This window comes from Paenibacillus sp. 19GGS1-52 (assembly GCF_022369515.1).
In the GTDB taxonomy this organism is placed as follows: Bacteria; Bacillota; Bacilli; order Paenibacillales; family Paenibacillaceae; genus Paenibacillus_AQ.
The window spans coordinates 5,074,740-5,190,082 of the sequence record NZ_CP059724.1; the positions used below are offsets into that span (position 1 = coordinate 5,074,740).

General features: G+C 48.0%; 91 protein-coding genes, 1 pseudogene, 2 riboswitches and 1 other annotated feature (2 of these 95 cut by a window edge). Of the genes and pseudogenes, 16 read left to right on the forward strand and 76 right to left on the reverse strand.

The genetic code is table 11. The features are described 5' to 3' along the window. Positions 1-2,283 carry the 5' portion of a GH36-type glycosyl hydrolase domain-containing protein gene (locus H1230_RS23610; protein ID WP_239712298.1) on the reverse strand. It extends 456 nt beyond the left edge of the window, so 2,283 of the gene's 2,739 nt are visible here — the first part of the coding sequence; its start codon is at positions 2,281-2,283; its stop codon lies off the left edge, out of view. A gap of 655 nt (positions 2,284-2,938) precedes the next feature. On the opposite strand from H1230_RS23610, the gene H1230_RS23615 reads away from it, so the two are divergent. Then, positions 2,939-3,298 carry a YmaF family protein gene (locus H1230_RS23615; RefSeq protein ID WP_239712299.1) on the forward strand — a complete coding sequence of 120 codons (360 nt, stop codon included), beginning with the start codon at positions 2,939-2,941 and terminating at the stop codon, positions 3,296-3,298. Between the two features lie 432 nt (positions 3,299-3,730). On the opposite strand, the gene glnA is transcribed toward H1230_RS23615, so the two are convergent. The 6 genes from glnA to H1230_RS23645 all read right to left on the reverse strand — a co-directional run bounded on the left by glnA (position 3,731) and on the right by H1230_RS23645 (position 11,818). Then, complete coding sequence (gene glnA / locus H1230_RS23620; RefSeq protein WP_239712300.1) at positions 3,731-5,155, reverse strand: type I glutamate--ammonia ligase; 1,425 nt, start codon at positions 5,153-5,155, stop codon at positions 3,731-3,733. Between the two features lie 283 nt (positions 5,156-5,438). After that, positions 5,439-6,485 (reverse strand): 3-deoxy-7-phosphoheptulonate synthase, encoded by a 1,047-nt coding sequence (aroF, locus tag H1230_RS23625; RefSeq protein ID WP_239712301.1) that lies wholly within the window; start codon positions 6,483-6,485, stop codon positions 5,439-5,441. A gap of 279 nt (positions 6,486-6,764) precedes the next feature. Continuing rightward, positions 6,765-7,721 carry a 4-hydroxy-3-methylbut-2-enyl diphosphate reductase gene (locus H1230_RS23630; RefSeq protein ID WP_239712302.1) on the reverse strand — a complete coding sequence of 319 codons (957 nt, stop codon included), beginning with the start codon at positions 7,719-7,721 and terminating at the stop codon, positions 6,765-6,767. Between the two features lie 57 nt (positions 7,722-7,778). Beyond that, positions 7,779-9,233, reverse strand: a complete 1,455-nt coding sequence (locus H1230_RS23635; RefSeq protein WP_239712303.1) for a sensor histidine kinase — start codon at positions 9,231-9,233, stop codon at positions 7,779-7,781. 1 nt (position 9,234) lies between these two features. Continuing rightward, positions 9,235-9,924, reverse strand: a complete 690-nt coding sequence (locus H1230_RS23640) for a response regulator transcription factor (RefSeq protein WP_239712304.1) — start codon at positions 9,922-9,924, stop codon at positions 9,235-9,237. Between the two features lie 220 nt (positions 9,925-10,144). After that, a complete protein-coding gene (locus H1230_RS23645) occupies positions 10,145-11,818 on the reverse strand; it encodes a S1C family serine protease (protein WP_239712305.1) in 1,674 nt (557 codons plus the stop codon). Positions 11,819-11,934: 116 nt separating this feature from the next. Between H1230_RS23645 and H1230_RS23650 the strand changes: the two genes are divergently transcribed. After that, positions 11,935-12,192 carry a hypothetical protein gene (locus tag H1230_RS23650; protein WP_239712306.1) on the forward strand — a complete coding sequence of 86 codons (258 nt, stop codon included), beginning with the start codon at positions 11,935-11,937 and terminating at the stop codon, positions 12,190-12,192. A gap of 252 nt (positions 12,193-12,444) precedes the next feature. On the opposite strand, the gene H1230_RS23655 is transcribed toward H1230_RS23650, so the two are convergent. From H1230_RS23655 to metA, 12 genes and pseudogenes are all read right to left on the reverse strand, one after another. Next, positions 12,445-13,098, reverse strand: a complete 654-nt coding sequence (locus H1230_RS23655) for a response regulator (RefSeq protein WP_154121369.1) — start codon at positions 13,096-13,098, stop codon at positions 12,445-12,447. Between the two features lie 146 nt (positions 13,099-13,244). Further along, positions 13,245-14,306, reverse strand: a complete 1,062-nt coding sequence (locus tag H1230_RS23660; protein ID WP_239712307.1) for a HAMP domain-containing sensor histidine kinase — start codon at positions 14,304-14,306, stop codon at positions 13,245-13,247. 1 nt (position 14,307) lies between these two features. Beyond that, positions 14,308-15,390: a cell wall-active antibiotics response protein LiaF gene (gene liaF, locus H1230_RS23665; protein ID WP_239712308.1), complete on the reverse strand. Its 1,083-nt coding sequence runs from the start codon at positions 15,388-15,390 to the stop codon at positions 14,308-14,310. 258 nt (positions 15,391-15,648) lie between these two features. Further along, entirely contained in the window at positions 15,649-15,795 is a 147-nt protein-coding gene (locus tag H1230_RS23670; protein ID WP_239712309.1) for a hypothetical protein, read from the reverse strand. Between the two features lie 171 nt (positions 15,796-15,966). Further along, positions 15,967-16,422, reverse strand: a pseudogene (locus tag H1230_RS23675) (3D domain-containing protein); the annotation flags it as partial. Between the two features lie 519 nt (positions 16,423-16,941). Further along, positions 16,942-18,882 carry a threonine--tRNA ligase gene (thrS, locus tag H1230_RS23680; RefSeq protein WP_239712310.1) on the reverse strand — a complete coding sequence of 647 codons (1,941 nt, stop codon included), beginning with the start codon at positions 18,880-18,882 and terminating at the stop codon, positions 16,942-16,944. 445 nt (positions 18,883-19,327) lie between these two features. After that, on the reverse strand, positions 19,328-19,498 hold the full coding sequence (locus tag H1230_RS23685) for a type II toxin-antitoxin system antitoxin (RefSeq protein ID WP_239712311.1): 171 nt from the start codon (positions 19,496-19,498) through the stop codon (positions 19,328-19,330). Positions 19,499-19,510: 12 nt separating this feature from the next. Then, positions 19,511-20,353 carry an SPFH domain-containing protein gene (locus H1230_RS23690; protein ID WP_239712312.1) on the reverse strand — a complete coding sequence of 281 codons (843 nt, stop codon included), beginning with the start codon at positions 20,351-20,353 and terminating at the stop codon, positions 19,511-19,513. A gap of 452 nt (positions 20,354-20,805) precedes the next feature. After that, positions 20,806-21,942 (reverse strand): cyclic dehypoxanthinyl futalosine synthase, encoded by a 1,137-nt coding sequence (gene mqnC, locus H1230_RS23695; protein WP_239712313.1) that lies wholly within the window; start codon positions 21,940-21,942, stop codon positions 20,806-20,808. A 114-nt stretch (positions 21,943-22,056) separates the two neighbouring features. Next, positions 22,057-23,229 carry a trans-sulfuration enzyme family protein gene (locus H1230_RS23700; RefSeq protein WP_239712314.1) on the reverse strand — a complete coding sequence of 391 codons (1,173 nt, stop codon included), beginning with the start codon at positions 23,227-23,229 and terminating at the stop codon, positions 22,057-22,059. Continuing rightward, on the reverse strand, positions 23,226-24,422 hold the full coding sequence (locus H1230_RS23705; protein WP_239712315.1) for an aminotransferase class I/II-fold pyridoxal phosphate-dependent enzyme: 1,197 nt from the start codon (positions 24,420-24,422) through the stop codon (positions 23,226-23,228). The genes H1230_RS23700 and H1230_RS23705 overlap by 4 nt, the downstream gene beginning before the upstream one ends. Before the next feature lie 22 nt (positions 24,423-24,444). Beyond that, on the reverse strand, positions 24,445-25,362 hold the full coding sequence (gene metA, locus H1230_RS23710) for a homoserine O-acetyltransferase MetA (protein WP_239712316.1): 918 nt from the start codon (positions 25,360-25,362) through the stop codon (positions 24,445-24,447). A gap of 118 nt (positions 25,363-25,480) precedes the next feature. Further along, a riboswitch (SAM riboswitch) is annotated at positions 25,481-25,614 on the reverse strand. Positions 25,615-26,013: 399 nt separating this feature from the next. Between metA and corA the strand changes: the two genes are divergently transcribed. Next, complete coding sequence (gene corA / locus H1230_RS23715) at positions 26,014-26,949, forward strand: magnesium/cobalt transporter CorA (RefSeq protein WP_239712317.1); 936 nt, start codon at positions 26,014-26,016, stop codon at positions 26,947-26,949. Between the two features lie 170 nt (positions 26,950-27,119). On the opposite strand, the gene H1230_RS23720 is transcribed toward corA, so the two are convergent. From H1230_RS23720 to H1230_RS23860, 29 genes are all read right to left on the reverse strand, one after another. After that, on the reverse strand, positions 27,120-28,055 hold the full coding sequence (locus tag H1230_RS23720) for a 1-phosphofructokinase family hexose kinase (protein ID WP_239712318.1): 936 nt from the start codon (positions 28,053-28,055) through the stop codon (positions 27,120-27,122). A 149-nt stretch (positions 28,056-28,204) separates the two neighbouring features. Continuing rightward, the gene (locus H1230_RS23725; RefSeq protein WP_239712319.1) at positions 28,205-29,221 is read right to left on the reverse strand and encodes an HRDC domain-containing protein; all 1,017 of its coding nucleotides are present in this window, start codon (positions 29,219-29,221) and stop codon (positions 28,205-28,207) included. Between the two features lie 211 nt (positions 29,222-29,432). Further along, a complete protein-coding gene (locus H1230_RS23730; protein ID WP_239712320.1) occupies positions 29,433-30,314 on the reverse strand; it encodes an ROK family protein in 882 nt (293 codons plus the stop codon). A gap of 144 nt (positions 30,315-30,458) precedes the next feature. Beyond that, positions 30,459-31,955 (reverse strand): cobyrinic acid a,c-diamide synthase CobB, encoded by a 1,497-nt coding sequence (locus tag H1230_RS23735; RefSeq protein ID WP_239712321.1) that lies wholly within the window; start codon positions 31,953-31,955, stop codon positions 30,459-30,461. Next, positions 31,952-33,058 carry a cobalt-precorrin 5A hydrolase gene (locus H1230_RS23740; RefSeq protein WP_239712322.1) on the reverse strand — a complete coding sequence of 369 codons (1,107 nt, stop codon included), beginning with the start codon at positions 33,056-33,058 and terminating at the stop codon, positions 31,952-31,954. Before H1230_RS23740 ends, H1230_RS23735 begins: the two co-directional genes overlap by 4 nt. Continuing rightward, the gene (gene cobM, locus H1230_RS23745; RefSeq protein ID WP_239712323.1) at positions 33,051-33,878 is read right to left on the reverse strand and encodes a precorrin-4 C(11)-methyltransferase; all 828 of its coding nucleotides are present in this window, start codon (positions 33,876-33,878) and stop codon (positions 33,051-33,053) included. Before cobM ends, H1230_RS23740 begins: the two co-directional genes overlap by 8 nt. Beyond that, entirely contained in the window at positions 33,875-34,594 is a 720-nt protein-coding gene (cobI, locus tag H1230_RS23750) for a precorrin-2 C(20)-methyltransferase (RefSeq protein ID WP_239717525.1), read from the reverse strand. The genes cobM and cobI overlap by 4 nt, the downstream gene beginning before the upstream one ends. A 586-nt stretch (positions 34,595-35,180) precedes the next feature. Continuing rightward, positions 35,181-36,428: a precorrin-6y C5,15-methyltransferase (decarboxylating) subunit CbiE gene (cbiE, locus tag H1230_RS23755; RefSeq protein ID WP_239712324.1), complete on the reverse strand. Its 1,248-nt coding sequence runs from the start codon at positions 36,426-36,428 to the stop codon at positions 35,181-35,183. Continuing rightward, the gene (locus H1230_RS23760; protein ID WP_239717527.1) at positions 36,421-37,500 is read right to left on the reverse strand and encodes a cobalt-precorrin-5B (C(1))-methyltransferase; all 1,080 of its coding nucleotides are present in this window, start codon (positions 37,498-37,500) and stop codon (positions 36,421-36,423) included. The genes cbiE and H1230_RS23760 overlap by 8 nt, the downstream gene beginning before the upstream one ends. A 135-nt stretch (positions 37,501-37,635) precedes the next feature. Then, entirely contained in the window at positions 37,636-38,301 is a 666-nt protein-coding gene (locus H1230_RS23765; RefSeq protein ID WP_239712325.1) for a precorrin-8X methylmutase, read from the reverse strand. Positions 38,302-38,328: 27 nt separating this feature from the next. Then, positions 38,329-39,096: a precorrin-6A reductase gene (gene cobK, locus H1230_RS23770; RefSeq protein ID WP_239712326.1), complete on the reverse strand. Its 768-nt coding sequence runs from the start codon at positions 39,094-39,096 to the stop codon at positions 38,329-38,331. A 5-nt stretch (positions 39,097-39,101) separates the two neighbouring features. After that, complete coding sequence (cobJ, locus tag H1230_RS23775; RefSeq protein ID WP_239712327.1) at positions 39,102-41,105, reverse strand: precorrin-3B C(17)-methyltransferase; 2,004 nt, start codon at positions 41,103-41,105, stop codon at positions 39,102-39,104. A 287-nt stretch (positions 41,106-41,392) separates the two neighbouring features. After that, positions 41,393-42,274: an energy-coupling factor ABC transporter ATP-binding protein gene (locus H1230_RS23780; protein ID WP_239712328.1), complete on the reverse strand. Its 882-nt coding sequence runs from the start codon at positions 42,272-42,274 to the stop codon at positions 41,393-41,395. A 29-nt stretch (positions 42,275-42,303) separates the two neighbouring features. Next, complete coding sequence (gene cbiQ, locus H1230_RS23785) at positions 42,304-43,095, reverse strand: cobalt ECF transporter T component CbiQ (protein WP_239712329.1); 792 nt, start codon at positions 43,093-43,095, stop codon at positions 42,304-42,306. Beyond that, the gene (locus tag H1230_RS23790; protein ID WP_239712330.1) at positions 43,079-43,375 is read right to left on the reverse strand and encodes an energy-coupling factor ABC transporter substrate-binding protein; all 297 of its coding nucleotides are present in this window, start codon (positions 43,373-43,375) and stop codon (positions 43,079-43,081) included. Before H1230_RS23790 ends, cbiQ begins: the two co-directional genes overlap by 17 nt. Next, entirely contained in the window at positions 43,372-44,139 is a 768-nt protein-coding gene (locus tag H1230_RS23795) for an energy-coupling factor ABC transporter permease (protein ID WP_239712331.1), read from the reverse strand. Before H1230_RS23795 ends, H1230_RS23790 begins: the two co-directional genes overlap by 4 nt. A gap of 238 nt (positions 44,140-44,377) precedes the next feature. Continuing rightward, positions 44,378-44,568, reverse strand: a riboswitch (cobalamin riboswitch). Between the two features lie 149 nt (positions 44,569-44,717). Next, positions 44,718-45,653: an aldose epimerase family protein gene (locus tag H1230_RS23800; protein ID WP_239712332.1), complete on the reverse strand. Its 936-nt coding sequence runs from the start codon at positions 45,651-45,653 to the stop codon at positions 44,718-44,720. 234 nt (positions 45,654-45,887) lie between these two features. Continuing rightward, positions 45,888-47,216 (reverse strand): IS3 family transposase, encoded by a 1,329-nt coding sequence (locus H1230_RS23805; RefSeq protein ID WP_239712333.1) that lies wholly within the window; start codon positions 47,214-47,216, stop codon positions 45,888-45,890. A gap of 998 nt (positions 47,217-48,214) precedes the next feature. Further along, the gene (locus tag H1230_RS23810; RefSeq protein WP_239712334.1) at positions 48,215-49,141 is read right to left on the reverse strand and encodes a 5'-3' exonuclease; all 927 of its coding nucleotides are present in this window, start codon (positions 49,139-49,141) and stop codon (positions 48,215-48,217) included. 239 nt (positions 49,142-49,380) lie between these two features. After that, positions 49,381-49,752, reverse strand: coding sequence for an arsenate reductase family protein (locus H1230_RS23815; protein ID WP_239712335.1), 372 nt, complete (start codon positions 49,750-49,752; stop codon positions 49,381-49,383). Positions 49,753-49,974: 222 nt separating this feature from the next. Further along, complete coding sequence (locus H1230_RS23820; RefSeq protein WP_239712336.1) at positions 49,975-50,964, reverse strand: RluA family pseudouridine synthase; 990 nt, start codon at positions 50,962-50,964, stop codon at positions 49,975-49,977. Between the two features lies 1 nt (position 50,965). Next, complete coding sequence (locus tag H1230_RS23825; RefSeq protein WP_239717529.1) at positions 50,966-51,529, reverse strand: cob(I)yrinic acid a,c-diamide adenosyltransferase; 564 nt, start codon at positions 51,527-51,529, stop codon at positions 50,966-50,968. Between the two features lie 14 nt (positions 51,530-51,543). Further along, positions 51,544-52,101 (reverse strand): type 2 periplasmic-binding domain-containing protein, encoded by a 558-nt coding sequence (locus H1230_RS23830; RefSeq protein WP_239712337.1) that lies wholly within the window; start codon positions 52,099-52,101, stop codon positions 51,544-51,546. Positions 52,102-52,267: 166 nt separating this feature from the next. After that, positions 52,268-56,599, reverse strand: coding sequence for a bifunctional 2',3'-cyclic-nucleotide 2'-phosphodiesterase/3'-nucleotidase (locus tag H1230_RS23835; RefSeq protein WP_239712338.1), 4,332 nt, complete (start codon positions 56,597-56,599; stop codon positions 52,268-52,270). A gap of 195 nt (positions 56,600-56,794) precedes the next feature. Next, entirely contained in the window at positions 56,795-57,046 is a 252-nt protein-coding gene (locus tag H1230_RS23840; protein ID WP_239712339.1) for an aspartyl-phosphate phosphatase Spo0E family protein, read from the reverse strand. A 283-nt stretch (positions 57,047-57,329) separates the two neighbouring features. Beyond that, the gene (locus tag H1230_RS23845) at positions 57,330-58,550 is read right to left on the reverse strand and encodes an aminotransferase class I/II-fold pyridoxal phosphate-dependent enzyme (RefSeq protein ID WP_275590954.1); all 1,221 of its coding nucleotides are present in this window, start codon (positions 58,548-58,550) and stop codon (positions 57,330-57,332) included. Between the two features lie 13 nt (positions 58,551-58,563). Further along, positions 58,564-59,064: an Lrp/AsnC family transcriptional regulator gene (locus H1230_RS23850; protein ID WP_154121407.1), complete on the reverse strand. Its 501-nt coding sequence runs from the start codon at positions 59,062-59,064 to the stop codon at positions 58,564-58,566. Positions 59,065-59,350: 286 nt separating this feature from the next. Beyond that, positions 59,351-59,740 (reverse strand): spore coat protein, encoded by a 390-nt coding sequence (locus H1230_RS23855; protein WP_239712340.1) that lies wholly within the window; start codon positions 59,738-59,740, stop codon positions 59,351-59,353. Positions 59,741-59,770: 30 nt separating this feature from the next. Then, on the reverse strand, positions 59,771-60,004 hold the full coding sequence (locus H1230_RS23860) for a hypothetical protein (RefSeq protein ID WP_239712341.1): 234 nt from the start codon (positions 60,002-60,004) through the stop codon (positions 59,771-59,773). A gap of 182 nt (positions 60,005-60,186) precedes the next feature. Here H1230_RS23860 and H1230_RS23865 point away from each other — a divergent pair, with 182 nt between their 5' ends. Next, a complete protein-coding gene (locus tag H1230_RS23865) occupies positions 60,187-61,416 on the forward strand; it encodes an NAD(P)/FAD-dependent oxidoreductase (protein WP_239712342.1) in 1,230 nt (409 codons plus the stop codon). A gap of 60 nt (positions 61,417-61,476) precedes the next feature. Here the strand turns inward: H1230_RS23865 and dcuR are convergent, their stop codons facing one another. The 6 genes from dcuR to H1230_RS23895 all read right to left on the reverse strand — a co-directional run bounded on the left by dcuR (position 61,477) and on the right by H1230_RS23895 (position 68,654). Further along, positions 61,477-62,190 (reverse strand): two-component system response regulator DcuR, encoded by a 714-nt coding sequence (dcuR, locus tag H1230_RS23870; protein WP_239712343.1) that lies wholly within the window; start codon positions 62,188-62,190, stop codon positions 61,477-61,479. After that, the gene (gene dcuS, locus H1230_RS23875; protein WP_275591264.1) at positions 62,187-63,776 is read right to left on the reverse strand and encodes a DcuS/MalK family sensor histidine kinase; all 1,590 of its coding nucleotides are present in this window, start codon (positions 63,774-63,776) and stop codon (positions 62,187-62,189) included. Before dcuS ends, dcuR begins: the two co-directional genes overlap by 4 nt. Positions 63,777-63,827: 51 nt before the next feature. Beyond that, entirely contained in the window at positions 63,828-65,039 is a 1,212-nt protein-coding gene (locus tag H1230_RS23880; protein ID WP_239712345.1) for an MFS transporter, read from the reverse strand. Positions 65,040-65,110: 71 nt separating this feature from the next. Continuing rightward, positions 65,111-65,674 (reverse strand): hypothetical protein, encoded by a 564-nt coding sequence (locus H1230_RS23885; RefSeq protein ID WP_239712346.1) that lies wholly within the window; start codon positions 65,672-65,674, stop codon positions 65,111-65,113. A 166-nt stretch (positions 65,675-65,840) separates the two neighbouring features. After that, positions 65,841-66,260 carry a DUF350 domain-containing protein gene (locus H1230_RS23890; protein WP_239712347.1) on the reverse strand — a complete coding sequence of 140 codons (420 nt, stop codon included), beginning with the start codon at positions 66,258-66,260 and terminating at the stop codon, positions 65,841-65,843. A 30-nt stretch (positions 66,261-66,290) separates the two neighbouring features. Beyond that, positions 66,291-68,654, reverse strand: a complete 2,364-nt coding sequence (locus H1230_RS23895) for an endonuclease MutS2 (protein WP_239712348.1) — start codon at positions 68,652-68,654, stop codon at positions 66,291-66,293. A gap of 214 nt (positions 68,655-68,868) precedes the next feature. On the opposite strand from H1230_RS23895, the gene H1230_RS23900 reads away from it, so the two are divergent. Then, positions 68,869-69,216, forward strand: coding sequence for a phage holin family protein (locus H1230_RS23900; RefSeq protein ID WP_239712349.1), 348 nt, complete (start codon positions 68,869-68,871; stop codon positions 69,214-69,216). A gap of 79 nt (positions 69,217-69,295) precedes the next feature. Here the strand turns inward: H1230_RS23900 and H1230_RS23905 are convergent, their stop codons facing one another. Further along, entirely contained in the window at positions 69,296-70,381 is a 1,086-nt protein-coding gene (locus H1230_RS23905) for a GGDEF domain-containing protein (RefSeq protein WP_239712350.1), read from the reverse strand. A gap of 270 nt (positions 70,382-70,651) precedes the next feature. On the opposite strand from H1230_RS23905, the gene H1230_RS23910 reads away from it, so the two are divergent. After that, positions 70,652-71,044: a cupredoxin domain-containing protein gene (locus tag H1230_RS23910; protein WP_239712351.1), complete on the forward strand. Its 393-nt coding sequence runs from the start codon at positions 70,652-70,654 to the stop codon at positions 71,042-71,044. A gap of 98 nt (positions 71,045-71,142) precedes the next feature. Here H1230_RS23910 and H1230_RS23915 read toward each other — a convergent pair whose 3' ends face one another. From H1230_RS23915 to pheS, 3 genes are all read right to left on the reverse strand, one after another. Next, positions 71,143-73,182, reverse strand: coding sequence for a hypothetical protein (locus H1230_RS23915; RefSeq protein WP_481857185.1), 2,040 nt, complete (start codon positions 73,180-73,182; stop codon positions 71,143-71,145). A gap of 206 nt (positions 73,183-73,388) precedes the next feature. Then, positions 73,389-75,833: a phenylalanine--tRNA ligase subunit beta gene (gene pheT / locus H1230_RS23920; protein WP_239712353.1), complete on the reverse strand. Its 2,445-nt coding sequence runs from the start codon at positions 75,831-75,833 to the stop codon at positions 73,389-73,391. A gap of 343 nt (positions 75,834-76,176) precedes the next feature. Then, positions 76,177-77,211, reverse strand: a complete 1,035-nt coding sequence (gene pheS, locus H1230_RS23925) for a phenylalanine--tRNA ligase subunit alpha (protein ID WP_239712354.1) — start codon at positions 77,209-77,211, stop codon at positions 76,177-76,179. Between the two features lie 61 nt (positions 77,212-77,272). After that, positions 77,273-77,522, reverse strand: a binding site (T-box leader). A gap of 371 nt (positions 77,523-77,893) precedes the next feature. Between pheS and H1230_RS23930 the strand changes: the two genes are divergently transcribed. From H1230_RS23930 to H1230_RS23950, 5 genes are all read left to right on the forward strand, one after another. Then, the gene (locus H1230_RS23930) at positions 77,894-80,449 is read left to right on the forward strand and encodes a hypothetical protein (protein ID WP_239712355.1); all 2,556 of its coding nucleotides are present in this window, start codon (positions 77,894-77,896) and stop codon (positions 80,447-80,449) included. Positions 80,450-80,492: 43 nt separating this feature from the next. Continuing rightward, positions 80,493-82,061: an efflux RND transporter periplasmic adaptor subunit gene (locus tag H1230_RS23935; RefSeq protein WP_239712356.1), complete on the forward strand. Its 1,569-nt coding sequence runs from the start codon at positions 80,493-80,495 to the stop codon at positions 82,059-82,061. After that, a complete protein-coding gene (locus H1230_RS23940; RefSeq protein ID WP_239712357.1) occupies positions 82,058-82,756 on the forward strand; it encodes an ABC transporter ATP-binding protein in 699 nt (232 codons plus the stop codon). The genes H1230_RS23935 and H1230_RS23940 overlap by 4 nt, the downstream gene beginning before the upstream one ends. After that, the gene (locus H1230_RS23945; RefSeq protein WP_239712358.1) at positions 82,753-83,925 is read left to right on the forward strand and encodes an ABC transporter permease; all 1,173 of its coding nucleotides are present in this window, start codon (positions 82,753-82,755) and stop codon (positions 83,923-83,925) included. The genes H1230_RS23940 and H1230_RS23945 overlap by 4 nt, the downstream gene beginning before the upstream one ends. A 425-nt stretch (positions 83,926-84,350) precedes the next feature. Continuing rightward, positions 84,351-85,964, forward strand: coding sequence for a diguanylate cyclase domain-containing protein (locus H1230_RS23950; RefSeq protein WP_239712359.1), 1,614 nt, complete (start codon positions 84,351-84,353; stop codon positions 85,962-85,964). A gap of 125 nt (positions 85,965-86,089) precedes the next feature. Here the strand turns inward: H1230_RS23950 and pulA are convergent, their stop codons facing one another. From pulA to ltrA, 9 genes are all read right to left on the reverse strand, one after another. Beyond that, entirely contained in the window at positions 86,090-88,474 is a 2,385-nt protein-coding gene (gene pulA / locus H1230_RS23955; RefSeq protein ID WP_239712360.1) for a type I pullulanase, read from the reverse strand. Positions 88,475-88,975: 501 nt separating this feature from the next. Beyond that, a complete protein-coding gene (gene ptsP / locus H1230_RS23960) occupies positions 88,976-90,688 on the reverse strand; it encodes a phosphoenolpyruvate--protein phosphotransferase (RefSeq protein ID WP_239712361.1) in 1,713 nt (570 codons plus the stop codon). Further along, positions 90,681-90,956 carry an HPr family phosphocarrier protein gene (locus H1230_RS23965; protein WP_154121430.1) on the reverse strand — a complete coding sequence of 92 codons (276 nt, stop codon included), beginning with the start codon at positions 90,954-90,956 and terminating at the stop codon, positions 90,681-90,683. Before H1230_RS23965 ends, ptsP begins: the two co-directional genes overlap by 8 nt. A 97-nt stretch (positions 90,957-91,053) precedes the next feature. Beyond that, entirely contained in the window at positions 91,054-93,117 is a 2,064-nt protein-coding gene (gene ptsG / locus H1230_RS23970; RefSeq protein ID WP_239712362.1) for a glucose-specific PTS transporter subunit IIBC, read from the reverse strand. Positions 93,118-93,365: 248 nt separating this feature from the next. Continuing rightward, positions 93,366-94,244, reverse strand: coding sequence for a glucose PTS transporter transcription antiterminator GlcT (gene glcT / locus H1230_RS23975; RefSeq protein ID WP_275590957.1), 879 nt, complete (start codon positions 94,242-94,244; stop codon positions 93,366-93,368). A 169-nt stretch (positions 94,245-94,413) separates the two neighbouring features. Further along, entirely contained in the window at positions 94,414-95,991 is a 1,578-nt protein-coding gene (locus H1230_RS23980) for a flotillin lipid rafts scaffold protein FloT (protein ID WP_239712364.1), read from the reverse strand. Next, positions 95,991-96,527 carry an NfeD family membrane protein gene (locus tag H1230_RS23985; RefSeq protein ID WP_239712365.1) on the reverse strand — a complete coding sequence of 179 codons (537 nt, stop codon included), beginning with the start codon at positions 96,525-96,527 and terminating at the stop codon, positions 95,991-95,993. The genes H1230_RS23980 and H1230_RS23985 overlap by 1 nt, the downstream gene beginning before the upstream one ends. Before the next feature lie 285 nt (positions 96,528-96,812). Beyond that, on the reverse strand, positions 96,813-97,976 hold the full coding sequence (locus tag H1230_RS23990) for an iron-containing alcohol dehydrogenase (protein ID WP_239712366.1): 1,164 nt from the start codon (positions 97,974-97,976) through the stop codon (positions 96,813-96,815). Positions 97,977-98,164: 188 nt separating this feature from the next. Continuing rightward, positions 98,165-99,457 carry a group II intron reverse transcriptase/maturase gene (gene ltrA, locus H1230_RS23995; protein ID WP_239712367.1) on the reverse strand — a complete coding sequence of 431 codons (1,293 nt, stop codon included), beginning with the start codon at positions 99,455-99,457 and terminating at the stop codon, positions 98,165-98,167. A 367-nt stretch (positions 99,458-99,824) separates the two neighbouring features. Here ltrA and H1230_RS24000 point away from each other — a divergent pair, with 367 nt between their 5' ends. Continuing rightward, positions 99,825-99,971: a hypothetical protein gene (locus H1230_RS24000; RefSeq protein WP_239712368.1), complete on the forward strand. Its 147-nt coding sequence runs from the start codon at positions 99,825-99,827 to the stop codon at positions 99,969-99,971. Positions 99,972-100,087: 116 nt separating this feature from the next. On the opposite strand, the gene H1230_RS24005 is transcribed toward H1230_RS24000, so the two are convergent. The 3 genes from H1230_RS24005 to H1230_RS24015 are packed head-to-tail and all read right to left on the reverse strand — an operon-like array spanning position 100,088 to position 103,845. After that, on the reverse strand, positions 100,088-101,674 hold the full coding sequence (locus H1230_RS24005; RefSeq protein ID WP_239712369.1) for a UDP-glucose--hexose-1-phosphate uridylyltransferase: 1,587 nt from the start codon (positions 101,672-101,674) through the stop codon (positions 100,088-100,090). Between the two features lies 1 nt (position 101,675). After that, positions 101,676-102,665 carry a UDP-glucose 4-epimerase GalE gene (galE, locus tag H1230_RS24010; RefSeq protein ID WP_239712370.1) on the reverse strand — a complete coding sequence of 330 codons (990 nt, stop codon included), beginning with the start codon at positions 102,663-102,665 and terminating at the stop codon, positions 101,676-101,678. A 1-nt stretch (position 102,666) separates the two neighbouring features. Beyond that, the gene (locus tag H1230_RS24015; protein ID WP_239712371.1) at positions 102,667-103,845 is read right to left on the reverse strand and encodes a galactokinase; all 1,179 of its coding nucleotides are present in this window, start codon (positions 103,843-103,845) and stop codon (positions 102,667-102,669) included. A 173-nt stretch (positions 103,846-104,018) separates the two neighbouring features. On the opposite strand from H1230_RS24015, the gene H1230_RS24020 reads away from it, so the two are divergent. Beyond that, positions 104,019-104,873, forward strand: coding sequence for an AraC family transcriptional regulator (locus H1230_RS24020; protein WP_239712372.1), 855 nt, complete (start codon positions 104,019-104,021; stop codon positions 104,871-104,873). A 123-nt stretch (positions 104,874-104,996) separates the two neighbouring features. Here the strand turns inward: H1230_RS24020 and mgrA are convergent, their stop codons facing one another. The 4 genes from mgrA to H1230_RS24040 all read right to left on the reverse strand — a co-directional run bounded on the left by mgrA (position 104,997) and on the right by H1230_RS24040 (position 108,412). Further along, positions 104,997-106,001: an L-glyceraldehyde 3-phosphate reductase gene (mgrA, locus tag H1230_RS24025; RefSeq protein ID WP_239717533.1), complete on the reverse strand. Its 1,005-nt coding sequence runs from the start codon at positions 105,999-106,001 to the stop codon at positions 104,997-104,999. 97 nt (positions 106,002-106,098) lie between these two features. Continuing rightward, positions 106,099-106,845 carry an NAD-dependent protein deacylase gene (locus H1230_RS24030; protein WP_239712373.1) on the reverse strand — a complete coding sequence of 249 codons (747 nt, stop codon included), beginning with the start codon at positions 106,843-106,845 and terminating at the stop codon, positions 106,099-106,101. Between the two features lie 33 nt (positions 106,846-106,878). Continuing rightward, the gene (locus tag H1230_RS24035) at positions 106,879-107,646 is read right to left on the reverse strand and encodes an HAD family hydrolase (protein ID WP_239712374.1); all 768 of its coding nucleotides are present in this window, start codon (positions 107,644-107,646) and stop codon (positions 106,879-106,881) included. 25 nt (positions 107,647-107,671) lie between these two features. Beyond that, positions 107,672-108,412 (reverse strand): alpha/beta fold hydrolase, encoded by a 741-nt coding sequence (locus H1230_RS24040; RefSeq protein WP_239712375.1) that lies wholly within the window; start codon positions 108,410-108,412, stop codon positions 107,672-107,674. 185 nt (positions 108,413-108,597) lie between these two features. Between H1230_RS24040 and H1230_RS24045 the strand changes: the two genes are divergently transcribed. Beyond that, positions 108,598-109,638 carry an acyltransferase family protein gene (locus H1230_RS24045; protein ID WP_239712376.1) on the forward strand — a complete coding sequence of 347 codons (1,041 nt, stop codon included), beginning with the start codon at positions 108,598-108,600 and terminating at the stop codon, positions 109,636-109,638. Positions 109,639-109,981: 343 nt separating this feature from the next. After that, entirely contained in the window at positions 109,982-111,667 is a 1,686-nt protein-coding gene (ilvD, locus tag H1230_RS24050) for a dihydroxy-acid dehydratase (protein WP_239712377.1), read from the forward strand. Positions 111,668-111,807: 140 nt separating this feature from the next. Here ilvD and H1230_RS24055 read toward each other — a convergent pair whose 3' ends face one another. Beyond that, complete coding sequence (locus H1230_RS24055; protein WP_239712378.1) at positions 111,808-113,202, reverse strand: polysaccharide deacetylase family protein; 1,395 nt, start codon at positions 113,200-113,202, stop codon at positions 111,808-111,810. 244 nt (positions 113,203-113,446) lie between these two features. Between H1230_RS24055 and H1230_RS24060 the strand changes: the two genes are divergently transcribed. Further along, positions 113,447-114,607, forward strand: a complete 1,161-nt coding sequence (locus H1230_RS24060) for an AI-2E family transporter (protein WP_239712379.1) — start codon at positions 113,447-113,449, stop codon at positions 114,605-114,607. Here H1230_RS24060 and H1230_RS24065 read toward each other — a convergent pair. After that, positions 114,568-115,343, reverse strand: partial view of a peptidoglycan D,D-transpeptidase FtsI family protein gene (locus tag H1230_RS24065; protein ID WP_239712380.1) — the 3' portion only. Its footprint extends 1,027 nt past the window's final position; only the last 776 of its 1,803 coding nucleotides appear in the window; its start codon lies beyond the right edge, outside the window; the stop codon is at positions 114,568-114,570. The genes H1230_RS24060 and H1230_RS24065 overlap by 40 nt on opposite strands.

The following is a 115,343-nucleotide window of genomic DNA, read 5'->3' on the forward strand; positions in this document are numbered from 1 at the left end:
TTCGTTTACATAGCCACGTTTATATAGAGCATTTCCATACATAATAGTCATATGGCTGAACATCGCACCGTTCTCTTTATGGCCAAAAGCAAAGCCAAAGGCGCGACCTAAATTCTGCTGTATGCCTCCGAAACGGGTATTGAGTCTGTAGCCTATTCTATCATCCAACAGATTACGGTCCACTGCTGCGATGATATGTGGAATCTGTTCCGGTGCTGCGGCATGACCCAGAAGTGGAAATACCTGACCCGTAAGCGTCATACGAACGCCTTCTGTGAATTCGCCCTCAACCTGCTCTCCATCGTTATTATAATAGCCATTAAACCAGCCGTCACCCTGTTCACTTTGCACCCATTCATTACGGCGTAAATGCTCGAAGATCCACTCCGCTTTACGTTCCAGATCATCAGCAACCTCATCCATGCCAAGAACAACCCGGATACCGCTAACCTTGTTCGGTGCGGCTGCATAGAAGCGGTTCAGCTGTTCCTGCTTAGCGGATACGGAATTATAATCAACACTCATGCCAAGAGAATCAAACAGTTGCAGCATTTCCTCTGCCAGTTCAAGCGTTTCATAGCCTTTAAGTTCTTTAACCGTGCGAAGTAACCGTGAAATATCAAGTAGATTGCTAGCGTAGAAGGATGTGAAGGTTACACTTTCACCTCGGTCTGCCGCCATATCCAGCCCGTCATTCCAGTCGGCACCCTCAAGCAGAATATTGTTATGCTCACCCACATTGAAGAATGGTATCAGATTCTGCAGCAGAATATGCTCCAGAATGGTTCCTTTGTATACTTCTCCGGCACTGGTTCTGAGATAAGGGCCTGCGGCTTCATTCCAGGAAGTGTCACGCTCCTTGCAACGGCTCATAAAGCTATCGCGGAAATAGCACTGCTCCTGCAGCAGGAACTCCAGATCGCCGCTCTGATCCAGGTAAAGCTTCGTCGTCAAAAATGGCCATGCTCCGTGATCCATCCATACACGTGGAATATTGTTGCGGTCGGCAATGAACTCACCTGGCTCTTGGCCAATGATTGTTGCGTTACTCCCGTCAAATCTTACACCCGCATAATTATTTAGCAAAAGGCTGCGCACTTCTGCCGGTTCCATAATAAGCAGTGCCAGACAATCCTGCCACAGATCCCGCCAGCCGCGTCCACCCCGGCCATAATCGTGATAAGGAAGGAACGAGTTGCCATACAGCCTTCTAAGCACTGGCTGCAGTGTCACCCATTTCATCCATTGATCTGCCGACGGGTCGCCGGTATGAAATTCAACTGTATTTACTTTGTCCGCCCAGAGTGCTTTATTCTCCGCTAATAAAAGCTCAAACGCTGCCGTATTGCCATATTTGTTCATCAGTGCAGCAACATCTATTCTTTGGCTGTCCATCGCCAGCACAATTACATAAGAAATACTGGCACCAGGCTGTAAGGTGATCGTTCGGAAACGAATACCGCCAAGTGCCTCGTATCCTTCTCTATGCATTCCGCCACCCTTGCCGGACTCCGGCGCTCTGTTCAGCACTACAGCTTCAGGCCAATCCAGGCTTCCGCCTTCCCCAATAAAATCCTCCTGTACCGGAAAAAAACCAAGGGGTTCATTACCGCTGCCTTCAGCTCCAAATACCCCATAAGAGGTATGATTAATCCTGTGCCCCCGCTCATCAAAGGAAAGTGCAGGCTGTACCTCCACGCCATGCGCTGAAGTATAGATCCGGTTCAGTAGTGATGTAACATGGCGGTGATCCCGCAAATCGTCGGCCGAACGGGCAAAGAGAGGAACGGCTGCTGTCGGTGTTAGGGTGAGTTCCTCTCCACCTGTGTTCGTTAGAGTAACCCTCATCAACTCGACCTTATCGTTTCCAACGGGTACGTAGCTGGTTATTTCTGCAGTAATCCCAAAGTCAGCACTGCTGCGAGTCACCTTATGCCACAGAAATCCGGCCTCAAGCATCGCATCATCCGCACTATCCGTATAGAAATCAGCATTTTGCTTGGCCGAGTTTCCAGCAGCCGACCATGCTCCCTTTCCCTCAATGTACACCCAAAAATTGCGGGAAGCGCGGGAATTATGCAAATCCTCCACCGACAACGGCGGAGTCAGAAACGTATTATGTCCAGAAGCGGCCTGGCCATGAAGCTTAGGGCTGACTGAGGACATCATCCCTCCTTCATTCACTAGTGGAAAATACAAATAGCTGTTGCGGTCCGGCTGCGGTAGCTTGAAATCCCCGTTCGTACCAGTAAAACTCCATGTTTGTTTATTAGTTTGATCCATAACACTCTCCCTCTCCTGTTTACAATCTAAATCGCAGATAATACTAATGTTTCGGAACTTTTCGTTAAAAAGAGGCTAACCCTTTACGAAACACGTTAATAATTCTAATTAAAGATAATATTTAGTCCTAATTACAGAAACCGGTTTCGTTAATTTTAATTATTACATCGATATTTATCTTTGTAAAGTGTCTTTTGCGTATAGTTTCAGAAGAAAACCGGCTAAAATATTCACTTTCATAACCCTTTTTTTGAAATCCATTCATCTAACAATTTATTCAGTGAAAATAATTAAATCAACGAAAATAATTTCGGTAATTTAATTGTTACTCCGTTCACATCATTTTCATTGCCTCCAGCTGCTTCATTCCATCACTTTTTCAAGAGAATCCTCTATGAAGGGAGGGTGATATTACCTAATCTATCGAACATTTTCGATTTATGTAAAGATTTAATTATTTAATAATTCCAAATCACTAATAATTATTAAATGTTTCGGATACAGATCCTTCAAAAAGATAGATAGATTTGAGCGATTTCCGAATAACTCCTTACAAACAGGCCATTATCCCTTACTGGACAAAGATCAAGATACTTATACTGACGTTGTAGCCAGTAGCTCCGCATGCCCATTTGTTTAGGAAGGGACTGTTTATATGATCAATAGAAACCTTAAGCTGAACAGCAAAGGGAAACTCAGACAACCACAGACACACCTGCATGAATTTGAAGGTAGCACTAAATTAGCGGAACAAGGTGCCGATCGTCACAATCACCGTTTTGCAGGGGTTACCGGGCAAGTCATTCCATCCGGGAGAAGTCATGTACATGAAATCGACCTTACGCACACCGATTTCCTAAACCATTTTCATAATCTAAAAAGAATTAGAACTGGACCAGCAATTCCGGTTGGAAATGGTAAGCATGTCCACTTCGTCGCTGGTAGCACAACATTGAATGATGGCCATAAGCATCAATTCAATTTCGCAACATTGATTCAACAACCTCTAGTGTGATCGTTCCAGGGTATAAACCATCCTATTGAAGGCAGCCGTTATTATCGGCTGCTTTTTCCTCGCTAACAGACAAAATAGTTGGTAAACAACTTGCTTTTAGTAGCTTATCCCTTTGCACAAACACTCTTCCAAATAGGCCCATCCATAGATTCCCCGATCTCTTTCCCAATACTGGAACTGCAGCATATGCTGAGAGGACTGTGAAGCCTCTGTGAGGAGCTTGTAGGTCCACTTTGAATAAGTACCACTGCGCCGCTGTGAAGGCATAGGCGTAGCGTTAAGCCCTTCTGACGCTCATTTGATTACTCGTCTTCTTTCTCCATCCTCTTTAGCCCCCGTTCCCTCTGTTTTCCGTTCTTGAAATAACAAAAAGCCCCCAGGTTAAATCCTGAGGGCTTCATTATGAAGATAATTTTTATTTAGGCAGCAATCTTATACATCAAAATACAGGGAGTATTCATGTGGATGAACACGAATGGCAACCTCTTGAGCTTCGGAACGTTTCAGTGCAACATAGTTAGCAATAAAGTCTTCAGTGAACACGTCGCCTTCTAACAGGAAACCGTGGTCAGCTTCCAAAGAGTCAAGGGCTTCGTCCAAAGTTCCTGGAACGCTGCGGATCTTCTCTTTGTCTGCGTCGGACAATTCATAAATATTCTTGTCATAAGGACCATAACCCAATTCTTCAGGGTTCATCTTGTTCTTGATACCATCCAGACCAGCCATCAGCATTGCCGAGAATGCCAGGTAAGGGTTAGCTGTGGAGTCAGGTGTGCGGAATTCGATACGACAACCTTTAGGTGTCACAGCCGCAACTGGGATACGAACTGCAGCAGAACGGTTACCTTTGGAGTAAACCAAGTTAACTGGTGCTTCATAACCAGGAACCAGACGTTTGAACGAGTTGGTACTTGGGTTAGTCAAGGCAATCAATGCTGGAGCATGATATAGGATACCGCCGATGTAATGCAAAGCCATTTCGCTCAGGTTAGCATAAGCGCCTTTTTCATAGAACAAAGGCTCATCGCCATTAAAGATCGATTGATGTACATGCATTCCGCTACCGTTATCGCCGAACAGTGGTTTTGGCATGAATGTTGCTACTTTGCCGTACTGGCGTGCAGTGTTTTGTACAATGTATTTGTAAGTAAGAAGGTTATCTGCTGTTTTCTTCAGGGTATCAAACCGGAAGTTGATTTCTGCCTGACCAGCAGTTGCTACTTCATGATGATGACGTTCAATGCGCAGTCCCGCTTCAGCAAGCAAACGACACATTTCACTGCGAATATCCTGTTGGGAATCCACCGGTGCTACAGGAACATAGCCACCCTTAACGCCAACTTTAAATGCAAGGTTGCCGCCTTCGTCTTTACGATTAGTGTTCCATACAGCTTCTTCGGAATCCACGAAGTATGAAGAACTATTCATTCCGCTCTCGTAACGCACATCGTCAAAGATAAAGAACTCAGACTCAGGTGCGAAGAATGCTGCTGTTCCCACTCCGCTTGCTTGCAGGAACTCTTCGGCTTTTACTGCGATACCGCGAGGATCGCGCTCGTAACGTTCGCCATCAGGAGTGAAAATGTCGCACATGATGTTGAGTGTTGGGTGAGCTGTAAAAGGATCGATGTATGTAGTACTTGGATCCGGCATCATAACCATGTCGGATTCTTCAATCCCACGAAAACCTGTAATGGAAGATCCGTCAAAAGCTACACCATTTACAAATGTCTCTTCTTCTACTTCAGTAGCAGGCAAGGAAATGTGGTGAGCACGTCCACCTAAATCTACAAAACGAAAATCAACCCACTCGATATTGTTCTCTTTAATCGTTTGCAACACTTTTTCAACCGACATGAATTTTTCCTCCCCGAATTCCGAACATTAGGCCGTTCACAGTATGCAAATGTTCTTGTTTTAATTTTTTTTGCTGTCGTCATTATAAATCTCAAACCTAACATCGTCAATGCTTATGTCAGGTATTTCTTATTCCAATGTAAGTTATTCTGACGCTTTGGTGAAATTTATTTGATTAGGTTGTCCACCTATCATCCTTTGCTTGTCCAATAACACAAAAGGCCCCCTTTCCCTGCCCTTAAGCGGGAAAAGGGGACCTAGTAAGCATAACTAGTGTCAGGAATTAGACTACTGAAACAGCCTCAGGCGAATTGGAGAACTTACGTCCAACGAGCGGAGCAAGCTTCTCGAGATCTCTCAGCAGAGCGTCGAACTGATCAGGGAATAAGGATTGAACACCATCGCCTGTCATGGAATTATCGGGATCTGTGTGCATCTCAATAATGAGTCCATTTGCCCCAGCAGCAACCGAAGCTTTGGACATCGGAGCAACCAGTTCACGACGTCCGGTGCCATGACTCGGGTCGGAAATAACCGGAAGGTGACTCAGACTCTGCAGTACAGGAATTGCAGTCAGATCCAACGTGTTACGTGTGTAAGTCTCAAAGGTGCGGATACCGCGCTCACAGAGCATTACATCACGGTTTCCTCCTGCAAGAATGTACTCAGCTGCATTCAGCAGTTCATCATAGGTGGCGCTGAAGCCGCGTTTAAGGAGCACTGGACGACCACAAGTGCCCAGTTTACGCAACAAATCAAAGTTCTGCATATTGCGTGTGCCTACTTGCAGAATATCAGCATGCTCAGCACAGATATCAACGTACTCTGGTGTCATAACTTCAGTAATGGTCAGGAGTCCATGGCGTTTTCCGGCTTCTGCCATCATAGTCAGACCTTCAACACCGACTCCTTGGAAGCTATAAGGACCCGTCCGGGGTTTAAAGGCACCTCCGCGCAGTACTTGAGCGCCAGAAGCTTTGACAAGGCGGGCAATTTCATTAATTTGCTCCGGAGATTCAACGGCACAAGGGCCACCCATAATAACGAGATTCTCGCCACCGATCTTCACGCCGCGAATATCAATGACCGTATCCTCTGGATGGAAATCACGACTGGCCAGCTTGTAAGATTTGGAGATCTTGACGACATTCTGCACACCCTTCATTTGCCGCAGATGTTCAGCAAGCTTGGGAGTAACGCCTCCTACCAGACCAATAACTGTATGATCTGCGCCGCGGGAAAGGTGGACCTGCAAGCCTTCTCTTTCGATCACAGCAATAATATCCTGAACCTGTTCTTCTGGTGTTTGATTAGATGTAATAACGATCATAATTATTAGCTCCTCTTCTATACTGTAATTTTGTGTGATTAAATTAATAGTTAATCATTTGTGATGTCACGTTTATGCTTTTAAGCTTTCATGCTTTTAATCGCTAAAGTAATTTTACCTTAAAAAAGACAATTCGTCAATCTGTTTTCACTAAACGTCACAGATTTCACACTTTATTGTAACGAGTCCTTACATTCAACAAAAGAGTACACAAGCTCCGTCTTAACGGAATTTGTGTACTCTTTTCAAATAATATAAGTCCGTAGTCAGAAATTAGCATTACGTAGTGCTGGCGCTCTTAGTCTTAACCTGCGGAAGCAGCTTTGCCATATTCACGGTACGCTTGATTTCCCATGTTTCAGGAACGGCAGGATCGTATTGCTCCAGATAATTGATGACTTCCTTCGTAATCGGTGTAGGCGTAGAAGCACCAGAGGTTACTCCTACGATATTGACACCCTGCAGCCACTCCGTCTTAAGTTCAGACAAATCTGATATACGGTAAGCCGTTACACCGGCAATCTCTTCTGACACCTGGGCAAGGCGATTAGAGTTATTGCTGCGCGGATCACCCACCACAATAACCAGATCCGTCTGACCCGCCTGCTCAGCCACGGCCTCTTGACGCACCTGCGTAGCCATGCAAATCTCATTATGCACTTCTGCACCAGGAAAGGTCACAAGCAGCTTTTTCATAATATGCTTAATATCCCATTGGCTCATTGTAGTCTGATTCGTAATTACAATTCGTGAGGAAGGAATCGTTAACGTTGCGATCTCTTCTTCCTTCTCAATCAGATGCACATGCTCCGGCGAAATGCCAACGGCGCCCTCCGGCTCCGGGTGACCTTTCTTACCGATATAGATGACTTCATAACCATCATCAACCTTTTCCTGAATAAGATCATGTGTCTTCGTTACATCAGGACAGGTAGCATCTACAGTCGTCAGCCCTTTAGCCCGGGCCATCTTACGAACCTCCGGAGAGACTCCGTGCGCCGTGAATATGATGGTGCCGCTATCTACTTTATCCAGTATATCAAGACGGTTGTTTCCGTCCAATGTAATGATGCCATCGTCCTCGAACGAGTTGGTAACATGACTATTATGAACAATCATGCCCAATATATAAATAGGCCGGGGAAGATCGAGATTTTGCGCGGCCTGCCGTGCCATTACCATGGCATCAACAACACCGTAGCAATAGCCCCGGGGAGAAATTTTGATAACTTCCATGACTTCACCAACTTTCTGCTCATCGTTAACTGCTGTAATATATGGTCTAATTATACCCTATTCCAGCGGTGGAGCAAAGAGAAGCGGCAGCCAGATCACAAAAGTAGTCCCCTCACCCTGACGGGTAACTACCTCAACTGATCCGCCATGTTCATCGATGATCCATTTTGCGATCGACAGACCGAGACCAATCCCTTCCGTAATTCCACGAGATTCATCTGCACGGTAGAAACGATCAAAAATATGCGGCACCTCATCTTTATCCATCCCAATGCCCGTATCAACAATACGGATACCCACTTGACTCTGGTAGAACACCGTATCCAGTGAAACTTCGCCCGAAGGTGTGTATTTGAAGGCATTGTCAATGAAGATGAACAGCATTTGCTGCAAGTAATCTTTGTTGCCGACAATATATTTGCCATTCAAGGCTGACATATCTCCGGCAATCCACTCCGCTTGGCGGGGCAGGAATGAGGCTCTACGAGCCACCTCAGTCATCATCGGTTCCAGTGCTACCGGCTCTATGTCGAAGGTACGCCCAGTATCGGCACGGGCCAGAGAGAGCATATCTGCAACGAGACGACTCATTCTTTTGGCTTCATCAGCAATATCACTCACGGACTCAAGTGACATCTGCCGGATGGCAGCATCGTCCAGATCCGGATTTTCCCCCGGTTCCAGCGCCCATACTTTTTGCAGCAGATCAATATTGCCACGGATCGTGGTCAGAGGAGTACGCAGTTCATGTGACGCATCCGAAACGAAGCGACGCTGTGCGGCATAAGAATCCTCAAGCTCTTTATAAAAGCCCTCCATCCGCCCAAGCATACTGTTCACAGTTGCAATAAGACGTCCGATCTCATCTGGTGGTCCATCGTATTCAATACGAGAGCTAAGATCAGTTCCTGTCTGAATACCGTTAGCGGCATCAATAACCTTACCAATCGGACTCATTGCCTTACGGGCCAAGAAAAGACCGAAGGTAAAAGCCGCGATTAAGGTCGCGAAGGAACCGACAAGCAGAATGTTTTTTAATCTTTCCATAAGCTTGTCCTGCTCTCCCACATAGGCAGCAACCTGCAGAACGGCAGCAGGATTATTATTATAATTTTCCAAAGAAATAGGTCTTTCGTAGATTAGAAAATGGTTCCCATCGATAAAAACATTACGAAATCCCTGCGTAATTTTATCACGCTCTGGAAAGTCGAACTTAATTCCAATATTCGCCATATTAAGTGATTGTTTCAATAGGTTACTATCATAAATAAAAATCTGCATATACAGGTTGGAGTCCTCTGGCCGGCTGTACGCGTTCATATCCAGTTCACCGCTGATATTAATTGTGAAGCTAAAACCACGCTGCAATTGTTCTGCCTGGTTTTGTACACGATCCTTTAAATCTCCATAAGTATTAATGTATACAAAACCGTAAATTGCGGCTGATAAGGCCAGCAGCATAACGGCTAGAATTCCTGAATACCAAGCAGCCAGCCGCAACCTTATGGACATATTAATTGTCACCTCTTAGAATGTACCCGGCTCCCCGGATCGTCTGAATCAAGCGTTTGCCTCCATGCTCTTCCGTCTTCTGGCGCAGCATGGCGATATAAACTTCCAACACATTGGATTCACCGCTATAATCATAGCCCCAAATCTTATCCATAATCAGGTCACGGGACAATACCCGCTTCGGATTCTGCATAAACAAATGCAGCAACTCAAATTCCTTAGCCGTTAGCTCCAGCCGTTTGCCATTGCGGATCACTTCCCGTGAATCCACATCCAGCGTAATATCCTCGTAAGAGACAGCCTGTTCTCCGCCTCCACCCTGCTCGCTCTTGCGTCGAAGCAGTGCGCGCACACGTGCTAACAGTTCCTCCAATGCAAACGGCTTTACTAAATAGTCATCTGCACCCATATCAAGTCCCTTCACACGGTGTTCTATCTCATCTTTAGCCGTAAGCATGAGGACGGGTACACTACTGCCACCCTCCCGTAGACGTCTAACGACTTCAAAGCCGTCCACTTGCGGCATCATCACATCTAGAATAACTACATCGGGATCACTGGCCAGTACGGCACGCAATCCGTCAGCCCCATTTACTGCTGACTTTACATCGTATCCTTCAAAGGCCAGGCCACGGCGCAGCATGGAAATAATTTTCTCGTCATCATCAATAATTAAAATACTCGGTCGCATCAAGCAGCCCCCATTGTTCTCTTTTTATTTATATTGTATCAGTGAATGAATGGATTGGCATCCAATCAAGAAGAAACGGCTTTGCCGTCCTTTATATGGACGGCACCCGTTTCTTCGAGAAATATAAGGATAATTTAATGTGTGAAACATATAAATCCTTATCTTTGTAGCAAAAGCGGAAGGGTTCCCCCTCCCGCTCTTCAATTCACCGATTCAATATTTACTGCTGCTGAGTTTTGGTAGTATCAAAATCATTTTTGTTGCCGATTGTAACTTGTAGATCCAGTGTTTTGCCATCGCGCACTACATTCAATGTGGCTTTATCACCAACTTTTAACGTTTGAATGAAGGTAATCAGATCTTGACTCGTTGCATATTTCGTTCCATTAACGCCTGTAATAATATCGTATGGGCGTAAGTCTGCGGTATAGGCAGGCGATTTATAAATAATCTCGGCTACCACAGAACCTTCTTTAATCTCAGTTCCCATTTGCTTGGCAACTTCATCCGTAATTGTCATTAGTGAGGCTCCGATGAAAGGAACAGGTTCTTTCGGAATGGCTTGGTTCGCTTCCAGCTTGTCAACAACCTCTTTAATGGTATTGACCGCGATAGCGAAGCCTATTCCTTGAGAATCTGTACTTACAGCCACGTTCATTCCAATGACTTCACCGTTCATATTGAGCAAAGGTCCACCGGAATTACCAGGGTTAATAGAAGCATCGGTCTGCAGCAAATCTTTATAATTGCGTGTTCCACTGCCATCTTCTTCATTAATATCAATGCTGCGTCCTTTGGCGCTAAGTACACCGGCTGTAACCGTATGATCAAACCCTTGAGGATTACCAATAGCTACTACTTCCGAGCCAACCTTTAACGTGTCGGAATTACCCAGTGCCACTACAGGGAAGTTATTGTCCCCTTCAATCTTCAGGACGGCCAGATCGAGATCTTTGCTAGAGCCGAGAAGTTTAGCTTCATAAGGCTTGCTGTTGCCTTCCAGCGTAACTTGAATCACATCTGCTTTATCAATTACGTGCTGGTTAGTCAAAATATATCCGGCTTTATCATAGATGAAGCCTGTGCCAATTCCATAAGGAACAAGTTGTGTTGCTGATCCTGATCCTGATCCTGATCCTGATTCTGACTGAGAACCTGCATCCGGTTCAGATTGTTGAGAATCGCTTCCACCGAACTGATCCCCGAAGAAAAATTGTGAGAATGGATCTGTCGAATTCGGACTGGTTTGACTTCCACTGCGGGTGCTGGAGTTAACAAGCGTCTCAATCTTAACTACTGCTGGCCCTACTCCATCTACCACATTTGATACATCGCCTGTTCCATTCACCAACGATGTGGTAGTGGTTGAAGGTGTAACACTTGCACTCTCGTTAGGCGCTTTAGCTGATGCATTCGTTACTGCAACCGCTGTTGCTGAATTGTCCGTAAACCAATTGCCGCGGTCTGCCATAAACATAGAACTGGATAGAACGATCATCCCAGCCAGGAAAGAAATCAGCACTGTTTTCACCGAACTTTTAGGTTTGCCTTTGTATTGCCAGCCTCCCCCTCCGTCCGCTCCATTCCCACCATTTCCGTTACGTCCGCCGCCATTGTTATCATATCCTGTTGTGCGAAGTGAAGTACTATAGGGAAGTGGATTAACCGATTGCGGCGGTGTAATTTCCACGCGCTCTGGCTCCCGCCGATTGTAATGCTCCGTACCCTCTGTATTCAGTTCATCTTTATTCAAAGATTTAAAAGGTCCGTAAGAATAGTAGTATGATGATCCTGATTCGGTAGACTGGTTTTTGTTGCTTTCATTGTTGTTATCCCATTCCCGATCCGGTGCCGGCTCATTGTCACGATTAAACTCATTTTTGTTATCGTCCATGTTTTCTTTCCTCCCGCACCCTGTCTGTCTGACAAGGAGTATTTGTTTTCTTGTTCTTATTTTGTACTGTGAACCTTAAGGTCACATTAAAAACAATTTAAGCGGAGATAAAAGATTTGGGGGAACGGGTATCAGGGGAACGGGTATCAGGCTACACCGCTGTTGAAATCGTGTTCCTTGAATTTACCCTACGGGTGGAACACGATTTCAAAGGCGGCCGTAAACTTTCCGCTCTGATACCCCTTCCCTGTGCAGGGAAGCACAAAAAAGCCCGAGCGCTAAACACCTCGCGACGGGCTGAGACTACAAACAAAGATAAAGATAAAAGCAAAGGCAAAGGCAAAGATAAAGATAAAAATAAAGATAAAGAGTAAATATAAGAGTTAAGTGTACTTCGTGCAATTAAAAAAGCTTATGCAGCACATCGCAGTTAATTGTATTCTATGCAGGTAAATCTCCAGAATGAGCTAACAAACCGCATTTCGCTGGATTTTAGTTGCAGCGAATACAATTAAAATCCACCGGAAGTCTTTATGGCTCCTTTTAGCTGTATGGAGTGCAACTAACTTCCTTTCCGCACCCCAGTTGAGAGTGAGTGGAGCATAAACGTGGGTCTGTCAATAATTTTATCCCTGGGCCCAGCCCTTGCGGTGAGCGTAAATTGCCAGTTGGGTACGGTCATCCAGTTCGCATTTCATCAACAGGTTGCTGACATGCGTCTTCACTGTTTTGATACTAATATGCAGTTCCTCGCCAATATCCTTGTTGTTCTTGCCCTCGGCAATGAGCAGCAGGACTTCCTTCTCACGTTCCGTTAAGCCGGAGGAATCGCCCTGCACTGTACGCTGGCGGATACCGCGGGTCAGAGCCTGCGATACATCACCGGTCATCACGGGCATACCGCGATAGGCTCCCTGGAGCGCATAAATGAGTTCCTCTGCCGACACGGTTTTGAGCACATAGCTGATAGCTCCCGCTTCAATGGCATCCACTACCAGATCATCCTCGAGGAAGCTGGTTAAGATCACTATTTTGAGACCAGGGAATTCGGACATCACGGCCTTGGTGGTTTCTGCTCCGTTCATCACCGGCATCATTAGATCCATCAGCACGAGGTCTGGCAGAGCTTCCTGTCCGCCCGCACGCAGCATCTCCAGTGCCTCCAGTCCGTTTGCCGCCTCACCGGTAACCTCGAATTTGGGCTCCAGCATTAGATAAGTCTTGAGGCCCATTCTCACCATGTCATGATCATCAACAATTAGCACTTTAATGACACTCATGTCAGTCCTCCTAAAAGTTTTGTTAGCATCACTTCACTGCGTTACTTCGTACAAAACTCGCTTCGTAAGCCTACGCCTAGTTTTATGAAGCTTAGCTACTTGAATTTCCAACGCAATAAAACTCACTTCGTAAGCATATGCTTAAACTATACTTCTGTACCAAGCGTTCCGTTCTCCTCCGGCTCATGGCTCTCTTGCAAAAACTTAGGGATATGTACACGGATCGTTGTTCCCGCGCCTCTGCGGCTAATAATCTCTACTTGTCCGCCTAGCTTCTCGGCACGCTCACGCATCGTTGTAAGTCCATAGGAACCTTGCTTATGTTGCACATTTTCGAAACCTTGCCCGTCATCGCTAATGCTCATCACAACCTGTCTCGGCGTTTCACGAAGTGATAAACTGACAATCCGTGCTATAGCATGTTTTACAATATTGGCCATGGCCTCTTGGATAATCAGGAATAACTGATGCTCAATCGCCTCGGACAGCTCGCCCTGCAATTCAAGCTCCTTCATGCCTTTCAGACCGTTCTGGCGGCAATAGTCCGGGAACCATTTCTCCAGCGCTTCGAACAGTGTTCGACCTTCCAGCTCTACCGGACGCAGCTGCGCAATTAGTGCTCTCATCTGCTTTTGCGCCATTTGAGACATCGTAATTAACTGGTTCATGACGGTTTGACCTTGTTCAACATTACGTTCTAGCACTTTAGGCAGCGAAGAGGCGGACATGTGGATAGCAAAAAGCTGCTGGCTCACCGTATCATGTAGATCACGGGCCATCCGCCTCCGCTCCTCAAGTACCGCACTCTCCGCCGCCTGTTCCTTCTCGATAACCTCCTGCTCACCCAATCGCTGCAGCAGTTGCATTTTGTTCTCCACCGTATCCATCATACTGTTGAATTCGTGGTACACTCTTGCAAAAGATTGATCATCGCTTTCCGGCATCCGCACAGAAAGATTACCCTTCGCTACCTGCAGCATGTTCAGGTCGAGATGATCGACACGGCGCTGAATCCGTTGACCTGCCATATAACCGATAATCACTGAAAACAGCACAATCCCAATACATAGGTAAACCCACATCCGATAATCCACAACTTTAATATAGCCCAGGCAACTGCCCGCATACATCAGTCCAGCAGTCACACCACCGCTGAGGAGGAAATAGATAGACAACATCCATTTGGTATTGCTGAAGATTGTCCCCATCTTAACCCACCGTTTTAACTTTAATGTCACCAATAAAAGCACTTACGTTGATCCGGACTTTTTTGCCTGCTTCCTTATAGTAAGGTGTCTTGCATTGAACACTGCTCATAAACCCGCTACGCGATTGCTCTAGTACTTGCATATCACCAATAAAAGAGCTGCTGTTAACCGATATGCCCAAATCCATATCATTCGGGATGTAGACTTTGATATCGCCGATAAAAGCAGAAATATTAATCTTCGTCTCACCGTAAGCGATTTGCGCGTTGGTAAGATCCAGCACCGTGTCGCCAATGAACTGTGAGATATTTGTATTTTTTAGCTGAAAATGCTCTCGGCCCATATGAACATCTCCGATAAAAGCGGAACGGTGTGTCGTTTCCTTGCCTCCATCTGCCTCATTGAAATCTTCATGCCACTCGCCATGTCTGCGGGCATGCCGTTCATGCCGCTCCTGACGTCTGCGTTCATGACGGTCCTGCTTCTCCTGCCAGCGGGAGCTGGCATAAGATTTATAGGAATCCGGCTCCGACTCTTCTTCATCTTCATCCTTATGAAGATATTTATTCCAATCCCGCTCTCCGGAAGGCTTGCCGAACTTCTGCTCGAACTGTTCGTCCAATGTGGACTCCAGCGGCTTAGGGGGCTCAGCATCTAATGGCGCAGCGCTTTTTCCAGGAGGATAATAGCTTGGCGGAACGGGTGGAGCTGGCGGAACGGGTGGCGTAGTTCCACGTGGTTTAAAGATCACGTACAGTCCGCCGCCAATCAGCATCACCGGAATGAACATTTTGAAAAATTCACCAGCCGAAAGATCGAACCAGTCCAAATTGCGGCCGAGGAAAAAAACACCGATCGCCAGAAAGAAAAAACCACCGATTGTTGAAGAACCCTTGGAGTTGTTGTAATCACCAGTAGAGAGCAAGCGCTGCACACCCATTATGATCAATATGACCGGCCAGTAGTTGGAGGCCAGATAACCTATGCTGAAATCAGTGTAACCCAGCTGTCTGAGCAGGAACATTGCACCAAGACCGATCAGGATCAAACCACCAAGCACCTGGCTTGTGAACCGTCTTTTCATATCTCATTTCCCCTTTATGTTATTGGAAACGCTCTTCTGTAACCTTATGACCCTAGTCTACAGGAATGAAGCGGCTGAGAACAGCGGCGTGAGAAGGAATCTCTCCTCAGTCTCCAGACGGAGGGGTTGGGTTAATTTACTATTATACTTCTTATGTATGCGTGTATAAACAGCAAAAGGACTGTCCGTTTCAGCTTACTCAGCTGATTTACAGACAATCCTTTTTTTCAATAGTTACCTGTAATGGTGTTACAAGTGTTACTGCTGTGGTTTTTGGACCGGTTTAGCAACATTATTTCCACTCTGCTTAGCTGCGCCATCATTCTCAACAGCAAATTCAGCATTGTATTTTTGATTAGGTGTTTTATAGTTTTCTTGTACCTTTGATTTTTTAGTATTGGCCACGGAAATTCACCTCCCTTTTCTCTCGTGCCGCATACACTCCTGCTGACTCTGAGAACATCTTGAAAGAGGCTACTGCTTTGCCCCAGTCCGTATTATGGGATGAGGAAGCAACTATTATACATTCCTAAGTGAAAAAAAATTCAAGCTACTGAACTCCGTCTACCCTGCATTTCAAATAACTTCCTCCAACAGGGATTGCGGCACGGTGTTATAGGTTTCAATCGCCTGGCTGAGATTCTTCAGCATGACCTCTGTACACTTACCTTTCCCACGCTTAATGAGCTGAACGACAACGGTCTTCTTGCCCCATTCCTTGTAAACCTGTTTCGTGGTGGAAAAATATAAATCAATCTTCCGGCCTTTAATAGCCGATCCCGTATCTGCGACAACAGCGTAGCCATAGCCAGGTATATAAAGAACGCTGCCCAGTGGCAATATTTTCGGATCTGCGGCTATAGTCGAAACTGTATTTTTATCTCTGCGGACCTTGACCCCTGAGTATGTGATTCCGTATTGAGGATGCTTTGCCGTTTTCCCTGTGGATTCATAGCCGGCCGTGTAGCCAGTTGCGGTTACCTTCAGTGTTGTGATTATCTGCTCTGGTGCTGGCGCCGCTACAGGTACGGAAGCTGGTGCTGGTGTAGTCGTGGAGATTACAGACGGCTTCTTCGTTACTTGTGGTGATTTCGTCGTCACGGGCTTTGATTCTAATGTTCTTGAGCGGAATGCTTGCCCGGAAACGGATTGCTGAGACTTCTGTGACTTCTGTGACTGCTGAGACTGTAAAATAGCTTGGCCGTTCGCTAGTACCCTGCTCTGGGCAGAATTTTTAAATGATGCTGCAGCTGTTAATACCTGTTTATATTGCAAAGACTCCGATTGCGTTATGTTATTGCTCAGTTGCTTGGAAGTGTCTCCCGCTCCATTGGCCTCAGCTGCTTTATGTTCGGAATTCGGATATACACCGGCTACTGACAGCAGAAGTGCAAATGTTACGATAAGACACCAAAACCTCTGGCCTATGCCCATTTTGTTCATGTGATAAACCTCCCCCTACTAGCGAAGGTTTCCCATTCCACAAAATTTTATACATGAAGACTAGTAAAAGATCTTCATGGGCATAAGTCAGAGGCTGTTAAAAATAGTTTAAGAGATTACGCGATTGGCAATTTCCTGGACTAAGGATTCAATGACTTCATCCAGCGGTTTGGCTCCAAGATCACCTTCGCCGCGCTTGCGGATGGACACCGTTCCAGCATTTTGCTCGTTCTCACCGATTACGAACATGTAAGGCAGCTTCTCCAGCTGTGCTTCACGAATCTTGTAGCCAAGCTTCTCATTGCGCAGATCCGCTTCAGCAGAAATTCCGCGGCGGCGCAGCTTGTCAGTAACTTCATTCGCATAATCATCAAAAGCCGTAGAAACGGGAATAACCTTGACCTGCTGAGGAGACAACCAAAGCGGCAATGCACCGGCAAAATTCTCCAGCAAAAAGGCTACGAAACGTTCCATAGTTCCCAGAATTCCGCGATGCAGCACGACCGGACGATGTTTTTGACCGTCATCACCTACATATTCCAGTTCAAAGCGTTCTGGCAGCAGGAAGTCGATCTGAGCAGTAGACAAAGTTTCTTCCTTGCCCAATACAGTCTTGATCTGCACATCCAGCTTCGGTCCGTAAAAGGCTGCTTCGCCTTCTGCTTCGTAGAATGGCAAGCCGGCTTCCTCTACAACCTCACGCAGCATCCGTTGCGCAGTCTCCCACATCTCATCGTTCTGGAAGTATTTCTCGGTATCCTTAGGATCACGGTAGGATAAACGGAAGCGATAATCATGAATTCCAAAGTCACTGTAGACTTGCTTGATCAACTCGATTACACGAGTAAATTCACCCTTGATTTGATCCAGTCGACAGAAAATATGTGCATCGTTCAAAGTCATAGAGCGAACACGGTGCAGACCTGTCAGAGCTCCGGACATTTCGTAACGATGCTGAATGCCAAGCTCGGCAATCCGGATCGGCAGATCACGGTAGCTATGCATGGAGCTCTTATAAATCATCATATGATGAGGGCAGTTCATTGGACGAAGCACAAACTCCTCATTATCAATGGTCATTTTTGGAAACATATCCTCTTGGTAATGCTCCCAGTGCCCAGAAGTCTTATACAATTCTACATTCCCAAGCACCGGAGTATAGACATGCTGATATCCCAGGCTGGCTTCGAGGTCAACGATATAGCGTTCCAGAATACTGCGCACCTTGGCACCCTTTGGCAACCAAATCGGTAGTCCTTGACCCACTAGATTATTAAAAGTAAAGATTTCCAGCTCTTTGCCCAGCTTGCGGTGGTCACGTTTCTTCGCTTCCTCAAGCAGACGTAGATGCTCTTCCAGCTGTGCTTTTTTGAACCAGGCTGTGCCATATATCCGTTGCATCATCTTGTTCTTGCTGTCGCCGCGCCAGTAAGCACCCGCTACGCTCATCAACTTGAACACTTTGATCTTGGAAGTAGATGGCAGATGCGGACCACGACACAGGTCGAAGAACTCACCCTGTTCATAAATAGTGATCACGCTCTCCTCCGGCAGACCCTCGATTAGTTCCAGCTTATAGGGATCTCCCAGTTCGCCAAAAATGTCCAAAGCTTCCTTGCGGCTAACTTCTTTACGTACGATCGGCAGATTCTCGGAAACAATACGTTCCATTTCCTTCTCTATCTTTAACAGATCTTCCGGATTCAGTGGATGCTCCAGATCCATATCGTAGAAGAAGCCATCTTCAATCACCGGACCCACACCAAGCTTAACTTCTTTAGTTCCGAACAGCCGTCTAACCGCCTGGGCCATCAAATGAGCTGTACTGTGACGCATAACTTCCAGACCTTCCGGCGAATCCAAAATCACGATTTCTACCAGTGCGCCCTCTTCTAGTGGAGTTGATAAATCCACGACGATCCCGTTCAATTTACCTGCCGCCGCATTCTTGCGGAGCCCGCTGCTGATAGAAGCGGCTACATCATCGATACTGCTGCCGTCTGCGTATTCCCGGACTGAGCCGTCCGGAAGCTTAATACTAACTGTCATAATGTTTCACTCCTCTTAGTATGGTTAGCCTATGCAATCGGCCGCTTACTGCTTGCGGAACGGAAATATCCACGCATACAAAAAACACCCGTCCCGCAAAGGGACGAGTGATTGCACCCGTGGTTCCACCCAAATTCGACTCTCTCTGCTCCGCTAAACAAGCAGCCACCAGAGATAAATCCTTCTTAAGCATGGGAATAACGGCCATGAACCGGCGGTTCTTACTATCCCACTTAGGGATTTCATAACCGCAGCTACAAAGGGGTAAATCAAAAGCCGGCACCGGAGGAAATTACAGCCTGCGTTTCCTCTCTCTGAACGGTCCTGAACGATCGACTCATATCTTTGTCGAAGCTATTAACGTGAATTACGGTAATTATAAGTCTGCACTCTCTGCTTAGTCAAGTCGGAAGATCGCCCGAAATGTCGAAAGTATAGATATAAGCTAATCTTCCTGGCGTTTTCTTTCAGGCAAGCGGCCTGCGCGCTTCAAAGATTCACGCAGCAAGTACTCAATATGTCCGTTTACGCTGCGTAATTCATCTACTGCCCAACGCTCCAGCGCTTCGTGCAGATCGGGATCGATCCGCAGCGGAAAGCTTTTCTTGGCCGCCATGATACACCTCCTTTAGTACAACGATCCGGCGTTAATCACCGGACTCGCTCCGCGTTCCGACACTATGGCCACCATCAGATTGTTGATCATCGCTGCTTTACGTTCTTCGTCGAGCTCTACAATGCCATCTGACTTGAGCTTCTTGATGGCCATATCCACCATCCCAACAGCACCCTCCACGATAATCTGCCGTGCAGCCAGAATGGCAGATGCCTGTTGACGCTGCAGCATTGTGCTGGCGATTTCAGTCGCATAGGCTAGATGTGTCAGCCGTGCTTCAATAACTTCTACACCGGACAACGACAACCGTTCCTGCAACTCTCCTGCCAGTTCTTTAGCAATTTCATCGGCATTGGCCCGCAGAGACATGCCAGTTTCATTGAAGTTATCGTACGGATACTTACTAGCTACATGGCGCAGTGCGGTCTCACTCTGGATCTCTACAAAAGCCATATATTTATCTACATCGAACAATGCTTTGGCTGAATTAATGACTTTGAATACGATAACTGCGGCAATTTCAACCGGATTACCTTCAACATCGTTGACCTTCAGCATGGCGCTGTTAAAGTTACGTACTCTAAGTGAGACTGTCTTACGAACACTAAATGGAATAACTGCAAATAACCCGCTACTCACGATCGTCCCCACATATTGGCCAAAAAAAGTCACTACGACTGACTTATTTGGCTGCACAACAGTTATGCTGGTTAACAGCACTGCAGCTAATACGAATAGGATGACTGGCACCGTAATATACTCCTGAACAGCACCGTAAATCCCCCCCGCCAAACAGACAGCAATTAAAGCAATGACCCAGAAACCACTAACCGGATGCAGCGTTTTCTCCTTCATAAAATACTCCCCCAAGAAGATATAGTTTTGATATGATTATGATATCACTTATGGTTTAAATTGTAAATCAATAATTTAAACATTTCAAGTACTTATTCATGATTTTAAACCACAACTTCTTTCAGCCGAGAGGGCACAAGCCAGAACCGGACTAAAAATCCGCTATTTGCTCAAAATCAGGCCCTTTGCTAGTTTGGTGGACACCAGCGACGCTATTAACATAATTCCTTCCTAAAAGAACCTATTGTTGTTTCAATAGTGTCTCCTAAGTCCGCTCCCTGTTCCCTATCCACCCTCGAAAGTGAAATAGTGGCTCTATAGTCCACCAAGTTTGAACCGCAACTATTCATGTTCTGGTATCATAAAAAACGCTTGCCGATCCATAATCTCTATTTAAGAGATTGATGGTCAGCAAGCGTGTATTTAAATCTTTAAATTCCTATCCAGTTCGTTTAGTTCTGCATCACAAAATCATTATCGATCTTGGCATTGGCATCATCGAATACCCGCAGGATATCGTAGCGTGTATTGCGCTGCGCCGGGATTTTGCCAGCTTCACGGATCAACTGGGTGATGGATTCGATATTCACTTTATAAACGGCGCCGGCTGAAGAGACTACATTTTCTTCAATCATCGTGCTGCCGAAATCATTGCAGCCGTATTGAAGGGAAAGCTTGCCAACATCTGGGCCCATGGTTACCCATGAAGACTGGAAGTTCTTAATATTATCCAGCACCAACCGACTGATCGCAACGGTCTTCAAATACTCTTCAGGCGTCTGTCTGTCCAGTTTAAGGTTAGTGTTATCTGGCTGGAACGTCCACGAAATAAAGGCTAGAAACCCTTCGGAGTCATATTTATTGGCAATACACTCATCCTGCGCCTCGCGTACACGCAGTAGATGCAGCGCTCGTTCCTCCATGCTCTCACCTAAACCAATTACCATCGTTGCCGTCGTATTCATTCCTATTTTATGCGCCGTTTGCATTACATCCATCCACTCACGCCAAGTGCCTTTGAGACGACTAATCTTACGGCGGGTACGGTCATCAAGAATTTCCGCACCACCTCCCGGCAGAGAATCCAGACCGGCAGCATGAATCTCGCGCACTACCTCTTCAAGGCTTAATCCAGATACTTCCTTCATCTTCATAATTTCTGCAGGAGAGAAGGAATGCATGGTTATGTCCGGGAACCGCTGCTTAATTCCACGCAGTAAATCCGTATAATAACTAAATGGCAGATTCGGATTGGTGCCACCCTGCATCAGGATTTCCGTACCATCAACAGCAATCGTATCGGAGATTTTCTGGAATATGGTCTCATCCGGAAGCACATACCCCTCGGCCGAACCTGGTGCGCGGTAGAACGCACAGAAGCGACAATACACATCGCATACATTCGTATAATTAATATTGCGGCCGATTACAAACGTAGTCACTGGGTCCGGGTGCCAGCGCTCCATAATTGTATTCGCAGCTGCGCCCATCTTCTCAATTTCATTGCTCTCGAATAGTCTGACAGTGTCTTCCAATTGCAGACGTTCACCCTTCAGCGTCTTCTCCAGAATTAGGTCTATCGCACTCATCGTTTGCAGCCTCCCTCTAAGCCCATAACTGTATGGCAGATTGATTAAATTTGTACAACTTATGAACAAGTTCGTTCTCCATCGTATCACAATCTGAGCGGCTTGAAAAACAATTTACAACTTGACGCAAGCTCCTACTAAAGCCTGCTCCAGATCAGCAAGCAGATCCTCAATAGCTTCTAGACCTACTGAGAAGCGCAGCAGTCCGTCCGTAATTCCACGAGCAGCGCGGACCTCTGCACCCATAGCCGCATGGGACATCATTGCTGGATAAGAGAGAATACTCTCCACCGCTCCGAGACTTACAGCTACCAGAGGAATGGTGACCAGATTCAGTACAGCCTTGGCTCGTGCGCCAGATCCTACATCAAATGAGACGACAGCACCATAACCACTGGATTGTCGTTCATGAACCTCACGCCCGGGGTGATTCTCCAGTCCGGGATAATAAACAGCCTCGATATCACTGCGATTCTCCAACCATTTAGCCAGCGCTATCGCACTCTTCTCGCTATGCACCATCCGTGCTTCCAGAGTCTTCATACCGCGCATTAGCAGCCAGCTCTCCTGTGGAGCAAGGACCGTACCGAGTCCGTTTTGCAGCATTTTCATCTGAGCACTGAGTTCTGCTGTACGAGTTACAGCGAGACCGGCCAGCACATCGCTATGGCCACCGAGAAATTTCGTTGCACTGTGCAGCACGATATCCACACCTAGTTCTATTGGCCGCTGATAATAAGGAGTCATGAATGTATTGTCGAGAATCGTGAGTAAATCATGGCTCTGCGCCCACTCGCAAACGGCGGAGATATCCGTTATTCTCAGGGTTGGATTTGACGGAGTTTCCATATATACCGCTTTGGTATTGGATTGCAGTGCTGCCTTTACCAGCTCAATATTCGTCATATCTACAAAGGTGCTTTGAATATTAAAACGGTTCAGAATCATCGTTAGCAATCGGTATGTACCACCATATACGTCCTCCGTAACAATGACATGATCCCCGGAAGACAATAGCAAAAAGGTGCTGGAAATCGCTGCCATGCCTGACGCAAAGGCAAAACCACGATCTCCCCCCTCCAGAACAGCAATATAGTCCTCCAAAGCCTGGCGGGTAGGATTACCCGACCGGCTGTAATCATGAAGCGGAGGATTGTAGATGTCCTCATGATGGAACGTGGACGCCTGATAGATCGGCACGCTGGAAGCTCCAGTTGTTTTGTCGATTTCCGCACCGAAATGCAGCAATCTGGTGCCAAATTTCAGCTTGTCCTTGTTGTCACTCATCCTTGCTGACCTCCTTGAGTTATACCCTCCTCAAGCTCGATGCGGGCTGCTTCCAGTGCATTTCCAAGATCAGCGATCAAATCGCTGGCATGTTCAATGCCGACGGAGAAGCGCAGCAGGCGATCATCCACACCGACCGCATCGCGAATTTCCACAGGGATATCAGCATGAGTCTGCACGGCCGGATAGGTCATAAGCGATTCCACACCGCCAAGGCTCTCGGCGAAGGCAATCAGACGGATATGGCGAAGCAGCGGCTCAACGTATTTGGCATCTTTTACCTTAAAGGAGAAAATACCGGTGTTGCCCGAAGACTGGCGGTTCTGAATCTCATAGCCGGGATGATCCGGCAGGCCCGGATGGAATACTTCCGCTATTGCCTTGTGATGCAGCAGATAGTGAGCCAATGCCAGCGCATTGCTCTCATGCCGCTCCATCCGCAGCGCCAGTGTCTTCATGCCTCTCATTAGCTGATAGCTATCAGTAGGTCCCAGTACAGCACCAATGGAATTGTGCAGCATAGCCATTTCCGTTGATAATTCGCTCCCTTTCGTTACTATAAGCCCAGCCAACACATCGTTATGTCCGCCCAAATATTTAGTCGCACTATGGACAACAATGTCCGCACCCAGCTCTATAGGCCGTTGAAAGAAAGGAGTGAGCAGCGTATTATCCACAATCGTGAGCATATTATGCTGGCGGGCCCATGTACACACCGCCTGAATATCCGTAATCATCATCAGCGGATTCGTCGGTGTTTCGATAAATACGGCTTTAGTATTGGGACGACGAGTGGCTTCTAGTGCCTCCAGATCATTAGTGTCTACGTAGGAGGCAGTGATTCCGTATTTGGACAAAATCCGTTCCAGCATCCGATAGGTTCCACCATACAAATCAAGGGAAACAACCAGATGGTCGCCTTGTCCGAATAAAGAGAAGACTGTCGATAACGCAGCCATACCGGAGCTGCAAGCAAAGCCAACGTCGCCGGATTCCAGCTCAGCTGCGGCATTCTCCAGCACGGAGCGGGTGGGATTTTTGGTGCGAATATAGTCAAACCCTGTACTTTGTCCTAACCGCGGATGCCTAAAAGCCGTTGACTGATAAATGGGAAAATTAACAGCTCCTGTTGCCGGGTCTTCCTGCGAACCAATTTGAGCTAATCTGCTTTCAATCCTGAGTTTGTCGTCCATTCTGTAAGCCTCCTAAATAGTATTAAATAATCGGACCAATATCGTAAGGGGTCTCCTGATATACATAGTAATTGAGCCAATTAGAGAACAATAAGTTAGCATGCGCGCGCCATATGGCAGGTGGAGTACGAGTAGGATCATCCTTAGGATAGTAATGCTTCGGTAATGGCACTTCTAGTCCTTTGGAAATGTCCCGGTCATATTCCCACTTCAGGGAGAAGGGATCATACTCGGAGTGTCCAGTAGCAAAAATTTGCTTTCCATCGGCAGTTGCTACCAGATAAACACCCGCTTCCTCCGACTCGGCCAGAATCTGCAGGTTCGGATTTGCTTCAATATCTGCACGGGAGACATCGGTATGTCTTGAATGTGGCACATGAAACACTTCATCAAAGCCGCGAAGCAGCTTAAAGTTGTTATCACCCAAGGTATGTGGGAACACGCCAAAACACTTCTCGGGTAGGATCTCCTTGCGCACTCCGAAGTGATGGTATAATCCTGCCTGTGCTGCCCAACAGATATGCATGGTCGAAGTTACATTCTTCTTGCTCCACTCAAAAATTTTCTGCAGTTCTTCCCAATACGTAACATCCTCGAACTCCATCTGTTCCACGGGAGCGCCCGTAACGATGAGCCCATCCAAGCGGCGGTGGCTGATTTCGTCAAAGGTTTTATAAAAACTTTTCAGATGCTCCGCTGATGTATTCTTTGAGGTATGAGAACTGGGATGCAGCAGTATAACATCTACCTGAAGCGGTGAGTTCCCGATTAAGCGCAGCAACTGGGTTTCTGTGGTTTCCTTGGTGGGCATTAAATTCAATATGGCAATCCTTAATGGACGTATATCCTGATGATAAGCCAGGCTTTCATCCATCACAAAAATATTTTCTCCGGATAATATTTCTTTTGCCGGTAAGCTGTCAGGAATTTTGATCGGCATTGACTTTTCACTCCTTGGCTGAATTTTTGGTTGGTGCTAGGCGAATTGTGGATAAAATAATACAAAAAAGACCCTTCTCGGGACGAGAAAGGTCATATAGCTACAGTCATATGCGCCTCTCTCATCTGCCAGATAACCTCTGCTTAGGCGAAGAAAACGCCAGCAAAGCTTCCGCAAGAATTAGCACCGTGCGTTCACACGCCGGTTGCCGGGTTTCATCGGGCTAGTCCCTCCACCTGCTCTTGATAAGATTAAGCTGTATTCAATTAATTTCTTAAAATTCACTTTAAATCATGAACCTCCTTTTCGTCAAGTCCATACAATGCTTAAGGGTGCTGAAAATGACAAGAATTTTCCTTGAAAGAGGCATACCTCGGCGTTATACTAGACAAGTGTTTCATCCCCAAAATGACGAAAAGAAGAGGTGAGAAGAAGGATGGATGGCGACCCAGGTTCGCAGTTAAATGTACAGAATGAGCAACCAGACAGGATTATCATCAGCTTGCCCGCGGCGGGAGCATCTCTTCTTCATGCCCTCGAACCGTCATTTGGCCTTATGCATGCATAATGACCCCGGCCAAGCTGATTTTTTCTCTGTGCTGTAATTAGCATTTCCCTGAAGAAGATCAGGGATAGAAGGAGTGGAATCAGATGAAAATCCGGCTGGTAAATGCAGGGGTTTTTACGAATATTGATGATATTACACAGACTATTACGCCCCCTACAGAAGGATTCTATTGGATTGATGCAGATGAAGAGGATTTAATGTTGATTCAGCCCTTATTCAATCTGCATGATCTTGCTGTGGAGGATTGCCTTAGTGAAGAGGATCAACGTCCAAAGATTGAAATTTATGAAAGCCACTATTTCATTGTGGTGAACAGCATCCGTTTTGATGATGAAGAAATCTTCCTGCGCTCGCTCAACATCTTTCTCGGCAGACATTACATCATCACCGTGACCAAACAAAAAATTAATGAATTGCGCGTACTAAAGCCCATCCTATGGGAACAGGAGGTCAGCGAACCGGACCGGTTCATGTATCTGCTGATCGACCTTGTTGTTGATAATTATTTCACTGTTGGCGACCGAATTGAAGTCCGGATAGAGAAGCTTGAAGAAGATATTCTGATGCATACCAAGAAATCGCATCTCAGCGAAATTATCGGTCTGCGAAGCGAAATTCTGTGGCTGAAGAAGATGCTGGGTCCGCAGAAAGAGGTTATCAACACTCTGAACAAAAAAGACCTCCGCCTGATTGATGACCAGTTGCAAAAGTATTTCAGCGATATTTATGAGAATGCAGTTAAAATATCTGAAACCTTTGAGACCTACCGCGATCTCATGGGCAACTTGCGTGAAGCCTACCAATCCAGTATCGCCAATCGCGCCAATGAAATTATGAGAGTATTTACGGCGATTACAACCATATTCATGCCGCTGACTGTGATTACCGGAATCTATGGCATGAACTTTGAAAATATTCCCGAAATCCATACGAAATATGGTTACTACGGCGTTATTGGTGCCATGGTAACGCTAGGCTGTGGAATGCTTGTTGTCTTCCGCAAGAAAGAATGGCTATGAAGAAAAACGGACGAACAAGAAGAAACGGGTGCCGTCCTTTATATGGACGGCACCCGTTTCTTCGAGAAATATAAGGATAAATTATTGCGTGAAGCATATAAATTCTTATATTTTATGTAAGACGAAGGCCCCTGATACCCTAAGGTAAAGGAAGCCTTCGTCTTTTTGGTTTATCCTTTGCTGGCTTCTGTCATACTCTTGAATAATCTCTCGGTGTCTTCCCGCTTGCACAGTTCCCGCTCCGGATTCATGACTGCCGCAGCTCCGGCAGCGATTCCGAACTGCACCGCTTCGCGCAAAGGTCTGCCTAACTCCAAACTATAGACAACCCCACCCACCAAACTGTCACCCGCGCCGACTACGCTTACAACTGAAATATCAGGAGCCTTCAGGTGCTCGCAGCCTTCTTTAGAAATAAGCATGGCTCCTTCACCACCTAAAGACACGACAACCACTTCGGTCCGTCCTTCATGAATAAGCTTCAAGGCCGCCGACTTCAATTCCTCATCATTAGTTATGGCTTGGCCGCTCAGCTCTTCAAGTTCACGCGCATTAGGTTTCAATAAATATACACCTGCATCAGCAGCCAGCTGCAGCGCCTCCCCTGAAGTATCAACAATCACCCGGGCATTCCATTGCTTGGCAACAGCAACTACACGGGCATAGAAATCTGTTGGACAGCCCGTAGGCAGACTGCCGCTTGCCACGATATATGTAGGCGTAACAGTCAGTGCCTTTAATTGTTCAATACAACGTACCCAATCCCCCTCCAGAAAGAGCGGACCTGGCATATCAAACCTGAACTGCTGGCCGGTTGATTCCTCAAGCACGATCAGATTCTCCCGAGTCTGCCCATCAATCGGAATAGACTGATGATTTACACCCTCTTGTTCCAGCATATGATGAAGCAACTGCCCGTGTAAGCCCCCTGATGTATATAAGGCTAAGGAATCCCCGCCTAAGCGATGGATCGCCCGAGAGACATTAACCCCACCTCCGCCCGGCTTATAGGAAGCTTCACGGCAGCGTAATTTATGGTCCGGGACAACCTGTTTAATGCTTGTACTTGCGTCAACACTAGGATTAACAGTCAGAGTTACAATCATGTTTACCTCTCCTTTGTATGGCGGTCATTGGAACGATTATATAATCCAATACTCATTATATATATTACTGCAAAGTTCCAATTTCTCCTAAACCGTCTCAAGGTTAACCGCGACTTCAGGATAGGCAACATGCACTAGATAATTAACCCTTAAAAATTGGTGGCAAGACCTAATTTGGCTGTTTGCTCGCGCCGGAAACGGATGCGAATCAAACGCAGGCGCTCATAATACCCATCAAGTCCTTCAGCAGCAGTGAAATTCTCACCGTAAACCTTATGCAATACTGGTTTCAAGAATACATCTCCCAGCTCCCCATAAGCTTTCCAGACCGCATCCTGTTCGGATTGCGGCATTGCTTCTAGCTCAAACCGAATGAGCTTATCCACGGAATAACCATCTTTCTCCAGTTCCTCCACCGCTTCCAGCAATTCGCGACGGCCCACTTGGGTCTCCCCTTTAAGCTGTTCCAATCCCAATCCACTTTCGATCCCCTGCAGCAGAAGCCGATGCAGCCGCAGCCGCTCCAGCTGCTTCTTATATTTAATCTCCTTCTGCTTATAGAGCCAAGAGGAAAATAAGTCCTCATGGATCACTTCATGCACCCAATTCAGTGGAAAATTCCGTTCACGTGGTGCTGCGGATAGGATAGCCAGCCAATCCATTCCAAACTGTGTAGCTTTGGCTTCACCCACACCCGGAATTTGCAGCAGTTCCTCCGTTGTATGCGGAAGAAACGCGCTTAACAAACGCAGTAACCGATTGCTAGCGAGAATATAAGGTGCTTTGCGCTCACTGGAGGCTTTCCCCCGACGCCAGGCACACAGTTCCTCATAAACTGTTTCATTTCCATACTGTTCACTATAATATTGGAGCTTTAACTGCTCCTGATTACGATTCGTTAAGCTCTCTTCCTCATGAAATATACCCTCAATCAAGGGACGGTAGCCCTCTCCCATCTTCACGGCCAACTCATGCCTGTATACACAGAGCATTTCATTCCATGAACTGCCTTCATACCATATGCTGTCGGGACTATCCCCTTGTTCTGAGAATTCTCGCCAGCCCAGGTTCCATATACCCTCCTCCTCACCAATCCAAAGCTGGGCATACACCTCCTGATCTATCCCTGACATTCTGGACAAACGGTTCATAAATACAATCTGCATATTATTCCCTACCTTTCTCAACGTACAGTGAGCACATTAGCCAGCTTGGCTTGAAGACCCTTGCTTCGGGGATTTCAGTGCTGGGCAAGCCCCGAAACGCAAAAAAAGCACCTCTCTCACGATTAACGTGAAAGAGGTGCTTCCTCATAAAATGCTATACTGTTAAATCCTAGGATACCATATATTACCGAACAGTCAATCTCTTTTTGGACTACTCTCTATCGAGTGCCAGCTTGGCCAGACCTAGTGCTCCGGTAAGCCCTGCATTATCTCCAAGCTGTGGTGGAACAACATAGCTGTCAATATCTTTGTTCAGCGCTGGGTGCTGGACATAGCCTTGAAGCAGCTCCTGCAGCTTGGTGCGGATCAGTGGAAACAGTTGGCTTTGCTTCATAACGCCGCCACCCATGACGATCTTCTGCGGAGACAGAATTAATACATAATTCATTAACGCATGTGCAAGATAGTGCGCTTCCATCTCCCATGCCGGATGATCGATTGAAAGCTCGCCAGCGGGTACGCCCCAGCGTTTGCCGATAGCCGGACCTGCAGCAAGACCCTCCAAACAGTCGCCATGATAAGGGCAAAATCCTTCATATGTATCTTCCGGATGACGGCGTACAAGAATATGTCCCATCTCGGGATGGGACAGTCCATGGACAAGCTTGCCACCTACCACCGCACCTGCTCCGATGCCCGTTCCAACCGTGATATACAGACAGCTGTCCAAACCTTGAGCAGCCCCCCATTTATATTCTCCTAGTGCCGCTCCGTTCACATCTGTGTCAAATCCAATCGGAACATTGAAATGCTCCGCAACGGTCCCCACCAGATTATATTGACCCCAATGCGGCTTCGGAGTGGTAGTTATGTAACCATAAGTAGGACTGCCGAGAACCGGATCAATCGGTCCGAAGGCGCCTAGGCCAATTGCCTCAACATTTTTGGTGGAAAAATAGTCAAGTACCTGCCCCATCGTCTCTTCCGGGGTCGTCGTCGGAAAGCTGATCCGCTCGATAATCGTACCGTCTTCATTTCCAATACCACAGACAAACTTTGTTCCACCTGCTTCAATTGCTCCAAGAAGCTTCATATTGCGCCAATCCCTCCCAAATTCATGCTTTGTAGTGACAATTAAGCTGTTTAATCATTTCTTTACGATATCATTTTTCGGGAGGATAGACCACCGTAAAATATAATACCAGACCCGAAAGCTTCGACAGCTGGTTTGTGCTGCTCAAGGCAATCTCTGCTCGCGGTATAATCGACAGGCCTCAACCAGCCGAAAGGCTGCCGGCAAATAAGAGGCCAGATGAATATGTGCATACGCGGCCATAATGTTCCCCCGGACATATCCCTCCGGCTGGCTTCCGCTCCTGCCTTTGCTGTCGTAGGCATAAGAGTGCTGTGCGTCATCGTAATTCATCACCGAATAATGAAATTCATGCCCACGTAAGCATTCTCCCTGCTTCAGCAAAAGGTTATCTTCACGCGCGGTAACCTCTCTATACCCTAGCGCCGCTCTGCGCTCTTGCATGACGGTATGAGCCGGAATGATTCCAGCCATCTCATGTTGCCTTCCGGCACGATCGGTAAGCGAACGGGCCAGCACCATGTAGCCACCGCATTCTGCATACAATGGCATACCGTTGTCTGCTGCCGCCCGCAAGCCCTCTATAAAGGCAGAATTACTGGCAATCACGGAGGCGAATTCCTCTGGAAATCCACCGCCCAGATAGAGTCCATCCGCATGCTCCGGCACACCTTCGCCGCGAAGCGGGCTGAACTCGATCAGGCGGGCACCTGCCTGAACCAGCAGCTCCAGATTGTCGGTGTAGTAGAAATTAAAGGCCGCGTCACGAGCCACAGCTATGACTGGCGAGGTGTTGATTGGAACGGATTGAGCTTCAGAGAAGTGCAGGCCGGATGCTTGATCTATCCAACTGCGATGTCCGACTGAGTTCAATCCCACTGGCAAAACTAACTCTGCTAGCGGGATTTGAAGTGGAGTAGCAGCATGAGCGATATCAAGCAGCCTTTCCAGATCTGTACCCTCTGCTACTACCTCAGCGGCACGGTTGAATAAAGGCTCCAGCTCTCCCCGTTCTATCGCGGGCAGCAGACCCAAATGCCGCTCTGGAATGCTAAGACTGCTATCCCGCAGCAGCCAGCCAATGACCGGAATACCACAGGCCTCTTCAATCGCCACCTTCACGGTTTCATAGTGGCTGGCACTGCCGCAGCGGTTAACAATGACTGCGGCAATCCGCACCCTTGGCTCTAGCTGCTGAAAGCCCAGCACGATCGCCGCCGCGCTGCGTCCCATACTGCGCACATCTACGACCAGCAGCACAGGGCTATCGGTCAGAATGGCTATTTCTGCGGTTGAGCCTGTAATCCCCAACCGATCTTTTCCATCGTACAGCCCCATGACACCTTCGATAATTGATACATCCGCCGCCTCTGAAACCTGCAGAAAGTGATCCAACAAATAGTCGCTGGAAGTCATCCATGAATCCAGATTATGGGAGGGGCGTCCCGTTACAGCCGCATGATAGGTCGGGTCGATATAATCCGGTCCGCATTTGAAGCCCTGCACCTTCAGCCCGCGCTGTGCACAAGCTCTCATCAGGCCGAGTGTCACCGTTGTTTTGCCCGAGCCACTGCCAGTACCGGCTACGATAAAACGGCTGCGCCGCTTTAAGATTGGCTCAGCCCTCTGTTCTTCATTCATAGTGATTCCTCCACTCCGTCAAAAAGAACTCGCGCAACGGCTATCGTCACATTGCCACTTTTCTTCTTGCGCAGCAACCAGTCCGCCGCTCCCGAGGACAACAACGCTGCTGGCTCGCATACGCCGTAGGCACCCGTAGCTCTGAATACCGTGTCCGAGGGATTCGCGATGGGGATAGTGTTCAACTGCTCAGGTGAATACAAAGCAAGCTCCCAGCCGTACTTGCTGCACAAGGCCAGCAATCCGGCTTCATCCCCTTTAATCTGAGCTGTGGCTATGTTCCGCACACTTGCTAGTGACAGCTTGAGCTCATCCAGCGTGTCTCTCACCACAGCTTCAAGCTCTGCTTCTGAAGTGCCCCGATTGCAGCCGAGGCCAAGCACCAGACTGCGCGGGCGGTATAGGACACTCCGGTTCAGCAGCGTTGACTCTTCCGGCGCTTCCAGCAAGCGATCGGTCACGAGTATCGCCGCGCTGAAGGACGATTCTAGCAGTTCTGCAACACTGCTGCAGAGACGCACATGCTCCGGCAATGTTGCTCCGATGGGCAGCCAGCCGCGCTCGCCGCTTTCCTGCAGCACGGCGACGGGTTCTCCGTTCACCAGAGCGGCGCTGATGCTTTTCATGTTGTCAAAGCTGTCCGCCTTCCATCCGAACGCTCGGCCGAGCAGATCCACTGCAAAGGTTCCCTGCACATCAGAGGCCGTTGTAATCACCGGATGGCTGTCTAGCAGTTTGGCAATAGTTAAGCATAGCGCATTTGCCCCGCCCACATGACCGGACAACACGCTGATCACATGCTCGCCGCGCTCGTCAATGGCGATTACGGCGGGATCGGTTTTTTTATCTTGCAATAGTGGGGCTATTAAACGGACGACTGCACCTAGCGAAAAGAACAGAATCACACCCTCGTAACGGCTGAACACTGACGGCAGCAGCTCTTTTACCGGCTCCGTAAACAGGTATTGGCCCTCGCTCTCGACTAAACCTTCGCTATATTTGGCGTAGCAATATACGTCTGTGCCGGCCAGCCGTTCACCCAGTTGCTGTGCCAGCTGAATTCCGTTTCTGGTAATGGCTACAGCTGCATACTTCTTAGGCAAGGGGGTCGACTCCTTCCCTGCAGCCATGGGTAAAGCTCTTGTCGTAGAGCTTCGAACGATGCTGGTCACGGTCAACTAGTTGCGGATCAAGCGCCCAACCCGCGAGGATCATCGCATGCATCGTGATGCCGGCAACGTGCAGGTCAGCCTCCAGATTCTGCACGGTTGTCCGCAGAATCTGCTGATCCGGCCAGGTGGCCCGCTTCACCACAGCCACTGGCGTATCGGGATTCCAGCCTGCGGCGAGGAATTCCCCGGTCACGTGGCCCGCCAGTGACGCGCTGAGAAACAGCGCCACTGTGCAATGATGCGCGGCCAGCTGGCGCAACTGCTCGCGCTCCGGCACGGGCGTGCGACCTTCCGCACGCGTCAGGATGACGGTCTGCGTCAGGTCCGGCACCGTCAGCTCCGCGCCCAGCGCAGCCGCAGCGGCAAAAACAGAGCTGACCCCCGGTACGATCTCGTAGCGGACGCCGCATAGCTTGAGCAGCGACATCTGCTCCAGAATCGCTCCGTACATGGAAGGGTCACCGGTATGGACGCGGGCTACGCTTTTGCCAGCCTGCACTGCCGTTGCCATCAGTTCTACCTGGCGCTCCAGATCCATGCCCGAGCTTTGCAGCACCTCGGCTCCGGGTTTCGCACTGCGAATCAGCTCCTCGCTGACCAGAGAGTCCGCATACAGCACTAGATCTGCCGAGCACAGGATGCGGCTGCCTTTTACCGTAATCAGCTCGGGATCACCTGGACCTGCACCGACAATGTACACCTTTGGTTCCAGTGTTCTCAGCTGCTCATTTGTCATTAGTTCATTTGTCATTTGCTCACCACCATCAGGCTCAAATATTCCAGCTCTTTGCCGCGCAGCTCGCGCGCATCATGCCATACGGCTTCATAAGGAGAAGTCACTTTAGTGACGACGGATGCTTTTCCACTGAGACCTAGTTCATCCAGCACATCCAGCACCAAATCCAGCACCTTGGCCACCTTCAGAAATACCACAGTATCGTGATGCAAGAGCGCCTCCTTCAATGCCTCGCGGTCGTCTGTAGCCGGAATAATACCAACCCGCTGATTGCCATCCGCAAGTGGCTGTTCCAATGCGGCGGCGGCGCCTAATACCGAAGAAATCCCAGGGATAGACACAATTGGCACTCCGGGATGCAGCTCCTGCATCAAGCGAGCCAAATGAATAAAGGTGCTGTACAGATTGGGATCGCCTTCTGTTACAAAGGCCACATCCTTCCCCTGCTTCAATTCATTCCAGCACAGTTCTACCGTGCGGCTCCAGCTATTCTCTAGTAATACAGGGTCTTTGGTCATGGGAAACACGAGTCCCAGCATAATCTTTTCTTCAGCATTCACGTAAACGTCAACGATTTCATGTGCGTAGGATTTGCCCCCTTTTTTCGTGGCAGGGTAGGCAATCACCGGACATTCCCGCAACAGGCGACAAGCCTTAATCGTGATCAGTTCCGGATCACCAGGCCCAACGCCCACTCCGTACAAGGTACCGTAAACCGACGGCTCAAGCACTTCCTCCGCCAGCAGCAGTCCTCCTTCAACCGCATAGAGGCTGCTCACAGCTTGAACTGCCACTTCATTCAGCTCCCCCGAGCAGCAATTGCTTCGTTTATGGATTGTGTTTCTAGTTCGAGTTCTAGTTGTAGTTCTAGTTCATTGCCTCTCATCGTCAGTTCGCTCCTCTCGTTCCCATTCTCATAGTAACTATTAAATATCTATATAAAAGCCAAATAATGATTCTCTCGAACAGGAGCACTACTCTTTCATCGCTGAATGTACAGTAGAAAAAAAGTAATATAGCAGTCTAGTCGAAGTGAAAAAAATTAACGGCAGTTACTGCTGCTAATATGATCTACAATTCACCTTAGAGACTAATTAACATCATTTACTGCCTCTAATTCGGCTCTTGGAAGCTAATTCCCTGAATATTTAGAAAAATAACGGCAGTAATTATAGTTAAACAGGAATTACTCCTATAATCATAAGATTTAACGGCATTTTTTCCTGTTAATACTGGGAGTCAGGAAGTCACCCGGGCCATGGTAAAGCTCAAATTGTCCAAAGTATAGCTAAGCTTAGCAGCGTCTAAGATAGAGCATTACTCCCGCCGGCCGCTGACCACGTAGACCGGATTCATCCCCTCGAAACGGGTCATCCCCAGGATCGGCTTGCCGCGCGAAGCCTGCAGCATCGTCACTTCTACCTTAAGCCCGGCGCTGCGCAAGGCCTCCATACTTCCATGCAGGGTCTCGATGGTGATCGCTCCCACCACAATTCGTCCCTCTGGACGCAGGCGGGCTGCGCACAGCGCTATAATCGCCGCCAGTTCGCCACCACTGCCGCCAATAAATACTGCGTCCGGGTCCGGCAACGCCTCTAAGCCCTGCGGTGCCTTATCATGAATAATCGTAAAATCAGCGCGGAATTTACGCCGGTTAGCTTCCATATTGGGCAGGTTCTCCGCCCCTTTTTCAAGGGCATAGACTCTGCCGCGCCGCGCAATCCGCGCACATTCCGCCGCTACCGCACCCGAACCGGAGCCGATATCCCAGACGACTGCATCGTCCGCCAGATTCAGCTCTGACAATACGAAGGCGCGTACCTCGCGCTTCGTAATAAGGCCTTTTTCCGGCCGCCGCTGTTGAAATGTTTCGTCCGGATAGGCGAACCCGCGCCGTGAACCCAAGCCTGAACTTGAACCTGAATCTGAACCGCCATCCGGCTTCCACCGCAAAATAACGATATTAAGTGCAGCAAATTCAGCCTGCCTAAGCTGCTCCAGCCCCCAGAACTGGCAGTTCTCCTCCGGCCCGCCTAAACGTTCGCAAACAAAAGCCTCGTACTCCGTCATCCCGAACTCGATCAGATATGCGGCTATACGAGCCGGACTATTCTCTTCATCGGTCAGCAGTGCAACCTTCTGCTTGCCGTCCATTCGTTGGGCTAATCCAGCCATCGGGCGTCCGTGCAGGCTTATTAACTCGGCATCCTGCCAGCTGTCCCCAAGCCGGGAAAAAGCCAGCTGTACGCTGCTGTAATGTGGAATCACCTCGACATGCGCCGCCCCAAATCTTCGGACCAGATAACCGGCAATGCCGTAAAATAACGGATCTCCAGATGCCAGCACAACAGTCTTCCGCGTTTTCCACAGCCCTGCCAGCTTGTCCGCGAAGAGATTTAGGCCACCTTTTAGAGCAATCTTTTCCCCGCCATATTGGCTGAAAAAATCCAGTTGTCTCTCGCCGCCAAACAGCACCTCGCTCTCCAGCACCTTGCGCAGACTTAGTGGTGTCAGCCCGCCAGCCCCGTCCTCACCAATACCGATGACATAAATTACATTACCCACAGATTTCTGCCCTCCCTAGCACTCGGCCCTTCATGGTGATCAACACCATCTCTACGGTCATTTGTCCGCCTACATGTTTCAGGCAATGGCTGCAAGCATGGTGACAGATCCGCTCAAAAAAAACACTATTCCCAGCCTCTGTCATCAGATCAACTACCTGCGAGGCGGTGTTCGCAGCAGCAACCTCTGCTACCATTGCTTCCTCCGCTCCTGCCTCGACGGCCAGCTGTGCAAGAAAGTTGAAATCGACCGGGGCGTTTTTGGAGTGAATCAGCATAGCTCCTTGCGCTACTTTGGAGTATTTACCTGCCATGCCGACGAGTGTAACCTTGGTGATTCCATAAGCTTTGGCATGCTCCAGTGAGAAGCCAACATATTCCCCCATCTGCACAAAAGCTTCCTCCGGAAGCTCGGGGAACATCGCTATCGCATATTTCTCACTGCTGCCGCCAGTCGTTAATACAATTTGCTTGTTCCCGGAGGCGGCAGCGACCGAGATCGCCTGCTGCACACTTGCCTTGTAAGCCTCGGTTGAGAAGGGAGTCACTACGCCGCGCGTACCCAGAATCGAGATGCCACCCAGGATTCCAAGCCTGGCGTTAAGTGTCTTGAGCGCAATGACTTCACCTTCCGGCACGCTGATAACTACACGTACTCCCCTTGCCGCGCCGTGCTCCTCCAGCACCTCAGACACAGCCTCTTCAATCATCCGTCTCGGCACAGGATTAATGGCCGCTTCACCCACCGATATCGGAAGCCCTGGCTTCGTCACCCGCCCGACCCCGCGGCCTCCGTCAATCTCGATGCCGGGTTCATCCCGCCAACTAACACTGGCCTCTATCCACGCCTGATGCGTTGCATCAGGATCGTCTCCGGCATCCTTCACCGTAGCACACGTTGCCGAGACCCCTCCGTGGCGCTGCCACCCAGTCAACTGAAAGGTATGGCTAAAGCCTGCGGGCAGATACACATCTGCCGTCTCCGGAGCCTTGCCTGTGAGCAGCAGAATGGCCGCACCTTTGGCGGCTGCGGTCGCGCAAGCGCCAGTGGTGTAGCCGCGGCGCAGCGGCATATCTGTCTCCGCTGCGCCGGGCTTCCCTGCTGAAACACTATTGTTCGGCGAGTTCCGCAAGTTCTTTGAGTTCTTACTCATCGCAATCCCCTCTTTGGCTGAATGGTGATTAGGTAGGACTGTTGACTTAACAGCTTATCCTTGTTGTTCTGCGGCATGGCGGACGGCGAGCAGGCTAAGGGCATTGACCGCGGCAACTACAACCGTACTGCCGCCTTTACGGCCGATATTACTGATATAAGGAATATCCAGCTTGCGCAGCTCATCCTTCGATTCCGCTGCAGACACGAAGCCAACTGGCATGCCGATCACGAGCCCGGGCTGGGCGGCGCCTTCTTTTACCAGACGGATCAGTTCCAACAGCGCAGTTGGCGCATTTCCGATGACAAAGATTCCACCCGGTGCTTCAGCACAGGCTTTGCGCATTGCGATAATAGCACGGGTAACGCCAAGTGCCTTAGCTTCTTCCATAACATCCGGATCGGAAATATGCACTCTCACATCCCCGCCGTATTGGTGTATCCGCGCCTTGGCGATCCCCGCTTCGATCATGCGCACATCAGCAACAATCGGTTTTCCCGCCAAAATAGCCGCAATGCCTGCTTCGATAGCCTGAGGATGAAAGACGAGACTGCGTCCCAGTTCAAAATCAGCCGAAGCATGTATAATCCGTTGCACAATCGGATACTGCTGCGCTGTGAAATCATGCTCCCCCAGCTCCGCAGTAATCATTTGAAAGCTCAAACCTTCTATTTCTTGCGGCTGCACCGTCAACGGCTTGAATTCTGTTCCAAAATCCATATACGCTCCTCATTTCCTGTAAAAGCTTTATCTACCCAACTTATCCAAAGCGGCGATAATATCGTCAAAAGAGTCATAGACCTCACTAAACTGCGCCACAGGTCGGGTTATCAAAATAACATAAAGACCCATTTCGAGTGCCGCATATAGCTTCTCATCGACAGAACCCTCCGCTCCGCTCTCTTTGGTAATCATCACTTGGATACCGTACTGCCGATATAACGCCTCATTGAGCTCTCGTGAAAAAGGGCCCTGCAGCGCTATAATATTCCGCTGTTCTATGCCTAGAGCCACACATTTCTCCATATTCTCCAGGCAGGGCAGCAGCCTGACTATCATTCGAATATTTGGATCACCCAGTAGCTGTTCCGCAAAAATCTCCAGCGTCTTGCCACCCGTTGTCAGCATAATCGAGCCTTGCAGCTCTTTGGCCTGACGAGCGGCTTCCTCGTAGGAAGAGGTGACAATCAGCCGTGGATGATTGGCATAGGAAAGACTGCGCCGCTCATACCGAAGGTATGGCAGGCCGAGTGCGGCCGCGGCAGCGATAGCATTAGTGTGAGCCTCGAGTGCAAAGGGATGGCTGCCATCCACTACGGCGCGATAATTCCCTTCTTGCAGCAGCGCGATCATGCTGTCTTTATCCAACCTGCCAACACGAGTCTTAAAAGAGGCAGCGCCTAAGCGATCTGCCGCACTTTGCGTCACGACCGATGCCAGCAGCAATACCCCTTGGCGCTCCAAAGTCAGCGCTAATTCTCTGGCATCACTGGTGCCGCATAACATAAATATCATGACGGTTACCGGCCCACAGAGTCGGGTGCTGAAGTTACTGGGGTTGTTGGAACTGCTACTCTATGTTCATGCGTATGCCCCTCATGTCCATGACCTTGCACTTGTCCGCGCGTATGTCCCTGTTCGTGCATATGTCCATGATGTTCTCCATGACCCCCGTGTTCCCCATGTCCCTCTTCACCATGCTGTTGGTGGTTGTGGTTGTGATCGTGGTGGTCATGGTTGTCATGGGTGTGGTCATGGTTGTGATCATGATGTTCGGCCGCTTCATCACGATATCTGCAGTTGTCGCAGTTGGCAAAGGATTGGCCAATTAGCGTCTCCTCAATCCGCTCGGTCATCAAGTCGGCAAGCAGGGGATGAAGACCCAAATAACTGCCGATTTCAACTTCAAGCTCCGGGTGAGCAGCGGCAAATAAGGCTACCATCTCCGTAAATTGCTGCATCAGCAATCCATTAAATAGCAAATACGGCAGCACAACAATTCTACGCGCGCCCAGAGCCAAACAACGCTCTAGACCTTCCGGCAAGGAAGGTTTCGCAATGGCTATGAAGCAGCTCTCGACACTTTTATAGTTAGTTTTTTCCCATAACAGGCGCGTCATTTTGTAGAAATCGCTATTCGCATCCGGGTCGCTGCCCCCACGGCCCATTACAAGTACAATCGTATCTTTATCCTCAACATCCTCAACCTTTGCTGGGTGAGCCTCTGCGTGTTCCGGCTGCACTACTGGCTGAGCTTCCTTGATCCGGTCCAGCAAAATATCCACCGCTTTGTCCTGCACGCCTATTGGGCGGCCATACACAAATTGCACAGCAGGATACTTGAGTTTGGCCTGGTCGATAGCCATTGGAATATCCAGCTTGGAATGTCCGGCTGCGAACAAAATAATCGGCACCACATAAACCGTGCTGGCCCCTCCGCGGATACAGTTATCAATGCCTTCAGCAATCGAAGGCTGCGCCAATTCTATAAAACAGGTCTCGAAGGTTAGCTCGGGCTTCCGGGCTGCAAGCAGATCCGCAAATTCCCGCAGCTCAACGTTACCCTCCATGACTCTGCTGCCATGTCCCACGAGTAATACGGTCTTCACTTCTTGTTCTGCTGCTGTGCTGCTTGTAACCTTGCTCTCTACTACCACGCCTGCCTTCATCTCCATGCTGCTCTTGGCAGAAGCAGCCAAGCTCCAAGGCTCCGCCGCTGTTCGCAGCCGCTCATGCGGCTTCAAGTCTTGGGTCTCCGCTCCCAGGCTGTACTTGCGCTCGTAGCCACGCGGCGTCACCATTAGACCCTCATACACCATCGTGGCTGAGTTGCCAACCACCACGGTAGACAGCATTCCGATCTCATGCTCCAGCATATCTTGAAGTGTTGTAACTATGGTCTGCTGCTTGTCTCGGTAGGCGCTTTTGACAATCCCCACTGGAGTAGCCGGATCACGATAACGCAGCAAAATATTGCGCGCTTCCTCAATCTGACGCGTCCGTTTCCCACTGCGTGGATTGTAGAAGGCAATTACAAAATCAGCTGCGCCCGCCGCCTCAACACGTGTGGCTATCGTCTCCCAAGGCGTAAGATGATCGCTTAGACTGATGGTACAAGCATCATGCATAATCGGTGCACCGAGCAGTGAAGAACAGGATTGAATCGCAGAGATACCGGGAATCACCTCAACCTCCACACCCTCTGCGCGGTTCCAGCCTCGCTCGATCAACACCTCGTAGACCAAACCAGCCATGCCATATACGCCAGCATCTCCGCTGGAAATCACCGCAATTATCTGCCCAGCTTCCGCTCTGCGCACTGCTTCCTGCGCCCGGCTGACCTCTTCGGTCATGCCTGTTCCGACAATTTCCTGCTGGTGAAGCAGCGGTTTAATAAGATCCACATAGGTGTTATAACCGATCACTGCCTCACTTTCCTCAAGCGCAGCCAGAGCGCGGCCCGTAATATGCTCCAGCGCACCAGGGCCAAAGCCAATAATAAGCAGTTTGCCTCGTTTCTTCATGTCGCTTCCCCCGTTCACTTAATCAATTCAAATTTGTGCAGACTATAACTTTCAATCTACTTGTGAAATCATGTATTTTTTACAGCTTATTCTCTATAAATTGCCTTCAAAAGACAGTTTGTTGTATGAACTACAGGATTGTCATTCGATAGGGACGCTACGATTCGTAAAAGATGGATATGATCCAACATTTCATTAATTTAGTGTGTATCAGAATAAGAATGCTGTATTTCATCCAGCATTTGGAGCCGAGATTCTGACACTTTTAGCATTAGCTCGAGCATGAATCAGCTCATATCCTCATTTAGCAGCAGACTCAGCATAGCTTTGAAATCCCCGGCATCACGCGGCGCCGTCCGGCCTGCGGTCAGCCGCTGTGGCAAGCTCTGCCATAAATCAGCCAACAGCGGCAGCTCCAATCCTATAGCCTGCAGCGCCTCCCGCTCAGCGAAGATGTCAGCCGGTGTTCCCGCAGCAAAACACCTTCCTGCCTCTAGCACAATCACCCAATCCGCCCAGCGGTAGGCCAGATTCATATCATGTGTGGCCATCACGATCGTTGTGCCTTGCTGATGAATGGCCTCAAGCGCCTCCAGCAGCAGAGTTTCGGACAATGGGTCCAGATAAGAGGTCGGTTCATCCAGCAAAAGAAGCTCTGGCTCCATCGCCATAACACCTGCGAGAGCCGTGCGTTTCTTTTGGCCCAGACTGAGCTGATGGATGGGCTTATCACTTAAGGAGGTCAGGTCCAGCCGCTCCAATACCTCATGACAGCGCCGTAGAATCGTCTCCTCATCCATTCCGGCATTGCGCAGCCCGAACGATACATCCTCCAGCGGCGTATTTAGAATCAGTTGCTGCTCCGGGTCCTGGAAGACCAGTCCGACACTGCGGCGCAGGGCGGCCAGGTCTTTTTTAGAGTAGGATAATTCTGCTCCTGCCCTGATCACCACGCCACTCTGTGGTCGCAGAATGCCGACAGCCTGCAGAAACATCGTCGATTTACCAGAACCGTTATGGCCGAGTATAGCCGTTCGACAACCTGTAGGAATGGCAATGCTTAAGCCTTGCAGCGCTGGCAGCACCGTATCGGGATATCTATAAACAACTTCCTCAAAAGCCAGACAGTACTCCTTGTGTTCCTTGTGTTCCTTATGTTCTTCGTACATTGGGATCTCCTCAATATTTACTTAAGCTGTCATGTACTCCACATCATCCACAGCTGGGCCAGCAGCAAAGCTGTTATTCCAGCATAGGCCTCGATAACATACCTGCGCGGAACCGATCGTGATACATAAGGTGGCATAGAAATTTCACCGGTAAAGCCTCGGGTCAGGAGTCCCTGTGAGAGTCCGTAATAGCGATGCATGGTTTTGGCGAGCAATCCACCCGCCATACCTGCGAACTCTTTTAGCTGGGCCACGAACCCTCTGTTACCGCCGCGCAGCCGCCGAGCCAGCAGCATTCCATGCGCGGTATCCCCCAGCAGAAACAGAAAACGATACATGATAAGCATGAGTTCCAGCACAATCTGCGGCATCCGCAGCTTACGAAGCACCTGCAGCAACTCGCCAAACGGCGTGGTGAAGATGATAAACAAGAAGCAGGTCATGCAGGCCGCTACTCGTGCGAGCAGCAGGCTTCCACGCAGGATGCCCGCAGTCGTAATATAGAGTGAAACTGAAGATAACGGAAGATGGACGGACATCACAGCTTCTGGAACTGCCTGTTGCCCCATCTCAATTAGTAGGGCAGGCAGACTTATACAGTAAAACAACAGCGCCGAGCCGAGCAGCAGACTGTACGTACGCAACGGAATTCTGGCATAGCCGATACACCACTGGATCATCCAGAGCGAGATTGCCAGCTGTAAAACCGGATGTAGCAGATAGGACAGAATGAACATTACCGCCGCGAATGCGCTTTTCCACATTGGTGATAGGTGTCGGAAAGCGTTCGTATAGGAAAGGGCATCAATTCTTCTGATCATGAGGATTCTGCCGCTCTTGTCTGCCTTTCAACAGACCAATCGTATAGCCGATGACTCCAGCACCTATGGCAGCCTGCAGCGCGAACAGCATACTTTCCGTTTCTGCGGGCAATTCAGTCAGCGGCTTAAACCAAGGCTTATATCCAGGATCAATCTCGCTGATCGCTCCTTCTGCGGCATCATCAGCCCCACCGAAATCACCGTTCACAAATAGCAGAGGAAGCACGACCAGCAGGATAACCACCAGCAGCATTAATCCGTTTCTCCATCTGGCAGTCATTCAAATCCCCTTCCTTTCGTTTCGCGTTTGAGTAGTGACAGCTCATTAGGACTATAGGATCTTAACCAATTCCAGAGCAGCACGGTCAGCAGTCCTTCACTAATCGCCAGCGGAATCTGGGTCACCGCAAAAATACTGCCAAACTTCAGAAAGGATGCAAGCACTCCGCCCTCTGCTGCTGGAAAAGCCACCGCGAGCTGAAAGGAAGTCACGACATAAGTCATGAGATCAGCGATAAAGGCTGCAGCAAATACCGCCAGCTTCTCACGGGGCGTCAGCTTCATCACCAGCTTATAAACTGCATATCCGGCAAAAGGACCTGCCACTGCCATCGAGAAGGCGTTCGCTCCAAGTGTCGTAATCCCGCCGTGTGCCAGCAGCAGTGCTTGAAACAGCAATACAATCGAGCCAATCACGCTCATGGGCAGGGGTCCAAGCATCACTGCACCTAGTCCTGTCCCTGTAGGATGGGAGCTGCTTCCGGTTACAGAAGGCAGCTTCATCGCTGACAATACAAAGGTGAATGCCCCCGCCAGACCCAGCAGCAGCTTCAACTCCGGGTTGTCCCTGGTCATTTTCTTGAGCTTCAGAATACCGCAGACAAAGAAGGGTACAAAAGCCAGCCACCAGAATACGGCCCAGCCTATAGGCAGAAATCCTTCCATAATGTGCATTGCCTGCGCTGTTCCCGGTTCATTGAACAGTAAATAAAGCGTAAATCCAGCCACCATCGCCGTGAATTTCCATAGGCTGCGTGGTTTCATACGTTTGCCTCCCTGATTTTTTATTTTGCAAAACAGAAAGCAAAAAAAACTCCCGCCCGTAGGGGTGGGAGTAGTATGTACGTCATCAGATATGAAAGAGAACGCCATCACGCGCGCAGCAGCAGACCTGTCGCCTCATAAGCAGCAGAACTGAAAGGATCAGTCTTTTGCAGGAGTCATTAAAGTCTGCTCATGTCTCATTCACTAATTCGTACACCGCTCCTATCCGCGTAGAGTCGTGGTGTGCGGAAACAAGGTAGGTCTCCTGGCTTCGGCTGATAACGCCAACTCTTCGTCTTCCCCGGTAATCTCCGAGTGACCTATTGAAGAGTGACTCACCTATACAGTGGCGGGACCGCTCGGGAGTTGCACCCGATTCCCTATTATCCCTTGACCTAAACCAAGGGCACCTTGTTTCATCGCTAATTTATCCTGTACAGCATAGCGGAGTTGGGATACGGTGTCTGTGATAAAAGTGGAAGCGGACGTTATGAATTCTCTCGGGTACCCCTGCTGCGATTCATGAAGAGCCAATTGATCATTCCAAGTTCCCGCTTGTTGTAACAGTGGCACTTAGCCTAGGTTATATTCAGTTCAAGAAACCAGCGGTATATCCCCTGGCCCTCGACGACGGCTGCTTCGTTTCGCGGAATAGCCTGCTCGAGACTGTCCATTCTGCCGGTTGCCGGTTCAAGCGCAACATGATAGTTTCCGCCATAGCCGCCATAATTGGCCCATACCGCAAGATAAGGAACCTGCTCTGCCGGAAAAGTGAACCGCAAGGCTTCACCCGTCACGGGATCACTAATCCCGGCGAATCCATCACCAAGCTTGTCCGAGAAATAGTATTTCTCGGCGAACTTGCCCGCCGCTGGCTCTAGGGTACTCAGGTCAACCACTCCGGCAGCAGTTTGGACAAAAGGCCAGGAACGTTTGTCCTGAGAGACTCCTAGTCGTTCGCCTTCTGAATACGCTATTTCTATTTCTTTTAATTCTTTAGGCACGTGCAGTTGCATCCCTGCATGGATCTGCAATAATGGGTGCGCTGCCCATAGAAAGGAAAAAGGGGCATTCGATGTATTCGTTACCGTATAGTCGATACGGATTGTGCCTTCCACCGTAGAGGAATACACCTTCTCCAATAAATAAGGAAATTGTACCCCTTCCACACGGCAATGCAAAGTTGCCCCTGTACAATAAGGCTCCCAGCCAAGGGACCAAACCTCTCCATGGTCAGGAATAGCTCTGTCCTGCCAAGGCTCCTGCGGATAGGTGCAGGCATCAATACAAGGAAACATCTCATCCCAGCCACTCTCGTCCCCTGCTGCGAAGGAGGAACCATACCCTCCGTTCCCAAGCGGCTTCTCACTGCGCCATAACCATTCTCGGCCAGTCTTGCGGTTGCGCAGTGAGATCATCTTACTGCCAAGCTCCGGAATAATGCCTATGGATATCAGTTCTGTTTCACCAATCCAAGTCGCATACCCTTCCATTTCAGCCTTGCGCCATTTCATCAGGATACCCCTCTCTCAAAAATATAGATCACTATCCCTATCATCACTATCCTTATACTAACTCCTAATACCGGATCAACCCATTGACGAAATGCGGATGATGATGGACGATATTAGGATTTCAGGATCGAAAGCACCTTAGCACAGTATGCAAAAAAAGGGTTAAGCAGCTTAAACTCACTGTAATCTGGACCCTTAGTCAAGGACACTTGAAAAAAGAGTGGTTTAGAACCATTAGGAAACTAACAATAGGTGATTCCTGTATTGAACAGGGGTCATCTTTTTTAAACCCCATTGATATCTGTGGTGGTTGTAATAACGGATATAGCGATCAATTTCAAACTGTAGCTCTTGTAAAGATCGGCAACTGCGGTGATCCACATGATCTTTTAAATGGCCGAAGAATGATTCTTGAGGGGCATTGTCCCAACAATTCCCACGCCTGGACATCGACTGACCTATCCCATACTTCTTCAGCAGTGCTTGGTAGGTTGGACTCGTGTAATGGCTGCCTTGATCGGAGTGGATGAAGACATCTTTGTGTAACTTCACACGTTTTTGTTTCATGAGAGCGTCAATCGTGTCCGTGGCAATATCTAATGTGAGCCGGTTAGATACGTTGTAAGAGAGGATCTCGCCCGTCGAGGCATCTAGCAGGGTCGATAAATACGCGATCTCCGAGCGACCATGCGGGAGATAGGTGATGTCGGTAAGCAACCCCAGACCCGGAATACCCTTTTTAAAATCCCTTTGCAGACGGTTTGGAAGGGTCCGATGTTCCTTCGTAGCCTTCGCCATACGCTTATAGGGGTTAGGTTTTCTATGCGGGCATACGATGTTGAATTTCTTCATAAGCCTGCGGATTTTCTTCAGGTTATAAAGGATGCCAAACTCGTTCTCTAGAACCATCTTGATAGAGCGCGAGCCCTTCTTGTATCCTCTTCGGTGGAAAGCCTTCTTGATGTAGTCTCCCGCTTTAGCATCTGAACGAGTTCGCTCCAAGCGTGTATCTGCGGAACCTAAGTAGCTATAGTATCCCGAACGAGAAACGTTAAGCAACTTGCAAATGTAGCCTGTCATACGTCCTAGACCTTGATCCACAGCGTTCTTAATGAGTTCGAATAACTTAGTTTTGCTTAGATTCATTCCTTTGGCTACCAGCAACCTTTCTTTCGTGTCTAGCTTTTTTAACAAATCGACTTGAGATTCGAGCAGTCTAATCCTCGCTTCTTGCTTTGCAATGACTTCATCCGGGGATAGCTCCCGCTGCAAAGGACGCCCAGTGGCTTCCTTTCGAGAGTCGGATAGTCCTACAATCCCTCCTTGTTCATAGGCTTTCTTCCAGCGGTCAGCAGACTGTTCGATTCGCTTCATACCCATTACACTCACGTTAAATCCGTGAGCTTCGAAGATCTCTCTTGGGGTTTTGCCTGTCATGTATTGGTCAATAAATAACTGCTTAAATTCATCCGCATAGGTTATCGCCTTGTCACTCACTCTAACGACGTATCTGTTCTTTGACATCTGTTCACGTTCTTCTTCTGTAAATCGCTTCTTACTCATTTAATCCCCTCCGCTGTTCTTTCAGTATACAAAAAGGTACCCACAGCTTGAACACCTTTTTTTAAAGTGTCCAGTCTATGGGTACCAGTGTACTGCCTAACCCTTTTTTTAGTTTCTTTTGTGAGGTCGTCCCCTTCGAATATCTTTAAAAATAAATCATTCCCCCCAATATATTTCTCCTTGTGATAGGGTAAATGTTTCGTGAAATCTTTCATGATTTATTCATCGTTTTAGTTTGATCTGAAATTAGGAATTGACTTTATTTTTAATTTTAGAAACTAATGAAATTGCATCTCTTTTTCCCATAATCGCATTATAGTTTGATATCAAACCAATGGTCACCCCTTCAGTCAGAAAATTTACGTCGGAGTGATAGAAATTAAGATATGGCTTGTTATCTGGAGGATTAACCCAACCAACTGCTTAATAAGACTATTGCAAGAAGTATACGCCCGTTGCAATGCATAAGATCCCATCTCACCTTAGTTTGAAGGGATCTTTTATCGAATTATTGATTAGAATTATCATCAAATTTAGGTACGGTAACTTTAGATTCCCCCTTTTCATCCGGCTCCCATACCCCATTTTTTTAAAATTCATGGCTTGCAGAATAGTCATCTCCCGCTGAAGTTGAATCAATAATTCAGATTTTTTCAATCGACACCCCGTAGTAACTGGCAAGCAATTTCTGAATGTCCATTTTTGTTAGTGAATCCTTTGAGCCAGAAGAACATCCACACAAAAAATTGGTTTCAAGTCAATCCCGGAGACCAAATGTATTCCTCTGTCTCCTATGATGTCGATACAAGTAAATGGAACTTACTTATCCAAGATACAACTTCTGGAGATTACTATGCCACTCAATATACTTACAGCCCAGCAGCCAGTGCAGATTATGATTTCAGTATTGAAAGCACCTTAGCACAGAATGCAAAAAAGGGATAAGCAGCTCAAACTCACCGCTTACCCCTTTTCATATACCTTATCCAATCAGAGAATTAACCCAGATCCCCCAGCTCAATCTGGACAATTCCCCGTTCATCCTTTACTCCGGCAATCAGATGCATCAGGCTGCCGAACTCCAGCTCCTCGAACTTACGCGCAGCCTTTTCCCGCTGCAACTCCCACAGACATTCAGCCAGCGTACAGGCAATGGGCACATCGCAGCGAATCTGGGCCAGATCCCGCGATAAATGCAGCATCTCAAGGTCGGCTTCGATCTTGGCCCGCACGCCCTTAGGCAGCAGGTGCAGGTTCTCGATTACCCCCTCAACTGTGCCGTATTCAGTCAGCAGTTTCAGTGCAGTCTTCTCCCCAATCCCCTTTACACCAGGATAATTGTCGCTTGTATCACCCATGAAACCCTTTAGGTCGATGACTTGCAGAGGAGTTAGTCCTTTGTCTTCTAGCAGCTCGGCAAGATCATACACTTTATAGTTCGAACGGCCTTTTTTCATAATAACTACCTTCACGCTATCATTCACCAGCTGCAGCATATCATGGTCTCCAGTCAGAACGTAGACCTCAGACTCCTCACTAAAATAAGAAGCCAAGGTACCGATGCAGTCATCTGCTTCAAAGCCTACGAGGCCAATGTTCGGCACACCCAGCCCAGTTACGACCTCTTTGACCAGCTCAAATTGTGGAATCAGCTCCAGAGGTGCCTCGATCCGATTCGATTTATAACCTGAATATTTCTCCGTCCGAAATGTCCCCTTGCCCATATCCCAGCAGCATACGACATGTGAAGGCTCAAAGGTGCTGACCGCATCGAAAAAATACTGTAAAAAACCGTATACCGCATTCGTCGGCAATCCGGCTTTCGTCTTGCGAATATATCCTCCATAAGAGGTCGCATAAAAAGCCCGGAACAGCAACGCCATTCCATCTACCAGCATTACCCGGCCCGTTGTTTCTGCGCTCATGTGTAACCTCTCCTTTTATAAGCTTGTTATATAAACTGAACTTAAAATTTTCCTGAATCGGCTTTAATCGTAACTGCGGTAAATGTTTGGACTTCCGGCCGCTGTTGTCTCCTGATTTCTTGATTTATTCCGCTTTTGCGGATGAAATCAGGAGACAAAGGCGGTCGCTATCGCTCCTACAGTTCCAAAATTCCCCTCCGTTACTTTTGCCTTTTACTAAGTTTTCTAGTTCAACTTATCTAGTGTCTGGCGTTAGTCCAGGCGTCCGCATATTGCTCTTCCTTGAATCCAACTGTAACCTTGCTTCCATCGCTGACGATAGGACGTTTGATCAGCATCCCGTTAGCCGCCAGCAGCTCCAGCTGCTCTTGCTCACTAAGCTGTGCCAGCTTATCCTTCAGCCCTTGTGCTTTATAAACCTCACCGCTTGTATTAAAAAACTTCTTCAATCCCAAGCCACTGTTCGCCACCAGCTCACGCAGCTCCTCCACCGTCGGCGGCTGCTCTGCGATATGCTGAAGCTCCAGTTCATGCCCTTGGCCTTGCAGCCATTTCACTGCACTGCGGCAGGTGCTGCATTTGGGGTATTGATATACTTTTAAATGGCTCATGGTGTGCTCCCTCCGATTGGTGGTGAGTGTCGCTGCGCTGGCGAATTATTCTTCCGATCGCTGTTATCCTCGGATTTCCTGATTTTAATCCGCTCCTCGCGGTTGAAATCCGAGGAATAGCTTATGCTTTCGATGCGAGCTTTCCTACGGAAAGCTTTCGGGCGAGCGCTAACGCTTCTCCAGAACAATTTCGCCCACTCCGCTTTACATCACCACAAATATCTAATCACAATTCGCAGCTGTCTCATGCTGCAACTGCGCCTCCAATGACGTCATGTCGGACGGCAATGGGGCTTCGAAGGTCATTTCCTGCAGCAGTATCGGATGCCGGAAGGTCAGCCGCACGGCATGCAGCGCCTGGCGCGGCATCGCTGCGTCGAGCGCTGCCACCGCCTCCAGCCGCTCAGCCTGGGCGGCGGAGAGTTCCGGCATGCCGTAGAGCTCGTGACGGTACATACCGTCACCGATTAAGGGGCAGCCGATAGAGGTCATATGCACCCGAATCTGGTGGGTGCGCCCGCTCTCCAGCTTCAGCTCCACGCTGGAGCCGCTGGGGTAAACCGCTTTGACCTCGTACCGGGTCAAGGAAGGATAACCGTCGGGAGTTACGATGCGACGGTGCGGCTCGGCCGGATCACGGTCGATCGGACCGTCGATATCACCGTACGGCACAGCCGGCGTGCCGTGGACAAACGCAGCGTAGCGTTTGTCCACGGTTCCAGCAATCATCTGCTCGGAAATATGCTGATGACTGTAGGGGTTCTTCGCGATCACAAGCACACCGGAAGTTTCCTGATCGAGCCGGTGAACCGGACGGAAGCGAAAGCGCTCGTTCTTTTGCGCCCAATAATAGACGATTCCATTCGCCAGTGTATCTGTATAATGTCCATGCGTCGGATGCACAATGATGCCTGCTGCCTTGTTGACAATAAGCAGGTGTTCATCCTCGTAGAGAATATCAAATGGAATCGGCTGCGGCAAAATATCCTCAGACGTCTCCGTCGCCATCCGAATCTGTACCGAATCTCCTGCCCGCACACGAACGCTAATATAGACACGTTCCCCGTTCAGCGCGATGCCCTGCTCGGTCAGCTTGATTCGGGAGAGCAGCTTGCGCGATACATCCATCCGCTTCTGCAGGATGGTCTTGAGCAGCATACCGTCCTCAGCTGGCGGTACTATATAGGTAATGGGGGAATAATAGCTGGTCATGTTAGTTACGGAATACCTTTTTACTGCGGACATATTCTACATCAGCAATTCCTGACCGTGTATTTGCCGTCCGAGCCAATGCAAAGAAGTAGTCCGACAGCCGATTCAGATAAATAACCGCCTGCGGGTTAATATCCGCACTTCGTCCCAGCGTAACAGCCCGCCGTTCGGCCCGTCGGCAGACAGTACGACATACGTGAACTACCGACGAGAGTTCGCTGCCTCCTGGCAGGATAAAGCGTTCCAGCTGTGGATTCTCTGCTTGCAGGGTATCAATCCAGCCTTCCAGCCGCTCAGCCATCTCGCTTTTTACCTTATATTTCCCCTCACTGAGCTTTACAAAAGCCAGATCGGAACCACAATCGAACAGCTCGTGTTGAATCTCCAGCAGTTGCTCGCGCACATCCGCGAATTTCTCATCTGCCATTAGACTGCGGGCCTGCCCAACAAAACAGTTCAGTTCATCTATGGTTCCATAGGCTTCCACGCGGACATCATCCTTGCCCACACGGCCACCGATAACTGAAGTTTCTCCTTGATCCCCCGTACGAGTATAGATCGCCATCATTTATTCCTCCTTTATTCCATCATCGCCTTAATCGCAGCAATGCTCTTATCCACACTATCCGCAGAAACAGCAAGCGTCACGAACACATCGTCGGGTGCAAATCCGGCATCCTTAAACATTTTTAGCTTCGACAAGGGAATCGCAAATAAATGTTTCTCCTGAACAAGCTCTTCTTCCTCACCACGTATGACTCCGCCTTCGAACACACCTTCCGGATAATCCTCAGCCTTGAAATAGTCATCTAGCGGCAGATTGGCGCCATTCTTGCCGTAATTCTCCACATCCGCTTTAGACAAAATGACAAGGTCATTCATCCCTGCCGCATATTCAACCATCAGCTTTTGGATATTATAGATAGGCGACGAATTGAACTCTACCTTCGTCTCTTCACCCAGCTTATCCTGCAGCTTGTCCTTTACAGTCTCTTGAAATTTGCTGTCCGGAGTCAACCCATTAGGCATCATGAAGATTGTCACCGAATTCTTACTGTCGTCCCCGCCACAACCCGAAATTAAGGTCATCATTACCAGCAGCGCTACGACAATACTACCCTTCCACTTTCCACTCAACGTACTTCCCCCTCGGTGCATGAAATCGCATAATAATAGTTTAAGCTTTCTAGTATAAAGAAGGCAAATTAAGTGTGAGTCTAATATGTTCCAGTTGCACAAAAAAAGGTATTCCAATGCCCCAGAAGAAGGACAAACGGAATACCTTTTTAGCGTTACTAGAGAGTTAAGATGCTTGTTGCTGCAGCATGCGGTAGATAATGACCGCCGCTTGGGCACGGTTAGCTATGCCCTTCGGCAGGAATTTCTCCGAGCCTACACCATTGATAATTCCCAAATGGGTCAGCTGGGCAATAGATTCCTGCGCATAGGAGGCAATTTGAGACTTGTCCGCAAATTGCTTGAGTGCAGCATTGTTGTCAATCGGCTGCAGCTGTTCTTTCAAAGCGTTGGCGACCATAATCGCCATTTCTTCACGGGTAATTTCACGACCCGGTTCAAATTTCCCATTCCCGGAGCCTTTTACAAGGCCGGCATTCACCGCCATGGTGATAGTGTCTGTGTACCAGACATTTTGTTTGACATCCGTGAATGTAGTAGCCGCTCCAGAATTACTCAGATTCAGAGCGCGAACCAGCATGGTGACGAATTCCGCACGGGATACGTTTTTGACAGGTGCGAAGGTATTTCCATCCAAACCTTTTATGATCCCTTTTGCTGCCAGGGAATCAATAGCATCCTGAGCCCAGGCCACTTTACCCAGATCCTTAAATCCGGACTCTGGAGCTGCAGTAGGTGTTGGGGCTGGAGTAGCCGATGCTGTTACAGCAGTTGCGCTAGGTGTTGCCGTCGGACTAGGTTTTGGTGTTGCTGTTGGCAATGTTCCCGAAGGCGGGTTCGTTGCCGGAGTCGGATTGTTCACAATTCGCCCTTCAATGGCGGCTGTGATGGCTCCACTCTTGAATGTCTTCACGATGTAATCATAGAACACATCTAGATCAATAGGTCCCGCTAAAGATGCACTGGCTTGGGTCAGAATAGTGTAATTATCCCCACCTGCTGCCATGAAATTGTTGACCACAGCTGTATAGTTCTGGGTTGGATTAATTGGCGTTCCGTTTGCCGTCGTTAGGCTGGATATGCGCTCTGCTACCGGAAGGTACATGTTGGCCGTGTATTTCAGACCGGAAATCTGTAAAGTTTTGATGTCATAAGTTCCGTCGGGTTTCAGAAACCATTGCTGTTGAAGCAAGGTTTTGATTTGCGCTCCAGTCAGTGTCAACTTCACGAGCGTATTGCCAAACGGCTGGATTTTAGCCAGATCGCCGAAGGTGACATTCCCTAACGGAAGATCGGCGCGAATGCCGCCCGGATTCATGAAGGAGAAGTCCGCAGCGCCTTTACCGTCGCCGAAATCTGCACCGCGCATAGCATCCGCGATCAGATTGCCCAAGGCAGCCTCTTTAATGTATACATCTGTCCGGGTAACGGTTCCGTCAGTTGTACCTACAGGCTTAGTCAGTTCCGGATGCTTATTTAAGTAGTAGTTAACAAGAGCAGCCGATTCTGCATCCGGTGTAATCCCATCTTGTACAGTGGGGGTCACCACAGCAGACTTGCTCAATACATCGCCCGTTGTATGACTAATCACTAGCTTGATATCCTCAAATGCCATTCCATAGGAGTAGGCTTGAACAATCAGCTTGCCGTTTACAAGGCCGTTGGCCAACGCATGGTTGTCACCAGCTACAATAACATCTACCGGGGAGTTCGCTGGAAGCGCCTTAGCCAGATCGGCTGCTTCGCCTGTTGTCACATCAGCTTTAGTCGTTGCCGGATCATGTGCAAGCACAATGATTGTTTCAACGCCTTTACCCTGAAGCTCCAAGGCATACTTCTCAACAGCCTGAACTTCTTCCTCAGGAGTCAGGAAGCGTACACCCGCCGTACCGGCAGGGGAAACCTTGCTTGGTGTAGCTTTGGTAACAAGACCAATAAATCCGATCTTTACGCCGCCTATTTCCTTGATGACATAAGGGTTGATAATCGGCTTGTCCGTAGTGCTGTTTACAGCATTGGCGTTGATGTAATCAAAATCTGCACCCTTATGAGTTATATCTTTATTCTTAGGGTCAACTCCACCGTATAGCTGTGTCTTAAGCGCATCCACGCCTTGGTCAAACTCATGGTTGCCCAAGGAACCAATGTCAAATTTCATCATGTTCATCCATTCATGCGTCGGTTCATCACGCTCAAGTGACGATACAGGAGCTGATGCGCCTACGGAATCACCGTTATGGAACAGCAGTGAATTGGTATATTTCGCACGTGCGTCTTTAAGGTAGGTCGCGAGAATCGGAACTGTACCTACATTCTTGTTGTTTAGAATAGAAGTCGTATCCAGTTGGCCATGAAGATCGTTGATGCCCAGAAGATGCACCTCAACATCCTGAGTAGGAGCCGATTCTTGCGGACGCAGATTCAGTTTGTAGATCCCGAAGCCCTGAGTATTTGACTCGCCGGTATCGGTAATATTCGTTGGCAGAACCTTAGCTGCCTCAGGTGATGATGTGAATGTTACATTAACATTACCCTTAATTGGAGCGAGAGACCAGTTGCCATCAGCAGTCGGATCAATGGTTCCGGCTTCGCTGATATAGTCCATCAGAACCTGACGGTTTTCTTGAAGGGAATCAATCACCATCTCGGAGCCTTTAACGCCTGGGAAGTTGCCGCCGCCGCTAGCGCGGTAGTTGTTCGTGACGACGATAAAGTCCTGATTCAAATCCAGAGGCTGATTATTGTATGTCACTTCAGTAACGCGGCTCGATGAAGAATCATTAATCGTGCCATCAGGCTTGTACTTCGCATTTTTTGTCACATCTATTTTATACTGGATGCCGTCGATCACATCGAAGTTGTACACGGCAAATGCCGGGTTCAACAGGGCTTGCGGAGTGGAGATTGCTGGCTTGATACGATTAAAAGCACCCGCACTCATTTCCAGCCATTCTTTTACGACAGAGCCTTTAATCTTGATGGCTTTCAGCGTATTGTCGTAAAGATACAAGTCACTTGCGCTACGAATCGTCAGCTCCCCAGCAGCAATATTTGTATACTCGGAAGGGCCGTTGCGACCTGCCTTGAAGGGGGCACCCACGCTGAGAATCGCCAGATCCTTGTATTGCGGAAGATTGGCATCAATGTAATTCTGCACGTAACGTTTCTGGGCATAAGTAACAATCTGAACAGTCGGATCATCCTGAACCATAGCGAAATAGCTGTTCATGGAAGCCGTTGTTTCCCCCAGCTTCTGGCCGGTGTAGGCAATAGTAGCCTCATGCTCAACTGCGACAGCAGCATCTACAGCCGGATCAGGAGCGACGGTAGCAATATTGAGTTTGTTCTCTGTCTTATAAATGGAGCGGGTTGAAGATACTGATGTTTCCTTCTGCACCGTCCATACTCCATTTACCTGTGTAAGAACAAGGTCTATCAGTCCCAAATTGGCACCGCCGAAGCCTGCTTGTACAGCTGGAACTCCGTTAATATGACCTTTCACATTATCGATAACTGCTTTATCGTTTGCATAGGGCAGCTTCGTTCCCGGGTCGATAAAAGAAGCATCCAGAGTAGCGTTATTCCCAGTTGGGAACACCTTATGCGTGTGCGAGAACGTAATAGCATCAATCCCCTCAACCTTACTTAGGGCATTAATATCATTCTCGGAGCCATCTCCTTTAACAGCATTAATATCAAAACCGGTATGCGCCATGACTACGATAACCTGCGCTCCAGCTTTCTTCATGATGGGAACGAATTTCTCGGCGGTTGCGGCGATATCTTTAGTGATGACCTGACCTTCCAGATTCGCTTTATCCCACTCCATGATCTGGGGGGTTACGAGACCCAGTAGACCGACTTTAATATTCTGCGTTTGGCCATTACTATCTGTTACCTGCTTATTGATGATGACATATGGAGTAAAAGCGTTGGTTACACCATCAGCTTTATAAATATTTGCATTTACATATTCAAAATTCGCACCCGTAGCTGCCTCGTTACCAGGGCTTCCTTCTACTGTTCGTTTTAAAAAATCCAACCCATAGTTAAATTCATGATTTCCAAAAGTCGCCGCATCGTACCCCATAACGTTCAAGGCCGCAATCATCGGATGAACCTTGGTTGACGAATTCTCCAGATCGGATTTGTTCGCCATGTAGGTACCCAGTGGAGTACCTTGAATCAGGTCCCCATTGTCTAGCAAAAGATTATTTGGTTCTTCGATTCTAGCTTCTTTCACCAATGTTGCCGTCCGGTCCAGTCCAACAGTCACCGATGCTGTATTCTTGAAGTAATCCCATCCGTAAACGTTCGTGTGCACATCCGTTGTGCTCATTAATCGTAGATCTACCTTGGCTGGAGCAACCGCTTCGGCAGATGCCTTATCTGTACTCCAAAATGTACCCAGAGCGACTCCACTCAACACCTGCACTGAGAGTACGGCAGTAACCAATACGGAAGCGATCGGCTTGTTCCATTGTGTCTTAAATCTCATATAATTATTAGTCCTCCCTATCAATTCTTTCTACATCCCGCGACAGTATATCATACATAAAATGTAGATTATCATAGAAAACGTAAAGTATAGACAGGAGTTATGTTAAAAATATAATACCGGCACATTATGAATGCATCTTCATAAATGGAAGAAGGGGGCTCTCACGGAGAGCCCCCTATTAGCATTCAGCAGTTATTTCCTGCGTGGACGCCTTCTCATATATTCATTTATCTTCAGATCTAGCAGACTGCTGATTTCAATGACATTATCACAGGTAAATGAATTCTCCTGTATAAAAAGCTGTTCCATTCTGCTGCGAAGTTCCTGAATTTCATCTTCCAGAGAGAGCCTGCGTTCAGAAGCATCACTCTTGGAGGGCCGTTTCTCGCTTCTCGAAAAACACTCCCCACCATAGAAAGGTAAGTAATAATCGGCACTAAGCACAATCATCCCTCCTAAAAGTTTTGTGAGCATAGCTTCTTTGGTTAACTTCGTTCAAAACTACATCGTAAGCATACACTTATGTTTTGTGAGCATAGCTTCTTGGATAACTTCGTTCAAAACTACATCGTAAGCATACACTTAAGTTTTGTGAGCATAGCTTCTTTGGTTAACTTCGTTCAAAACTACGTCGTTGCAAGTCCTCTTAATGTAATTAAAGGAGATTGTTACTCTCAAAGTAAAATAATACCATTAGCTTGATAGATTCGCTATAGTCCAATGTTCTCTATTCCATTCTTTCCCGTTCCAGTTGTGCGACAAAAGTGCCAATTCGATCAACCGCTTCGTTCAACTGGGAAACTGAGGTAGCATACGAGCAACGCAAGTAGCCTTCGCCACCTAATCCGAATACACTGCCGGGAACTGCAGCCACCTTGTATTCAAGCAGTAGCCGCTGAGCGAATTGATCAGAGGTTAGCCCGGTACGCTGTACGCTTGGGAAAGCATAAAATGCGCCCTGCGGCTCATGGCATTCCAGCCCGGCATCACGTAAGCCTTTGACGATCAACCGCCGCCGTTGATTATAGGAATCCGCCATCCGGTCCTTCTCTTCCATCCCATTAGTCAGTGCTTCAAGTGCAGCCACTTGACCCATGGAAGGAGCACACATTACGGTGTACTGATGAATCTTGAGCATTGCGGCAATCAGATCCGGGTGACCACAGGCATACCCCATCCGCCAGCCAGTCATCGCAAAAGCTTTGGAGAACCCACTGACCAGAATCGTGCGGTCAATCATGCCAGGCAGCGAAGCAAAGCTTACATGATTGCTGCCATAGGTTAGCTCCGCATAGATTTCATCCGATATTACGATGAGATCATGCTTCACTACGACCTTGGCGATCGGTTCCCAATCCTCTCGGCTCATAATGGCGCCGGTCGGGTTGCTTGGATAACACAGAATCAGAATTTTGGAACGCGGTGTAATCTTGGCCTCGAGTGCCTCTGCAGTAATCTTAAAGTTGTTCTCACCAAAAGTCTCTACGCCCACAGGAATACCGCCACCGATAGCTGTTATCGGCGAATAAGAGATATAACAAGGCTCGGGGATGAGAATTTCGTCACCCGGTGCGATCAGTGCGCGCAGAGCCAGATCAATCGCCTCACTGCCACCTACCGTTGCTATAATCTGATTAGCAGGATCATATTCCACGGCAAAACGGGTGTGTAGATAATTCGCAATGCCTTCGCGCAACTCAGGCATTCCTGCGTTGGAGGTGTATCCAGTAAACCCTCTTTCCAGCGAATAAACACAAGCTTCTCTGACGTGCCAAGGGGTCTTGAAATCTGGCTCCCCGACGCCCAGAGAAATGATATCCTTGCTGCCTGCCGCCAGATCAAAAAACTTACGGATGCCCGATGGCTGAATTTGCTGCACAAGTGGAGCCAAATAGGAATTCATCGACTTGCTGGTATCTCCGTCTAGCTGCGTTTTATTCGTGATCATATGGTTTCTTCCTTTATGGTGAGATCATTAGACGATTGTCCTCTTCATGCTCCTCGAAGATGATCCCGTCCTGTTTGTATTTTTTAAGGGTAAAGTTCGTTTTGGTTGAGAGTACAGCATCGATTGGAGATAGCTTCTCGGATACAAAATTGGCGACTTCCCGCAGATTGCGGCCTTCCACTTCGACAAGAAGATCATAAGCACCAGACATCAAATACACGGATTTCACTTGTGGATACAGATAGATTCGCTCCGCTATCCCTTCAAAGCCACGTCCACGTTCGGGTGTAATCTGAACTTCAATCAGTGCGGTCACTCGCTCGTCGTCCACCTTATCCCAGTTGACAACTGTAGCATATTTAACGATGACATGGTCTTTCTCCATTTGTTCAATCACCGTCTTCACGTCGTCTTCCTCAGCTCCAAGCAATGTTGCCATTAACGCTGTGGAGCTTCTCGCGTCTTCCTTAAGCAGTTCCAGCACTTTCCTCTTCAGTTCATTCATTTCCTTCATGCCTTCCCTCCGGAATAGTTCGCCCATGACTTTACGCTGTTAGCGCGTCGCCCGCGAAAAGAATTTAATGTTTAATACTAATATGACATGAAAAGGATATCTCTGCAAACTAAATAACCCCATGCTGTGTGCATCATGGATCATTTCTTCATTCTTTCACTTTAGATAAAAAAAAGCCCGCCCGCCGGATCAATCCGGTACGGACGGGCCATTCAACAACAATTGTTGAGCAGACTGCAATAAAGCGCTAGCTATCTTGCCCTTGCTTCACGCGGCTGCCGCAGGGTTACATATAATAAGAGTTTTGGTTCTGATTGGACTGTTGATGCTGTGGATAGTGGGACTGGCCATAAGAACCATTGCCCCCTGTTTTTTGCTGAACAAACTGCTGACTTTTCTGCTGTGTTTGCTGGGCACACTGAATTTGCTTATCCACTTCCTGGCGCAGTGCCTTGCAAGGTGCTGTATACATATTCATCTGCGACATATGTGTATACAGATCTCCCTGCAGACGCAGCGTATCCATTGTCAGCTCGTTAAAGGTCTGGCGGACAGTTGGACAAGCCGACTCCGTCGCAGCTGTTGTATATTCGCGTACCGTCCGTTTCAAGTCAGCCAAAATCGTATTCAACAAATCTTCATCTGGCATAAATGCCGATCCATTCTGAGCATTCACAAAATAACCTCCTTTTAAATTAAATAACAATTATTGGGGTTGTGTAGGTGCGTATTGTTGATGATGTTGAAGCAGCTGTGTCAGCGAGTTCATATGTTGGGTATGGCTTTGCAGGTGCTGCATACAAATTTGGTGTACAGCCGAGTTCTGTGTAGTGCCCGCTGTGGCAGCAAGCTGCTTAATGAGTAAATCCTCGTTGGAAATGGAGTCCGCGATGTATTCCAGTTCTTTTCCGCTGAGAGCCTGCATTTGCATGGATTGCATGAATGGTGTTCCCTCCTTGAATAGATATTTCAAACAGTCTGTAGTATGTCGCATAGGCGCTCTGTTTATGTGCCAAATTGCGCAAGTTGAAAATAGATGCTGAACTACTGCAGTCTGAGAATGAGATACTTGAGTTCTGCTAATAATACTATACCGGAATGATATAAAGGAGAGAGTAGAGTATGAACTTGAACAGCGGGAAACTGCCATGGAGGAGCACTTTACCGACACCTCCGGTTTATCCGGCACTACTAGAAGATATTCACTGCGATTGTCTGGTTATAGGGGCCGGCATGGGCGGAGCTATGGCTTCTTACCGCCTATCTTTAAGCGGCGCGAATGCAGTCCTGATTGACAAAAGGTTGGTAGGAAGCGGAAGCTCCTGTGCCAACACCGGTCTGCTGCAAATTTCCAACGATAAGAGTTTAACCTCCTGTATGCATACCTTTGGCGAAGAGCAGGGTCTTCTGTTCTACAAGCTGTGCCAGGCTGGTGTCCGTTCTATTCTGGAACTGCCAAGCCAGTTGGACATCGATCCTCATATTATTCCTCGCGACAGTCTGCTATATGCCAGCGTTCCAGAGGATGTCCCTGCACTTCGGCAGGAATATGAGAATCTAATCGCCCATGGATTTGACTCGGAATTCTGGGAAAGAGACCAAATTAATTCCGTCTATTCCTTTTCCAAACCGGCGGCGCTCTACTCGCATATGGATGCGGAGACCAACCCCTTCCGTACCGTGCACAGCCTGATTGCCAAGGCCGCTGCGGGCGGCGTTCGCGTATATGAGCAGACAGAAGCGCGGAAGTACGAGTTCACAGCTGACGGGGTTATTTGCCATACACCGAACGGGAGGATTTTTGCGAAGAATGTTATATTTGCGATGGGCTACGAAACACAGGAGATGAAAAAAGATCGGGGTGCCGAGCTGATTAATACCTATGCCATCATGACCCGACCACTACAAGAATTTCCCAAATGGCATGAACGCAGCCTGATCTGGGAAACAGCCCGGCCCTACTTGTATTTCCGGACCACTCCGGATGGCCGCATTATAGCAGGAGGGAAGGATGAGCAACTGACCGATCCCGAGCACCGTGAGGTACGGGTGCTTTCCCAGAGCCAACGGCTGCTGGAGGAGCTTGAGGCACTGTTCCCAGAAATTAAGGGAGTGGAAGTCGAGTATGCGTGGGGTGCCGTATTCGGCTCCACACGAGATGGCCTGCCCTATATCGGACCACACCCCAAATTTCCGCATTGTTATTTCATTGAAGGCTACGGCGGCAACGGCACCGTCTATAGCATGATCGCTGCCGAGCTGTTAACAGACACGATTGCCGGTAAAACTCGGCCGGAGCTTGAACTATTCTCGCTAACGAGGGCCACTAAACCTTCACCATCCGGCCATTAATAATAAATAACAATAAGGGATGCCCCAAAGCCAACATGGCTAGGACATCCCTTATTAAATTTATAGAAATTGAGCTAAGATCTCATGGCCTTCAGACGTTACCGAATACATATATACAGGTCGGCCTATTGAGCCATAACTGCTCTCCATAGACAATACGCCGAGCTCTTCCAGAAAAGCTAAATATTTACGTACCGAGATACGAGAAATGGCAGCATGGGACGTGATATCCTCAGTTGAAAATGTACTCTGATTCAATTCATTGATAATATTCCAAATGCTGCTGAGAGTTGCATCGGTTAACCCCTTGGGCAACTCTGCATTGCGCTGTTTTGAAGTTGCCTGGCGGTGGATCAGCTTATCCAACTGTTCTTGACTGAGATGCTCACCACGCTTCATCAATTGATGATTTTTTTGATATCCTGTAAGTGCCGCCTGAAAACGGGTGAACTCGAAAGGTTTAATCAGATAATCGACAGCACCGTGTTGCAGTGCTTGGCGGATACTGATATTATCACTGGCCGCTGAAATTACGATGACATCAACTGTACTTCCCTGTCCGCGAAGATGGGTCAACAGCTGCAGACCGTTAGTCTGCGACATATAGATGTCAAGCAGAATCAGATCAACCTTTTGCTCAGCAAGCAGTTTTTTGGCTTCATCACCTGATGTTGCCCAGCCCACACATTGAAAGCCCTCGATCAACTCCAGATAGTGCCTGTTAATCTTGGCTACCATTGGATCATCTTCCACGATAAGCACTTTAATCGTCATTCTAACTCATCACCCTTTACTATGTAGAGGACATCTGCAATAAATGTTGTCCCCTGCTCACCCTCGGGTAGCAGTAGAAGACGGCCGTTCAGTTTATCTACACTCCGCTTGACGAGATACAGTCCCATCCCCCGATTCTCTCCTTTAGTAGAGAATCCTTGGGTAAACATCATGTCCCGAACAGATTCCGGAATACCCGGACCATTATCTTGCACCGTGCAGATCAATCGGCTCTGCCGGTAACGAAAAGCAAGGTGAATTTCTTTATTCTCCGTTCCATTCAGCGCATCCATAGCATTATCCAGCAGATTGCCAACAATCGTAATTAATTCATGGGTAATATGAGGTCCCGCCGACTCCGGTAGATAACAATCCTCTGCCAGAATCAGATTAATACCGGCCTCCCGAGTTCTGCTTAACTTCCCCAGCAGAAATCCAGCCATAACCGGGTCCTTGATCTGCCTCGTGATCGAACCGATCTCGTTCTGATAGTTAATGACCGTACCCGACACATACTGCTGCAGCTCGTCATATAAGCCCATATGGATCATTCCTATAATAACATGCAGCTTATTCATAAATTCATGAGCACCCGCCCGAAGTGCATCTGCATACAGAGAGACTCCGGATAACTGTTGCGCGAGTTGGGTGATTTCCGTCTTGTCCCGAAAGGTAACAATCGCCCCGGCAATCGTACCATTCACCCAGATAGGCAAGCTGTTAGCCAGCAGCGTTGTACCATTCAGATCAATTTCTTTATCAGGCTTCACTTCCCCAGATTTTAACACAGCTTCCAGCCGCAGTGCCGGCCAATAGTCGCCGATATGCTGTCCCAGCACTGCTCCGGTAAGACCCGCTCCCTTAAGCAGCCGCTCCGCCTCCACATTAATAAGCGTAATCCGGGCCTCATCATCAACGGCTATGATTCCTTCGCGGATGGATTGCAGCATGGCGCTGCGCTCCTCCAGCAGCTTAGATATTTCTGAAGGCTCCATCCAGAAGATCATTTTCTTGATTTCCCTGGCCAGAATGATGGCTCCTGCCGCCCCCAGCACAGCACCTGATAGCAGTATCACAATAATGATCCATTCATTCTGGCGGACAATCCCTCTAACTCTCTCCAGAGATAAACCGACGACAACTACACCAACCTGTTGACCCCGGCCGTTATATACAGGAACAAATGCCCGAAGAGATTTACCGAGGTGCCCTTCGCCTTCAGAGATGCTTTCCTCTCCACGCAGCGACCGATCCAGCCCACCACCCTCAAAGGGTAGGCCGACCAATGAGGGATTCGGATGCGAGTAACGTATGCCATTCATATCCGTCACAACAACAAATAAAATATCGTTGCGGCGGGTGATCTTGGCAGTATAGGCTTGAATATCCTTGCTTTTGCCTTCATTCAAGCCCTCAGCTACCAGCGGCATTAGAGCAATTGTACGGGCAATGGTAATCGCCTTGTCTTCCAGAGCCTGTCTTTTCTGTGGAATAATCAGGTTGCTGAAAATGATATATAACACCAGCAATACTAGCGTAATAACTAAACACACCATAAATGTAACGGTAGTCCGCAAGCCGTAAATCCGTTTTTTTTTTGAACACTAAAGGCCTCTCCCATGTTCATACTTTATAAGTTATGTAGAATCTCCCCGCTGTCTACTGGGTAGCAGACGCCGCAGCATCCACCAGCTTCCGAGCGGTGCTGCTCCAAGAATTAGCATTAGCAGCGTAATAATGCGCGGAGTTCCGCTTATCGACAACACGCTGATGAACACAAGCATTCCGAGCAGTCTGCCGCTCATCAAACTTAACTCACGCAGCACAACAAGCTCCACCCTGTTCTCGGCACTTTCTGTACTCTCACCCATCAGGTCAAAGCTGGTCGATATCATCGGCAGCATGTAGAGGGGGATAAATAGAGCCGTACCAATTCCCATCACCAGTAAAGTCCCATAGCTGACCTTCCAGAGGAGCGGTGTAATTACCGCAATAAGCAAAATACTACCGCAGAACATGCCCGCCGAACGGAATTTGGGCTTAAACCATTTGCCTGCCGCCCAGTAACTAACTAAAGACACCGCTGAAGTGATCAGAGCAAATTGCCCCAGCTTACTCTCTTCCTTAGCAGCTATGTACACCAGCAGTCCGATTAGGAATGAGAACACTCCCTCCCTTAAGCCTTGAAAAAGCAGGCTGGCCGCAGCCAGTCGCCAGTGACTCCCCACCCGGTGCAGCTCTTTCCATGGCCTCATCCAATCATACACACCTTCGTTCTTGCGCTTTTTAAGAAAAAAACTCAAGACTGCTGCTGCGCCGTATATGGAGAGGGACAGGATAAATATTAGGTGATAGCCGCGTTCTCTACGCATGGAAGAGATCAACCAGCCTGCTAGCCAAGGAGCCGTCATACCCGTTAAGGAGCCCAGCAATCCCATCCAGCCCGTAAAGAAATCTCGGTTCCCGGCATCCGTAATTTCGAAATAGACAATATTATAGGCCAACCAGAACAAGCCAGTGGCGATCCCCAGCACCAACCCCAACGGCCATAAATAATATACAGATGTAGTGCCTAGTCCCAATACCAGTAGATAAAAAAGGCCCGAAACGGCGATACCAAGCCGCAGGGCATTCATCTTGTTGTGTTCTTTTACCCACTTCCCAGCGAGCCAAAAGCTGAGTCCTACCGCCAGTTGCTGAGCCACTGTAAACCAGGCGATCATCCGAAAATCCGGACGGCTTTTCCATAGATATACGTTCAAAAAAGTACCAGACAGCGCACCTGCCAGCAGAAACAATCCATTGACTGCCAGCAGCAATACCGCCTGATTTCGCGATGAGACCTTCATGGTATACCTCCCTACCTTCTGAACATGATCTTCTTTAACATGTCCAGAAGCGGGAAAAACATCAGCAAAACTTATTTATGTTGGATCGTAAGATTACGTATGAGCTGGATACGGTCCACATGAGCCAAGCTATGCTGTGCGTGGAAACACGCAGGACATACATAGAGATTCAAAGAGAAGGGAGGCGTTAGCATAGGTACCCCGAGTGTAGACGGTACTGCCGGTTGAAAGCTTGTCACTACCTGTGTGCCGGTAAGGAGCATCAGTTCATGGCACTGCGGGCATTCAGGAGCCTCATCCTGTGTAGCCAAAATGTTCGAAGTACTCTTTTCATATCCCCGCAAATCATAATCGTCGCGGAATTGCTCCAATGTGTTGATAATAGGCACTGAGCTGTCCGCATCTGTCGGTCCCCATAAATCCTCAGCATTGTTAGCCTGTTGTTGCGTATCTTCTTCCACTTCCAGATCATCCTCAAGGTCATCTTCGAGGTCATCTTCCAGATCATCTCTACCCAGGCTGACCGTACGGTAACCGCTGAGTTCATTGTTGCAGTGAGGACAAGTTTCCTCAGGTCCAAATTCTTCATCCCATACAATCTCCGTATGACACCAAGGGCAAACAGTCGTTTCCATATATATGATCTCCTTCTAGCATCTCTTTAAATTTAATTAATTATTAAGTAAATTATACCGGCCGCTATAAAAGCGATAGCAGACACAAACAGTACCCGGGTCAAAATCTTCATAATTCCCTCCTAGAACACGCTCGCCCAAGCGAAGCTTTTGCTTAGAAGCGTATTTAGAAAATAGAAGCACCAATAACATAAGACAATGAAACCGAAATAATCATTGCTATCAGTCCAACTGCACGGTTATCAGCGGCGATTTCATCATCAATCGAGAACACGGGCGTCAGAAACTCAAAGAGGAAATACGCCAGCAACAGCAGCAAAAAGCCGACAACCGACCATTTCATCGTCTCGTAAATCGACACTTCCGCTTGAATGCTGAATCGCAGGATGTTACAGATGCCGAATATTTTGCCGCCGGTTGCCATCGCTACTGCGACATTGCCTTTTCGGATTTCTTCCCAACAGTTATATTTGGTCACCATTTCAAAAAAGGACAGGAACACCACCAGTCCCAAAATGGCTACTGTGAAATAACCAAGCAGCGCACCTAGCGGATGACCCAGCAAAAGATCAACACTTTCTTGCATTCTTCCCCCTTCTTTCCGCCGTTCCAGCCGCTATTGCAGTTCTGCCACGGTCACGCCTGCACCGCCTTCATTATAGTTCCCAAGCCGGTAGCTTTTGACATATCTATGTTTACGCAAATATTCTTGAATACCTGTTCGAAGAACTCCGGTCCCCTTGCCGTGAATAATCGAAATCTGGCCTAGATTGCCCAGAAAGGCCTCATCGATAAAGCGATCTGTCTCCATAATCGCTTCCTCCAGATTAGACCCACGCAAATCCAGCTCACTGCGGATATTCTCATCACGTGTCCGTTTCACTATGGTTGCCTGGCGGAGTGCGGGAGTTCCGCCCTTCTGAGCAGACAGTAGCTCCAGCTCGTCAAGACGCACCTTCATCTTCATTACACCAAACTGCACGAATGCTTCCTTAGAGCCGCTCAGTTCCACCACATGACCCTTTTGGTTCAGACTGCTCATCTTCACTTCATCTCCAGCCTGAATCTGCCGTGGAGGCTTGACAGCAGTACGGGAGACTGCCTTCTTGCGCGGCGCTGGCTCTGCATCATCGAGACGGCGGCGCGCCTCAATCAGCTTATGCTCCTTGACAGACGCCCCTTCCTCCATTGCCAGAAGTCGCAGATCAGTGATGATTTCTTCAGCTTCCTTACGGGCTTTGGCGAGAATTGCGCTGGCGTCATTCTCCGCCTTCTCCAGCCGTTTATCACGTTGACTTTCCAGCTTGGCAAGTTCAACCTGATGCCGTTCCCGCAGTTCCTCGACCTCACGGCGAATGCTCTCTGCCCTTTCGTGCTCCTTCTCGGCTGCGAGACGATTCTCTTCCAGCGAAGCAATCATATGCTCCACACGCATATCTTCTTCCTTCACTTCACCTCGCGCATGATCGAGAATTGGACTTGGCACACCAAGTCGCTCCGCAATAGCAAAGGCATTGCTTCGTCCCGGAATACCGACCAGCAGACGATAGGTTGGACTAAGACTCTGTACATCAAATTCCATACTGGCATTGATGACACCTTTGCGTTCGTAAGCATAGGCTTTAAGTTCACTGTAATGCGTGGTTGCCACCATCCGGCATTCAGTACGATGGATATGCTCCAGAATTGCAATCGCGAGCGCTGAGCCTTCTGCTGGGTCTGTACCGGCACCCACTTCATCCAGCAGAATCAGACTCTTCGGTGTCATTTTGTGCAGAATATTAACAATGTTAGTCATATGACTGGAGAATGTACTAAGACTCTGTTCAATGCTTTGCTCATCCCCAATATCGGCATAAATGGCATCAAACACACACATTTGGCTGCCTTCCTCCGCCGGAATGAACAAGCCGGACATGGACATAAGACTCAAGAGACCGATCGTCTTCAGGGTAACCGTCTTACCACCGGTATTGGGTCCAGTCACAATAATCGAACTATATTGGTTCCCTATCTCCACGTCCAGTGGAACTACATGGTCCGCAGCGATCAGCGGATGACGTCCTTTACGAAGCTTGAGGTATCCCCTGTCATTCATTCGCGGCTGGGTCGCCTTCATATCACGGGCAAGACGCGCTTTGGCGAAGATGAAATCAAGCTCGCCCAGAATGTCTACATCATAGCTCATCTCTTCGGCAATATCGCCAACTAGCGCTGTTAATCTGTAAAGAATAATCTCGATTTCACGCTCTTCACGCAGTCGTGTCTCACGCAGCTTATTGTTCATCGCCACAATGGATTCCGGCTCAATGAACAAGGTTGCTCCTGACCCAGACTGATCATGTACGATACCGCCAAAGTGGGCACGGTATTCCGCTTTAACCGGAATGACGAACCGATCCCCACGTATCGTCACCAACTGATCCTGCAGCATTTTGGCGACTGAAGAAGAACGAATCATGGAATCCAGCTTCTCGCGGATTCTTGTCTCTCCCACCCGCAGCTCCCGGCGGATCGAGGCCAGCTCCGTGCTAGCCGTATCAAGCACATCTGCGTTCTCGTCAATGCAGGAGCGGATATCATCCTCAACATGTTTCTGCTCCGATAACAGCTCACTTTGGGCAAATAAGGATATAATTTTCTCTTCCTCATGCATTGCAGCTAAGAAACGTTTGACTCTGCGCGCGCCACCAATCGTATTGCCCACGGCGAGCAGTTCAGTCGTTCCCAGCATTCCTCCTATAGATGCACGCTTCAGTGCCGGTTTAATATCGCTAATACCGCTAAAAGAAGGGATGCCCTTCAGACGATCAACGTTAGCCGCCTCGTCCGTCGCTTGCAGCAACAACTTCACCCCTTCAAAATCACCGGAAGGCTTTAACTGCTCAGAGGTTAGCTTTCCCATCGGGGTTTGTGTATATTGCGTTAATTTATTTAAAATCTTGCGATATTCAAGCGTATGCAAAATTTTGTCGTCCAATTACAGTCACAGCTCCCTTCATAGATCTTTCTATTATACAGAATGCGGATCATTTTCGCTATTTGGGTATTGCATCAGCGCACAACAAAAACAATTTGAAATATCAGGAAACAGTCCCTATAATTTTTTCTTAGTAATATTATAAAAAAAACAATTCCGGGTCACAATAACAACTGCACATATCCTTATGCGATGGCCAAAGGAGGTTAGTTCAGTGAGATTTTTAGGTCATGTAGTCCGTTTTATAGTAGCGGCGATTGTACTGTTAGTTGTTGGCTGGATCGTCCCGCAGTTTACGATTGGCGGTTTCTGGAGTGCGCTTATCCTCGCGCTGGTTATTGCTCTGCTTGGCTGGGTTGTCGAAGGTATCTTTGGCAAAAAAACAACACCCTTCGGGCGCGGTATCGTCGGATTTCTGGTCAGTGCTCTGGTCATCTGGATCGCGCAATTTGTAGTGAGTGGTGTTAGTGTATCCATACTCGGCGCACTTCTGGCCGCGTTGGTCATTGGGATCATCGACTTGTTCCTGCCTGTATCCACTCCATTTGAAGCCGCAAAATAATTATTTCAGCGGTGCATTGTTACGCAAGCGAACCCCCCTGTTTCCGGTTCTGCCGGTACAGAGGGGTTCGTCTATTTTTTTAGGCATAGGACAAAAAATGGTCATCTCCCGTTGTCACTTCAGCGGTGACTACAGCATTCTTCCCGCTTCTTTTGGCAGCATACAGCGCATGGTCCGTCTTACGGAACAACAGCTCCTTACCGTCTCCCAACTGGTAATTGCACAAACCGATACTAACCGTAATCGGTTTGCCGCCCGCATAGGAATGTTCCATTCCCGCAATGTTCGTCCGCATCTCCTCCACAGTGTCATAAGCTTCCTGGAAGCTTTGATCCGTGAAAATAACAGCGAATTCTTCCCCGCCATACCTAGCAGCAAAATCGTTCAAACCAATCATTCCACCCAGCTTGGCGGCAACTTCCTTCAGAACTAGGTCACCTACCCAATGTCCATACATATCATTGACACATTTGAAATTATCAATATCAAAAAGAGCCAGCTGCAACCGGAGTCCATTACTTTCACATTGCTCCAATAAAGAATCGAGATATTCATGAAAAGTTTTATGGTTATATAGACCCGTGAGTGCATCTATCTTCAACAACTTATCCGAAATCGCCCGTTCCACCATGAGCCCTTGCTCCGATTTGGCTAATTGCTCCAAAGAATCACGTGCATCGTGAGCGCGGATAATTACACCCTGTGCCATTACGACAAATACAATGAATACGCCTTCTACCATTAAAAACTCAAGCAATGGCTTGTGCAGAAATATACGTTCCATTCCAAAATAAACGGCGGCATAAAAAATCATGCTGAATATCCCCAAGCTATACAGCAGTTTACGGTCAAAATATACAAGCGCTACCATAATTGACATCATCAATGTCATCTGCGCACCATCCACAAACGGCTCTATGACAAAATAAAAAAGATAAGAAACTATAAATCCGCAACTAACGACTGCCTGTTTGTGGTAATTTTTGTTTAGACGCAACCAGGTTTCGGCTGCTACCATGCAGATTAGTATTAATATATTGGAAGTTACAAATAAATGCCCTTGCTTAAGATCCACCATTGTCTTTACGGCAAGACTATCAACACCCAACACATAAAATATTTGGGCAGCCAGTAAGAAAATCACAACAATCCAATACCAGTTCAATATTCTCCGATGCCATATTTCTATATTTAACTGATCGTTATCTACATTAATGTGAATCCCCTACTTCTAAGCGGTTATATAATAGCTTTCATTATAAATAATTTAAATTGTTTTTGCATCATTTATTTGCATTTTTCGACAAAGTTCGGAGATAAGCTCCTTTTTGCTAATAATAACTTAAGATTAAAGCGTTCTCTTTAAACTTAAGTTATACTATCTACAGCATTGGTAAAACTGTTTTTTCCATACTTTTTTTGAGGAGGATAACGAATGATCAAGAGGGCAGCACATCTATTGTCTATTGTATTGGTTCTCTTGCTGGCCGCTTGTAGCAGTGGGAACGATAATAATACGGCTGTAAGCAGCAAGGGCGGAGTGTCCAACACTGGCATTGCTCCAAAAGAAGAAATCACAATTAAAGCAACGAATTACAGTTTTGACCAGAAGGAGTACCACTTAAAAAAAGGGGTTCCTGTCAAAATCATTTTTGAGAACGAAAGTGGCAATCATGGCATACTTGTGCCCGAACTCAATCTCCAATTAAACAGTGAGCATGCCTCAGAAGTAATCATACCTGAAGAAGCAGGTACATTCAAAATGACCTGCGCTGTAATGTGCGGCTCCGGTCATAGCGGGATGGTTGCCAATGTGATCGTCGAGTAGCGGGAGCTTGTGAAATTGTGTAAGAGTATACTATTTTTAAAAAGCTGGCCCAAGTAGGATTTCCTACTTGGGCCAGCTTTCGTTCAATCATCCGACATTCAACTATCCTGTTCGATCAGTTGAATCCATTCATTATATTCAGTTTGCAGCTTGGCATATTCCGCTTGCAGTTTACGGTGCTCGTCAGTCAGCTTATCCAGTTCGCTCTGGGAGATCTCGAACTGTGCCTGCAGCAAACGTAATTGCCCCTGAACTACTTCGTAATTCTCCCCAACTTCGCCCAGTTGATCCAGAACATCGCTCCGTTCACGATCCATAGACTCCCGCTGCGTTTCAACCTCACTGGCTTCCCGCTGCCAAATATCAATTTCCTCGCGCAGCTGCGCTTCAGTGTCCGTCCACTGCTGCTGCAACTGGACTAGTTCCTCATACTTATGCTTCCAGGAAGTTCCGTAGGTTCTAGCTTCCTTTAACACATCCTGCTGTTCCGCAGCTGTGGCTGCAGCTTCGCGGCTAGCTTCAGAGAGTTCTTCCAGGCGCAAGGCTGCTTGCTCGCCTTCTTCCTCAAGCAAACGATATCTTTCCTGAAGTCGTTCCCCGTCCTGCAGAACCTCATCATACTGGGAGATTAGCTCTTCATAACGGGTACGTAATGCAGATAGATCATTCTGAGCTTGCTTACCCTGCTCACGCAGTATTTTACTCTCGTTCTCTGCTTCTGTACGAAGTCTACCTTCATGGTCCAGCTTCTGCACTAAGCCATCTGCTTGACCATGAAGAGCTTGTATCTCGTCCTGAAGCTGCAATAATTTCTCTTCTGCCTCCAGCAGTTTCATCTCCAGCTCGCTGATATCCTCCATGCGTTTATCCGCAAGCTCTTGCCAAGTAGAAACCTCAGCCGTTGACCGGGCAAGTTCCGCTTGTACGAGGTGTAGACTGTCGCTGGTTTCCTGCAGCGACTTCCGCAGCAGAGCTGCTTCATCTTGTGACAGATCGTAGCGTTGGCGCAGGCCTTCCAGCTCATCGCTCAACAAAGCTCCCAGTTCCGTGGAAGAACGGAGTTCTTCCACAAGTTGTTCCTCGCGTTTGCTGACCAATTCATATTGGGTCAGCAGCGTCAGCCGGGCATCTCGTTCACCTTTAAGGCCCGCTTCGGCGGCACGCAGTCTTGCTTGAAGCTGTCCAGTTCCTCCGCGTAGCTCACTTAACTGCTTCTCCAGTTCTTGTACATTCTGTTTATGTCTATGCTCCTGCGTACCCTGCGATTGCCGCAGCTCTTTAGTCTTGGCCAGCTCTCGCTGCAGCGCTTCCCGTTCTTCACTCAGCTCTTTGCCAAGCGTCAACTTGGTGTCTGTAAGCTCCTGACTCAATAAAGTCCGGGTCTCTACCAGCTCCTTGGTCAGTGACTCGCGAATACTCTCCAGCTCCTGCAGATGCGCTGCCTTCAGCTCTTCCAACTGCTGAAGATGAACAGCTTCGGCGTTCGCCAGTTCCTGACGATGAGTCTCCCGGTCAGTAACCCGCTCCTCTTCATTGCTTGCCTGCAGTGCTGCTAACTCCTGCTCTCGCTCCAGCAACGCTGCCTTCAGCTGCTGTCTAGCAGCTTCCTGCTCTTCTGTATAACTTGTCCGCAGTACTGTCAGCTCCTGCTCGCGTGCAAGCAGTTCTGCCTGCAGTTGCTCTCTAGTAGCTTCAGCGACTTGTGCAGCTTCCTGAAGCTGCTGGGCATGTATCTTCAGTTCCTGCTCACGGGTTTCCAGATTCCGGGCGCGTTCTTCATCAACAACAGCGATCAGCCGCGCTGCTTCTTCTTTGGCTGCAGCTTTGAAGCGCTCGTATTCCTCCTGACGCTCCTCCTGAACTTCCAGTAGACGCGATATTTCTACGCGTTGCTCGCTGCGTTCTCCTGTCAGCATGTTAAGCTCATTCTTAATATCTTGAACCTGAATGGCCTGCTCGGCCATATGTACTGCAGTAAGCACCGCAATACGCGGTGTATCCAGTCTGGAATGAGCTTTGGAAATCGTACGCATATGCTCGTCAACATGACGGGCCACTTGTTTCATATATTCAGTACTGCTTCCTACAAGATTATAGGAAGTTCCGTATATTTCCACGGCGACACGTGTCCGGTCCATAGCCACAGTTGTGCCCTCCTTTGTGTGTGTGCGGATTCTAAGTTGTTTTTCCTGCTTCTATTGTAACTTTAATCATAAACGTTTGGCAAAGAAGCTGCCTAATTCAATAGGTTTAACCGTTAATCTCCGCACTTCTACCCTATGAGAAAAAGCCGCAGCGAATCACGGTTTCTAAATGGATTCGCTGCGGCTTTACACAATTCCTGCTACTTTCTTAATTCTGCACCAAAAGTTTGCTGAAGTGCAGATATAACCGTGTTATGCACTTCTCCAACCTCTTCGTCAGTCAACGTATGATCACTATGACGGTATAGCAGCGAAATGGCGATACTCTTCTTCCCACTATCCAGCTTGCCGCCAGTATACACATCAAATACCTGAACCGACTGCAGCAGACTTCCTCCACTTTGAGTGATCGAATCCAGCAGTTTCCCCGCCGGTACAGCAGCATCCACAACGACTGCGATATCGCGTTCCATTCCAGGGAAACGTGCAAGCTCACTGTATTGCAGGCGGTTCTGAGCCGCATCATACAGAGGCTGCAAGGCAATCTCTGCAGTATAAGTATCTTCCAGATCAAGCTGACGCTGCAGCTCGGGATGAATCTGTCCCATTGTTCCTATTAATACACGACCTTCCTCCTCAAGCAAATATAAGGAGGCCGAACGTCCCGGATGATAACCCTCTGGGCTGTCGCCTTCATAGATTACTTTGCCAGTAAGACCAAGATGGGCGAATACAGATTCAAGTACACCCTTTAAGTCGAAGAAATCCACTTGTTCAAGCGCAACGTTCCATTGCTTAACCGCACGGCTTCCACTCAGCAGCAGACCAAGTATGGGCAGTTCACGTGGCTGACGGGTTAACTGCTCTTCTTCCGTGAAGAACACATTGCCGATTTCGAACAACGCCAGATCACTTTGCCGGCGGTTCGTATTATAACGGGCAATCTCCAGCAGTTGCGGCAGAACACTCGTACGCAACACACTGCGTTCTTCACTCATCGGCATAGCCAGTTTAACGGCAACCCCACCGTTTGAAAGTGCAGGGAACAGCTTGCTTTGTTCCGGCTGGATGAAGGAGTAACCCATAACCTCTTGGTATCCTCCGTGCGACAACAAACGGCGCAGTTCGCGGCGCAGCACCTGCGGACGTGTGAGCGCTCCTGGCGTTGTTGGTCCCTCAATAAGAGTTGTCGGGATATTATCATATCCATACAGGCGAGCAATTTCTTCGATGAGATCAACATCATAGCTGATATCTCCGCGTCTGGTAGGCACCTGCACTTCCACCAGACCCTCTCCTGCATCACCGCATTTGAAATGAAGGCGACTGAACAATACCTTCACTTCCAGCAAAGACAGCTCTGTTCCCAGGTATCGGTTAAGCTTATCCAGTGATAAGGTAATAACCTTCTCCTTCACAGCGTCTGTTCCCGCTTGCACAATTCCTGCATGCACAGAGCCGCTCGCATAGCGGGCAATAAGCGCAGCAGCACGGTTCAGTGCTGCAATAACCGTATGGGGATCTACTTCCTTCTCGAAGCGCAAGGAAGCTTCAGAGCGAAGTCCCAACTGACGCGATGCCTTGCGAACCGTTCCTCCATCAAATCTGGCAGACTCCAGCACGATATTCACGGTATCACTCGTAACTTCTGTAGCCAAGCCGCCCATGACACCGGCCAAAGCCACAGCTTTCACTCCATCAGCGATTACCAACATCTGTGGTGCAAGCTTCCGCTCCTGACCATCTAGTGTAGTCAGAACTTCACCTGCGCGTGCAAGACGAACGCCAAGCACACCGCCCTCAACTTTATCTGCATCAAAGGCATGCATCGGCTGTCCATATTCGAGCATAACGTAATTAGTGATATCCACGATATTATTAATAGGACGAACACCCGCAGCCATCAAGCGATTCTGCATCCACAGCGGAGAAGCCGCAGACTTAACACCAGAAATATAACGCACTGCATAATGACCGCAGTATTCTTCATTCTCTATTGTAACGGAAATGGAATCAGCAGCAGCTTTGCTTACTTCAACTATTTCTGTCTCAGGCTTTGGCAGTGTAAGGTCGCGGGCGAGAATGGCGCTTACCTCATAGGCCGCACCGATCATGCTCAGACAATCAGAACGGTTCGGCGTAAGATCGAATTCCAGTACTTCATCGTTCAAATCCAGCACCTTCGTAATATCCAGGCCAATTTCTGTTCCCTCAGGAAGGACAAGAATGCCTTCTTGCAGTTCTTTAGGCAGCAGCTTATCATTCAATCCTAATTCTTTAGCTGAACAGATCATTCCTTGCGACAGCACACCACGCAGCTTCGCCTTTTTGATATCCAGACCTGGCAGCTTGGCGCCCACAATAGCTACAGGAACCACTTGTCCAGCTTCGACATTCTTGGCACCGCAGACGATTTGCAGATCCTCACCTTGGCCTACGTCAACGATGCAGATATTCAGCTTATCTGCATCCGGATGTTTTTCCTTCGATTTCACATAACCGGTTACGATGCCGGAAAGACCTTTGTTACGGCGTTCCACACCATCAATCTCGATGCCGGCTGTAGTAATCTTCTCGGCCAGCTCCTCAGCGGTTACTCCTTCTAATGATATATAATCAGCCAACCATCTGGTTGATACTTTCATGTCCGCACTTCCTTTATGTTTCAGATGTATTTATCTACTTGCCGGTTGAGTCTAACTGTCGGGTAGGAGTACAATGACTTTCGTCAACCAACTTCTACTTAATTAAAAGACTGTTATTATTCTCCCTACAAGGAATGTTTGGACTTCCGGCCGCTGTTGTCCCCAGATTTATTTTGATTTTACCGCAAAGCGGATTAAATCCGGGGACAAAGGCGGTCGCTATCGCTCCTACAGTTCCAAAATTCCTCTCCGGTCCTTTTAACAGTTTGAACTAAGAGCAATCGGCAACCAAATTGCCTCTTATACTCCCAAACCCTGACAGCCTTACACACCCACCAAAAATCTAAACGCCCTTGAACTGCTTCACGAAACTCATGTCGTTACTATAGAAATGGCGAATGTCGTCTATGCCATATTTAAGCATCGCGATCCGCTCAACGCCCATTCCGAATGCGAAGCCGCTGAACTCGGCAGGATCATATCCGCCCATTTCCAGCACATTGGGATGCACCATGCCGGCGCCGAGGATTTCCAGCCAACCGCTTTGCTTACACAGCCTGCAGCCGTCACCGCCGCATTTAAAGCAGCTTACATCTACTTCAACGCTTGGTTCGGTGAACGGGAAAAAGCTGGGACGAAGACGAATGCCTGTATTGGCTCCGAACATCTCCTTGACGAATTGAAGCAGAGTTCCCTTCAGATCACTCATCCGAATATTGCGGCCGATGACCAATCCTTCAATTTGATGAAACTGGAAGGAGTGGGTAGCATCGTCATCATCACGTCGGAACACTTTACCCGGACAGATGATTTTGACTGGTGCTTCCCCATTCATCGCCTGCATGGTACGAATCTGTACAGGGGAAGTTTGGGTGCGCATGAGCAGATCTTCCGTCAAATAAAAGGAATCCTGCATATCACGGGCTGGATGGTTTTTGGGCAGATTTAGTGCTTCAAAGTTATAATAATCCGTCTCCACCTCAGGACCTTCAGCGACTCGATAGCCCATGCCGATAAAGATGTCCTCGATTTCTTGCACGACTCTGGTGAGGGGATGAATCCCCCCTTGCTGCAATTGGCGGCCAGGCAATGTAACATCCACTTTCTCAGCCTGCAAGCGGTTTAAGGTCTCCTCTTGTTGAAAAACCTCCTGCTTCGCGCCAATAATCTCCTCAATCGCACTTCGCACCAGATTCGCAACTTGTCCAATAACCGGACGTTCCTCCGCACTAAGACTTCCCATCCCACGCAAAACCTCTGTTAGCTCACCTTTTTTGCCTAGGTATTTCACTCGTAGATCATTCAATATCTGCGGATCTGTAACCTCCTGCAACTTAGCCAACGCTTCATTCTTCAATGCTTCCAATTTTTCTTTCATGGCTGTGTACAGCCCCCTTATAATCATTGTCTGGTTCAACAAAAAAAGGCCTTTCCTCCCGGTAAGGGACGAAAAGACCGTGGTACCACCCTTGTTAGACAGGCAACATAAGACCCATCTTACTTTACACAGGAATAACGGTCTGCGGCCGATCTCCCCTACTCTTCCACAACAAGAAAAATTGAGCGGAATTTAAGGGAACTGCTCCGGAGTGAAATTCTGCAGCTCTGTTTCGTAGAAACGCTCTCAATCATTGGCGTTTCCTCCCTGTAAGACAGGCACTGCGTACTCTTCTCCATCACTGCATTTTGTAGTTTATTCTAAAAATATAAGAATTTATATGCTTCACACGACAACTTATCCTTATATTTCTCGAAGAAACGGATGCCGCCTCTTTCAGAGGGCGGCAAAGCCGTTTCATCTTGTGTTCAAGCATCTCCTTGGCTTAAGGAGATATGTCTATTCATTATATGCAAAAACCATCGTTTTGACAAGAGAAGCAAATTTGAGCAAATCTTTATCTTTCTTTAAGCTTCCTTTAAGGTTCAAAGCCATTTATTGGAGAAATCTTCAGCAAACTTTCAGCCAGATTTGATATTTTTCCTTTCTAAGAGGGCCTGACTATCCAAGCCCCATAAGGAAGTTTCGGATAGTAAAGGTTTTTATACAGGGAGGGAAATTCATGCATAAACGAAGAAAGACGTATGCCCTAGTTCTGCTAAGCGCCGCGGTTCTTAGCCAAACTGTATCATACGGAGCATATGCAGCAACCACGGGCACTTCGGCCGTCAAAGCAGCAACGACAGCAACAGTATTCACTCTGGACAAATTAGGCTCTATTTCACTTAAGAGCAACGTTAGCACTAAGCTGACCGATGTGAGTCTGTTTGCACAGGATAGCGGCAACATACTTACATACACACTCACCTATTACAACGGCAATAGCAGCAGTGTAAATCTGATTGACTTCTTCTCCAAAGTGACTACAACAGGCGGTACTGTCATTCAGGGAAGTCCCATTACGGCCAGTGCAGCCATCAAGACAATATCCGCTAATAGCAGCCAGTCTGTGACCTATTACGTAAATGTCGGCAAAGCTACCAAAATAAACGGAGTGAAGATTTCTTTATACGGCTGGGATTTCAGCAGTGCAGATTATCAAAAAAGACTAGGAACCTTTACAGTGCCATCCACTTATTCATCCGCCGTCGCCAGAGGACAGAGTAAGAAGGTAACCCTCAGCAATCTGCCCATAACCACCAAAGCAGAAAGTCTGCAGATCTATAAATATAACGGCAAAGCATATGCCAAAATAGGCGTCAGTCTCGCAAATCTCGGTACCAAAGTACTTAGCGATACCGGACTTAAAGGATATCTAGCCTCCTCTGGGGGTTCTGTATTTGAACTGACTCTTGACGATTCTAGCAGCGGTTACAAAATACAGCCGCAAGAGAAAAAGACCCTTTATTACTTAACAGAAATCCCCTCCTATATGAAGACCGATAATATGGCATTGCTGTTTGCCCAAGAAGACACCACTTTAAAAATAGATCTTCCTGTCGTTTCCTATAAGCTGCCTGCAGCGGCTACTCCAAACCTCTCTGTAGCAGCCAATGCGATTAAGAAGCTTACAATCAACAGCAATACGGTTGAGACACAGCTAAAGAGCGCTAAAGTATATTCAGAAGATGATACCGCCAAGTGGACACTGCAATTCCGAGTGAAAAATAGCGGCAATAAAGCGGTGACTCTGCCTGCCTACGAATTTGTAGTCAAAGCCGTTGAAGGCTACAGCTTTCCGGTAGATACTACGGATTTTGCCAGCCTGACGCTAAAACCTCTTGAAGAAAAAACTATCATACTGAACGTCGATATTCCCTTAAAGCTGAACCAGGGCACACTGCAATTACAAATGACTGAGCCAGCGGTCACAGACAAGATTATTTTCCCAACGGCCTATTACCAGATCCCTTATTCCCTGCAAACCAACAATTCACTTGCTACGGAATACAGCGTAGAGAACAGCCATGGAACGTTCGGAGTAACCCTGGATTCTATTCAGAGACTGCCTTGGTCGGATGAAGATCAGGTGGTAGCCAAGATCAGCGTCCGCAACACGAAATCTACTTCCGTACAGCTTCCGACTCTTACAGGTGTCATTAAGGCTGGAGACAGCGACTTCAGCAGCACCACTCAGGTCGTAACCACAAGTACACAGACCATTCTGGGTCCGAATGAAACGACTGACTTATATGTTAAAGCCAACCTTCCTTATGCCTATAATTATCAGCAGTTGAAGATTATACTGCAGGAAACTGCCAACAACGTAACCACGAACTTCCTTTCGCTCAACACGACACAGCTGGATAATAACATCGAATCCTTAGCTGTAGGCAGTACCTTCCATATCGACATTACAGGCAAAAAAGCTGCGGTGCTGGAACGTCGAACAACCGTATATAGCGGCAGCAGCTCCAACCTGATGTACACTGAGCTGGAAATGAACAATGAAGAGTCACGCAAGTCAGATCAGGCACAGCTTGTTGCTTATTACAAAACACCAGACAATCAATATTACGAAGCAGAAGTCAGTCAGTCGACAACTGCTACCAGTCCGAACGGTAAAAATCTAGTAACCATCTGGAGCAAACTCCCGCTTAATGTGGATACCTCCCAACTGGTACTTTATATTGGCGAAGGCATAGCTGACGGAAAACTGACTGCTCTTGGCGGCACATCGACTGGTTATATCAACACGGTGGGATTATCACTTAATAAAACATCGGTAACTCCGCTTGCCAGTCTGCTAAGTCTGGAACTGTTCCCTTACAGCCTCGCCGTTACTGGTATTACTGGCACTCTAAATGAAGGTAAGGATACATTAAATATGGTTATGACCTATAACCTGTCCAAGACTGGTATCTACGAAGCAGGCACTTACGAACATAAGCTTGTGATGGAGGTAGTTGACCCTTATGGACAATCTCTTGAGAAGACTTTAACAATGGGCACCGACCTAACGGTAGGCAATTTCAAATCCTATGCAACAACGTTTAACAGTAATCTTTACAAGACGTTAACCGGAGGGAATATCCGCGTCAATATTTACGACGAGTTCCAGGGTGAGCGAATTCTGCTGGGTACTCAAAACTATAACCTCACTTACGAGGCTACGCCAAAGTCGGCAACTACAGAGAATACAGATACCACTACTGATACTGACACCAGCACCAACTAAGTGTTATATGCCAAGAAATCTGATAGATATGTGGAGGATAGAAATGAAGAAGAAAAAAGTGTTGCTCTGGACGATTGGGGTAGTGGCTGTAGTGACGGCTGGACTGCTGGTGTATACGTTTCTTCCCGATAAAAATAGTCAGGCTGCTGAAGTACCCGTTAATACAGCTACAGTTACGAAAGGTGATATTGTTGTCAGTGTATCCGGAGCCGGAGCCGTAACGGCTACCGAGACTAGCAAAGTTAAAACGAAGGATTCCGGAAAAGTAGCAGAGGTTCTTGTTGAACAAGGAGATGTCGTCAAGAAAGGTCAGACTCTGATCACCTTCGAAGGCGATGATCTAAGCGACAATCTTACCCAAGAGAAAACCTCCCTTCAATCGCTTCAGTCTGATCTTGAAGATAAGCAGGAGTCATACAAGAAGCTGGCACAGGCCGGAGCTTCAGAGGATGATCTATCTACAGCTAAACGTTCGATTGAAAAAGCAAAAACAGACATCACTACCCAAATCGAAAAAATAGCCTCTGTAGAGGAAGATATGGTCCCTCCCGATGCGCTGACCGCTCCGATCGACGGAACTATAACTGTAGTTAATATCGCTAGTGGTGAACAAGCCATGGATGGCTCTGAGCTGATCGACATTACCGATTACGCCAACCTGAGCGTCATTGTGCAAGTAGATGAATTGGACATTCCTACTGTTAAGGAAGGTATGCCAGCCACCATTACATTGGATGCCCTCCCAGATAATGAATTTAAGGGAACTGTCACGGATATTGCTGAGGAAGGTGTAACCACAAACGGTGTGTCCCTATTCGATGTTACAGTGGGCTTAACAACATCTGAAAGTGCCCGTGTAGGGATGTCCGCTGAAGTTTCCATCACAACAGCAGAGAAAAAGGATGTATTACTCGTACCTATTGAAGCTGTTCAGGAAAGAAACGGCACACATACTGTAGCCATACCAGTAGCAGCCGGAACAGCTACCGGAACAACTGGAGCCCCAGGTGCTGCAACCGATGAGGGCCAGGCACCTATGCCTAGCGGCGCTCCTGGTGCTGCTGAAGGCGGGGTTATGCCTAGTGGTGCGCCAGGTGCTGCTGGCGGCGCGATGTCTGGCGGAACAGGTACCGGCGGTACTGGTAGTGGAACGGGTTATGGTGGGACACGCACACGCGGTAGCGGTACTGGTAGTGGGACGGGTTATGGCGGAACACGCACGCGAGGTACTGGCGGCGTTATGCCTAGCGGTGCACCTGGTGCTGCTGGCGGAACAGCTTCTTCCACAGGCAATAAGGACCAATGGGCAGGGGGCAGCAGCGCTCAGTCAGGAGGAACACGTGGCACTGCTAATCAGCAGATGGTTACTGTAGAAGTGGGCATTCATGATGAGAGCAGCATTGAAATTGTCAGCGGACTTAGTGAAGGGGACGAAGTCATTATTCCTACCGTAATCTCTACTAACACTGGTACAGCAGCCACTGAAGTACAAACCCCAGGAGGCATGGGCGGATTTGGCGGTACTGGTGGCGGGTTTAGCGGCGGTACTGGTGGTGGCTTTAGTGGAGGTACCGGAGGTGGCGGTGGTTTTAGCGGAGGTGGCGGTAGATGAGTGCTTCAGAACCGCTTATCCAAGTTAACAACATGACCCACGGTTACAAAATGGCTGGTGAGACAATGACGGTACTGAAGGATTTGAGCTTTACGATTGATTTTGGCGAATTTGTAGCCATCATTGGCCCTTCAGGTTCCGGTAAATCCACGCTGATGAACATGCTCGGCTGTCTGGATATTTCCGATGAAGGAAGTTATCTTCTGGACGGACAGGAGGTCCGAAAGTTATCCGACAATAAGCTCGCGGCGATCCGCAATGAGAAGATCGGCTTTATCTTCCAAAGCTTTAACCTGCTGCCCAAGCTATCTGCTGCTGAGAATGTGGAACTGCCGCTTATCTATCGCGGTCTTTCCCACCGGGAACGAAAACAGCTGGCACATGAAGCTCTAGTTAAAGTAGGTCTGGAGGATAGAATGCACCATCGGCCTTCTGAGCTTTCGGGTGGTCAGCAGCAGCGCGTGGCAATAGCACGGGCGATGGCGGGTTCTCCCCCTATTCTGCTTGCTGATGAACCCACCGGAGCGCTCGACACGCGGACCGGACAAGAAGTCATGCAAATGATTCAAGAATTGAACAAACAGGGTCACACCATCATCTTGATTACACATGACCTAGAAATTGCCAACCAAGCGAAACGTATTATTCGTATACAGGACGGCAACCTCGTTGAGGATCGGAGGAATGCTAGGTGAAATTGTATCAAAGTATGAGGATGGCGTTAAAGAGCATCAGCAGTAGTAAAGTAAGAGCTTTTCTAACGATGCTGGGTATTATTATCGGTGTGTCGTCTGTCATCATACTCGTTTCTGTAGGCCAGGGTACTACTTCACAGATCACAGAGCAGTTAAACGGACTCGGTACGAATCAGCTAACCGTGAACATTACGGGTCGTGGAGCAACAACCTCGCTTACCTATAAGGAGGCATTGGCGCTCGGGGATATTGAAGGTGTCGAGAATGTCGCGCCTGTGATCACCGGCAACGTTACAGCCAAGCATAATACTGATAATGTAAGTGTCTCTGTCGAGGGAATTACTCCCTCGTATGAAGATGTTAAGGATTTTCACGTGCAGGCTGGACGCTTTTTGCTCGATATTGATACAGAATATCGACAAAAAGTTGCTCTGATCGGCTCGAGCACAGCGGAAGATTTGTTCGGTACCGATAGTCCTGTAGGTCAAAAGGTTCAATTGAACGGAATTAGCTATAAAATAGTCGGTCTGCTGGAAACGAAGGGCTCCAGTCTTAATAGTTCCAACGACGATAAGATTCTGATTCCTATCTCCACAGCGGAACGCCAACTGCAGAGCAAAGGAGTTCGCTCCATCACGGTTGCTACAACGACTGCGGACACTGTAACGACAGTCAAGGATAAGTTGGAAAGCTTGCTGAATGTCAAATTCAATAATGCGGATAACGCCTTTACTGTATTTGACTCTCAGGAAATGCTGGAAACAGTGAATTCCACTACGGATACACTTTCTATGGCATTGGCTGGTATCGCCGGTATTTCCTTGTTCGTTGGCGGCATCGGAATCATGAATATCATGATTGTATCCGTCAATGAAAGAACCCGAGAAATCGGTATCCGCAAAGCCATAGGCGCCAAAAAATTCGATATTCTGGCCCAGTTCATGATCGAGTCCATCGTGCTCAGCGGCTTGGGTGGATTCATCGGAGTCGGGATTGGCGTTGGCGGCAGTTGGCTACTTGGAAAGTACTCTCCACTTACGGTATCCATTGCCTGGGACATGGTACTTATCTCTTTCATTTTTTCCTTGTTAATCGGTGTGATCTTCGGTATGATGCCGGCTAACAAAGCCGCACGGTTACGTCCAATTCATGCCTTGCGCAACGAATAAACCTCACCTAAATAAGCAGCAAAATCTAGCAATACTCCAAAAAACTGTCCCTGTCATCTTTATGACTGTGGACAGTTTTTTTATATCTTAGAGTGTATCGTTTGCGATAAGTCTGGGTAATAAGACTCAAGGGTTTGAATATGATAGAGGCAATAGTACATACATAGTTCTTTGTAATTACATCAAAATATCCATATTTACCATATTAAAGTATTTATTGTTCATCCTTCTACGATATCATTATTATTATATGTCAGGTAATTGCTCTATATATGGGACGTCCTATATACTTGATAATAAGAAGCCACGGACTCACATATGAATGATGTATTCTCCCTTGCCTTCTCACAGATAGATTGCTTCCGAATGCTCATAGTAACGGTGCGATAAGATTGTCATAAGTCTTATGCGGGGAGAGGATAACAGTGACTGGTTTCGCAGAGGTCAAAATAACACGCAGATTAATCCTTTTGTTCGCTGCTATCTCAATTTTGCTGGTTGGCATCAGCGTTGCCTCCTTATTGTACCTGAACTATACGATCAATAAATTATCTGAATCCTTATATGATGATGTATTCCAGAACTCTGAGCTCATCCTAAACGCCGATCGTGATCTTTATCAAGCTGCGGTTGCACTTCATACCGCAATGAATCCAAACACTACAGAAGCAGAACTAAAAGAGCTGGCACAGCTATTTGATGATAATAATACCCAGATTGAGGAACGCGTGAATACAGCCAAATATAATATCAATGCTATCGAGAAACCCTATAATGTAATGACCCAGGGTGAACTTCAACTCACTGAGCTTAAACAGGAGCTTTCTTCCTTCGAAGCCTCCTTCGGGAAATGGAAGGATACGGGTAGCACGCTGATTTCCAGTCGATCTCAAGAGGGTTGGGACCCGGCCTCATTCTCCGCGGTTCTCACCAATACACAGCTGAATGACATCCGTAGCAGACTGGATAAATCCGAAGATTTGATCGACAGCTATGCACAAGAAGTAACAACCGTATTTCATGATAAAAAAAGCTCGCTTTTTGCGCTATACTCCCTGCTCTTGTTTCTGCTGATTCTGGTAATTATTTATCTGGGTCGTAAAATTATTGCGCTCCAAGGTGAAATGCAGGAAGAGCAAACACTGTACCAGCTGATCGGTGAGACGATGTCCGACTATATTATATTAACTGACCCTAATGGACTGATTATATATGCCTCCCCTTCACACTTGAGCATTCTCGGGTATATCCCCAAAAAAGGGGAACCGCTCTCAAATTACATCCGTGAGCCAGAGATTTCCTGGGCTAAATTGAAGAGTGTAGTTCAAGGAACACCACGTGAGTCCGAGCTGCGCATGCGTGGGGCTGAGGGGCATTGGGTATGGCTTGAAACCAAAGTAACGCCGATTACGGGCAGTCGTTCGCTCGCAGCGCAATTTATGCTCGTTTCTCGTGAAATTACACAACGGAAACAGTACGAAGAGCGGCTGCATAAGCTAGCCTTTTATGATCATTTGACCGCAATCCCCAATCGAGCCCATTTCAAAATGTATATGGAGAATCTCATTTCCCAGCCAGAGGAACATCAGCAGGAAATTGCCTTGGCGTTGCTTGATTGTGACAGGTTCAAGCAGCTAAACGATACACTGGGACATCTGGCTGGAGACGAATTCCTGCAGATTCTCTCACGCGAACTGCAACAGACAGTCAAAGGGGCAGGACAAGCATTTCGAATTGGTGGTGACGAGTTTGCAGTCGTCATTCACCGTTTCAACAATCCAGACCTTCTGGATGAAGTCCTGAGCCGTCTGCTGCAGCTCTTCAGCAAATCATGGCCCATTAACAATGGTTCCAGCTTTCTTACTTCAGCAAGTATTGGTGTGGCTCTGTACCCTCAACATGGCCGCAGTATTAATGAACTGCTGCGTGCCGCTGATTTGGCTATGTACCGTTCCAAAAAAAACGGTGGCAATGAAGCTAATCTTTATGATAAACGTATGGATGAAGAAGTTTCCGACCAGACCATTGAGCAAAATTAAGCCTTTTATAAAACAACAACAAGTGTTTTAGCAACTATTCATCCATTCAAGTCTTGTTCCATAGAAAAGGGGATGCACAGCAGCCATTTACCATGGTTGTTGGACATCCCCCTATTTATTCCTACTTAACTAGTTAACTTCAGATCATCATCCGCCGCTTCATTACTTTTCTGTTCGCGGTCCCGGATCAGTACTTTGATAACTTCTTCATCACTGGAACAATCGATAAAATGGTCTCCGTTTCCATCTTTCTCTTCCCAATCATTCAAGCGTAATATATAACCAATAGAAGACGTATCCGGCTGGACTTCAATGCGTGCTATCGCGCGTCCATTCTCCATTTGTCGAAAATCGCTTTGTCCATCCTGAATACCCGTTCCCCAGACCCAAAGATTCCAGCCCCGGTAATCGCCATCTGGACGTTCATACTGAATCTCAATGACTTTGGCTCGAGGACCTGGCTCACCGCAAGCATCATAGAGTACCATCATCGACAGACCTTCAAGCTGTACCAAGTTGCCCTCTACCTTACGAATTGTTTCTGTGCCTGCTCCGGTATGGTCCACTACTACATTCCAACTCTCAGACACATCGGGAAGCGGCATGGATATCTGTTCATTATTAGCGTTAAATATCACTACTATGTTATTCCATAGGTCACTACCGGCATTATTGCGGAGTATATAAGACACAATACCTCCCTCACAGCGAAGAAACTCCAGGGAACGCTCAATTTCTTGTCGACCGTGCAAGCGGAATGCCGGATGATTGCGCCGCAGCTCAATCAGACCTTGATAGTATTTGAACACAGGCATAAATATACTCTTGTTGTCCCAACGTATGGCGTTGATGGCATCACTGCTGCGGTAGCTGTTATGATCCCCATATTTAGTGCGCAGGAGCTCGTCTCCGGCTTGCAGAAAAGGAATGCCTTGTGAGGTTAATATAATTCCGTTAGCCAATAGGGAACGCCGCACCGTTTCATTCCCCAGAATGTCTTGCATATCGATGCTTACATAAGGAAAAGCCTGCGCAACGGCTTCTTCTACGCTCCCGCCATTCTTCAACCTGCCATTCTCCATATCAGGCAAATTAGCTTCCTGACGCAATCCCTGCGTAGTAAGCAGCTTATCCCAGAGATTCAAATTGTCATGGGCGCTCACATAATTGACAGATTCCACAGGTGATTCGCTGAAATCATGAATGGCTCCCTTAATCCCTGCAGCAACAGCACCTTCTTTATCATACTCGCCAGTAACGAAACCTCTTCCCCAACCGTCACTATCTCCTTTGATCGCAGAACGGAAGTTATCATTAAAGACTGCATAACCTTTACCACGCTGCACACCCTTTAGAGTCTTGGTCATCAGCGGAGAATCTCCCCCCGTCCAAGGTTCTCCATAAAGAAGCAGGTTAGGATTCACTTCCAAACGCAGCTCTTCGGTAATCTCACGCATGGTAATACTGTCCATCAGACCCATGAGATCAAAGCGGAAACCATCGATGTGATACTCCGAGGCCCAATAGGATAAAGATTCCTTGATATATTTACGTACCATTGGACGTTCTGTGGCAATCTCGTTGCCCACGCCTGAGCCGTTAGACAAACGTCCAGTAAAGTCATGGCGGTAGAAATAGTCCGGAACTAGAGGATCAAAAGGCCCTTTCTCAACCGAATACGTATGGTTATATACAACATCCATAATCACGGAAATACCATGACTGTGCAAAGCCTGCACCATTTCCTTAAATTCACGGATTCGCACTCCCGGATCGGCAGGATTAGTACTATAAGAGCCTTCCGGCACATTATAATGCTGTGGGTCATAGCCCCAGTTGTACTCTGTAAAATACGCGGCCGTAGCATTCTCATCACTATTTCCCAATTCATCTATTGTCTGAAAATCGAATACCGGCAATAAATGAACATGAGTAATTCCTAGCTGCACTAAATGATCAATACCCAATGAGCCACCTACTGGATCACTTAATCCGGATTCGGTAAAAGCCTTGAATTTGCCCTTATAAAGCATTCCTGAACTCTCATCGGCCGAGAAATCACGTACATGCAGTTCATAAATCACAGCATCAGAAGGGTGTCTCAAGGGAGGAGAACTATCCTCTTCCCATTGCTGAGGATCGGTATCCCGCAAATCTACAATCGCCGTCCGAACGCCGTTGGCCGATACCGCAATTGCATACGGATCAGCTGCTTCAACTAACTTTCCATTGGCGAATACAGCACGGTACATATAATATTTCCCTTTTAAATCGCCTGCCAGCTTTACCCGCCACACTCCGCCATTCTCAAGTTGCATATTTACGATACGTCCGCTGTCTTTGATTCCGGCAGCATCGTTACCGCCAGTTTCATACAACACTAGCGATACTGTCAGGGCTGTAGGCGCCCAGACTTTGAATACACAATAGTTCTTTGAGTATGTCAAGCCTAGATCCTTACCCTCATATGTCTCAATCACGGATTCTACATTTATATAATTGCTGCTCATTAGATTCACCATCCTATTGCTTCCTGCTGAAACTACCAGGTTGCTTTTACGTCCATATATTCCCAATCTATATAAAATAAATACTCACACAGCTCTGCAGGTCAAGTAGCTGTAGTACGTTCACTCTCTTATTCATACTATAATATGTAACAGTATGTTCACAGGTTTGGGTTCCATATGCTCTTTTTGTTACCGACTTATTAATACTATCGGTATTTCTCCTTACTTACATAAGCTTGTAATTTGAAAGCAACTATTCTAAGTATAGTATACCTCTCTCCTTCAAAGCTAGACCAGTGAAGATTTATGGAACATTACGTCACAAAAAAAAGCGACTTCGCCGTCCTTTATGGACGGCACCCGTGTCTTCGAGAAATATAAGGATCAGTTATCGTGTGAAACATATAAATTCTTAAATCAAAAAAAACCAGCCCCCGAAAGGAAGCCGGCCATAGTAGTTGGAAAAGTGTAATACAAAACGGATTAATGCCTGAGAAAAAATTAATTGCCGATGCTCTGCACAAGCACCGCAACTTCCTCAGCAGTGCCCAATTGCAGTGCTTTGGCGGCCAATTCCTTCATATCTGCAGCAGACAATTTGGAGATTTGGCTGCGCGCAGGCAGGATTGAAGTCGCGCTCATGCTGAATTCATCAAGACCAAGTCCCAGAAGCAACGGAATAGCTGTTGTGTCTCCAGCCATTTCGCCACACATTCCTGTCCACTTGCCTTCCGCATGTGCTGCGTCTATAACCATTTTGACCAAACGCAGGATAGCCGGATTGTACGGCTGATACAGGTAAGATACCTGTTCATTCATACGGTCAGCAGCCATCGTATACTGGATAAGGTCATTTGTACCGATACTGAAGAAATCAACTTCCTTGGCAAACTGGTCGGCAAGAACAGCAGTGGATGGTATCTCGACCATTATGCCCAGTTGAATGTTGTCCGAAACTTCAATACCTTCTTCTTTCAGCTTAGCTTTTTCTTCCAGCAGCAAATCACGTGCAGCCCGGAACTCGCTAAGCACAGCGATCATCGGGAACATAATACGAAGGTCTCCGTGAACACTCGCTCTAAGCAGGGCCCGCAGCTGTGTGCGGAAGATGTCCTGACGATCCAGACACAAACGTATAGCGCGGAATCCTAAGAAAGGGTTCATTTCCTTCGGCAGCTCAAGATAAGGCAGCTCTTTGTCACCACCGATATCAAGAGTACGCACAACTACGGGTTTGCCCTTCATATTCTCCAGCACGGTACGATAAGCATTGTACTGAATTTCTTCGGAAGGCAACTTGTCGCGGCCCATGTACAGAAATTCTGTACGATACAGACCCACACCTTCCCCGCCATTTTCAATAACACCATTTACATCGTTAGGTGTACCAATATTGGCAGCCAGCTCAACATGTTTGCCATCAGCCGAAACTGTCGGCTCATCGCGTAGTTTCTTCCACTCTGCGATCTGCAAGTCATAGGCCTTTTGTTTGCTGATGTATTCTGCGACTTCTGCTTCGCTAGGATTGATCAGAACATCTCCGTTAAGACCGTCCACGATAACCAGATCACCGGTTTTTACTTTGGATAGAACATCCTTAGTCCCTACAACCGCTGGAATCTCCAGAGAGCGGGCCATAATAGCGGAATGGGATGTACGTCCACCGATATTCGTTGTGAAACCTTTAACGAATTTGCGGTTTAACTGCGCCGTATCGGATGGAGTCAGATCCTGAGCAATGACAATAACCTCTTCATTAATTTCAGCAGGGCTAACATAATGGATGCCCAGCAGGTGGTTCAACACCCGTTTGGTTACGTCCCGCATATCAGCAGCGCGTTCCTGAAGATATGTGCTTTTCATATTTTCGAACATTTCAATAAATTGAGTGGCTATTACATTTAATGCATAGTCCGCGTTAACCGATTCCTCACGGATTTTGTCAGTTACGGGGCTGATCAGTTCAGGGTCTTCGAGTATGAGCAGATGAGATTCAAAAATCTCTGCCTTCTTCTCTCCGAGCTCTGCCAAAGTACGCTCTTTAATGACTTGCAACTCGGTTTTTGATTTGGCGAGGGCATCATTCAGTTTAGCGACTTCTGCTTCTGTATCACTGATAGCAGTCTTCGTAATCGTATAATCCGGGTGTTCCAGGATAAAGGCACGAGCTACGGCAATCCCTGCTGAAGCCGCGATTCCTGAAATTTTACTCATGAAGCTCTCCCAGCCCTTCTTTGATCATGATTTCTTGAAGTGCCTTCATCGCTTCCGCTTCTTCAGTGCCTTCAGTAATCAAAGACAAGGTATCGCCAGCTTCAAGACCGAGGGACAATACGCCGAGAATGGATTTCAAGGTTACTTTTTTGCCTTTAGCTTCGGCATAAGCCTCAGTATCCTTAAATTTTGTAGCTGTATTTACCAGCGCTGTTGCCGGGCGTGCATGAATTCCGTCTTCGTCGATAATTCTGAATGTTGTTTGCATAATATTATCCAACTCACTTTCTATAGATGGGATGTTTTATAGTGATAAATGATGCGCTCCCCCCAATTATAAAGGAAGCGCAACTCCATTGCACATTTTACTGAATGGTGATGATATCCTTGTCACCGATTGCTACTTTGCCCGGTTTCTTCAGGGTTACAGTAGAACCTTCTGGCAGATTGGAGAAAATGACCGGAGACATTACAGAAGGCGCATGTGCCTTCACGTACTCCAGATCAACCTCCATAATTGCCTGGCCTGCTGCTACAAGGTCACCCTCTTCAACAAGAATAGTAAACCCTTGACCTTTTAGCTTAACAGTGTTCACACCGATATGAACAAGCACTTCCTTGCCTCCATCGGACATGATGCCAATAGCGTGCTTACTTGGGAATACATTAAAGATTTTACCATAGACCGGCGAAGCAATCTTACCGTCATCTGACAGGAAGGCGAAACCATCACCCGTCATTTTTTGCGAGAATACTTGGTCTGGAACCAAGGTTATATCCATCAACTCGCCGTTTACTGGAGAAACGATATCTTCCGGAATGATCGCGGCAGCTTCTTCGCCAGCCTTCTTCTCCAAATCAGGCTGCGGAGCGATCGTTACTGGAGCGGATACCGGTGTCTTGCCATTCATAACATCCTGTATTTGTGATTTGATCGTATCGGATCGTGTACCGAAGATGGCTTGTACATTATTTCCGACTTCAAGCACGCCGGATGCACCAAGCTTCTTCAGACGGCTCTTATCTACGCCAGCCTTATCCTTAACTTCAACACGAAGACGGGTAATACAAGCATCTAGATGGGTGATGTTCTCCTTGCCACCCAGAGCGGACAGAATGTTGCGCGGCAGATCGTAACCTGCAGTAGAAATTGCTTCAGCGTTAACTTCACCATCATCTTCAGTCTCATCTTCACGACCTGGAGTTCTCAGGTTGAACTTGCGAATAACATAACGGAAGCCGAAGTAGTAAATCACTGCAAGGACAAGACCTACCGGTATGACAAGCCACCAATGTGTACGGTTCGGAATAACGCCGAAAAGTACAAAGTCAATGAACCCACCGGAGAAGGTCATCCCGATCTTAACATTTAGAATTTGCATAGTCATAAATGACAAACCTGCAAACACGGCATGCACAGCGAACAGCAGAGGAGCTACGAACAAGAATGAGAATTCCAGCGGCTCAGTGATCCCTGTCAGGAATGAGGTCAATGCTGCCGAAACCATCAAACTGCCGACAACCCTTTTGTTCTCAGGTCTGGCTTCATGATAGATAGCCAGCGCTGCTGCCGGAAGACCGAACATCATGAACGGGTATTTACCTGTAGTAAATGTACCCGCTGTAAATGGCACACCGTCACGAAGCTGTTGCATAAAGATACGTTGGTCACCACGGACCAGATCGCCTGCTTTGTCGACATAACTTCCGAATTCATACCAGAATGGTGAATAGAAGATATGATGCAGACCGAATGGAATCAGGGAGCGTTCAATGATCCCAAAGATAAAAGCGGAAAGTGTCAGATTCGTATCGATCATGCTTTGGGATACATAGTTCAGACCGTGTTGAATCGGCGGCCAAATCAATGTCAGAGCAAGACCGAGTACCAGGGAAGTTACAGCAGTCATAATCGGTACAAAACGTTTACCTGCGAAGAAGCCCAAATAGGACGGCAGCTCAATTCGGAAGAAACGTTTGTACATGGCTGCAGCCAAGATCCCGACTAATATACCGCCGAAAACACCGGTCTGCAGAGTAGGGATACCCAGTACACTGGAATATGCAAAGTCCCCTTGACTAAGTACATATGCATTGACGCCTACAACCGTACCCATCGTAACGTTCATTACGAGGAAACCGATGATGGCTGCCAGCCCAGCAACGCCCTCTCCGCCGGCCAGCCCAATGGCTACCCCTACGGCGAACAATAGCGACAAATTATTAAATACGATTTGTCCCGAGTTCATTAATACATTGGCAATAGCCTGAACAACATTGTTCTCTAGAACTGGTACATATTGAAGGAAATCTTGGTTAACGAGCATGTTACCTATTCCGAGCAGCAAACCTGCCGCAGGCAGGATGGCAACCGGAAGCATTAGCGCCTTACCAACTCTTTGCAAAACGCCGAACATCTTCTTAAACATTGAGGTCACTTCCTTAATCATATTATTCAATTTCTGCAAAACAGAAGCCAAAAAAGGCATGAGCAATACAGTATACACTGGTGTTGTCTAACTCTAAGTTAGATTACCCCGAGATGGGGCACAACAACCAAAATACTGTAAATCACTCATGCCTGATCGTATCAGTTACACGTTGGTATTCTGTTTTATTAATAACAGGGATCATTGTAGCACCGATTATTTGAAGTTGCAATACCTTTGTAGAATGTTTATTGTGTGCCACCACTTGTTCCTAGATCAACTTCATCCTCTTTCTTCTGGGCAAGTCGCTGGAGGTGAATGGTCAGATAACTTACCTCTGCCGGATACACTGGCATATGTACCCGTTGTTCGATAACCTTCGTCAATTTCCAGGCCAACATGTACATTTCGGGATATTCACGTTTCATGAGGCCGTCCAGGGAGGAGGTCTCTCGTACGGTCTCTCCTCGGCGCAGCCTCTCCAGAACGAACCGCAAATGGGTAACCAGCCGCGAATAATCAAGCGATTCGCGTGGGACATGATATTCCAGATTATTCTCAACTAATCCAACAAGATCTCCAATCAGCAAGGAATGCTGCTTCACCTCAGAGATATGTCTATTGCTGATTGCGCTGACAATATGCAGCGCTACAAAACCAATCTCATCCGCAGGCAAATTCACATCCATAGTCTCATTAATGCGTCGGATCGCAAATTCCGCCATATTATATTCATCAGGATATATCTCCTTCGTCTCATAGAGAAAAGGATTATGGATATCAATATGTTGCCCATGGCGCCGAATCGCAAATGCAATATGATCAGTGAGTGCAATGTGGATATGTTCATTCAACTGTTGATTGCTATTTTGCATAATATAAAGAATGATTTCCTGAACAACCTCTATCAATTTCTCATCCACCTGGGGAACGAGCTGCTTATATTGCTCCTGCTCTTCCTGACTGCGGAGAATAAACATCTTCTCCACGGAGGATAGGTTTATACGATCGCGCGTTTTGCGGTTAAAGCCTATGCCCTTACCGATAACTACTACTTCTGCATATTGGGGATGTTCAGCAATAATAACATTGTTATTCAATACCTTGGCCACTGTTATGCTGCTCACATTTGACACCTCTTTTATTTCTGAATACCCGACTTCCGGCAGTAGCCCGAATTAATGAAGCGGCACGAGTAGATTATACATGTGCTAATGCCATAACTTCAAGGAGTCTGTTAAAAAGAGGGCAGCAATAATAACCAAATCGTATCCTTGTCTACTGTACTTCCTTAAGTTACTCTCCAAGCCCTTCCAGTGGGCGGCTCGAAGCTTGTGTCGGCACAACTGGTGTTGACAACGAATTCGCTAGTGCAGCTGGCACAGCAAGAGCTGCGCTGCCTGCCAGCACTCCTGAAGATTTATGTGTCAGACTCCGGATCAGTTCCTCCACATCAATGCCGGATACGCTTTTCAGCATTTCAGGTGCGGTTGACATCAGTTCAGTCACATAGTTACTTACCCGAGCTGCGCCTGCACCATTTCCAGTATCAACAACAGTCAATTTATCAATAGAAGCTAGTGGTTTGGCAATCTGACCGGCCAGTTCAGGCAGCATTTTTAAGATAATATCCAGAATCGCAGCTTCACCAAATTTCTGGAACGCCTCAGCCAGCTTTTCCTTAGCCTCGGCTTCTGCTGATCCACGCAAACGGATAACCTCGGCATCTGCCGTACCTTTAGCTAACTCAGCATCAGCTGCAGCCTGACCCTCCAGACGTTTCTGTGCCGACGTTGCTTTTGCCTGCGTCTCAATACTGTACTGAAGCGCGTCTGCCTCGCGCATTCTCTTCGACTTATCAGCTTCTGCTGCCTGCTCTACTGCGTAACGGTCAGCCTCAGACTTCTTTTTCACCTCAGCGTCATATTGCTTCTCGCGAATCAAGATTTCTTTGTCCTGCAAATCGATTTCCCGCATCTTACGAACCAGTTCCACCTTCATTTGCTCCTCGACAACGGTTTGCTTGCCGCGTGCTTCCTGAATAAAATAAGCCTGATCCGCTTCCGCCTTGGCTGTATCCTGATCTCTCTTAAAGGCAGCAACCTTTAACTGATTCTCCTTGGAGGCTTCGGCAATGTTCGTATCGCGCAACAGCTCTGCCTTCTGGCCCTCCTCTTCCGCCGCAGCCTTCTGAATCCGCGAATCACGTACTGCCTGCGCTTCGGCAATTTCTGCATCCCGTTTCACTGCCGCAATACGCGGCTTGCCCAGCGCTTCAAGATAACCATGCTTGTCACGAATATCCTTGATCGTAAAAGAAACAATCTGCAAGCCCATTTTTTTGAGATCCCGTGCCGCTACTCCCTGTACCTCTTGTGCGAATCGGTCACGATTACTATAAACTTCCTCTACGGTCATCGTACCCAGAATAGCTCTGAGATGTCCCTCCAATACTTCCTGCGCCGAGCTCTTTAGAGATTCGATAGGCTTACCCATAAATTGTTCCGCCGCCGTAGCTATATCCTCTGTAGAACTGCCTACTTTGATAATAGCGACACCATCAGCGAGAACGGGAACGCCCTGCTCGGTATATACCTCTGGCGTTGTGATTTCCAGTTTGTGTGATAGCAGCGACATAAATTCCGCTTTCTGAAATATGGGTAAAATAAAAGTCCCACCGCCGCGTACAATTTTGATTTTCCGACCCGATCCGTCATCTGAAAGATGATTTTTGCCTAAAAAAGCGCCTGTAACAATCATTCCTTCATCCGGTCCTACGGTTTTGAAGCGGGCCCAGAAGGCCAACCCCAACACAAACAGCACAGCAACTACTACTGCAGGAATAAACATATAATCAGGTATGCCAAAATACATCAAAAATCCTCTCCCCTTCTATCTTCGAATTCAGTTACAAGAGCAACGCCTTCACGCACTTCCACTACAACAACCTTCATCCCGACTGGGATGGAGTGGTGCTCGAAGCTTGCCGCCGTATGGAGACTATTGGCTGCGCCGAACTTCACCATAATCTCGCCATAGCCCTTTGCGGGAATAGGGACCGTAATTTCCCCAATCTTCCCGGGCAGGTCCCGCATGGAGAAGCCATTAGACACCTCGCTTTTGTCCATCGTCTTCACAACTCCAAGGTAGAGGAGCACCCCTATAAAGACGGCGCTCAGCAGGGCAAGGGCCATGATTGGTACGGTATCCAGCCTACTGTAGCGTGTAAGTAGAATACCTACTCCGCCAAATACGGTCACTCCCCCCGCCAGAACAGTGGAATTGAGGAAATCAAAGGACAGCAGATCAAAGATCCCACCCAGTGCATTTCCGATCAGATCCCCCACCAAAACGCTGACAATGGCAAAAATGACGCCCAGCGCCAAGCAGCCCAAATACAGCGTTAGCATAAATTTCTCCTCCTGTCTTAATTCCGGACTGTCATACTACTGTAAACGTATCGAATGCGTCCCTGGTTTCACAATCTTTGGGTTTTCTTCCATAGAATATTTTGGGAATTAAAATAACCGCTAACCCAGGCCACTACGGATCAAAAACGAAAACGAGCCAGACTCCAATAATCGGGAGACTGGCTCGTTTTTAGCTTTAAACAGCTCTGAAGTGCAAATGGCTGTCTCATACGTGACAAATACTTCTTTTGGGACAGCACTCCTTAATCCTTCAGTTCCTATGTTTTACAAAGCCAGTTTGTAAATTTCTACAACATCTTCGCGCTCAAGCTTGCGGAAATTACCGAACGGTCCGAAACGAACCGCTTTGTCGGCCATATTCCCAATCTCGCTATCATCAATATCGTAATCCCCTAAGACCTTGGGCGCACCAATGGAGTCCCAGAAACTGCGCAGAGCTTCAATGCCTTCAAGGCCGATCGCTTCATCAGTTTTGCCGGCAGAATCAATACCGAACACATTTACCGCAAGCTGGCGGAAACGGGCTGGGTTCGTGCTGATGTTATATTTCATCCACTGCGGGAACAGGATAGCCAAACCTCCACCATGCGGAATATCGTATACGGCCGATACTGCATGCTCAATATTGTGGGTAGCCCAATCTCCGGCAAAACCCATACTGACCATGCCATTAAGCGCCATCGTACCACAATACATGATTGTCTCGCGCAATTCGTAATTATTCAGATCTTCGATCAGCTTTGGCGCAGTCTCGATAACCGTGCGCAGCAATGTCTCACAGAAACCGTCCTGTACCGTAGTATTGCCATCGGTATGGAAGTAATGCTCCAGAACATGCGACATGATATCCACCATTCCATAGACAGTCTGATCACGTGGCAACGAGAAGGTATTCTCGGGATCTAGGATAGAGAATGCCGGGAACGCATGAACGCTTCCCCAGCCCATTTTTTCCTGAGTCACTTCATTCGTAATTACAGAGCCATTGTTCATTTCAGAGCCGGTAGCCGCCATTGTCAGCACAGTACCCAGTGGCAGCGCACCCTGTGGAGCCGCCTTGCGCTCTACAAAGTCCCACATGTCGCCATCGTATTTCGCACCTACCGCAACTGCCTTGGCACAATCCAGCACACTTCCGCCGCCAACGGCAAGAATAAGGTCGATATTATGCTCATGGCATAATTCTACTCCAGTATGTACTGTCGACAGTCGAGGATTCGGTTCTACTCCGGCCAGTTCGGTAACTACTGCACCAATGGCATTTAATTGAGCCATTACTTTATCGTACAAGCCACTGCGTTTGATACTGCCGCCGCCATACATCAGAAGTACATTTTTTCCGAATTTCGGTACTTCAATCTTCAAGGCTTCGAGCGTACCTTGTCCGAATATCAGCTTAGTAGGATTATAAAATTCAAATTTACGCATATGTGCAGCCTCCGTTAAATCATTAATGTGATGCCTTTCATATTATAGACTTCTAGTTTGCAGCTTTCAAATGGACTCTCGTCGGGCTAGAGTAAAGGGCTGAACAAATTCAGCCCCTCCTCATCAAACCGTACGTGAGGTTTTCCCTCATACGGCTTTCCGATGTTCGTCATTCATGGGCATGCAGTTTACAATAGCGTTTTAAGTCCATACTGGACGGCAATATATCTAACCTCTGAGAGTGAACCCATCCATCTTCTGCGTTGTCTTTTCTTGGCATGCCACCGGGTTAATCGCTGCAAAATATACCAGTCCAACTTGGCTAATCTTTTTTGGCTGTAGTTCGTGTAGTAATAATTTCTCCATCCTTGGATCTTTGGATTGAGCCATTTTACCTGTTCCGCAAACGATTTCGAGCGCATGCTCGGGGGTGCTAATCTTTCTTTGACCACCTCTCGAATGCGTTCCTCTGCCTTTTTCGTTAGCCACTGTTGGGTGGTGTAGTACACCTTACCTTGGGAGGTTTCTGCTTTGGTTTTTCGGTGATGCATCCCTAAGAAGTCGAATCCTTCGTCTCCCGTCCATAATCCAACAATGCGGGTTTTGGTCGGGTGTAGGGTTAACTCCAAACGCTCCATAATTTTGCGTATGAGCTCATACGCATGTTCCGCGTCCTTCTTGGTTTTGCATACCACTACAAAGTCGTCTGCATACCTTGTGAGCTCCCCTACTCCTTTTCCGTGTTTCTCCCACAGTTGGTCGAAGTAATTTAGATAGATATTCGCAAGGAGCGGTGAAATCACGCCTCCTTGCGGAGTCCCTAAATCCGAGCGTCTTACCGTTCCTTCTTCCATAACTCCCGCTTGTAGCCACTTCCTCATTAATTTCAGTATCCTCCTGTCATTGATACGCATCTGCACCAATTTCATAAGCTTCTCTTGATTAATGTTGTCGAAGTAACCTTGGATATCGACGTCGACTACCCAATTCCCTTTACGGTTGCAGGCTTTACGAATACGTTCCAACGCCCCTTTAGCACTTCGTTTCGGGCGAAACCCGAAGGATACTTCCTCAAAGTCAGCTTCAAAGATAGGCTCAATCACTAGTTTGGTTGCCATCTGTAGGACTCGATCCCGCACAGTGGGTATACCTAATGGCCTTTGCTTGCCATCCTTCTTCGGGATATAGTGTCGCCGTACAGGTTGCGGATGGTAGTTGCCTTCTTTAAGCTCTCGCTCACAGGCCTTGAGAAACGGTATTTCTCCTTGTTCCTCAATATCTGCTAGCGTCACGGCATCTACTCCTGCGGCCCCCTTATTGGCTTTCACTCGTTTCCACGCTTCGCACAGTACATCCCACCGATAGATCTTGTCATACAATGCATGGAATTTACGCTTTTTGTTCGCCTTGGCCGCATGACCTAGCTTTTCTTGGAGTTGTTGAACTTTTTCCTTGGGTGTCGTTAGCCGGTTGGCATTCACTCACTCGTACCTCCTCCAAAAGCATAAACAAAGCAGGGCTCCTTCCCTCCCTAAGGTTATGTTGTCCTTAGGTTCTTCGGTACTATGAGCCCCTCGGACTCCCTTCCCACAGACGGTTCACTTCGTCTTTTGGGCTTATAGAGCGTCTCTTTACGGATTCCTAAAAAAAAAAAATTCGTGTGGGGGAGGGTCTCCCCAGTTCACTGCATTATCTTTCAAACCCATGCCGTTCCCTATACGCCGGAGGATTCTTCACTGTTGTCCCAAGTTCTGCACAGTTTCCATGGCCTTCGTCTATATTCTCGAGACTCGGCACCCTCTTTTCCCCTTTGCAGGGCCTTTTTGACGACGCGGCAGGATTCACTTCATGTTGCGGCCTGGATTGTCGCTCGCCCTGTCTCTGACAGGTACTTTTGTCGATGCGCTTTTACACACAGATTTCTCCATGTGCAAGCATCCTAGCTACCAAGGTGGCTTGGCCCCTCCTTGGGTTGGACTTTCACCAACTAGATAATGCGTGCCTCTGGGCACGCCGAACAATAAAGAAATCGCTCCCGGGAACGGTCTCATGACAGCACCGTTTCAACAAGAGCGATTTCTAGTACCATAATCAAATGACAGAGGCATATGTTATAGGCCATTAACACCGAAGCTCTTCACGAATCGCCGGAAAGCTGCTTGGCCTTCCGGTGTCCGCTTATAAACACCAGCATGCTCAAGGATATGTGTAAATTTAATGCCAACCTCATTCTGTACAATTGTGATGGCTTCCTCGCGGGATAGTGCCATACCAAATCGTTCCACCAGTTCTTGCGCCCAGGCTGCATGTTGCGCAAGAGGATGGTTCGTCTCGCTCTTCACAGCCTCATACACAGCCGTATCTCCGGCAAGAATACCAGCAATGGCATCAAGCTCTTCCTTAAGGCGTCCCGGCAGGATGGCCAGTCCCATGACCTCAATCAGGCCGATATTTTCTTTCTTGATATGATGCATCTCCCGGTGCGGGTGAAAAATCCCTTCGGGATATAACTCGCTGGTCCGGTTATTGCGCAGCACAAGATCCATCTCGAAGCTGCCATCATCTCCCCGTCGTACAATAGGCGTAACGGTATTATGAGGCAAATTTTCTCCCTCAACTTCACTAAAAGCAAGCACTTCAGCCTCCGGATCACTGTAAACCTTCCATGCCTCATAAATCGCATTTCCGCATTCCAATAGAACCGCTGGATCTTCTCCGTTCAGGCGCATTACGGACATTGGCCATTTCACTATGCTCAGGCTACAACCTGGATACGCAGGATGGGTAAAAGTATCCTCTTTAGGTGCTTTCTGAATCGGGAACGTATGACGCCCGCCCTGAAAGTGATCATGTGTCAGAATCGAGCCGCCCACAATCGGTAAATCAGCATTGGAGCCAATAAAATAATGCGGGAAAGACTCCACAAAGCCTAGCAGGCGCTTAAGAGAATCCTTAGTCAGCTTCATCGGCACATGGTCATGATGGAACACGATGCAGTGCTCATTGTAGTACACATAAGGTGAATACTGGAAAAACCATTTCTCCTGATTCAGCTCCAACGGAATGATGCGCAGATTCTGGCGCGGCGGGTGATTAACCCTTCCGGCATAACCCACATTCTCACGGCAGAGCAGACATTTCGGATAGACCGGTGGCGGAAGCAGGCGGGCCATAGCGATTTCCTTAGAGTTCTTCTCAGGCTTGGACAGATTGATCGTCATCTCGATGTCTCCATAGGGCGAATCCTGCAGCCAGTAGACATTCTTCGAGATACGGTCCATACGGATATAGTTGGAATCTATGCTTAGTTTATAAAAGCGGTCGGTTGCTGCAGAAATTCCTTGTTCAGCCGTCAGTCTATTGAATTCAGCATTCACTGCAGAAGGTCTGGCCAGCAGTAACCCCATAATTTTGGCATCCAGCAGATCACGGTAAGTGTCGCTGTTCTCAGGGATCAGTCCGATTTCAAAACCATAATCAATCAGGGCGTCCAGTGGCGCTTGAGGACTATCCAGTGGCGCTTGATCAAATACCTCTGCGTAAGGCTCACTAAATCCGAACTGTTCCAGCAACTCATTGCGGCTATAATCAAGGTCTGCCGGAGCGATAAGTCTCTGATGCAGAGCGAATAACACCAGCTGTTCAATCGCATATAGTGCCTTCTGTGTGGCGGGCGTAGTTTCGTTCTCTTTAGGCATTTTAATTCTCCCCATACCCTTGTGGATTGGCAGAATGCCAGTTCCAGGCGCTTTGAATGATATCCTCAAGATCCGCATGTTGCGGGTTCCAACCTAGGATAGTACGGGCTTTGTCGGAGGACGCTACCAGCACAGCAGGGTCTCCGCCACGGCGCTCTTGAATGACTACCGGAATCTCCAGACCCGTTACCTTCTTGGCCGTTTCTATCACTTGTTTAACCGAGAAACCAAGTCCGTTGCCGAGATTAAAAATGTTGCTGGCACTACCGCTGCGCAGGTAGGTTACCGCACGGACATGGGCATCAGCCAGATCGCTGACATGAATGTAGTCGCGCACACAGGTTCCGTCTTCAGTCGGATAGTCCTCTCCGAAGATAGCGATGTTGGCGCGCTGCTTCAGCGCGGTTTGCAGTACCAGCGGAATAAGATGGCTCTCAGGACGGTGGTCTTCGCCAATTTTGCCGCTTTCATGTGCACCTGCAGCATTAAAGTAACGTAAAGCTACGTATTTGATTCCCAATACTTTATCGAACCAGGCCATCATGCGTTCCATGGTCAGCTTGGTTTCTCCATACACATTCGCTGGTTCAGTGCGGTCCGTTTCCTCGATTGGCACCTTTTCCGGCTCGCCGTAGGTTGCAGCTGTGGAGGAGAATACAATCTTGGTTACACCAGCCTTTTGAATCGCCTCTAGCAGACATAATGTGCCATATACGTTGTTGTCATAATATTTTACAGGGTCCGTCATACTCTCCCCGACCAGAGAACTAGCTGCAAAGTGGATCACTGCATCAATCTCATTCTCGGAGAACAGCTTGGCCAACAGCTCCTTGTCGCGCAGATCACCTTCGTACAGCTTCCCGCCCAGCAACGCTTCACGATGCCCTGTCAGCAGATTGTCGATGACCACAACTTCCTCGCCTCGTTTCAGCAGCTCTGCTACTGTATGAGAACCAATATACCCTGCACCACCCGTTACTAGAATCGCCATCTTATTTCACTCCCTTCAGTTGTTCAACACCATTGCCGATGCCGCATACATAGAACTCGCCAACCAGTCCGGATCTTGTCGTATAAGCCTCTCCTACTTCGCGGATAAACCGCTCTACATCATCCTCATGTACCAGTGACACTGTGCAGCCGCCAAAGCCCGCACCCGTCATACGCGAACCTAGTGTACCCGGAATGCGCTGTGCTTCTTCTACCATGATATCCAATTCAACACAGCTAACCTCGTACAGATCGCGTAGTGAAGCATGTGAATCGTTCATGTATTTCCCAAACTGCACCAGGTCATTCTTCTTCAGTACTTCCACAGAATCAAGTACCCGCTGATTTTCTTCCACGACATGACGCGCGCGGTTGCGAACCGTCTCGTCCGTAATCTTGCCTTGGTGCGCTTCAAATTGATCACGCTTGAGCTCTGCTAGGAAGGAGAGTGAAGGAATCTCTTGCTGCAGAATAGACAGTGCCTCATCACACTGCTGGCGCCGTTCATTATATTTGGAGTCTACAAGGCCTCTCTTCTTGTTTGTGTTGCCGATAACCAACTTGTAAGCACCAGTCACGAAAGGTACCAGCTCATATTCCAGAGTATCGCACATCAGCAGAATCGCATGATCCCGCTTGCCGTTGGCCACCGCGAACTGATCCATAATTCCCGAATTCACACCCACATAATGGTTCTCTGCACGCTGAGACAGTAGAGCAATCTCAACTGTATCTGTATCTCCGCCTTCCATTGTCAGAAAAGCGAAGGCCGTAACAACCTCAAGCGAAGCAGAGGAGGAAAGTCCTGAGCCATTCGGAATGTCACCATGGAATAATAGATCATAGCCCTTGGATACGGGATGATCCGTTTTTTTCAATTCCACCATTACGCCTACTGGATAGTCGATCCACTCCCCCGTTTTGGACTGACCAATTTCACTGTAATCAAGAGTGGCTTCATAAGGAAAATTCGTTGTTGCAAAAGTTATTTTAGTGTCACTGCGCGGACGCACGATCAGCGTTGTGCCAAACTCCAGCGCTGCTGGCAGCACGTACCCTCCGTTATAATCCAAATGCTCTCCGATGAGATTAACCCGACCCGGTGCATAAAATACCTGTGCCTCTTGTTCGCTTTCTCCATACTTCTCGATAAATTTACGGTTAAGTTCCTGTATGCTCATTAATGTCACTTCATCCTTTCACTGTTTGGGGATTAAGTATTGCTGCCTTCATGATTATATTATAATAAAATCAGACTTGCTCTGATAATGCAATCATGTGTGTAATGTATGGATAAATGTGACTTACCTTTGTATAATAAAGAAATTAATATTCCCAGAAAGGCTGTCCATAAATGGAACACACCTATTCCGTAGGATCAAATCCTGTGTATTATGACAAGCAAAGTCTGCATGTACTGTTTGCCGGCGAGAGCCAGACGCTCCCGACACATCAGGCAGGACCCAAAATTTACGATTATTATTTGCTGCACTTTATTGAATCAGGATCTGGAATCTTCCGCACAGAACAGCGTAAATATGAATTAGGTGCAGGGGACTGCTTCCTGATCCATCCAGGCCAGTTGGTCAGCTATATCTCGGACAAGAAGGAACCCTGGCATTACCGCTGGGCAGCATTTACCGGTAGTGATGCTGACGATCTTGTGCTGCAGACCGGCTTCACGCCCAAACAACCCGTCCTGACCACCACAGAGAATAGTATCATTCCCGGAGCCCTTTCCGGCATGATGCAAACCTTCTATGCTCACAAAGAGAGCTCCGACCTGACGTCTCTTGGGTATCTGTACCTTATTGTTGGTGAAGCGGCTGAACGTCTCTCTTCCCTCTCCCGTCTTCCCGGAGCGGAATCGCAGGTCAAGCGGACCGTGAAGCAAATGGTCCATTATATGGCCGCCCAGTATGCGCATCCAGTCTCCATTGAACAAATGTGCGGCAGCCTTGGCTATAATCGTGCCTACCTGTCCCGTATATTCAAGCAGGAGACCGGTATATCACCTGTAACCTATCTATTGAAGCTGCGCATCGAGAAATCCCGCCAGCTGCTGCGGGAACGTCCTGAGCTCTCAGTGGAGCAGGTTGCAGCATCCGTTGGTCTGACCGATGCTTTGTATTTCTCGCGCCAGTTCAAGCGGTTTTGTGCCCAATCACCCACAGCATACCGTATCACAACGGCCCGGCATGGGGATTAATGGCAAGCTGATTGAGGCTTAGTAAGATGCTCCTGTTCGACTGTACAGCAACAGCCCGTCTCCTATACCTGAGGAACCGGGCTGTTATCCTGCCATGTTGTGCTTATATGCTATAACAACAAATTAAACATCATTCTCAGTCTTGAGAATTGTCTCAATCCGTTCCAGCTCTTCATGTGTAAATTCCGTATAAGTCAGCGCAGCTATATTCTCTTCAATCTGGCTAACCCGGCTAGCCCCAATCAGCGCTGAAGTGATTTTTCCGCCACGCAGGGTCCAGGCCAGCGCAAGCTGAGCAAGACTTTGGCCGCGCGAAGCCGCGAGTTGATTCAGCGCTCTAATCTTGCGCTGCACCTCTGGAGTTATCCGACTCTCGCTAAGCGCTGTCGCAGGTTTGGCCGCTCTTGAACCCTCGGGGATGCCATTCAGATATTTATTGGTCAGCAGCCCCTGCGCCAGTGGCATAAAAGCGATGCTGCCGATACCATTCTCCTCCAGTACATCCTGCAGGCCACCCTCAATCCAGCGATCGAGCATGGAGTAGCTAGGCTGATGGATCAAGAGCGGTGTGCCCAGTTCCTTCAGTATGGCAACCGCTTCAGTGGTCTGCTCGGCACTATAGCTGGACAATCCTATATATAAAGCTTTACCAGAGCGTACAGTATGATCCAGTGCCAGCATCGTTTCTTCAAGCGGGGTTTCCGGGTCAGGCCGATGAGAGTAGAAAATATCGACATATTCCACACCCAGCCGCTTCAGACTCTGATCTAGGCTTGCGAGTACATATTTCCGTGAACCCCATTCCCCATAGGGGCCGGGCCACATATAATATCCCGCCTTCGTTGAAATAACCATCTCATCACGGTAAGGGGCCAGATCTCTGGCAAGTACCTTGCCGAACAGTTCCTCTGCAGAACCGGCAGGCGGGCCATAATTATTGGCGAGATCAAAGTGGGTAATACCTAGATCAAATGCACGGGTTATCATGTCCCGTCCATTCTCATAAGTATCAATTCCACCGAAGTTATGCCATAGACCCAAGGAAATCGCTGGAAGCTTAAGGCCGGACTTACCGCAACGGTTATAACGCATCACTTCGTACCGTTCGTCGCTTGCCACATATACCATCGAACACATCACTGCCTCTCATGACTCTGTATCCTGCTTACCCTATTTTAAACCAGTGACAGCCATTGTAATCTAAGCCCCCGTTATTCCTGCTCAACTATAGCTTTAAAATCTTCTGCACACCGTTCATTACTTCACCGATCCGGTCGGTAATAATAAGATCAGCCTGATGGTCATAAGGAGTCGGGTCCCTGTTCAGTAGTACGGTGTGCCGCCCCTGAAAATAGGTGATTAGACTGGCCGCAGGGTGAACGGTAAGTGAAGTCCCGCCGACGATGAGCAAATCTGCAGCTGCGATAGCTTCCACAGACTCCATCAGCACTGAATGATCCAGTTCTTCCTCATAGAGAACCACATCCGGCTTGATGATGCCGCCGCATTTCGGGCAATGGGGCACAACTTCAACACTATCAACCACCTGCTCCAGTCCGTAATAGTGTGAGCAATCCATACAGTGGTTGCGGTGGATGGAACCATGCAGTTCAAGTACTTGGTGACTGCCGGCCAACTGGTGCAGGCCATCAATATTTTGCGTAATAACGGCCTTCAGCTTTCCTTGTCGCCGCTCCAGCTCTGCAAGCAGCAGATGAGCACCATTCGGGCGAGCTTCGGGATGAATCATTTTACTGCGGTAAAAGTCAAAAAAAATGTCCGGTGAGGACATAAAAAAGGTACGGCTCAGCATCACTTCAGGCGGATAAGGCGAATGATGCTGAGTCTGGTATAGTCCCGCTGCCGAACGAAAATCCGGAATCCCGCTCTCTGTCGACGTTCCTGCTCCTCCAAAAAAAACGATATTGTCACTGTCTGATATCCAGGAGGCCAATTTCTCTATTTGATTCATAATATGTAGCGCATCCTTTCTATTATCTTGATTTTAGAATGTGATGCGAAGCTCATTAAAGTCGGCAATAACGATATCTGCATCCACTAGATGTCCTAACCCGCCGCCCTTGGCAGCAATTCCAACAGCCAGACGCAGTCCGGCACCTTTGCCCAATTGCATATCTGCATTGCTATCCCCAATAATAATAGTTTCTTCGGGCGCAAGTCCCAGCTCCCTGCAAGCCAATTCTGCCATTTCGGGAGCGGGCTTGCCGTTATTCACTCTGTCTCTCGTAACGACTGCTCCAAAATAATCAGCAATTCCGAGCCACTCCAGTTGCTCGTGGGTTGTCTTGGCTCCGTCCGAGGTAACGACAGCTAGCTTCAATGATGCACCTGCACACTGCTGCAGGAAAGAGATTAGGCCCGGCAGAGGTTTCGCCGAACGGCGTAGACGCAACTCACTCATCGCTTCCTTGGAAATGTTTATTACACAGCTCAAAGCTTCGTTCCAGGGCATACCCGCGGCGTACAGCTGCCAAGCAAGAATTCCATAAGTCTCCTCCATAGTCGCCATGGATAGCGGCCCTGCAGGATCATACCCGGTTAACCTCCCCGCAGCATCATGCTGCGTGCCTAGCAGCCGGGGAAACTCACCAACAAAATGAGCATCCAGCAAGGTCAGCTGGTCTTCCATACCGCGCAGCACTAGTTCCGCCCAGGTCCCCCATGTAGCCAGCAAATCCAGCAGCGTACCATCCTTGTCGAACAGAATTCCTTTGCAGGGAATACGCTCATGATTGACATGTAACCAAGGCATTCTCTTCACCTCCTATTATGCCAGCCTATCGCAGATTACCGAGCCAATCCAGCATGACGCGCACTGTGCGGCTCTGCTGCTCTGCCTCAGAAATCGTCGCTTCTCCATCGCCCTTCTGCGGACCATAGCTTCCAAACTGGGCATGATTTCCACCTTCAACTGAATAGTATAGCGTATTATCTGGCAGAAGAAATCGCCCTTTGCGATAGCTATCCTTGTCAATAACCTGATCTTCGGTACCCAATACAGACAATACCGACAAAGTAGTTACCTTCAGACTTCCTCGCTCATCCGGATAGGAGGCCAGAAAGAATACGCCTTCCACCTGATCTGGATGATCTGCCGCATACCGCGAGGCCATCACGCCGCCCAGAGAATGTCCACCAAGTACAAAGTTAAGCTTGGGATGCACACGGATAATCTCCGCTGCGGCATCAGCTTTCGTAACTGCCAAGTTTAGCGGCATCTTGGCAATATAGAAAGGATGTCCTGCTGCGGCAAGGCTTCTGCCCAGAGGTGCATAGGCTTCTGCTTTCACCAATGCCCCTGGATAAAAGATGACCGCCGCACCTAATGTGATCGAAGGTTCAAATGAAATCCAATTGTCATTCTGCTCAACTGTAACCCCTCCACCGGAAATTAAAGCAGTCTCGGCATTCTGCTCTGGAGCGTAAGGAATTAGATATTTCCACAATAGCAGGCCAGCTATAACAAGTACGATCACAATGAGTAGTGCGATATGCCATCTGGTTATTCTTTTCTTCAATAATGTCCACTCCCGGAGGTTGCATATAGAAAATTATAGAGGAATCAGTGAATTCAAACAACCTTCAACACATCGCCACATTTAGCTACTATGATAGCGCTTTCTGATGTGACTTTATTCACAATCATTATACAGAGAAAATTGTATTTTAAAATTAAAGTAATACGCAGTAAGGAGGGGCCAACATGTTAGGAGAAAACTCACTGGAGGCGCGCGGAGAAACGTTTTTTCTAAATCTGCGCTTTCTGCTTATAGTCACTGTTTTTGCCGGCAATGCAATTGAACCGCTGATTGGAACATCGAGCGGCTTGCATAGTCTGTATATGTGGATTTTCAGCTTTCATATGCCTCTCTTCGTACTCGTTACCGGCTATTTCGCCAGAAGGAGCATGACTGGTGCTGCCGGGCGCAGAATGCTCATGCAGATCGGATTACAGTATATTATTTTTCAAAGCCTCTATTCACTGCTGGATACCTATCTTTTTCATGTAAACGGTATTCATCATTCGTTCTTCGCTCCTTATTTACTTCTGTGGTTCTTGGCCAGCCACGCCTTCTGGCGTCTGCTTATGCTCGGTATGGGCAAATGGGCACCCGCAGGACAGATAGCATTCGCATTATTAGCAGGAGTTCTGGTTGGTTATTTACAGCTTGATGGAGTCTGGTTCAGCATTAGCCGTACTTTTGTATATTTACCTTACTTTGTAATAGGTTATCACTTTTCTTTCCCCGCTCTTGTCCGTTTATATCAACAATGGACTAAAATCGCCGCCGCCACTGTTTCCGTACTTCTGTTTATCATTCTGGCGATATGGGGCACCCATCTTCCGCTTGGCTGGCTATATGGAAGTATGACCTATATGCAGCTTGGACATCAGGAATGGTACGCAGGGTTATATCGTCTCGGAATCTATGGCTTGCAGCTTGCTGCTTCTCTGGCTTTCCTTGGCTGGGTTCCCTACGGTGTGAGCCGAATGACCGATTGGGGACGCCGCACCTTGTATGTCTTCTTGCTCCATGGATTTGTTGTCCGCCTGGCAGCCATATCCGGATTGTACGCTTATGTCAGTAATGGCGCTGGTGCTATTCTGCTTCTCCTCGCTGCGATCAGCCTGACAGTGCTGCTGGCCCAGCCGACAGTCAAACGCCTGCTTCATCCACTTGTAGAGCCGTCAGTAAGTTGGATGGTGACTCTGCAGCGTGCTGCTATTCGACGTTCATTGTAAATTACTCTCAACAGAGCCTTTCCCTATGGGGATGGGCTTTTTTTTCGGTCGCAAGTAGCCTCTATCAAGGGATAAACTTCACATTGTCCGGTAGAAAAAAGCTGCTTTTTATGATAGACTCACTAATAACAATGGCTTGTTCGCTTATTGATGCGGCATCCGTTTGTTCTAATTTATACTTATTTTGGCTCATTTTTTATAGAAACGGCTTCGACCTCCTTCTACCAAAAAGAAGCTGGACCCCGTTATTTCTATAAACCGCATATCCGCAGCTGCTTACAATGCAATGCGTTAATGCGACACTATATTTTATTAGCAATTTATTTGGGGAGGAATTATTACAATGGCAGTGAAGAAAATGCGTTCAGACATGATTAAAAAAGGCTTCGACCGAGCTCCACACCGTAGTCTTCTGCGGGCGGCCGGTGTTAAAGAGGAAGATTTCGGCAAGCCATTTATTGCGGTCTGCAATTCCTATATTGATATTGTGCCAGGGCATGTGCATCTGCAAGAGTTCGGCAAAATTGTCAAGGAAGCAATCCGTGAAGCTGGCGGCGTACCTTTTGAATTCAATACAATCGGCGTAGATGATGGGATTGCAATGGGACATATCGGCATGCGTTATTCTTTACCAAGCCGGGATATCATTGCTGACTCGGTAGAAACTGTTGTTGCCGCACATTGGTTCGACGGTATGGTCTGTATCCCTAACTGCGATAAAATCACCCCAGGTATGATGATGGGTGCACTGCGTGTCAACATTCCAACCATCTTTGTAAGTGGTGGGCCGATGAAAGCCGGAGTAGACAGCAAAGGCAAGAAGTTATCCCTCACTTCCGTATTCGAAGGCGTAGGCGCTCATTCCGTTGGCAAAATCAACGATGCTGAGCTGCTGGAATTGGAACAATTCGGTTGTCCTACCTGTGGTTCTTGTTCAGGTATGTTCACAGCCAATTCCATGAACTGTCTCGCTGAAGCTCTTGGTTTGGCATTGCCAGGTAACGGTACAATCCTTGCTGTAGCTGAAGAACGCAAGCAATTCGTGCGCGATTCCGCAACACAGCTGATGGAACTGATCAAGCTGGATCTTAAACCACGTGATATTGTAACCAGAGAATCGCTGGATAACGCTTTTGCGCTGGATATGGCGATGGGCGGCTCTACCAATACCGTATTGCACACCCTGGCTTTGGCTCAGGAGGCTGGTATCGAGTATCCACTTACACGTATTAATGAAGTAGCGAACCGTGTGCCATACCTGTCCAAGCTGGCTCCAGCTTCCGATTACTTTATCGAAGATGTACAGCGTGCAGGCGGCGTCAGTGCCGTGCTGAATGAGCTGTTGAAGAAACCAGGCGCACTCTTCGGTGATTGCATGACCGTAACTGGGAAGACACTTGCCGAGAATGTAATGGGTCATGAAATTCTGGATACCAACGTCATCCATACTCTGGACAACCCTTATTCCGAGGTTGGCGGCTTGTCTGTCCTTTATGGCAACCTGGCCCCACAAGGTTCTATCATCAAAGTCGGTGCTGTGGATGCTTCCGTAGGCGGCTATCATAAGGGTCCAGCTATCTGCTTCGATTCCCAAGAGAGCTCACTTGAAGGTATTGCCAATGGCAAGGTCAAAGAAGGACATGTTGTCGTTATCCGCTATGAAGGTCCAAAAGGTGGACCCGGTATGCCGGAAATGTTGTCTCCTACCTCGCTAATTGTTGGTATGGGTCTTGGAGCCAAAGTCGGCTTAATCACCGATGGCCGTTTCTCCGGTGCTTCTCGTGGAATCAGTATCGGTCACATCTCACCTGAAGCAGCTGAAGGTGGTCCGATCGCTTTTGTTGAAGATGGGGATATCATTGAGCTGGATCTGAATAACCGCAAGATTGAACTGCTTGTGGATGAGGAAATATTGGCTGTTCGCCGTGCGAACTGGAAAGGCTTCGAGCCTAAGGTTACCACAGGTTACCTGGCCCGTTACTCCAAGCTAGTTACTAATGCAAGTAATGGTGCGGTCCTGAAAATCTAGTACACACTATAATCAAGAGTTCAATAATATGTAACAAAAAAGAGCAGTCTCCGCAATGAATTCATAGCGGTGAGACTGCTCTTTTTATGGTGCGGTACTTAATTATAAAGGTGTCTATCTTGCGGTTATTTAGCAGTAAATCAATGTCCCAGTGTAACACCCGGCAGTTCAGCTTCCACTACAGATTCCTTGAGTGCCAGTTCTTCTTGCTTGCGCTCACGTTTCTTCACTGTCTTCTCATGTGAAGCCCGCTGATTCATCTGATCCAGCAGTTGCGAGACCGGCATCAGGATCATCTTCGGCACAAGCAGCTCGCTCCGCTCCTTAAGCCGTGCTCCACCTGCCGGATGAATGACACTTAACAATATACTTAGATAGAACTTGGTAGAGCGGGCGAACAAGCCGTTCGGCAGATCTAGTACCGTAAAGCCAAATTTCTCCGGCCCCCGATTGATCATGCTGACACCGTAAAGTGCCTTCGCCTCTGCAAGGCCTTCGTCACTGGCTATTCTCTCCGCGAGTACCGGCATATCTTTCTCCATCCGACGGATCATCCGAATCGCTAGCTGCGCAGAAGAACGCGATTGAATGCCCAGCTCGAACAGCTGGCGATTATCAATATGCAGCTCAATAACCTTATCACCTTTGTTCAGAAGACTGTCACCCTCCATTTTAATAGGCCCGCCTTGATACTTTCGTAACCGATAGTGCAGAAAGGGGTCTTCTGGAGAGATGGTTTTGAGTTGAAAAAGAAATTGAAATACCTGCTCCCAAGCCAGCCAGAGTCCTACGATCAGACGTTTCCCAAAGGAAAGCTTCTGAATCGGTGAATTCTCCGCCATCTTGATCATTTCATCGATACGAATACTGCGTAACGCCCGACTTTGGGCCACTTCGAGCGTTCGCTCCAAGGCAACAAGCATGTGCTCCGGTGCATCCGGGTCAGCACCCAGCGTTGTACCACTATCATGCAAAAGCATAACCTCGCCTGGATTCAGTCTGGCTAACATCTTCTCGGTGAGCCGATCTGAACCAAGCTTCTCACGCCAGTCACCGAACATCGCTGACCAGAGCACGATTTGTACCTGACGGCGCTTAGAGATGTCAAACAGGTTGACAATCCCCCAGGGCGGACGGTAATAGGTGCTGCGCTCACCGGTAATATTATAAATAATATCTGCGGTCCGCTCAATCTGTCTTCGCACAGTAGCAGGACGCATCAGCCAGTTCGTCTTGTGAACGTAGTTATGAATCCCGATAAGGTGTCCCTCAGCATGCATGCGCTGAATTAGTTCCGGATAGCGCTCCGCATTGGCACCGACTACAAAAAAGGTAGCCTTGGCATTATAACGCAGAAGCAAATCGAGCAATTGAGGCGTGAATCTGGGGTCCGGCCCGTCATCAAAGGTCAGCGCAAATTCCTTACTTCCAGTTCCTTTACGAAAGACGCGATACCCAAAAATTCGACTGATAAGACCAGGAATAAAAGCATAAAATGATGAAATATAAAATAACCAGAGCAACAAAGTCTGCATGTGAAATTCCCCGCTTTTCGAAGAGTTGACTTTGGCTCGCCTTACATCTGCAAGCAGATCCTGTTACACGGCCAAGTAGAGTATGGTACTCCGCTTTTTTGCGGATATGTAGTGTATCACAAAAAAACGTTACCCCCTATTTTAGCACAGCTATCAAAGAAATAGACGATTTTCAAGCAAAATCGTGTACAATGAATTCAGGTTAACGCCTGTCAACTTATTTGAAAAGGAGTCGTTTATATCCATGCTGCCTCTCTACAAAAAATATTGGCGCACCTTCTTCGATATTGGACTAATTGTGCTTACTGTATATCTGGTCATGTTCGCCTTCAGTAAGCTGTACCAATTAGCCGCTCCGGTGTTCCTATCCTTCTTTGTATTTATGCTCATCGAACCACTGGCCCGTTTATTGAACCGAAGGGGACTGGCGAAACCTTTTGCTTCTGCCATATCCGTCCTGCTGTTTCTCATAGTGCTGCTCGGTACGCTATTTGGCGCTGGCCTCCTCATTGTTTCACAGGTTCTTCACTTTCAAGATAATCTTCCAAAATATACATATGTGGTCCAACAGCATTTTGTGGAACTCACAACTTATCTTCAGCATAAGATCGATAGCTTGCCGCCGGATCTAACCGTTAAGGTGAACGGATATTTCAAGGATGCTACCAATCTTCTTTCAACCTGGCTCATCGTTTTCTTCAAATATATGATCGGTGTTCTCGGCTCTTTCTCTTCCTTTATGGCTAATTTCGGAATCGCTATTATTTTGGCCTTTTTTCTCAGTATGGAGATTAAGGACTGGCGGAAAATCGCCCATGACCAAATGCCGAAGACTTTCAAGACTGCCTTTGCCTTCTTGCAGGGTAACGTATTTAAGGCGATCGGTTCTTATTTAAAAGCACAGCTGATTCTAATCAGCATTACTTTTGCCATTGTGCTGGTTGGCTTGTTTATTCTGCGAAGTGGTAACGAAATTACCATGGCTCTGGTCTGTGCCATCTTCGATGTGCTGCCGCTGCTGGGAGTATCAACTATTCTAATCCCTTGGATTGTCTATCTGTTTATCGTTGGCAATACCTCCCTTGCAATCGGCTTGATCATCCTGCTCGTAATTGTACTGGTTGTACGTCAACTGCTGGAGCCGAAAATTACCGGCAATTCCATTGGAGTTTCCTCAGCTTTTCTCATGCTCTCATTCGTCATTTTGTCCACATCCGCTTTTGGTGTAGCTGGATTAATCCTATCGCCCATTCTGCTTATCCTGATCAAAGAGCTGCTGCAGCAGGGTTATCTCCAGCGCTGGATCTTTCTGCCTCAAGAAGAGTTTATCGTCTCACCATTCGCGACTCGCGAACATGAGGAAGCTCATGCACCGGAAGAATCGGATAACAGATCCAGTACTTGACCAAACAGCTTCGTCGCGGTATGAGGACCTCCTGGGGACACATTCTCCACGGCTACCGACACTGCATACCTTGGATGATCTACTGGACCGTAACCAATAAACCACTGATTGTTGCGCGGCACACCCTTGACTAATGTCTGGGCCGTCCCCGACTTGCCGGCAACCGGCCAGTGAGTGTGCTGCAGACGGCTCCCAGTACCCTCTGTAACCACCTTGCGCATCCATGTAAGAAGCTGGTGCGCAGTAGCCGCAGATATTCTCCCTGCCAAAGAGGGCGCCAGATGACCTGGCAGCTGCTTCAGAATCTGACCATTGGCAAAGCTCACTTTCTGCAGAATGCGCGGTGCCCTTACTTCCCCACCGTGCAGCAGCGTCACGATCAGATTAGCCGCCTGAAGCGGTGTCACCTTTACATCCCGCTGGCCAATCGCCGTTTGCACTCTGGTTCCACTGTCATCGGGAAGCAGAGACATAAAGATGGTGCCCGGCTGCTCGCCAGCCAGCGGTTTCAGCAGTGGTTGTCCTAGCGTCTCCTCAGCCTGCCAGCTGATATCTCTCCCCAGCCCAAGCGCCAGCGCAGCCGATTGCAACTGTGCTCCGCTGAGGCGTTCCGCAAGCTCAGCAAATACAGTATTACAGGATACAGCGAACCCTTGGGCAAGCGTAAGCGGCCCATGCCCTATTCCTTTGAGACAAGACAAGCCATATTTCTCATATTGTCCCGAGCAGTAAAATT

Coding starts and splice junctions, on each gene's coding strand:
- H1230_RS23615 (WP_239712299.1), top strand. CDS start 2,939: ATGATCAATAGAAACCTTAAGCTGAACAGCAAAGGGAAACTCAGACAA.
- glnA (WP_239712300.1), bottom strand. CDS start 5,155: ATGTCGGTTGAAAAAGTGTTGCAAACGATTAAAGAGAACAATATCGAG.
- aroF (WP_239712301.1), bottom strand. CDS start 6,485: ATGATCGTTATTACATCTAATCAAACACCAGAAGAACAGGTTCAGGAT.
- H1230_RS23630 (WP_239712302.1), bottom strand. CDS start 7,721: ATGGAAGTTATCAAAATTTCTCCCCGGGGCTATTGCTACGGTGTTGTT.
- H1230_RS23635 (WP_239712303.1), bottom strand. CDS start 9,233: ATGTCCATAAGGTTGCGGCTGGCTGCTTGGTATTCAGGAATTCTAGCC.
- H1230_RS23640 (WP_239712304.1), bottom strand. CDS start 9,924: ATGCGACCGAGTATTTTAATTATTGATGATGACGAGAAAATTATTTCC.
- H1230_RS23645 (WP_239712305.1), bottom strand. CDS start 11,818: ATGGACGATAACAAAAATGAGTTTAATCGTGACAATGAGCCGGCACCG.
- H1230_RS23655 (WP_154121369.1), bottom strand. CDS start 13,098: ATGAGTGTCATTAAAGTGCTAATTGTTGATGATCATGACATGGTGAGA.
- H1230_RS23660 (WP_239712307.1), bottom strand. CDS start 14,306: ATGGGGACAATCTTCAGCAATACCAAATGGATGTTGTCTATCTATTTC.
- liaF (WP_239712308.1), bottom strand. CDS start 15,390: ATGAAAAGACGGTTCACAAGCCAGGTGCTTGGTGGTTTGATCCTGATC.
- thrS (WP_239712310.1), bottom strand. CDS start 18,882: ATGACAGTTAGTATTAAGCTTCCGGACGGCTCAGTCCGGGAATACGCA.
- H1230_RS23685 (WP_239712311.1), bottom strand. CDS start 19,498: ATGGCGGCCAAGAAAAGCTTTCCGCTGCGGATCGATCCCGATCTGCAC.
- H1230_RS23690 (WP_239712312.1), bottom strand. CDS start 20,353: ATGAAGGAGAAAACGCTGCATCCGGTTAGTGGTTTCTGGGTCATTGCT.
- mqnC (WP_239712313.1), bottom strand. CDS start 21,942: ATGAGTGCGATAGACCTAATTCTGGAGAAGACGCTGAAGGGTGAACGT.
- H1230_RS23700 (WP_239712314.1), bottom strand. CDS start 23,229: ATGAGTGACAACAAGGACAAGCTGAAATTTGGCACCAGATTGCTGCAT.
- H1230_RS23705 (WP_239712315.1), bottom strand. CDS start 24,422: ATGGACGACAAACTCAGGATTGAAAGCAGATTAGCTCAAATTGGTTCG.
- metA (WP_239712316.1), bottom strand. CDS start 25,362: ATGCCGATCAAAATTCCTGACAGCTTACCGGCAAAAGAAATATTATCC.
- corA (WP_239712317.1), top strand. CDS start 26,014: ATGAAAATCCGGCTGGTAAATGCAGGGGTTTTTACGAATATTGATGAT.
- H1230_RS23720 (WP_239712318.1), bottom strand. CDS start 28,055: ATGATTGTAACTCTGACTGTTAATCCTAGTGTTGACGCAAGTACAAGC.
- H1230_RS23725 (WP_239712319.1), bottom strand. CDS start 29,221: ATGCAGATTGTATTTATGAACCGTTTGTCCAGAATGTCAGGGATAGAT.
- H1230_RS23730 (WP_239712320.1), bottom strand. CDS start 30,314: ATGAAGCTTCTTGGAGCAATTGAAGCAGGTGGAACAAAGTTTGTCTGT.
- H1230_RS23735 (WP_239712321.1), bottom strand. CDS start 31,955: ATGAATGAAGAACAGAGGGCTGAGCCAATCTTAAAGCGGCGCAGCCGT.
- cobM (WP_239712323.1), bottom strand. CDS start 33,878: ATGACAAATGAACTAATGACAAATGAGCAGCTGAGAACACTGGAACCA.
- H1230_RS23760 (WP_239717527.1), bottom strand. CDS start 37,500: ATGCCGCTGCGCCGCGGCTACACCACTGGCGCTTGCGCGACCGCAGCC.
- H1230_RS23765 (WP_239712325.1), bottom strand. CDS start 38,301: ATGGATTTTGGAACAGAATTCAAGCCGTTGACGGTGCAGCCGCAAGAA.
- cobK (WP_239712326.1), bottom strand. CDS start 39,096: ATGATATTTATGTTATGCGGCACCAGTGATGCCAGAGAATTAGCGCTG.
- cobJ (WP_239712327.1), bottom strand. CDS start 41,105: ATGAAGAAACGAGGCAAACTGCTTATTATTGGCTTTGGCCCTGGTGCG.
- H1230_RS23780 (WP_239712328.1), bottom strand. CDS start 42,274: ATGTACGAAGAACATAAGGAACACAAGGAACACAAGGAGTACTGTCTG.
- cbiQ (WP_239712329.1), bottom strand. CDS start 43,095: ATGATCAGAAGAATTGATGCCCTTTCCTATACGAACGCTTTCCGACAC.
- H1230_RS23790 (WP_239712330.1), bottom strand. CDS start 43,375: ATGACTGCCAGATGGAGAAACGGATTAATGCTGCTGGTGGTTATCCTG.
- H1230_RS23795 (WP_239712331.1), bottom strand. CDS start 44,139: ATGAAACCACGCAGCCTATGGAAATTCACGGCGATGGTGGCTGGATTT.
- H1230_RS23800 (WP_239712332.1), bottom strand. CDS start 45,653: ATGAAATGGCGCAAGGCTGAAATGGAAGGGTATGCGACTTGGATTGGT.
- H1230_RS23805 (WP_239712333.1), bottom strand. CDS start 47,216: ATGAGTAAGAAGCGATTTACAGAAGAAGAACGTGAACAGATGTCAAAG.
- H1230_RS23810 (WP_239712334.1), bottom strand. CDS start 49,141: ATGAGCGCAGAAACAACGGGCCGGGTAATGCTGGTAGATGGAATGGCG.
- H1230_RS23815 (WP_239712335.1), bottom strand. CDS start 49,752: ATGAGCCATTTAAAAGTATATCAATACCCCAAATGCAGCACCTGCCGC.
- H1230_RS23820 (WP_239712336.1), bottom strand. CDS start 50,964: ATGACCAGCTATTATTCCCCCATTACCTATATAGTACCGCCAGCTGAG.
- H1230_RS23825 (WP_239717529.1), bottom strand. CDS start 51,529: ATGGCGATCTATACTCGTACGGGGGATCAAGGAGAAACTTCAGTTATC.
- H1230_RS23835 (WP_239712338.1), bottom strand. CDS start 56,599: ATGAGATTTAAGACACAATGGAACAAGCCGATCGCTTCCGTATTGGTT.
- H1230_RS23845 (WP_275590954.1), bottom strand. CDS start 58,550: ATGATCACGAATAAAACGCAGCTAGACGGAGATACCAGCAAGTCGATG.
- H1230_RS23850 (WP_154121407.1), bottom strand. CDS start 59,064: ATGAAGGAAATGAATGAACTGAAGAGGAAAGTGCTGGAACTGCTTAAG.
- H1230_RS23860 (WP_239712341.1), bottom strand. CDS start 60,004: ATGCAATCCATGCAAATGCAGGCTCTCAGCGGAAAAGAACTGGAATAC.
- H1230_RS23865 (WP_239712342.1), top strand. CDS start 60,187: ATGAACTTGAACAGCGGGAAACTGCCATGGAGGAGCACTTTACCGACA.
- dcuR (WP_239712343.1), bottom strand. CDS start 62,190: ATGACGATTAAAGTGCTTATCGTGGAAGATGATCCAATGGTAGCCAAG.
- H1230_RS23880 (WP_239712345.1), bottom strand. CDS start 65,039: ATGAAGGTCTCATCGCGAAATCAGGCGGTATTGCTGCTGGCAGTCAAT.
- H1230_RS23885 (WP_239712346.1), bottom strand. CDS start 65,674: ATGGAAACGACTGTTTGCCCTTGGTGTCATACGGAGATTGTATGGGAT.
- H1230_RS23890 (WP_239712347.1), bottom strand. CDS start 66,260: ATGCAAGAAAGTGTTGATCTTTTGCTGGGTCATCCGCTAGGTGCGCTG.
- H1230_RS23910 (WP_239712351.1), top strand. CDS start 70,652: ATGATCAAGAGGGCAGCACATCTATTGTCTATTGTATTGGTTCTCTTG.
- H1230_RS23915 (WP_481857185.1), bottom strand. CDS start 73,182: ATGGACCGGACACGTGTCGCCGTGGAAATATACGGAACTTCCTATAAT.
- pheT (WP_239712353.1), bottom strand. CDS start 75,833: ATGAAAGTATCAACCAGATGGTTGGCTGATTATATATCATTAGAAGGA.
- pheS (WP_239712354.1), bottom strand. CDS start 77,211: ATGAAAGAAAAATTGGAAGCATTGAAGAATGAAGCGTTGGCTAAGTTG.
- H1230_RS23930 (WP_239712355.1), top strand. CDS start 77,894: ATGCATAAACGAAGAAAGACGTATGCCCTAGTTCTGCTAAGCGCCGCG.
- H1230_RS23935 (WP_239712356.1), top strand. CDS start 80,493: ATGAAGAAGAAAAAAGTGTTGCTCTGGACGATTGGGGTAGTGGCTGTA.
- H1230_RS23940 (WP_239712357.1), top strand. CDS start 82,058: ATGAGTGCTTCAGAACCGCTTATCCAAGTTAACAACATGACCCACGGT.
- pulA (WP_239712360.1), bottom strand. CDS start 88,474: ATGAGCAGCAATTATATAAATGTAGAATCCGTGATTGAGACATATGAG.
- ptsP (WP_239712361.1), bottom strand. CDS start 90,688: ATGAGTAAAATTTCAGGAATCGCGGCTTCAGCAGGGATTGCCGTAGCT.
- H1230_RS23965 (WP_154121430.1), bottom strand. CDS start 90,956: ATGCAAACAACATTCAGAATTATCGACGAAGACGGAATTCATGCACGC.
- ptsG (WP_239712362.1), bottom strand. CDS start 93,117: ATGTTTAAGAAGATGTTCGGCGTTTTGCAAAGAGTTGGTAAGGCGCTA.
- H1230_RS23980 (WP_239712364.1), bottom strand. CDS start 95,991: ATGTATTTTGGCATACCTGATTATATGTTTATTCCTGCAGTAGTAGTT.
- H1230_RS23985 (WP_239712365.1), bottom strand. CDS start 96,527: ATGCTAACGCTGTATTTGGGCTGCTTGGCGCTGGGCGTCATTTTTGCC.
- H1230_RS23990 (WP_239712366.1), bottom strand. CDS start 97,976: ATGCGTAAATTTGAATTTTATAATCCTACTAAGCTGATATTCGGACAA.
- H1230_RS24000 (WP_239712368.1), top strand. CDS start 99,825: ATGTTGCGGCCTGGATTGTCGCTCGCCCTGTCTCTGACAGGTACTTTT.
- H1230_RS24005 (WP_239712369.1), bottom strand. CDS start 101,674: ATGCCTAAAGAGAACGAAACTACGCCCGCCACACAGAAGGCACTATAT.
- galE (WP_239712370.1), bottom strand. CDS start 102,665: ATGGCGATTCTAGTAACGGGTGGTGCAGGGTATATTGGTTCTCATACA.
- H1230_RS24015 (WP_239712371.1), bottom strand. CDS start 103,845: ATGAGCATACAGGAACTTAACCGTAAATTTATCGAGAAGTATGGAGAA.
- H1230_RS24020 (WP_239712372.1), top strand. CDS start 104,019: ATGGAACACACCTATTCCGTAGGATCAAATCCTGTGTATTATGACAAG.
- mgrA (WP_239717533.1), bottom strand. CDS start 106,001: ATGGTATATGTGGCAAGCGACGAACGGTACGAAGTGATGCGTTATAAC.
- H1230_RS24030 (WP_239712373.1), bottom strand. CDS start 106,845: ATGAATCAAATAGAGAAATTGGCCTCCTGGATATCAGACAGTGACAAT.
- H1230_RS24035 (WP_239712374.1), bottom strand. CDS start 107,646: ATGCCTTGGTTACATGTCAATCATGAGCGTATTCCCTGCAAAGGAATT.
- H1230_RS24045 (WP_239712376.1), top strand. CDS start 108,598: ATGTTAGGAGAAAACTCACTGGAGGCGCGCGGAGAAACGTTTTTTCTA.
- ilvD (WP_239712377.1), top strand. CDS start 109,982: ATGGCAGTGAAGAAAATGCGTTCAGACATGATTAAAAAAGGCTTCGAC.
- H1230_RS24055 (WP_239712378.1), bottom strand. CDS start 113,202: ATGCAGACTTTGTTGCTCTGGTTATTTTATATTTCATCATTTTATGCT.
- H1230_RS24060 (WP_239712379.1), top strand. CDS start 113,447: ATGCTGCCTCTCTACAAAAAATATTGGCGCACCTTCTTCGATATTGGA.